At 66.8% G+C, this 106,726-nt stretch carries 130 protein-coding genes and 3 tRNA genes (1 of these 133 cut by a window edge); 81 read left to right on the top strand and 52 right to left on the bottom strand.

The genetic code is table 11. The annotated features are described in order from the left end of the window. Positions 1–262: hypothetical protein (locus tag KHC28_RS00090; protein ID WP_214006309.1), on the top strand; the 262-nt coding region annotated here is incomplete at its 5' end. A gap of 147 nt (positions 263–409) precedes the next feature. On the opposite strand, the gene KHC28_RS00095 is transcribed toward KHC28_RS00090, so the two are convergent. From KHC28_RS00095 to KHC28_RS00140, 10 genes are all read right to left on the bottom strand, one after another. Beyond that, positions 410–643 (bottom strand): hypothetical protein, encoded by a 234-nt coding sequence (locus KHC28_RS00095; RefSeq protein ID WP_214006310.1) that lies wholly within the window; start codon positions 641–643, stop codon positions 410–412. After that, the gene (locus tag KHC28_RS00100) at positions 637–1,098 is read right to left on the bottom strand and encodes a hypothetical protein (RefSeq protein WP_214006311.1); all 462 of its coding nucleotides are present in this window, start codon (positions 1,096–1,098) and stop codon (positions 637–639) included. The genes KHC28_RS00095 and KHC28_RS00100 overlap by 7 nt, the downstream gene beginning before the upstream one ends. Positions 1,099–1,104: 6 nt before the next feature. After that, complete coding sequence (locus KHC28_RS00105) at positions 1,105–1,626, bottom strand: hypothetical protein (protein WP_214006312.1); 522 nt, start codon at positions 1,624–1,626, stop codon at positions 1,105–1,107. 193 nt (positions 1,627–1,819) lie between these two features. Further along, positions 1,820–2,011 (bottom strand): hypothetical protein, encoded by a 192-nt coding sequence (locus KHC28_RS00110; protein WP_214006313.1) that lies wholly within the window; start codon positions 2,009–2,011, stop codon positions 1,820–1,822. Positions 2,012–2,313: 302 nt separating this feature from the next. Then, positions 2,314–2,565 (bottom strand): hypothetical protein, encoded by a 252-nt coding sequence (locus KHC28_RS00115; protein ID WP_214006314.1) that lies wholly within the window; start codon positions 2,563–2,565, stop codon positions 2,314–2,316. Positions 2,566–2,570: 5 nt separating this feature from the next. Further along, positions 2,571–4,079 carry a hypothetical protein gene (locus tag KHC28_RS00120; RefSeq protein WP_214006315.1) on the bottom strand — a complete coding sequence of 503 codons (1,509 nt, stop codon included), beginning with the start codon at positions 4,077–4,079 and terminating at the stop codon, positions 2,571–2,573. Next, positions 4,079–4,351 carry a hypothetical protein gene (locus tag KHC28_RS00125; RefSeq protein ID WP_214006316.1) on the bottom strand — a complete coding sequence of 91 codons (273 nt, stop codon included), beginning with the start codon at positions 4,349–4,351 and terminating at the stop codon, positions 4,079–4,081. Before KHC28_RS00125 ends, KHC28_RS00120 begins: the two co-directional genes overlap by 1 nt. Next, complete coding sequence (locus tag KHC28_RS27140) at positions 4,348–5,127, bottom strand: hypothetical protein (RefSeq protein WP_246564102.1); 780 nt, start codon at positions 5,125–5,127, stop codon at positions 4,348–4,350. Before KHC28_RS27140 ends, KHC28_RS00125 begins: the two co-directional genes overlap by 4 nt. Beyond that, positions 5,124–5,588: an ASCH domain-containing protein gene (locus KHC28_RS00135; RefSeq protein ID WP_214006317.1), complete on the bottom strand. Its 465-nt coding sequence runs from the start codon at positions 5,586–5,588 to the stop codon at positions 5,124–5,126. The genes KHC28_RS27140 and KHC28_RS00135 overlap by 4 nt, the downstream gene beginning before the upstream one ends. Continuing rightward, positions 5,585–7,684, bottom strand: coding sequence for a DNA cytosine methyltransferase (locus KHC28_RS00140; protein WP_214006318.1), 2,100 nt, complete (start codon positions 7,682–7,684; stop codon positions 5,585–5,587). The genes KHC28_RS00135 and KHC28_RS00140 overlap by 4 nt, the downstream gene beginning before the upstream one ends. Before the next feature lie 5 nt (positions 7,685–7,689). On the opposite strand from KHC28_RS00140, the gene KHC28_RS00145 reads away from it, so the two are divergent. Next, positions 7,690–8,418 (top strand): hypothetical protein, encoded by a 729-nt coding sequence (locus KHC28_RS00145; protein ID WP_214006319.1) that lies wholly within the window; start codon positions 7,690–7,692, stop codon positions 8,416–8,418. Here KHC28_RS00145 and KHC28_RS00150 read toward each other — a convergent pair. The 21 genes from KHC28_RS00150 to KHC28_RS00250 all read right to left on the bottom strand — a co-directional run bounded on the left by KHC28_RS00150 (position 8,397) and on the right by KHC28_RS00250 (position 20,482). Further along, positions 8,397–11,000 carry a DNA methyltransferase gene (locus tag KHC28_RS00150; protein ID WP_214006320.1) on the bottom strand — a complete coding sequence of 868 codons (2,604 nt, stop codon included), beginning with the start codon at positions 10,998–11,000 and terminating at the stop codon, positions 8,397–8,399. The two genes, KHC28_RS00145 and KHC28_RS00150, sit on opposite strands and share 22 nt — an antisense overlap. Then, positions 10,997–11,257 (bottom strand): hypothetical protein, encoded by a 261-nt coding sequence (locus KHC28_RS00155; protein WP_214006321.1) that lies wholly within the window; start codon positions 11,255–11,257, stop codon positions 10,997–10,999. The genes KHC28_RS00150 and KHC28_RS00155 overlap by 4 nt, the downstream gene beginning before the upstream one ends. Continuing rightward, positions 11,254–11,883 carry a DUF1643 domain-containing protein gene (locus tag KHC28_RS00160; RefSeq protein ID WP_214006322.1) on the bottom strand — a complete coding sequence of 210 codons (630 nt, stop codon included), beginning with the start codon at positions 11,881–11,883 and terminating at the stop codon, positions 11,254–11,256. Before KHC28_RS00160 ends, KHC28_RS00155 begins: the two co-directional genes overlap by 4 nt. Before the next feature lie 29 nt (positions 11,884–11,912). Continuing rightward, complete coding sequence (locus KHC28_RS00165) at positions 11,913–12,677, bottom strand: ASCH domain-containing protein (protein ID WP_214006323.1); 765 nt, start codon at positions 12,675–12,677, stop codon at positions 11,913–11,915. Next, the gene (locus KHC28_RS00170) at positions 12,670–12,870 is read right to left on the bottom strand and encodes a molybdopterin-binding protein (protein WP_214006324.1); all 201 of its coding nucleotides are present in this window, start codon (positions 12,868–12,870) and stop codon (positions 12,670–12,672) included. The genes KHC28_RS00165 and KHC28_RS00170 overlap by 8 nt, the downstream gene beginning before the upstream one ends. Then, positions 12,867–13,898 (bottom strand): hypothetical protein, encoded by a 1,032-nt coding sequence (locus KHC28_RS00175; protein WP_214006325.1) that lies wholly within the window; start codon positions 13,896–13,898, stop codon positions 12,867–12,869. The genes KHC28_RS00170 and KHC28_RS00175 overlap by 4 nt, the downstream gene beginning before the upstream one ends. After that, positions 13,895–14,074, bottom strand: coding sequence for a hypothetical protein (locus KHC28_RS00180; RefSeq protein ID WP_214006326.1), 180 nt, complete (start codon positions 14,072–14,074; stop codon positions 13,895–13,897). Before KHC28_RS00180 ends, KHC28_RS00175 begins: the two co-directional genes overlap by 4 nt. After that, positions 14,071–14,448, bottom strand: a complete 378-nt coding sequence (locus KHC28_RS00185; RefSeq protein ID WP_214006327.1) for a hypothetical protein — start codon at positions 14,446–14,448, stop codon at positions 14,071–14,073. The genes KHC28_RS00180 and KHC28_RS00185 overlap by 4 nt, the downstream gene beginning before the upstream one ends. Continuing rightward, a complete protein-coding gene (locus tag KHC28_RS00190) occupies positions 14,441–15,013 on the bottom strand; it encodes a sulfotransferase family protein (protein ID WP_214006328.1) in 573 nt (190 codons plus the stop codon). Before KHC28_RS00190 ends, KHC28_RS00185 begins: the two co-directional genes overlap by 8 nt. Then, positions 15,006–15,332 carry a hypothetical protein gene (locus tag KHC28_RS00195; RefSeq protein WP_214006329.1) on the bottom strand — a complete coding sequence of 109 codons (327 nt, stop codon included), beginning with the start codon at positions 15,330–15,332 and terminating at the stop codon, positions 15,006–15,008. Before KHC28_RS00195 ends, KHC28_RS00190 begins: the two co-directional genes overlap by 8 nt. Next, positions 15,325–15,705, bottom strand: a complete 381-nt coding sequence (locus tag KHC28_RS00200) for a hypothetical protein (RefSeq protein ID WP_214006330.1) — start codon at positions 15,703–15,705, stop codon at positions 15,325–15,327. Before KHC28_RS00200 ends, KHC28_RS00195 begins: the two co-directional genes overlap by 8 nt. Then, the gene (locus KHC28_RS00205) at positions 15,698–15,916 is read right to left on the bottom strand and encodes a hypothetical protein (protein ID WP_214006331.1); all 219 of its coding nucleotides are present in this window, start codon (positions 15,914–15,916) and stop codon (positions 15,698–15,700) included. The genes KHC28_RS00200 and KHC28_RS00205 overlap by 8 nt, the downstream gene beginning before the upstream one ends. A gap of 1 nt (position 15,917) precedes the next feature. Continuing rightward, positions 15,918–16,388, bottom strand: coding sequence for a hypothetical protein (locus KHC28_RS00210; RefSeq protein ID WP_214006332.1), 471 nt, complete (start codon positions 16,386–16,388; stop codon positions 15,918–15,920). Positions 16,389–16,467: 79 nt separating this feature from the next. After that, on the bottom strand, positions 16,468–16,893 hold the full coding sequence (locus KHC28_RS00215; RefSeq protein WP_214006333.1) for a ProQ/FINO family protein: 426 nt from the start codon (positions 16,891–16,893) through the stop codon (positions 16,468–16,470). Further along, a complete protein-coding gene (locus KHC28_RS00220; protein ID WP_214006334.1) occupies positions 16,890–17,135 on the bottom strand; it encodes a ribbon-helix-helix domain-containing protein in 246 nt (81 codons plus the stop codon). Before KHC28_RS00220 ends, KHC28_RS00215 begins: the two co-directional genes overlap by 4 nt. Continuing rightward, on the bottom strand, positions 17,132–17,518 hold the full coding sequence (locus KHC28_RS00225) for a helix-turn-helix domain-containing protein (protein WP_214006335.1): 387 nt from the start codon (positions 17,516–17,518) through the stop codon (positions 17,132–17,134). The genes KHC28_RS00220 and KHC28_RS00225 overlap by 4 nt, the downstream gene beginning before the upstream one ends. A gap of 23 nt (positions 17,519–17,541) precedes the next feature. After that, a complete protein-coding gene (locus KHC28_RS00230) occupies positions 17,542–17,679 on the bottom strand; it encodes a hypothetical protein (protein WP_214006336.1) in 138 nt (45 codons plus the stop codon). Between the two features lie 94 nt (positions 17,680–17,773). Then, the gene (locus tag KHC28_RS00235; protein ID WP_214006337.1) at positions 17,774–18,037 is read right to left on the bottom strand and encodes a hypothetical protein; all 264 of its coding nucleotides are present in this window, start codon (positions 18,035–18,037) and stop codon (positions 17,774–17,776) included. Then, positions 18,037–18,546 (bottom strand): hypothetical protein, encoded by a 510-nt coding sequence (locus KHC28_RS00240; RefSeq protein WP_214006338.1) that lies wholly within the window; start codon positions 18,544–18,546, stop codon positions 18,037–18,039. Before KHC28_RS00240 ends, KHC28_RS00235 begins: the two co-directional genes overlap by 1 nt. A gap of 283 nt (positions 18,547–18,829) precedes the next feature. Continuing rightward, positions 18,830–19,519 (bottom strand): hypothetical protein, encoded by a 690-nt coding sequence (locus KHC28_RS00245; protein ID WP_214006339.1) that lies wholly within the window; start codon positions 19,517–19,519, stop codon positions 18,830–18,832. Positions 19,520–19,888: 369 nt separating this feature from the next. Continuing rightward, the gene (locus KHC28_RS00250) at positions 19,889–20,482 is read right to left on the bottom strand and encodes a helix-turn-helix transcriptional regulator (RefSeq protein ID WP_214006340.1); all 594 of its coding nucleotides are present in this window, start codon (positions 20,480–20,482) and stop codon (positions 19,889–19,891) included. Here KHC28_RS00250 and KHC28_RS00255 point away from each other — a divergent pair. Next, positions 20,481–20,693, top strand: coding sequence for a transcriptional regulator (locus KHC28_RS00255; protein ID WP_214006341.1), 213 nt, complete (start codon positions 20,481–20,483; stop codon positions 20,691–20,693). The two genes, KHC28_RS00250 and KHC28_RS00255, sit on opposite strands and share 2 nt — an antisense overlap. Then, positions 20,690–20,989: a hypothetical protein gene (locus tag KHC28_RS00260; RefSeq protein ID WP_214006342.1), complete on the top strand. Its 300-nt coding sequence runs from the start codon at positions 20,690–20,692 to the stop codon at positions 20,987–20,989. Before KHC28_RS00255 ends, KHC28_RS00260 begins: the two co-directional genes overlap by 4 nt. A gap of 153 nt (positions 20,990–21,142) precedes the next feature. On the opposite strand, the gene KHC28_RS00265 is transcribed toward KHC28_RS00260, so the two are convergent. Beyond that, positions 21,143–21,421, bottom strand: a complete 279-nt coding sequence (locus tag KHC28_RS00265) for a hypothetical protein (RefSeq protein ID WP_214006343.1) — start codon at positions 21,419–21,421, stop codon at positions 21,143–21,145. A 306-nt stretch (positions 21,422–21,727) separates the two neighbouring features. Here KHC28_RS00265 and KHC28_RS00270 point away from each other — a divergent pair, with 306 nt between their 5' ends. The 13 genes from KHC28_RS00270 to KHC28_RS00330 all read left to right on the top strand — a co-directional run bounded on the left by KHC28_RS00270 (position 21,728) and on the right by KHC28_RS00330 (position 30,812). After that, positions 21,728–22,099, top strand: a complete 372-nt coding sequence (locus KHC28_RS00270; RefSeq protein WP_214006344.1) for a hypothetical protein — start codon at positions 21,728–21,730, stop codon at positions 22,097–22,099. Beyond that, complete coding sequence (locus KHC28_RS00275; protein ID WP_214006345.1) at positions 22,096–22,494, top strand: hypothetical protein; 399 nt, start codon at positions 22,096–22,098, stop codon at positions 22,492–22,494. The genes KHC28_RS00270 and KHC28_RS00275 overlap by 4 nt, the downstream gene beginning before the upstream one ends. Positions 22,495–22,574: 80 nt before the next feature. Continuing rightward, positions 22,575–22,856, top strand: a complete 282-nt coding sequence (locus KHC28_RS00280) for a DUF2312 domain-containing protein (RefSeq protein ID WP_214006346.1) — start codon at positions 22,575–22,577, stop codon at positions 22,854–22,856. 3 nt (positions 22,857–22,859) lie between these two features. Then, positions 22,860–23,699: a DUF6551 family protein gene (locus KHC28_RS00285; RefSeq protein WP_246564104.1), complete on the top strand. Its 840-nt coding sequence runs from the start codon at positions 22,860–22,862 to the stop codon at positions 23,697–23,699. After that, a complete protein-coding gene (locus tag KHC28_RS00290) occupies positions 23,677–24,045 on the top strand; it encodes a helix-turn-helix domain-containing protein (protein ID WP_214006347.1) in 369 nt (122 codons plus the stop codon). Before KHC28_RS00285 ends, KHC28_RS00290 begins: the two co-directional genes overlap by 23 nt. Continuing rightward, on the top strand, positions 24,042–25,019 hold the full coding sequence (locus KHC28_RS00295) for a GP88 family protein (protein ID WP_214006348.1): 978 nt from the start codon (positions 24,042–24,044) through the stop codon (positions 25,017–25,019). The genes KHC28_RS00290 and KHC28_RS00295 overlap by 4 nt, the downstream gene beginning before the upstream one ends. Positions 25,020–25,028: 9 nt before the next feature. After that, the gene (dnaA, locus tag KHC28_RS00300; RefSeq protein ID WP_214006349.1) at positions 25,029–26,405 is read left to right on the top strand and encodes a chromosomal replication initiator protein DnaA; all 1,377 of its coding nucleotides are present in this window, start codon (positions 25,029–25,031) and stop codon (positions 26,403–26,405) included. Further along, positions 26,402–27,007, top strand: a complete 606-nt coding sequence (locus tag KHC28_RS00305) for an MT-A70 family methyltransferase (protein WP_214006350.1) — start codon at positions 26,402–26,404, stop codon at positions 27,005–27,007. Before dnaA ends, KHC28_RS00305 begins: the two co-directional genes overlap by 4 nt. Further along, entirely contained in the window at positions 27,004–27,327 is a 324-nt protein-coding gene (locus KHC28_RS00310; RefSeq protein ID WP_214006351.1) for a TSCPD domain-containing protein, read from the top strand. The genes KHC28_RS00305 and KHC28_RS00310 overlap by 4 nt, the downstream gene beginning before the upstream one ends. Then, a complete protein-coding gene (locus tag KHC28_RS00315) occupies positions 27,324–28,160 on the top strand; it encodes a hypothetical protein (RefSeq protein ID WP_214006352.1) in 837 nt (278 codons plus the stop codon). The genes KHC28_RS00310 and KHC28_RS00315 overlap by 4 nt, the downstream gene beginning before the upstream one ends. After that, positions 28,160–29,071 carry a hypothetical protein gene (locus KHC28_RS00320; protein WP_246564106.1) on the top strand — a complete coding sequence of 304 codons (912 nt, stop codon included), beginning with the start codon at positions 28,160–28,162 and terminating at the stop codon, positions 29,069–29,071. Before KHC28_RS00315 ends, KHC28_RS00320 begins: the two co-directional genes overlap by 1 nt. Further along, the gene (locus tag KHC28_RS00325) at positions 29,068–30,084 is read left to right on the top strand and encodes a helix-turn-helix domain-containing protein (protein ID WP_214006353.1); all 1,017 of its coding nucleotides are present in this window, start codon (positions 29,068–29,070) and stop codon (positions 30,082–30,084) included. The genes KHC28_RS00320 and KHC28_RS00325 overlap by 4 nt, the downstream gene beginning before the upstream one ends. A 14-nt stretch (positions 30,085–30,098) precedes the next feature. After that, a complete protein-coding gene (locus KHC28_RS00330) occupies positions 30,099–30,812 on the top strand; it encodes a hypothetical protein (RefSeq protein ID WP_214006354.1) in 714 nt (237 codons plus the stop codon). 431 nt (positions 30,813–31,243) lie between these two features. Here the strand turns inward: KHC28_RS00330 and KHC28_RS00335 are convergent, their stop codons facing one another. Together KHC28_RS00335 and KHC28_RS00340 are read right to left on the bottom strand one after the other, a co-directional pair. Continuing rightward, positions 31,244–31,618 carry a helix-turn-helix domain-containing protein gene (locus tag KHC28_RS00335; RefSeq protein ID WP_214006355.1) on the bottom strand — a complete coding sequence of 125 codons (375 nt, stop codon included), beginning with the start codon at positions 31,616–31,618 and terminating at the stop codon, positions 31,244–31,246. Positions 31,619–31,632: 14 nt separating this feature from the next. After that, positions 31,633–31,881 (bottom strand): type II toxin-antitoxin system RelE family toxin, encoded by a 249-nt coding sequence (locus KHC28_RS00340; RefSeq protein WP_214006356.1) that lies wholly within the window; start codon positions 31,879–31,881, stop codon positions 31,633–31,635. Positions 31,882–31,938: 57 nt separating this feature from the next. Between KHC28_RS00340 and KHC28_RS00345 the strand changes: the two genes are divergently transcribed. The 27 genes from KHC28_RS00345 to KHC28_RS00475 all read left to right on the top strand — a co-directional run bounded on the left by KHC28_RS00345 (position 31,939) and on the right by KHC28_RS00475 (position 56,593). Further along, positions 31,939–32,283, top strand: coding sequence for a hypothetical protein (locus KHC28_RS00345; protein ID WP_214006357.1), 345 nt, complete (start codon positions 31,939–31,941; stop codon positions 32,281–32,283). Positions 32,284–32,426: 143 nt separating this feature from the next. After that, positions 32,427–32,846 (top strand): P27 family phage terminase small subunit, encoded by a 420-nt coding sequence (locus tag KHC28_RS00350; RefSeq protein ID WP_214006358.1) that lies wholly within the window; start codon positions 32,427–32,429, stop codon positions 32,844–32,846. Between the two features lie 166 nt (positions 32,847–33,012). After that, a complete protein-coding gene (locus KHC28_RS00355; RefSeq protein ID WP_246564107.1) occupies positions 33,013–34,656 on the top strand; it encodes a terminase large subunit in 1,644 nt (547 codons plus the stop codon). 2 nt (positions 34,657–34,658) lie between these two features. Beyond that, entirely contained in the window at positions 34,659–34,835 is a 177-nt protein-coding gene (locus KHC28_RS00360; protein WP_214006360.1) for a hypothetical protein, read from the top strand. Between the two features lie 71 nt (positions 34,836–34,906). Then, complete coding sequence (locus KHC28_RS00365; RefSeq protein ID WP_214006361.1) at positions 34,907–36,109, top strand: phage portal protein; 1,203 nt, start codon at positions 34,907–34,909, stop codon at positions 36,107–36,109. Next, a complete protein-coding gene (locus KHC28_RS00370) occupies positions 36,099–36,827 on the top strand; it encodes an HK97 family phage prohead protease (RefSeq protein WP_214006362.1) in 729 nt (242 codons plus the stop codon). Before KHC28_RS00365 ends, KHC28_RS00370 begins: the two co-directional genes overlap by 11 nt. Positions 36,828–36,851: 24 nt before the next feature. Continuing rightward, entirely contained in the window at positions 36,852–38,228 is a 1,377-nt protein-coding gene (locus tag KHC28_RS00375; protein ID WP_214006363.1) for a phage major capsid protein, read from the top strand. Positions 38,229–38,309: 81 nt separating this feature from the next. Next, a complete protein-coding gene (locus tag KHC28_RS00380) occupies positions 38,310–38,735 on the top strand; it encodes a hypothetical protein (RefSeq protein ID WP_214006364.1) in 426 nt (141 codons plus the stop codon). 58 nt (positions 38,736–38,793) lie between these two features. Beyond that, positions 38,794–39,408, top strand: a complete 615-nt coding sequence (locus KHC28_RS00385; protein WP_214006365.1) for a hypothetical protein — start codon at positions 38,794–38,796, stop codon at positions 39,406–39,408. 6 nt (positions 39,409–39,414) lie between these two features. Then, entirely contained in the window at positions 39,415–40,023 is a 609-nt protein-coding gene (locus KHC28_RS00390) for a hypothetical protein (RefSeq protein ID WP_214006366.1), read from the top strand. 4 nt (positions 40,024–40,027) lie between these two features. After that, positions 40,028–40,405, top strand: a complete 378-nt coding sequence (locus KHC28_RS00395) for a hypothetical protein (protein ID WP_214006367.1) — start codon at positions 40,028–40,030, stop codon at positions 40,403–40,405. Next, complete coding sequence (locus KHC28_RS00400; RefSeq protein WP_214006368.1) at positions 40,405–41,082, top strand: hypothetical protein; 678 nt, start codon at positions 40,405–40,407, stop codon at positions 41,080–41,082. Before KHC28_RS00395 ends, KHC28_RS00400 begins: the two co-directional genes overlap by 1 nt. Positions 41,083–41,099: 17 nt before the next feature. After that, complete coding sequence (locus KHC28_RS00405) at positions 41,100–41,492, top strand: phage tail terminator-like protein (protein WP_214006499.1); 393 nt, start codon at positions 41,100–41,102, stop codon at positions 41,490–41,492. Between the two features lie 34 nt (positions 41,493–41,526). Beyond that, positions 41,527–42,453: a phage tail tube protein gene (locus tag KHC28_RS00410; RefSeq protein WP_214006369.1), complete on the top strand. Its 927-nt coding sequence runs from the start codon at positions 41,527–41,529 to the stop codon at positions 42,451–42,453. A 25-nt stretch (positions 42,454–42,478) separates the two neighbouring features. Next, on the top strand, positions 42,479–42,892 hold the full coding sequence (locus KHC28_RS00415; RefSeq protein WP_214006370.1) for a phage-derived protein YdaY family protein: 414 nt from the start codon (positions 42,479–42,481) through the stop codon (positions 42,890–42,892). Positions 42,893–42,900: 8 nt separating this feature from the next. Next, positions 42,901–43,218, top strand: a complete 318-nt coding sequence (locus KHC28_RS28075) for a phage tail assembly chaperone (protein WP_446680403.1) — start codon at positions 42,901–42,903, stop codon at positions 43,216–43,218. 8 nt (positions 43,219–43,226) lie between these two features. Continuing rightward, complete coding sequence (locus tag KHC28_RS00425; RefSeq protein WP_214006371.1) at positions 43,227–46,400, top strand: phage tail length tape measure family protein; 3,174 nt, start codon at positions 43,227–43,229, stop codon at positions 46,398–46,400. Positions 46,401–46,419: 19 nt separating this feature from the next. Beyond that, the gene (locus tag KHC28_RS00430; RefSeq protein WP_214006372.1) at positions 46,420–46,632 is read left to right on the top strand and encodes an ATP-binding protein; all 213 of its coding nucleotides are present in this window, start codon (positions 46,420–46,422) and stop codon (positions 46,630–46,632) included. A 131-nt stretch (positions 46,633–46,763) separates the two neighbouring features. Next, on the top strand, positions 46,764–47,339 hold the full coding sequence (locus KHC28_RS00435) for a hypothetical protein (RefSeq protein WP_214006373.1): 576 nt from the start codon (positions 46,764–46,766) through the stop codon (positions 47,337–47,339). 7 nt (positions 47,340–47,346) lie between these two features. Further along, complete coding sequence (locus tag KHC28_RS00440; RefSeq protein WP_214006374.1) at positions 47,347–47,583, top strand: hypothetical protein; 237 nt, start codon at positions 47,347–47,349, stop codon at positions 47,581–47,583. A 2-nt stretch (positions 47,584–47,585) separates the two neighbouring features. Continuing rightward, the gene (locus KHC28_RS00445; protein WP_214006375.1) at positions 47,586–47,993 is read left to right on the top strand and encodes a DUF6950 family protein; all 408 of its coding nucleotides are present in this window, start codon (positions 47,586–47,588) and stop codon (positions 47,991–47,993) included. Beyond that, entirely contained in the window at positions 47,994–50,084 is a 2,091-nt protein-coding gene (locus tag KHC28_RS00450; RefSeq protein ID WP_214006376.1) for a phage tail protein, read from the top strand. Continuing rightward, positions 50,081–50,749, top strand: a complete 669-nt coding sequence (locus KHC28_RS00455; RefSeq protein ID WP_214006377.1) for a hypothetical protein — start codon at positions 50,081–50,083, stop codon at positions 50,747–50,749. The genes KHC28_RS00450 and KHC28_RS00455 overlap by 4 nt, the downstream gene beginning before the upstream one ends. Positions 50,750–50,777: 28 nt before the next feature. Then, positions 50,778–53,657: a hypothetical protein gene (locus tag KHC28_RS00460; protein ID WP_214006378.1), complete on the top strand. Its 2,880-nt coding sequence runs from the start codon at positions 50,778–50,780 to the stop codon at positions 53,655–53,657. Next, entirely contained in the window at positions 53,657–54,001 is a 345-nt protein-coding gene (locus KHC28_RS00465) for a hypothetical protein (RefSeq protein WP_214006379.1), read from the top strand. Before KHC28_RS00460 ends, KHC28_RS00465 begins: the two co-directional genes overlap by 1 nt. Beyond that, positions 53,994–56,276, top strand: coding sequence for a hypothetical protein (locus tag KHC28_RS00470; protein ID WP_214006380.1), 2,283 nt, complete (start codon positions 53,994–53,996; stop codon positions 56,274–56,276). Before KHC28_RS00465 ends, KHC28_RS00470 begins: the two co-directional genes overlap by 8 nt. A 68-nt stretch (positions 56,277–56,344) precedes the next feature. Beyond that, complete coding sequence (locus tag KHC28_RS00475) at positions 56,345–56,593, top strand: hypothetical protein (protein WP_214006381.1); 249 nt, start codon at positions 56,345–56,347, stop codon at positions 56,591–56,593. A gap of 29 nt (positions 56,594–56,622) precedes the next feature. Here KHC28_RS00475 and KHC28_RS00480 read toward each other — a convergent pair whose 3' ends face one another. Continuing rightward, positions 56,623–56,799: a hypothetical protein gene (locus KHC28_RS00480; RefSeq protein ID WP_214006382.1), complete on the bottom strand. Its 177-nt coding sequence runs from the start codon at positions 56,797–56,799 to the stop codon at positions 56,623–56,625. A gap of 1,040 nt (positions 56,800–57,839) precedes the next feature. Here KHC28_RS00480 and KHC28_RS00485 point away from each other — a divergent pair. The 6 genes from KHC28_RS00485 to KHC28_RS00510 all read left to right on the top strand — a co-directional run bounded on the left by KHC28_RS00485 (position 57,840) and on the right by KHC28_RS00510 (position 60,227). Next, positions 57,840–58,550: a glycoside hydrolase family protein gene (locus KHC28_RS00485; RefSeq protein ID WP_214006383.1), complete on the top strand. Its 711-nt coding sequence runs from the start codon at positions 57,840–57,842 to the stop codon at positions 58,548–58,550. 8 nt (positions 58,551–58,558) lie between these two features. Further along, complete coding sequence (locus KHC28_RS00490; protein ID WP_214006384.1) at positions 58,559–58,873, top strand: ubiquitination-like system serine protease family protein; 315 nt, start codon at positions 58,559–58,561, stop codon at positions 58,871–58,873. A 68-nt stretch (positions 58,874–58,941) separates the two neighbouring features. Next, positions 58,942–59,316, top strand: a complete 375-nt coding sequence (locus KHC28_RS00495) for a hypothetical protein (RefSeq protein ID WP_214006385.1) — start codon at positions 58,942–58,944, stop codon at positions 59,314–59,316. A gap of 11 nt (positions 59,317–59,327) precedes the next feature. Next, positions 59,328–59,573 (top strand): hypothetical protein, encoded by a 246-nt coding sequence (locus KHC28_RS00500; RefSeq protein WP_214006386.1) that lies wholly within the window; start codon positions 59,328–59,330, stop codon positions 59,571–59,573. Then, positions 59,570–59,998: a hypothetical protein gene (locus KHC28_RS00505; protein WP_214006387.1), complete on the top strand. Its 429-nt coding sequence runs from the start codon at positions 59,570–59,572 to the stop codon at positions 59,996–59,998. The genes KHC28_RS00500 and KHC28_RS00505 overlap by 4 nt, the downstream gene beginning before the upstream one ends. Positions 59,999–60,011: 13 nt before the next feature. Continuing rightward, entirely contained in the window at positions 60,012–60,227 is a 216-nt protein-coding gene (locus tag KHC28_RS00510) for a hypothetical protein (protein WP_214006388.1), read from the top strand. A 134-nt stretch (positions 60,228–60,361) separates the two neighbouring features. Here the strand turns inward: KHC28_RS00510 and KHC28_RS00515 are convergent, their stop codons facing one another. The 8 genes from KHC28_RS00515 to KHC28_RS00550 all read right to left on the bottom strand — a co-directional run bounded on the left by KHC28_RS00515 (position 60,362) and on the right by KHC28_RS00550 (position 65,741). Then, on the bottom strand, positions 60,362–60,622 hold the full coding sequence (locus KHC28_RS00515) for a hypothetical protein (RefSeq protein ID WP_214006389.1): 261 nt from the start codon (positions 60,620–60,622) through the stop codon (positions 60,362–60,364). A gap of 310 nt (positions 60,623–60,932) precedes the next feature. Then, positions 60,933–61,580 carry an SOS response-associated peptidase gene (locus tag KHC28_RS00520; RefSeq protein WP_214006390.1) on the bottom strand — a complete coding sequence of 216 codons (648 nt, stop codon included), beginning with the start codon at positions 61,578–61,580 and terminating at the stop codon, positions 60,933–60,935. Positions 61,581–61,612: 32 nt separating this feature from the next. Beyond that, a complete protein-coding gene (locus KHC28_RS00525; RefSeq protein WP_214006391.1) occupies positions 61,613–61,834 on the bottom strand; it encodes a hypothetical protein in 222 nt (73 codons plus the stop codon). Next, positions 61,806–62,039 (bottom strand): hypothetical protein, encoded by a 234-nt coding sequence (locus tag KHC28_RS00530; protein WP_214006392.1) that lies wholly within the window; start codon positions 62,037–62,039, stop codon positions 61,806–61,808. Before KHC28_RS00530 ends, KHC28_RS00525 begins: the two co-directional genes overlap by 29 nt. Next, positions 62,018–63,352, bottom strand: coding sequence for a site-specific integrase (locus KHC28_RS00535; RefSeq protein WP_214006393.1), 1,335 nt, complete (start codon positions 63,350–63,352; stop codon positions 62,018–62,020). Before KHC28_RS00535 ends, KHC28_RS00530 begins: the two co-directional genes overlap by 22 nt. A 125-nt stretch (positions 63,353–63,477) precedes the next feature. Then, a tRNA-Asn gene (locus KHC28_RS00540) sits at positions 63,478–63,553 on the bottom strand. A 94-nt stretch (positions 63,554–63,647) separates the two neighbouring features. Further along, positions 63,648–65,453 (bottom strand): ABC transporter ATP-binding protein, encoded by a 1,806-nt coding sequence (locus KHC28_RS00545; RefSeq protein WP_214006394.1) that lies wholly within the window; start codon positions 65,451–65,453, stop codon positions 63,648–63,650. A 214-nt stretch (positions 65,454–65,667) separates the two neighbouring features. Further along, a tRNA-Cys gene (locus KHC28_RS00550) sits at positions 65,668–65,741 on the bottom strand. A gap of 371 nt (positions 65,742–66,112) precedes the next feature. Between KHC28_RS00550 and KHC28_RS00555 the strand changes: the two genes are divergently transcribed. The 5 genes from KHC28_RS00555 (at position 66,113) to KHC28_RS00575 (ending at position 74,049) form a co-directional block, all read left to right on the top strand. Beyond that, entirely contained in the window at positions 66,113–66,775 is a 663-nt protein-coding gene (locus KHC28_RS00555) for a protein-L-isoaspartate O-methyltransferase family protein (protein WP_214006395.1), read from the top strand. Between the two features lie 179 nt (positions 66,776–66,954). Further along, on the top strand, positions 66,955–68,370 hold the full coding sequence (locus KHC28_RS00560; protein ID WP_214006396.1) for a TolC family outer membrane protein: 1,416 nt from the start codon (positions 66,955–66,957) through the stop codon (positions 68,368–68,370). Positions 68,371–68,791: 421 nt separating this feature from the next. After that, entirely contained in the window at positions 68,792–69,664 is an 873-nt protein-coding gene (locus KHC28_RS00565) for a PopZ family protein (RefSeq protein ID WP_214006397.1), read from the top strand. Between the two features lie 197 nt (positions 69,665–69,861). After that, positions 69,862–72,699, top strand: a complete 2,838-nt coding sequence (locus tag KHC28_RS00570; RefSeq protein WP_214006398.1) for a valine--tRNA ligase — start codon at positions 69,862–69,864, stop codon at positions 72,697–72,699. A 636-nt stretch (positions 72,700–73,335) separates the two neighbouring features. Next, positions 73,336–74,049, top strand: a complete 714-nt coding sequence (locus KHC28_RS00575) for an MgtC/SapB family protein (RefSeq protein ID WP_214006399.1) — start codon at positions 73,336–73,338, stop codon at positions 74,047–74,049. A 39-nt stretch (positions 74,050–74,088) separates the two neighbouring features. Here KHC28_RS00575 and KHC28_RS00580 read toward each other — a convergent pair whose 3' ends face one another. Then, a complete protein-coding gene (locus KHC28_RS00580; RefSeq protein ID WP_214006400.1) occupies positions 74,089–74,286 on the bottom strand; it encodes a hypothetical protein in 198 nt (65 codons plus the stop codon). A gap of 393 nt (positions 74,287–74,679) precedes the next feature. Here KHC28_RS00580 and ilvD point away from each other — a divergent pair, with 393 nt between their 5' ends. Beyond that, positions 74,680–76,407 (top strand): dihydroxy-acid dehydratase, encoded by a 1,728-nt coding sequence (ilvD, locus tag KHC28_RS00585; protein WP_214006401.1) that lies wholly within the window; start codon positions 74,680–74,682, stop codon positions 76,405–76,407. Then, positions 76,394–77,227, top strand: a complete 834-nt coding sequence (locus tag KHC28_RS00590; RefSeq protein WP_214006402.1) for a tetratricopeptide repeat protein — start codon at positions 76,394–76,396, stop codon at positions 77,225–77,227. The genes ilvD and KHC28_RS00590 overlap by 14 nt, the downstream gene beginning before the upstream one ends. Before the next feature lie 389 nt (positions 77,228–77,616). Here KHC28_RS00590 and KHC28_RS00595 read toward each other — a convergent pair whose 3' ends face one another. Continuing rightward, positions 77,617–78,024, bottom strand: coding sequence for a DUF2000 family protein (locus KHC28_RS00595; RefSeq protein ID WP_214006403.1), 408 nt, complete (start codon positions 78,022–78,024; stop codon positions 77,617–77,619). Here KHC28_RS00595 and KHC28_RS00600 point away from each other — a divergent pair. After that, positions 78,023–78,943: an AraC family transcriptional regulator gene (locus KHC28_RS00600; RefSeq protein WP_214006404.1), complete on the top strand. Its 921-nt coding sequence runs from the start codon at positions 78,023–78,025 to the stop codon at positions 78,941–78,943. The two genes, KHC28_RS00595 and KHC28_RS00600, sit on opposite strands and share 2 nt — an antisense overlap. Before the next feature lie 32 nt (positions 78,944–78,975). On the opposite strand, the gene xth is transcribed toward KHC28_RS00600, so the two are convergent. Together xth and KHC28_RS00610 are read right to left on the bottom strand one after the other, a co-directional pair. Then, complete coding sequence (gene xth / locus KHC28_RS00605; RefSeq protein WP_214006405.1) at positions 78,976–79,770, bottom strand: exodeoxyribonuclease III; 795 nt, start codon at positions 79,768–79,770, stop codon at positions 78,976–78,978. A gap of 91 nt (positions 79,771–79,861) precedes the next feature. After that, the gene (locus KHC28_RS00610) at positions 79,862–80,008 is read right to left on the bottom strand and encodes a hypothetical protein (RefSeq protein ID WP_214006406.1); all 147 of its coding nucleotides are present in this window, start codon (positions 80,006–80,008) and stop codon (positions 79,862–79,864) included. Between the two features lie 185 nt (positions 80,009–80,193). Between KHC28_RS00610 and KHC28_RS00615 the strand changes: the two genes are divergently transcribed. After that, positions 80,194–80,361, top strand: coding sequence for a hypothetical protein (locus KHC28_RS00615; protein ID WP_214006407.1), 168 nt, complete (start codon positions 80,194–80,196; stop codon positions 80,359–80,361). A gap of 100 nt (positions 80,362–80,461) precedes the next feature. Beyond that, positions 80,462–80,659: a hypothetical protein gene (locus KHC28_RS00620; protein ID WP_214006408.1), complete on the top strand. Its 198-nt coding sequence runs from the start codon at positions 80,462–80,464 to the stop codon at positions 80,657–80,659. A gap of 37 nt (positions 80,660–80,696) precedes the next feature. Here the strand turns inward: KHC28_RS00620 and KHC28_RS00625 are convergent, their stop codons facing one another. Further along, a complete protein-coding gene (locus tag KHC28_RS00625; RefSeq protein ID WP_312893038.1) occupies positions 80,697–81,428 on the bottom strand; it encodes a 5'-methylthioadenosine/adenosylhomocysteine nucleosidase in 732 nt (243 codons plus the stop codon). A 29-nt stretch (positions 81,429–81,457) separates the two neighbouring features. Then, complete coding sequence (erpA, locus tag KHC28_RS00630; RefSeq protein WP_214006410.1) at positions 81,458–81,823, bottom strand: iron-sulfur cluster insertion protein ErpA; 366 nt, start codon at positions 81,821–81,823, stop codon at positions 81,458–81,460. A gap of 94 nt (positions 81,824–81,917) precedes the next feature. Here erpA and KHC28_RS00635 point away from each other — a divergent pair, with 94 nt between their 5' ends. The 14 genes from KHC28_RS00635 to KHC28_RS27630 all read left to right on the top strand — a co-directional run bounded on the left by KHC28_RS00635 (position 81,918) and on the right by KHC28_RS27630 (position 97,594). Next, a complete protein-coding gene (locus KHC28_RS00635; RefSeq protein ID WP_214006411.1) occupies positions 81,918–83,096 on the top strand; it encodes a deoxyguanosinetriphosphate triphosphohydrolase in 1,179 nt (392 codons plus the stop codon). A gap of 138 nt (positions 83,097–83,234) precedes the next feature. Further along, complete coding sequence (gene argS, locus KHC28_RS00640) at positions 83,235–85,001, top strand: arginine--tRNA ligase (protein WP_214006412.1); 1,767 nt, start codon at positions 83,235–83,237, stop codon at positions 84,999–85,001. 92 nt (positions 85,002–85,093) lie between these two features. Next, a complete protein-coding gene (locus KHC28_RS00645; protein WP_214006413.1) occupies positions 85,094–86,932 on the top strand; it encodes an SPOR domain-containing protein in 1,839 nt (612 codons plus the stop codon). A gap of 14 nt (positions 86,933–86,946) precedes the next feature. Continuing rightward, the gene (gene nagZ, locus KHC28_RS00650; RefSeq protein WP_214006414.1) at positions 86,947–87,960 is read left to right on the top strand and encodes a beta-N-acetylhexosaminidase; all 1,014 of its coding nucleotides are present in this window, start codon (positions 86,947–86,949) and stop codon (positions 87,958–87,960) included. A 32-nt stretch (positions 87,961–87,992) separates the two neighbouring features. Next, positions 87,993–88,805 carry a segregation and condensation protein A gene (locus KHC28_RS00655; protein ID WP_214006415.1) on the top strand — a complete coding sequence of 271 codons (813 nt, stop codon included), beginning with the start codon at positions 87,993–87,995 and terminating at the stop codon, positions 88,803–88,805. Further along, positions 88,802–89,527: an SMC-Scp complex subunit ScpB gene (gene scpB, locus KHC28_RS00660; RefSeq protein WP_312893039.1), complete on the top strand. Its 726-nt coding sequence runs from the start codon at positions 88,802–88,804 to the stop codon at positions 89,525–89,527. The genes KHC28_RS00655 and scpB overlap by 4 nt, the downstream gene beginning before the upstream one ends. A gap of 46 nt (positions 89,528–89,573) precedes the next feature. Then, entirely contained in the window at positions 89,574–90,683 is a 1,110-nt protein-coding gene (locus KHC28_RS00665) for an ABC transporter ATP-binding protein (RefSeq protein WP_214006416.1), read from the top strand. A gap of 185 nt (positions 90,684–90,868) precedes the next feature. Further along, positions 90,869–91,093 (top strand): twin-arginine translocase TatA/TatE family subunit, encoded by a 225-nt coding sequence (locus KHC28_RS00670; RefSeq protein ID WP_214006417.1) that lies wholly within the window; start codon positions 90,869–90,871, stop codon positions 91,091–91,093. Positions 91,094–91,336: 243 nt separating this feature from the next. Next, the gene (gene tatB / locus KHC28_RS00675; protein ID WP_214006418.1) at positions 91,337–92,122 is read left to right on the top strand and encodes a Sec-independent protein translocase protein TatB; all 786 of its coding nucleotides are present in this window, start codon (positions 91,337–91,339) and stop codon (positions 92,120–92,122) included. A gap of 2 nt (positions 92,123–92,124) precedes the next feature. Then, a complete protein-coding gene (gene tatC, locus KHC28_RS00680; protein WP_214006419.1) occupies positions 92,125–92,916 on the top strand; it encodes a twin-arginine translocase subunit TatC in 792 nt (263 codons plus the stop codon). 125 nt (positions 92,917–93,041) lie between these two features. Beyond that, positions 93,042–94,556 (top strand): serine--tRNA ligase, encoded by a 1,515-nt coding sequence (serS, locus tag KHC28_RS00685; protein WP_214006420.1) that lies wholly within the window; start codon positions 93,042–93,044, stop codon positions 94,554–94,556. A gap of 117 nt (positions 94,557–94,673) precedes the next feature. Then, positions 94,674–95,438, top strand: a complete 765-nt coding sequence (surE, locus tag KHC28_RS00690) for a 5'/3'-nucleotidase SurE (protein WP_214006421.1) — start codon at positions 94,674–94,676, stop codon at positions 95,436–95,438. A 13-nt stretch (positions 95,439–95,451) separates the two neighbouring features. Continuing rightward, entirely contained in the window at positions 95,452–96,117 is a 666-nt protein-coding gene (locus KHC28_RS00695) for a protein-L-isoaspartate(D-aspartate) O-methyltransferase (RefSeq protein ID WP_214006422.1), read from the top strand. A gap of 181 nt (positions 96,118–96,298) precedes the next feature. Beyond that, positions 96,299–97,594, top strand: a complete 1,296-nt coding sequence (locus KHC28_RS27630) for a peptidoglycan DD-metalloendopeptidase family protein (protein WP_312893040.1) — start codon at positions 96,299–96,301, stop codon at positions 97,592–97,594. 129 nt (positions 97,595–97,723) lie between these two features. Here the strand turns inward: KHC28_RS27630 and KHC28_RS00705 are convergent, their stop codons facing one another. Continuing rightward, positions 97,724–98,605, bottom strand: coding sequence for an ATP-binding protein (locus KHC28_RS00705; protein ID WP_214006424.1), 882 nt, complete (start codon positions 98,603–98,605; stop codon positions 97,724–97,726). 197 nt (positions 98,606–98,802) lie between these two features. Here KHC28_RS00705 and yajC point away from each other — a divergent pair, with 197 nt between their 5' ends. From yajC to KHC28_RS00730, 5 genes are all read left to right on the top strand, one after another. After that, positions 98,803–99,144: a preprotein translocase subunit YajC gene (gene yajC / locus KHC28_RS00710; RefSeq protein WP_214006425.1), complete on the top strand. Its 342-nt coding sequence runs from the start codon at positions 98,803–98,805 to the stop codon at positions 99,142–99,144. A gap of 151 nt (positions 99,145–99,295) precedes the next feature. Then, entirely contained in the window at positions 99,296–100,894 is a 1,599-nt protein-coding gene (secD, locus tag KHC28_RS00715) for a protein translocase subunit SecD (protein WP_214006426.1), read from the top strand. Positions 100,895–100,911: 17 nt separating this feature from the next. Further along, complete coding sequence (gene secF / locus KHC28_RS00720; RefSeq protein ID WP_214006427.1) at positions 100,912–101,898, top strand: protein translocase subunit SecF; 987 nt, start codon at positions 100,912–100,914, stop codon at positions 101,896–101,898. Positions 101,899–101,991: 93 nt separating this feature from the next. After that, entirely contained in the window at positions 101,992–102,369 is a 378-nt protein-coding gene (locus KHC28_RS00725) for an Mth938-like domain-containing protein (protein ID WP_214006428.1), read from the top strand. Positions 102,370–102,380: 11 nt separating this feature from the next. Further along, complete coding sequence (locus KHC28_RS00730) at positions 102,381–103,256, top strand: phytoene/squalene synthase family protein (RefSeq protein ID WP_312893041.1); 876 nt, start codon at positions 102,381–102,383, stop codon at positions 103,254–103,256. 33 nt (positions 103,257–103,289) lie between these two features. Here the strand turns inward: KHC28_RS00730 and KHC28_RS00735 are convergent, their stop codons facing one another. Continuing rightward, positions 103,290–104,714, bottom strand: a complete 1,425-nt coding sequence (locus tag KHC28_RS00735) for a mannose-1-phosphate guanylyltransferase/mannose-6-phosphate isomerase (protein ID WP_214006429.1) — start codon at positions 104,712–104,714, stop codon at positions 103,290–103,292. A gap of 263 nt (positions 104,715–104,977) precedes the next feature. Here KHC28_RS00735 and KHC28_RS00740 point away from each other — a divergent pair, with 263 nt between their 5' ends. Together KHC28_RS00740 and KHC28_RS00745 are read left to right on the top strand one after the other, a co-directional pair. Beyond that, on the top strand, positions 104,978–106,054 hold the full coding sequence (locus KHC28_RS00740) for an AI-2E family transporter (protein WP_214006430.1): 1,077 nt from the start codon (positions 104,978–104,980) through the stop codon (positions 106,052–106,054). Positions 106,055–106,180: 126 nt separating this feature from the next. Then, positions 106,181–106,257 (top strand) — tRNA-Asp (locus KHC28_RS00745). A gap of 14 nt (positions 106,258–106,271) precedes the next feature. On the opposite strand, the gene KHC28_RS00750 is transcribed toward KHC28_RS00745, so the two are convergent. Next, positions 106,272–106,726, bottom strand: partial view of a hypothetical protein gene (locus KHC28_RS00750; RefSeq protein WP_214006431.1) — the end only. It continues 790 nt past the right edge of the window; only the last 455 of its 1,245 coding nucleotides appear in the window; its start codon lies off the right edge, out of view — the gene reads right to left on this strand; its stop codon occupies positions 106,272–106,274.

The following is a 106,726-nucleotide window of genomic DNA, read 5'->3' on the forward strand; positions in this document are numbered from 1 at the left end:
CTTCGCGACAATCTCTTCAGGCTTATGCTTCTTCTGCGCCATGGCGCCATCCTCCAAAGGCCCGAAAGCCTACTTCACGGAGGACCACTTTCCAGGGAGCAGGCCAAAGGCCAGCAAACACAGGCCTGAGGCCAACATCAAGGCCAACAAAATCGTGAGATGCAGCGATATCGGGTTAGACGAATTGCGAGCCCGCGAGAGATTGCGCGGGCGGATTATCCAGCGATTTCAACCGCTAATGACGCCGGATGAGAGTGACTGAAATCACCTGAGAAGAAGGTGATGGCTCCCTGAGCAGGACTCGGCTCGGTTGGGTCACGATAAAATATAACGTAAAAACAATAGGTTGGCGGTGTTGGCTCGGGGCGCGTGGGCGGAAATGTACTCCATTTGTGCGCCATTTTGTGCATCATGCGGACTCAATTAATGCACGGATTCGCTCGGCTTCGGTACCCCTCCCTGTGCGGTTCCGATACAGGGACTCGAAAAAGACCAGCAGGGGGCGCAACTGCTCCCCGTGACGGTCGACGAGCTCGGCGGCCGCGATCAGACATTCCCGGATGACCGCGTCCGACGGATCGGGATCGATCCGCCGGCGGCGCCGCCATGTCGTGTGAATGGGAGAGGCGGGATCCGTCAGCATGCCGCGCGCCGAGCCTCTTCGACGATCGCCGTCAACCGTTCGACGATCTCGGCCTCGGCGACGCGGGCGTCGCGGAGCGCCACCGAGGCGGCAAAGAGGTTCGAGGCGACCACGAGCGGATTGATGCCGCGGTCCTCCCACCAACCTTCCTCGCCATGTCGATGCTGGGCATCGCGGCTGACGGTATGGAACCAGGCGCTGAGCGGAACCGCCCATTTGTCGTCGGGCTTGATGCTGATGCCGGTCACCGGCTTGTGGAACATGGCGCTAGCAAAGCGGATATGGGCGGCCTCGCCGGCGGGAGTTCGTCCGCTCACCAGGCAGGGCAACTGCCGAAGCAATGCCAGGTGGAGAGGATCCTCGAGGCGGCCGCGCTCGGGCGCCACGCGGCGCGCCTTCTTGGGCCGGTCGTTCTTCTGTCGAGGGGGGATTCCAGAGGAGATGCGGTGCGCCATGGCCCGTCACCACGCATACTTGGCGTTGGTATACGCCATCACGCGGCGATGGCTGGCGAGCTCCCCCTCTGTAAGAGGGCGGGCTTTTGGCCGAAACCCATCCGATGCAGTGGGAAACAGCGACCCGTCCTCACGGCGGTTCGCAATGCTGAGCAGCACGTCGCCAAGGCAGGGAATGCCGAGCTCCGGCCAGTCGGCGAGCACCCGTCCGCCCAAGCGGTGCTGGATCTCGTCTTCCGTGGGTGCCGCCGGCGGCTTCTGATCGAACCACCGTGAGGTGAAGGCGTCCCATATGAGGCCTTCGAAATAATCCCGTCCAATCCAGAGGCGATAGCCGTGCGCGAGCATGGCGTATCGGCTGTCGCGGTTGTCGATCAGCCTCTTCCAGCTGATGAGGAAGTCGACGAACGGATGGTCCAGCCAGAACGGCGGGCGCCACCGGCTGCCGCGATCGACGCGGACGGCGCCGGCCGGCACGACCGTACGGCCGTCGATTTTGGTAAGGCGAACGCGATGGGGGGCCGTCATTCGCAGCCTGCTTTCGCCGGAGGCTCGCCTTTGCGGGCTCGAATGGCTGCGGCGATCCGCTGTGCCATTTCGACCTGCGCGGCCATGATCGGGCCCATCGGCGTGTCGTCGCCCGGACCCTGATCGTATTGGTCGGCTTCCTGAGCCGCCTCCTCCAGCGCCGCCCGCCGCACCGCCTCTGCGTCGGTGGGTGCTACCGGCTCGGCTGAGCTCGCGCTGCCAGCATCCGCCCGTAGTCCTCCACCGACAACGTGACCTTCGTCACCCATTCCGGCAGCGGCGATGTCGGCGGAACTTGAACTTGTTCCGCTCGGTCCCAGCCGTTCGAAATGATCCCCGTGCCCTCCGGCAGTTCCGGGTCCATGTCGAACTGGATGTTGCGCATCGGAGGGCTCCTGCTGACGAGAATTGGAGTGTAGCACGGGCTGGGCGGCAGGCGCGGGGGCTGCGGCGGGTGACGCCCCTTCTCCGAACAGTTCGCTGCTGAGGCATGGGAACCCTTCGACCCCGCAATCGTAAGGTCCGGCCAAGTCGATATGGCAGCGCTCGCAGATTGCTGCGTCAGTGCGAGCGGCGGCGACCATTGCGCAATAGATAGCCTCCACACCCTCGTGCGTCAGGAACGAGCAGGCTCGTGAACCAGCCACCACCTGATGGTGCTCCGGATCGACCGGGACCTGTTTCCACTTACCGCCTTTCATCGGGGCAATCCTGCTCTTGGGTGGCGAGGGCTTGGCGGCCGGATTCGGTAATCCAGACCTGACCGTTGTTGCGGTCCCAGCCTCGACGGAACGGGGCATCTCCGAAGCTATTCGTCACGAGCCCGCGCTTGCGCAAGGCCTCGCATGTCGCTGTGCCAAGCACCCATGCAGAGAAATAGCCGTCTCGACCTCGAACCATGTCGAGTACTTGGAATTGGGCTTCCGAGAGCTTCGCCATCTCGCTCACCCCCTGCCCAATGCCGCGCTGCGCCGGTCGTCCCAATCGCGCAAAACCTGTCGGGCGGTGGCCTGTTCGTGCGCGTGGTAGCGTTTCACGGTGTTGCTCACGATGTTCGCCAGCTGGGCGCCGATGTGCTCCCGGACGTCCCGCTCGGCCGCCGCCTTCGTAGCGCGCGCGAGATATTCCTCAGCCCGGTCGACCATCTCGTTGCCGGCTTGTCGTTCGGTGACGCGCCACAAAGGGCTGTCGCAGTTGGGGCATTTATCGCCGGGCTGATCGCGAGCCGTTACCGACCCGTCGCAGGCGTTCAGATTGGCTTGGAGCAGAGAGAAATTGCACCGTGCGCAGCGCCACAGGCCCGGCACGTAGACCTGCCGCTCCAACTCCGCGATCCGCGCATCCTTCCGCACCACGTCGGCGTCGGCCTTGGCGGCGCGGGCTTCGGCGGCTTTGGAATTGACCATCTCCGCCCTCACGCCGACGAGCGCGCCTTCGACGAAGGATTGATGCATTGCACTGGTGATGTGAGCCTTGAACCGCTTCATCAAATCGTCGTTCGCCCACTTGGCGAAGACCGATGTGACCGCGTTGTTCATGCGCTTGATTGGCTCCATTGCGAGCCATGTTTCGGCGAGAGCGTCAAAACCATCGACGCCATGACGTTCTACAACGTGAGACCAGTTCACAGCCTCGTCCCGCTCGGCCTCCAATTCGGCGATGCGGGCGGCGTCGGCTTCGCGCTGGCTGTTAATCTGTTTGGCGAAATTGTCGGCGGCGCCGAAGGTCTCGAAGTCTGCGCAGTAATTGTTGATCACGATGCGCCAGATAGGGTCGGCCGGCTCTTCGATGCCTGTCGACATGTCCACGCACTCGACGCGCTCAACTTCCACCAGCCCGCCCGCCTCGCCTGCCGGCTGCTGTTCAAGCGACTTTTCGCGCATCTCAGGCGGGAACGCACCGACCTCGAAAGGCGCGTCGGGATCGCCGCCACACCTCTTGATCAGTTCGCGCGACGATATCGGCTGCTGGGAGGGCGCGGGGGTGGCGGGCCTCAGACGATCCGGCTCGCCGCTCTCTTCGACCGACCAGCGCTCGGCGTAGCCGCGAGCGATGAGGATGTTCGCATCCTCTTCAGACACGATCAGATTGCAGTCCTCCGGCGGGGTGGCGGAGAGGGCGGACAGGACTTCCTCGATCCTTGCTTGAGCGACATGGGCGAGGCGGATCGGCGCGCCGAACGGGTCGGCCTTGTAGAAGGCATCGACCATCTCTTTACGCCAGTCGATGTCGGCCAACTCCCGCACCTTCACCGCCCCCGGCGCCTGCGCGGCAAGGGTTGCGGCCATGGCGCGGGCGCCAAGTAGCGCGAGCTTTACAGCTGAGAAATTGTCGTAATCCCCGTTGAGAACGGCTTCGACATGAGAGGGGGATGTCCAATACGGATCGGTTGCCACAGCCTCCCTTGCGACCTTCACGGCATCGATTGCGGGCGCGTTGGAAGGGGTGCTCATCACAGCCACCTCGTCTTGTGGGGGAAGGGACCGGGATGGGGCGCGCGCCCAGCGCGCAGATTGCGCTGACACAGCTTGCAATCGCCCTCGGTGCCGTACCAGCCTCGAAAGATGCTGAGACGCTCGCCGTCGCTACGGTTCCAGCCGTATCCGCACATGGGCAGCAGATCGCCGCCGCCGGTTTCCGCATAAGTGTGGCTGAGAGCGCGCTCGTCGTTTCGACATTGGCCGGAGCGATAGGCGGTGATGCTCGGATGGGTGCCATGGCTCATGATGTGGCGTCCGGATCGAGGCCGATGCGCCGGCACAGAATGCAGGCGAAGGTGCTGCCGAGGCCAAAGACGTCCTTGGCCAAATCCCAGTTGGCTCTGGTCCGCCGCTCCCGCACCGGCAGACGGAAGCGAGCGCCGGCCATGATGACGCGCCAGCGCCCGGGCTCAGCCATTGCCGCATCGAAGCGAGTCTCTACGCTCTGGGCGACCGGCCGTGCCGATCCGGCCGGCTGCTGGGGGGCCGCGGAGGTGGCGTCCAAGTCCTTCGCCATCTCCTCAAGATCGCGCGCAGACCAGTGCTCCCATACGACGCCGAGCCCGCCGCACTCACGGCAGCCGGCCCCGACCTCACAGCCGAACGCCTTGCTGCGGGGGTAGTGCCCTGTTGATGCACCCTCGTTCGTTTCGTGGCAGCCGGTGCAGGGCTTCCACCCGCACGCCGCGCCGTCTGCGCCTTCTTCTTCGATCACTTGCGCAATTCGCGCAGCGTCGAACCCCGGATCGTCCTCCCGCGCCCCATTGGCGTTGTCCAATGAGGGGGCGCCGACGGAGATCATCACCGGCGGGTGTCCGTCGCCGAGCACGCGAAGCAGGACGGGCGCGCCGGCATTGAGGCGGGCGAGTTCATCCGGCGTTGGCTCCCAAGCCGTCACCATGCTCGGCGTCTCGGGACCGTTGACGGTGCAGACGATCATCTCGTCGCGGATCGGCAGGCCGAGGTAGCCTTGGCTCTTGCCCAGCACGCGTGTGGCGCCCTCGATGTGCTTGATGATCATGGCTGGCCCGCCCAGTTCCAGAAGCCCTGCGCGCCCTTCGCCGGCACCGGCGGCGCGAGGGGCTCGATCTTCGAGACCGGCCATGCCCAGTTGCAGTGATTGTCCCGGTCGCTGTCGTTGATGACGCCGCCGAATTCGCCAACGATCTCCCAGGACCGGACCGGCGTGCCGAGCTCGACGGTGCACAGCACATGCGAGAGCGGCAGGGCGCCCGGGGACAGCTTCACCCGCTCGAGGAAGTCGAGCGCCTCCGGCTTGAGGCAGGTCGTCCAGGCCTGCGGCCCCTTCAGCCGCATGATGAGGTCGGCGACCTCTGACACCTTCAACGGGCGAGCGCCGGCATGGATGGCGATGCGCTGGCCGCGCAGGTTTACCGGCGCCGGCCAGCCGCGGAACTCGTAGGGCTTCCAGCCATGGAGGATCAGGCTCGCCCATGGCTGCCAGATGGTGAGCGCTTTCACGACAGCTCTCCTTCGATGTTCGGGATATCGACGGACAGGGCGACGGTGAGCGGCTGAACCCAGATCGGATCGGCGGAGAGCATGAAGCTCTCGCCGGCCCAGGCGAGCAGCAGAGTGCGGCCCATCACGGAGGCGATGGCCGCCGCGGCGTCAGGCGGCACGGCGTTGCCGATGCGCTCGCGCCATGCTGAATCTGACCGGCCTTCCAGGGTGAAAAGCGTCTCGGGATCAACGAGGCTCTGAAGGGCGGCGAGCTCGAGCGTCGTGAACGGCCGGTGCCAGGTTCCATCGAGCGCGCGGATGATCGCGACGAGGTTGGTGCTCGCCTCCGGCAGGGCCTCGATCGCCGCGAGAGCGGTTTCCGGCTCCCGAGGATCCGCGACGGACCAGTTGCCGTTGTTGTTCTTGGCGAAGGCCGGCACCGCGCCGCTGGACTGATCCCAGCCGGTGACGCCATAGTGCCCGCCGGTCAGATATTCGGTGCGGTCCTCGCGGCTCAACGCCGCTGGCCGGGGATCGGCGACGCAAAGCGCGCCGCCGCTCGGGTGCGTCCCGACCGTGACCGTCTTGCCCGGTTCTTCCCACTGGTGGACCTGCAGGATGTTGTGGTGCGTCGACGGGCCGAAGCCGGGGCGAGGATCCGCGACGCAAAGGGCACCCGAGCCCACGCGATCCGAGCCGATGACCGCCTTCGACGGATCATCCCAGTCCTGCACCGCCATCTTGTTCTGGTGAGCGGCGTCCGGCCAGCCGGTGCGGGGATCGGCGACCGCGAAGGCGCCGTTGCCGGTAGTCGACGCACTGATGACGACGCCCGACGCCTCGTCCATGCGGGTCACGCGGTATTTTGTCTGCTTGTAGTCGTCGCGGTCGGATGGCCGCGGATCCGCCACGGCCAGCCCGCCGGCAGGGCCGCCCGGGCCGGCGACTGCGGGAGAGTGGTCGCCGAAGCCGACGATGCGGAAGGTGTTGTTGAAGCGGGGCGTGCCCTCGAGCCGAGGATCCGAGACGGCGAACCCGCCCTGGCCGGGCGACTTCACATTGATCACGGCGCCGGTCGGCAGCGCCCAATCCCGGACGCCGAAGTTGCCATACTGCAGGGCACCGTCCGGCGCGCGAGGATCCGCGACGGCGAACGTCCCGTTGGTCGGGCTGCCACGCCCGGTCACGGTGCCGCTGTGCCGGTTCCACGGCTGGACGCCGAGGACGCCCGCCTGCCATCCGGTATCGGGCGCGATGCCATAGTCGCGCAGCACTCCGTCGGCGATCGCCAGCCGGTTCAGCGACCGCCAGTCCGAGCCGGCCTCAACGAAGGCGAGGCGCACCCACGTCTTCCACTGCAGCGACGGGATGCGATGCATCGGGCCACCGCGCTCCTCATCACCGGGAAGCGGAAGCTTTTCGAGGATCTCGCCGACGCCGCGCAGCCGGCGCTTTGGCGGTTCGTAGAGGAAGGGCGGCACCTTCTTGGCGTGCCGGGCGACCATCAAGAAGCGCTTCCGGCTCTGCCCGAGCCCGCCGATCACCCCGCAGTCGTGCGTCGTCTCGGCGACGACATAGCCATAGCTGCGCAGCAGCGCGATGAGCTGATCGACGAAATGCCGGCCGCGCGTGGCGATGCGCGGCACGTTCTCGAAGATGAAGAACTCCGGCGGATCGTCCTTCCATGCCTCGAGTGCGAGCCAGAGGCCGCGGAAACTAAGGCTGTTGAGCGCTTTGTACTTCTTGGTGAGGCTCTTGGTCTCCGACAGCAGGCCGGAGAAGCCCTTGCACGGGAAGGAGGCGAACACAATGTGCGGCCGCTCGCCATGGGCGGCACGCCGCATGTCGTCCGTTGTGGCTTCGCGCCAGTCCGCCGGCGGCGGCCGATCGTGGAAGTCGATATACTGCTCGGTGCTGAACAGGTTGAGCACGGTGCCCTGCACGCCGGCGGCGCGGGTGAAATCCCGGATCGCCGCCGCGTCGCTGTCGACGCCGCCGATGCAGCGGAAGCGGGCATTCATCATGCCGACGCGCGCACGGCCGCGGTTGAAGCCCTTGGCTCCGCCGCCGAGGCCGCAGCAGATGTGGAAGTGGCGGATTTCGACGTCGCTCATGCTGCATGCCTCTCGACAACCTGAGGGCGACCGTGCAGCCTCGCGGTATGTGGAAACCAAAACTGAATGGCAGTTTGGGCGCGCTTGGCGCCGGCGTGGCCTTGGGGGTGTGTCTCGGCCTTGTTTTGCTCGCAACGCTTTTCGACGATGCGGCCAAATGGGTTGAAGCCAGCGAAGCGCGGGCCGCTTGGCTCGGATTTTGGGGCGGGTTTTCGGGAGGGTTGATGACGCTCGTTGCTGCGGCCGTGGCGTGGATAAGTGTTGAGCGGCAGATCGAAGACGGGCGGCGAGCCTCTAACGAGCAGAGGCGTCATGCCGGACGGATTCAGCGGGGATTTGCGTCCCACCTCAAGCAAACCGCAGAAGAAATTGCGGCAGCTACGCGGCCGATTGCAATAGACATGATTTTCAACGGTGAAACTGTGTCTGCGTTGCGCGAAGCCCTTAAGGCCATGACAGTTTTGCCGGCTCTGTCGCCGAATTGGCGTGACGTTGAGGTTACTTTTTCCGTTAGTCCGTATGAAGTTATACCCGCGTTGCGCGCTTGTATCGTTACGGACGAACAGCTGCAAAACGTGATGCGTGAAAATTTCAGCCCTACGGGCCGAATTTTTAGCGTTACAGACGTGGAGAAGTTGCATTCCGCGGCTTCGATGGCTGCCGCCGCAGCGGGTTTGGCATTGGCGCATTATCATGATGCATCGGACGTCTTTCACTCCGCCGCCTCCGGCTGATCGCCAGCGGCGAGGAAGTCGAACAGCGACGGCGTCGCCTTCTCCCGCTCCTTCGCCTCCAGGTGCTTGATACCGTCGACGAAGTATTCCGGGTGGAGCTCGACGGCGCGGCCGCGGCGCCCGAAATGCATGGCGCGATAGGGCACGGTGAACAGCCCGCCGAAGGGATCGAAGACGAGCTCGCCCGGGGCGGAGAAACGATTGATGCACCGATCGACGACGTCGAATTGCAGCGGGCAGACATGGAGCTCCCGGCCGGCTGACGCCTGCATGGTGTTGAGCGTGCGCATGCGATCGACGTCGTGCCAGACGTCCGGCCGGGTGCTGGCCGGCCAGAGCGCCATGAAGGTCGCCGGCAGGACGCCGCGATAGTCCAGCTGCTCGCCGATCCGGACGTGCGTCTCGTAGTCGTAGACGGTCTCCAAGCTGAAGCGCTTGAACACCTTGCCGATGACGTCCGGATCCATGGCGGCGATCTCGTCGGCGGTGGCCAGCCGGTTGCCGCTGGAGCGCCAGCGGCCGTGGGCATCGGTCTGCCAGCGAGCCCTGCTATAGCCCGTGCCAGGCACCGGCCGGCCCTTGTCGTCGAACTCGACGATGCGGCCGTCGAGCATCTCGACGCGGGGCATTTCCTTCGTCACACGCTCGTCGGCATAGGAGCGTGACCGATCGGTCGGGAGCTTGCGGAACACCAGCAGATATTCCGGGCAGCCGAAGCCCATCTTGGTGCTGTCCTTGGAATTCTCCGTCCAGCCAAGCCGATAGGTCTGGTTGTTCTCGCGCACCACGTCGGTGTCGATCGTGACCATGCCCATGTAGGCGAAGCCGCGATGCATGAAGTGGAGGGTGGTCTTCATGTGGAAGGGGTTCACCGTCGGCGTGCCAGCGCCGGTGACAGAGCCGAACAGGATCCGGTCCTTCACGTGGACGCAGCATTCCCGGCCGGGCTTCAGGATCCGGAGGAGCTCCGGCGTCAGGAAGTCCATCTGCTCGAAGAAATGCGCGTCGTCCTCGGTGTGGCCGAAGTCGTCATAGGTCGGCGTGTATTCGTAGTGGTTGCTGAAGGGGATCGACGTGACGATGAGGTCGACGCTGTCGGCCTGCATGCCGCGGCATTCCTCGACGCAGTCGTTGTTGGCCACGATCCAGCCTTCGCCGCTGGCCTCGATGCGCTGCACGCCAATGGAGCGCTTCAGCACGTCGGCCATGCCGGCCTGGCTGAGGCCGTATTTGCGGATGATCTCGCTCATGCGCGCCGCCATCTCCTCGTGGCGCGCCCATTTCGCCTCGAGGTCGCGGCGCGCCGGTCGCATGCTCTCGGGATAGATGACGTCGATCTCGACCTCGAAGGGCTGACCGAACCGCTGGATGCGATGGATCGCCTGGATGAAGTCGTTGAACTTGTGTCCGACGCCGAGAAACACCGCCTTGTGGCAATGCCGCTGCATGTTGCAGCCCGAGCCGAGCATGATCGGCTTGGCGGCGAGGTGGCGGATTCCGCCGTCGCAGAACTCCATGATCAGCGGCTCGCGCTCGTCGATCGGCTGCGTGCCGTAGATGGAGACGACGCCGGGCAGCGCTTTCTCGATCGCGCGGCGCTCGTCTTCGAGGTCGTGCCAGATGACGCGGTGGCTGTCCGGATCGGCGGCGACGAGCTCCTGCAGGCGGGCGATCGACGCCGGCAGCGCGGCGCGCCGCTCGCGCGCCTCCTCATTGAGGCCCTTCGCCTCCGGCCGGATCAGCGCCATCTGCCCGTCGCGATCGGCGTTGGCGCCGATCAGCTGCACCGGCACCTCGTGCCAGCGGACTTTCAGCGGCGGCAGGTCGTAGCCGTCATCGGAAAAGCCGAGGTCCGAGGGCTTTTGCAGGAACACCGCCCAGGTCGATACCCAGATCCAGAACTCATGCTCCTTGTGCGGATAGAGCGTGAGGTCGCCGGCCTTCTCCGAATTGCGCTGGAAGAAGCGCGTCAGCGCCTGGCCGGTGTCCATCACGCCGAGGAAGCCGGCATAGTGGATTAGTTCCTTGAAGCGGTTGGGTGACGGCGTGGCGGTGGCGACGAAGCGGAATCGGACCTTGTCGAACAGGGCAAGGAACGTCTGGAAGGTCTTCGAGCCGAAGCTGCGCAGCACCGACGCCTCGTCCAGGCTGGCGATGTCGAACAGGTTCGGGTCGAGCTTCCCCTCGCGGATCGTCTCGTAGTTCGTCAGGTAGATGTGCCCGTCGCCATCCATCTCCTCCGCCGAGCGGATGAATTTCAGGCTGACGCCGTAGGCGCCGTGGAAGCGCTCGCGAGCCTCACGGAAGAATTCCTGCCGCACGCCGAGCGGCAGAACGATCAGCGCCCGGCCGCCGGTGCGGGCCATCAGCAGCCGGCAGGCCTCGATCTGCGTCGCCGTTTTGTGCAGGCCGAACGACGCGAAGATGGCGCGGCGGCCGCCGGCTACGGCCCATTGCACGATCGCCCGGGTGAAGTCCTTGAGCTCGGGATTGATGGCCGCCAGCGGCACCGTGATGCCCGTCGACGGCGCCACCTTCATCTTGGCTTCGAGGAACTGGCGATAGGAGAGGGGCGCGTTCATCGCGATGCGCCCCGCGCGTCTGCGAGCAGACGGTCACGCTCGGCATGAACCCGGCCGAGTTTTTCATTGAGGTCGCGGAGACGCGAAAGGCGGTCAAGGTGGCCCCTGAGAGCGGTGAAGAGCAGACCCGCAGCGTCCGCGCTGAGGTCGCAAACGGTGATGTGTTCGTCCATGGATCCGACGCTCGTCCGAACCGTCAGGCGGATGCCGGGTTCGGGGCCATCAAGAAGCGTCGCGACCGAGATCTCGGTGCTCATGCTGCGTCCTCGCCGAAGGAAATCGTGCCGGGATTGGGGAAGGGGATCGGGCGGGCATCGTTCGCGATGCGGTGCTTGCCGCGCGCCATCGGGTGGATCGGTGCGCCGCTTTTCGTCCGGCCGAGGCACCAGAGCGTCAGCGTCTCCTGGCGCGGGCCGTCCGGATTGTTGATGGTGTCGAACAGGCTCTCGATCCAGCCATCGGTCTCGGCGCCGAGGGCGCCACCCGGGCTGCCCCATGCGACCATGGCGGCATCGGCGAGCACCAACCCGGTGGCGATCCGGTCATGGTTGGACCAGATCTGATCACGGACGCTCCAGTCCTGCCGCTCGTCCCAGCCGATCACCGTGCGGGCGAGCTCCCGCGGCGATGGCGTCCGCCAAGGATAGATGTTGAAGACGGTCAGGCCTTCGAAGCCCCACATCCAGGAGAAGTGAATGATCCGCAGTAAGGTCGGATCGTTCACCGATCCGTCGGCGGTCGACGGATTCAGCATGATCCAGGTGAGCCAGCGTTCCGGGTGTTCCCATGCCGTGGCGGTCCACCACCGGGCGAGCTCGTGGCGCATGCCGGGCTCCGCCCACTCGTGCATCTTCACGAACAACGGTGCGCCGTCGGTGCGCATGGCGGGATTGGAAAGGCGATAGTGAATGCTCAAGCCGCCCTCTCCATCGCATCGATGTTCTGGTGGTGGACGGTGAAGGTGAACGCGACGACCCACGGATTGGCGCCGAAGATGCCGTCTCCCTTTTGGTTCCACAGTGGGTCGTGAAGCGCATTGATGAAGGAGGCGAAAGCCATGCGCGCGCTGCCGAGCGAGATGTCGGCCTCGGTCAAGGCGCGACCGTCTCTGGCCCACCTGCTGGGCGAGCCGACCGGCGACCAGTCCATCGACCATCCGTCATGGCGGCTCATAAACCCGCTACAGTTCGGCCGGCGCGTGGCTCCTTCTGCCCGAGCGTCCTCCTCGCTGATATCCTGAAGCCGCTGCACGCGGACGTCGGTGACGATCAGCGTCAGACGGGAGGCCCAGCGGGGCATGTGCCTGCCAGCTCGCTGGCGCCCGAGCCACTCGAAGCTCGTCTCATCGGCTTCATAGGAGATGATGGAGCAGCGCGAGTGATCGAGAAGATCGCGGGGAGCGATATCGTCGTGATCGCGGTGCGTCCGCCATGCCTCCCGCACCCAGAGGCGATCACCGGCGGCGATCGAGAGACGCCCCGCGCTGGTCTGCCGCTGATCGTCGACCGTCCGCTGGATCAGCGACCGAGCTTTGCCATATCCCTTGTAGGGGCCGAACTCGATCGCCTCAGCCCATGCGGCGGGCTGCGGGTTCAGCACCCGTCGCGTCTGCGTCTTGGTGCCGGAGAGGAGTGCCCGCACCATCGGCGCGGAGAAGTACTTGCCATGGTCAGCCATGCGCGAGCTCCCGCCGCGCTTCGACATACGCGTTGTCGAGCTCGGCCTTCGCCTCGGCACTGCCGGTCGGCTGATCCGGATCGGCGATGCTGGCGAGCCGGAGATAGCGGGCCTCGATCCGCTCGACGGACAGCTGCTCGCCGGCGGGCCATTCGAGCACCTCGCGCCAGGTGCGTGGCGTGGGCGCGCTCATGCCGCGTCCTCTGCGCTCGCGAAATCCTCGCGCTGGCCGTCGGGTCCGATGGCATGGAGGTGGTGCGGCACGCGCCGTACCTCGCGCCGCGCTTCGGCGCGCGTGTAACGGCCGGCGCTCACCTCATCGCTGGTGTAGCCGCAATAGTTCGGGGCGTAGTAGGTCCCGTGCTTCCGGGACCAGATGCGATAGATCGGCTCATCGCCGAACAGGATTCCGATCAACAGGGCGGCGCGCGGGGCGTCCTTGCGCCGGATGGCGCTGGCGAGTTCCCGCTCCAGCCGGACACGTCGGGCGCGGCCATTCCGCTTGCGACGGACGTCCTCCGGGCAATCAACGTAGATTTCAAAGGAGCCCTGGTTGAGCAGCGTGTGGGGGCCGGCGACCACCCACCACATGTTGTTGATGTTGTAGAAGACGGTGCCGCGGATCAGCCGGCCCTTGGCATCCGTCGTCCAGACGGTGGCGCCGTGCTCGAGCATGAAGCCGTCGGCGGACTTTCGGTTGTAGTCGGCAGTCGGGACCGGGCGGCCCAGTTTTTTGTCCGAGTGCCAGCTTTCGGCGTAACCCTGCTCGATGAATTCGAGGGCGGTGATCCGGCCTGTCGATGGCATCGGGCGCGACCGGCTCACCGTGACGTCGGCGCGAGCCTCCAGCCAGCGGATGATGGCGCGCTCTTCGACCTCGAGCCGCAGCCTGTCGATGTAGTCGAGCCGCCCGCGCTTATTGTAGTCGCGCCGATGGCCGTTGGGGTTGTCCTTTGGCCATGTCTCCGTCCAGCATTCGAATTCGATGTGCCGCCCGTTGACCTGCAGCGAAGCGATGAGGCGGCCTTTCCGCGCTAGGCGACGCGACGGCCGGAGGCTGCGATAGTGGCAGGCCGGATCCTCGCCGACCGTCCAGCCCCGCCGCCAGAGCAGGCCGCGGATGCCGGCGAAGATCTCTGTCTTGAAGGTCGGATCGTTGGGATCGTCCTGCCAGATGCCGATAGTGGTGTCGTGCAGGCGCACGTCGAGCTTGCGCGTCATGGCCGGATGCCTCTCTTGAGCTTGTAGACGCGGAAAAGCGCGCCAGTGGCGACGAACAGAGCGACATCGCCCGTCGTGAAGTTCAGCCAGCCGAAAGCGTCGCAGAGGAGAAGACCTCCGCAGGCGATGAGGACGTCCAACAGGGTTTCGGCCGCGGCCAGAATGTGCGCCTTCATGACGGCTCCTCGTCGGTGTCGTCGTCTGCGCTGTCGGTGATGACGACAGCGAGCACCAATCGATCGCCGAGGAAGTGGTTGACCGGGATGCACAGGATGGCTTCCCGGCTTGGCGTGAAATGCTCGAGCGCGTAGGTGGCGGCGATCAGTCGATCATCGGGCACCAGGTTGATCGAATAGCCGCCGCCCTTCGCCTTGGCCGCCTCAATAGCGGCGACGTTCTCACGCTCAACCGCGGCTTTCGCCTCGATCATTTCCAGCAGGGTCACGCCAGCGAGCGAGCCGAGCGGCTGCTCGATGCCGATCGTCACGAGACTGCGGGCGTTGATCGCCGCGACGATTTCATGGGCGCGGGCAATGTCCATGTCAGCCATTGAGCGCCTCCCGCAGAAGCCGGGCTTCCAGCATCATGTCGGGCAGGCATTCCGGCCCGCGCCGGCGCACCGTCGCCGCGGCGCGCACCACGTCGAAGTTGCCGAGGAAGTCGCGGATGCGCTTCGCCTCGACGAGAGGCTGGGCGAGGATCTGCTCGAAGGACATCGGGAGGATCGGGCCGCATGCCGCAACGATCTTTCGGGCGCGGATGCTGTCGGTGCGCAACGTTGCCGCTACGGCCCGCACCGCCCGGCGTGACGTCGGCGCGCTGCAGAGCTTCAGCTGCGACTTCGCCTGTTCGGTGAAATCCCGGTCGAGCCAGATCGATATGGCGCGCGTGCCGGCCGGCGCGATCGAGACGGTCGGATCGAGCCATTTCACCGCCTTGCCGCGCAACGGAGCGAGCGCTTCGGCGGTCACCTTCCCGGCGACCATCGGTGTGAACGTCTCGTAGTCGGGCGCCACGTCGCCGACCGGGAAGCCGCCTCGGTCGAGCATGGTCATCACCATGGTGGTGCCACACCGGCCGAGGCCGGCGACGAAGATGTTGACCGGATCAGCCATGCCCCTGCACCTCCGGGAAGGGGGGAGCCGGCTGGGCGGTATTGTAGGAAACCGCGGTCCTGCGGATCAGGCCGATGGCCCTTTCGATGAGAGCTGTCTGCTCGGCCTCAGAGAGAGTAGCGGGGTGAGGCAACCCCTCGATTGCCGCGAGCGACCCGGCGGTCATGCGGGCCCACATCGCGGCGATTTCAACCAGGCCGGCCAATAGCGCCGTGGGCGGGAGACCAAGCGAAGCTATGGTCTGCACTTGCTCATGGAACTGGGGCCTCATGGCATCGAGCATGTGGGACAGCTCTGCTGAGATCTGATCGTCATCCATGGCGGGCCTCCGCGAGTGCGAGGCGGGCCGTCAGCACCGCAACGACGAGGGCGCGGGCCGGCGTCGTCGACACGGCGTGCGCTTCGTCGAGACGGTCGCAATGATCGGGATGTACGCGGTTGAGGTGAGCCCAGCCGGGATCCTGCGAGCCGTGGCCGGTGCGCCAGAACCATGCCGGCAGCAGCGCCTCCTTGAAGGCGACCGCGTAGCTCAGCTGGAAGTCGATATGCTCGTCGCCGGCGACCGTCGCCTGCTGGCCGAAGAAGGCGGCCTCCTGGCCGAAGGCTTCGAGCGCAACCGGATCGACGCCGCTGATCTGACCGCCGGCCTTGATGCTCTCGATGAAATGCCAGAGCGTGGAAGCGTCAGCCACGGGCGCCTCCCATCGCCGGCAGGCCGGCGCAGATGTCGTCGGAGGCGCGCCGGCTGCGCGCGGCGCTGGCGGCGTCGTGCCGGTGGTGGGCGATCTCCCGCTCGTCGTAGCCGGCTTCCAGGAGGAAGATGGCGGTGGCTCGCTCGTCGGCGAGATCGACATTCGAACGGGCGAGGGTGACGGCCATGGCGTCGACGGTGTCACGTGCCATGTCAGACGCCTCCCGGCACGTAGATGCAGATGGTCTTTGCGGACGGGACACCGCCATAGGAGCAACGGTGCATGGCTCCGTCGCCGCTCGGCTTCACCCGCGGATCGGAATAGGGGATCGTCTCGCCGCTGGCCGGCACATGAAGGCCGTTGGGCGTGATTTCGATGTCGCCAGCCAATGCCGGATGGCAATCGAACGAGGCGCAACAGCTGTAGTCGTATGACCACCCGCTCGGCGCCTCATGCGCGAAGCCGATGGACACGCCGGCAACCACGCCGGCCGCCGTCAGGATCGCCAGCCCGATTCCGACGCCGACCAGGTGGACGTTATCGCCATGCGGCTCGGCATAAGGATCACGGTCGGCCGGGAAGTCGTCCTGCCCGAGCGAGCGCCGGCCCAGCCAGAAGGCCAGCGGGACGGCGGTGCTGAGCGTGGCGCAAGTGCCGATGAGGAAAGCGGTGGTGGGGCTCATTCAGATCGCCCCCGCCTTGATGCCGCTCCAAAGGATGACGGCGTAGACGAACAGGCCGAGGGCGCCGAGCGCCGCGGTCTCATGCAGCACGGTCTTGATCATCGACGTTGTCCCTTGAGATGCGGCGCGACTTGCCGCGAAGCCGGCGCTGCGCGTCGGCGGCCTGTTCGGCGCTCACCTTGCCGTCCGGCCAGCCGTCGAGGCCGATCCGGTCGGCGCCCTCGCGCATGGCGGCGAGATAGGTGCCGCCGGTGGTGTAGTCGCGGAGGGCGAGGAAGAGGCGGCGGCCGCCGATATCCGGCGCCGCGGCCTTGATGTCGTTGTAGATGCCGATCTTGAGCGGCAGCTTGGGCTCGCCCTTCGGCATGAAGCAGCGCGGGAAGCGCTCGGCGAGGATGTCGCGCACCACCATGGCACGCTTCCGATCGCGCTTGCGCTGCGCGCGCCGGCGGCGCTCCAGCACGGCGGGATCCTGAACGACGGGGGAGGGCGCGGTTTCGCTCATCGCGCCCCGCCCTTGCGAAAGTGCGCCAGCACCTGCATCCGGATGGCCGACGACAGGTTGGTGTTCTCGCGCTTCGCGTCGATCTCGGCGACCAGGTCGGAAAGCGTCCGCTTCGCGCCGGCGGCGATCTCCTTGATCGCCTCCCAGAACGGATCCTCCAGCGAGACGCTCGTCTTGTGCCCGCCGATGACGATGGAGCGTTTCACGACCGCGCTCCCGGTCGATGAGGTTCCCGCGGTCATTCCGCGGCCTCGGCGGGCTGGAAGGCCTTGGCGATGGCGTGGAGGGTCCGCAGCGTGCTGGCGCGGGCGTTGAGCGGCATCGACATCACCATGCGCGCGCATTCCAGCGCGTGCCGATCCGTGATGCAGGTGAGCGACGGCTCGCTGCTCTCGCCGAGCCCCTCCAGCAGTTGTGCCGGTGTGGTACCCAGCTCGCGCGAAATCGGGATCAGCGTGCTTGAGGCGACGCGATTGGTACCGCGCTCGTATTTCTGGATTTGCTGGTAGGAGATGCCGAGGCGTTCGGCCAAGGTCTCCATACTTAAGCCCGCCTGCATGCGAGCGGAGCGCAGGCGGCGCCCGATCTCGATGTCCAACAGGCGGGTGCTTTCGATGCGAGACATGGAAGGCTCCTGTTCAGCCGGCCTCAGGGCGCGGCGGTGACGTAGGCGTGGATGGCGAGGCCGGCCCGAATGACGCCGATCACCAGCAGGCCGAGCCAGAACAGCTCGGTGCGGCGGATGGACCGCTTCGCGTCGGGGGAGAGGTCGCTGTGTCTGGTCATGGCGATGTCCAGAAAGAAGGAGCGGCCGGGCCCAGTTGGCTCATGCTGGGAGGAATGCGGGCCCGGCCGGGCGGGTGGGGAGAACCGCCGGAGCTCAAAAGGGAATGTCGGGATCCTCGAACGCCGCACATGCCGCGGTGAGGAGCGGAAAGCGCGGGGTGACATCGATCGGCACCGTCACGACCGTGCGGTGAACGCTCATGCTCACGGTCTGGAGCACGAAGAATTCGATGTCGGGAAGGGACTTGGCGAGGCGCTTCGCCTCGGTGTCGGCGCTCTCGAAGGACTTGTGCCGGACGGTCGGCGCGCGCTGGCCGACGCCGTAGACCATCCAGAAGGGGGAGGGCTGACCAGCCATCACGCAGCCCTCGCCTGCATCGCAAGGCGGGTCGTATCGACCTTGTACCCGCGGTGCCAGTTCGTAGCGTAGCGCGCGGCGAGCTCGGCCAGCTCCAGCGTGGGCTTGTCGCCATGGATGTCGAGCCGCATGTGTTCGGTCTCGCCGCGGCGCTTGCCCCAACGGTGTTCGACGCGTCGGGTGAGGACGATCCGTTCGGAGACGCCGGCGGGAACGCCAAAGGCTCGCAGGCGCCGGCCCAGCAGGACATCCTTGGCGGCTGTGAACCTGACATCGCGCCGCGCATGCGCCGCGGCGGAAGCGATCTTCACGAGGATCAGCGGGGCCGCGCCGCCGCCGATCAGAAACTCACCATCGCGGCTGAGCTCGTCGATGGCGTGGTCGCGGTCGTCTCGCTCAGGGAAGGCAGCGGCGATGGTGCTCTGCGCGTAGGGCAGCGGGCGTCCATCGTCATAGAGGTCGACCAGCGTGTCGCCGTCGACGTGGAAGTGGCCGGGAAGGCGCGGCATGTCGCTCTCCATCCAGACGACGGCCGCCCGCTCCGGGTGGCTCTAGGTGGGGGGACGCCAGGGCTGGCTTCCGGAGCGGGCATCGCCGCGTCGTGCTGCGATGGAGATATGAAAGCAAATCTTTCAATCTGACGCAAGCGAAATGAAAGTAAAACTGTCATTGGTGTGCGTGGGCAGGCGAAGCGCCACCCGAGCGGCTGCCACGAAGCAGCCTTGGTTGGAGCCCGGCTCCTCTAACTCGGCCCCCTAGGCGGCCTCTTTGCAAGCTATCGGCGGTGTGTCGCTATTTGTTCGAGGACGGAGCGACCGTCATGCGGATAACATGCACGTCACCGCCGAACGGGATTCTTACCTGGTAATCATGCGGGTTAGCCCAGCCGCCGCGTCGATCGAGATCGACCACCACCATGCCGCCAACGCATTCGCCCGGCATTACAGTGTTGTCGGCCAGCATGGTGTTCTCATACATCGCTACATCTACCGCGCCGCGTGCGAGCGCGCCGGCGGCAGCGATATTGGCCGACGCCGTCGCGCTTGCATCCACGATGTTGTTGGCGGCCGGAGTGCTGTAGGTCGGCGAGTTTATCTGGACCAGCGCGGCCGAAGTGGCCGCGCCGACCGCTGCGGCCAAGATGGCGTCGGTCCGTGCCTCTTGCTGCAATTGGGCACGGTTCCATACCTTAAGTGGCGCTCCGTCTCCACCGGAAGCCGTGATGTCGCCATACCGAAACGTGATCGGTGTCGGCGAGCGATTACACAGCAGCGCTATCAACGTCGGGCGTTCCGCGGGCCCCGCGGGTTTCTTCATCACCATCGCGACCTCGGTATGGCCTTTGTTTGAAACAAGCCCTGGCCGGCCGTTACGTACCAACTCCGACTGTCCCGCAGTCGGCGAAAAGGTCGTCGTTTGTGTCGTCACGCATCCGGCGAGTGCTAGCCCGATGCCGATGATCACGATTGTCTGATTGAGCATGTTCACCCCCAAGCCGTGCCTGCCTTACCCAGCTGTATTTCAATCGGGCACTGTCGTTTCGTCAAACAGTGCAAGCAGCTGGCGGTCGTTCGTTTCGGCGGGAGTGCGGCCTTGCCGCGTCGAAATTTTGTTCTTGATTTGTTCCAATCCAAGAGTCATCGTGAATGAAGCATCAAAGAGAAGTTCCGGAAAGGCATGTCTATACATGCAAAGCGGAATTATGCATGGAGTGGTCGCAGATATGGCAAGTGATGAGTATGCCTTGCGTCAAATGGCGGCGCGCATCGCGGCAATCTTGCCACAGGATCGAGGGCAGGCTGTTCGTGTGTTGCGCCTATCCGAAGAGTTTATGACGGATTTTCTTCTGGATCAGGCTGAACGGCGGCCTCGTTTGGCAGAAATCAGCACTCTGGTCAGGACTTCCGGCGAACCGGCCAACACATAGGTGGCTGGAAGGCCGGTCGCGATGGCAATCCGGTTCGCCGCGATATCGCTAATGCCGTCGGTGCCACCGACGATAGATGCCCACTCATCATCATCGACCCGGAGGAAGCTCTGCAGATCTATGTCGTAGGCTTGCTCGATTAGTGCGACACGTCGCCCAGCGGCCTCGCTGTCGATACCAACATACTGTGATAGTTCATCTGTGGACGGTAGCTCGGGACTTGTGTCAGCGCGACCGTCAGGACTGTTCCCCGACAGCCAGTCCAAGGACCGACCAAACCGGTCAGCAATGGAGAGCAAATTCTCCGTCTTTATGCCTTTGTCGTGTTCCCAATTTCCGACGGCGCCGCGGCTAACGCCGAGTTGTTTGGCGAACTCAGCCTGACTAAGGCCGGCCTCCTTCCGGATAGCTAAAATGCGATTCCCGACGGTCATATGTGAAAGATCGCCTTTCGGTGCTTTCAAATCACCGACAGAAATGCTTGCCATTAGATGAAAGTTATGCTTTCGATTGCGCATGAGTGATGCACTGTCGATAGCGAAAGAGAGAGCCGGCGGAGCCGTTGGTTTGGCCCGGCCGCTCGGCATTTCGTCCCAGGCTGTGTCGCAATGGCGGCGAGCTCCCGCGAAGCATGTGCTCAACATCGAGCGCGTGACAGGGGTGTCGCGCCACGACCTTCGGCCCGATCTCTATCCACGCGAGCCCTCCCAGCAGGGAGCCGCGTCGTGAACCTCGCCTCGTTTCTCGCCGACCTCGCCACCGGCGCCACGCTCTGGGCCGGCGGCGCCTTCGCGCTGTCGACGGTTCGTAAGCGCCGGGCGAGCCGGCGCAGGCAGCTGATCCCCGCCAGTCGGTTCATGCTGGTTCCGCGGGACGGCAGGCCGCGCATTGAGATCAGCTTCGATCAGGAGATCTCGCTCACCCTATCCGGTCGCGGCTCGCATGCCCCTCAACCACAGACGGAACCGTCGCCGACGGCTAGCGATCTCCGCCGTCTGGCAAATAGCTCCATTCGGCGACGGTGATCAGCACGATGGCGCACACTCCCGACCCCAAGCGGCCCCGCAAGACGGTTCCTCTGTCGGCCTTTCCTAAGCTGCCACCGCTGCAGGTGTCTTTTCAGTCGCCAGTGAAGGTCGACTTCGAAGAAGCCATCAGGTCCCTCAGGAGCATGAAGCTCAACCGCCGTCATTTCGGATTGCCTGAGAGACCGCTGAAATGATGTCGGTAACGCGAATTGCCGCGAGCTCTCGGACTGTTTGTCGGTCACTGATGCCGACGCCGTTGATGGGTACGTGGGGCAGGATATCTTGTCCGTATTGTTCGATTTTCCGGAGTATGTCGTCCTTTTCATCGACCGAGACCGGTATCGCCTTCAGAAAGAGCTGCAGGGCCATTACGAGCACGGCCGAGGTCGCCGTCTGTTCGGCAAGAAGTCCAAGTTCTATCCGGGTCATGTTTCATCTCCGTGCGGGGCGTTCGTGCGGTGGTGAATGGGGATGGACGGTTCCAGCCGTCCATCCTCGCCATTCTGCCAGCACCCGCGGTGGCAGCCGCCGGTGCTTGAAGGCTTTCCCCATATTCATTCCGACCGGTCTTTCGTCCCGGCCACCTCTGGCGCCCGTCCCCGCTGTCAATGTCGATGGTCGGGCGCCGATCCTTCATTCCCGTCGGTCTCCTCTGTCCATGCCGTCCGTGCTCCCCGTGCTCCACACAAATGGAGCACGGACTGCATGGCAGATTCATCCATCGGCGATGGACAAATGATCCATCTCAAGCCCCTTCGTGACGAAGAGTACGCCGCGGCGCTGGTCATCCGCCTCGAGAAGTCCGAGGCCGAGCGCACGGGGCTGCCAGTCTCCGAGGTCCGCCCCATCGTTGCCCGGCGGATCGGCCTCGCCGTCGGCACGCTGGAGAACATCCGGCGCCGGCGCATCAAGGCGATCAAATCCCATGTCTACAGAACGCTCCTGGCGGCCGCCGACCGGTGGCTCTGTGCCGAAATCGCCATGCTCGAGCACGAGCGAACTGTCATTGCGGCACAAGCTCGCGACGGCTCGACACGCGACCTGGCGGAGGTGGATGCGCACATTGCGGCGGCTCGTGCCGCGCTGGGCACGGAGGCGCGCCGATGAGTAAGCGCGGCCGCTATGCCAGCCACAACGGTCGTCGCGAATGGACGGTCGACATGGACACTACGCTTCGCGCGCAGATCGCCCGTTCGATCGCCTTCGCCGACGTCGCCGACGAGATGACCGCCCGGTATGGCCGCCGCATCTCGGAAGAGGCGGTGCGGTATCGCGCTGAAGACCTCGGCATCATCCCGGTTGCAACCGGCCGTGGGACAGAGGCCGTCGACTGCCGCGTCAGCGGCCTCGACCATCTGCTCATCGCCCTTCGCACATCCCATAGAACGCCGCCGGCCGACGCGCGGCCCGGGGTCCTTGATCGCATTCGCTTCGACTGGCGCCGGCACATGGCTGGTCCGTCGGGAGCGGGATCGCCGGCCGCCTCCTGTCTGGAAGGCTGACCGGGCTCATTCACGCCGGCGGCCGCCGCGGCTCCCGGACATTTCATCGGCATAGGCCGCGCGCGGCCCGGAGAGAACGCATGTCCGACATTCCGAATGATCAGCCGCTTTCCGACGCCGCCGCCGGCTTTGCCAAGGAGCAGCTGAAATCCTTCATCGAGCGCATCGAGCGCCTTGAGGAGGAGAAGGCGACCATCTCCGAGGATATCAAGGACGTGTTCGCCGAGGCCAAGGGCACAGGATTCGACGTGAAGGCGCTGCGCGAGATCCTCAGGATCCGCAAGCAGGATGCCGATCAGCTCGCCGAGCACGACGCGATCGTCGACCTCTATCGGCAGGCGCTGGGCATGGTGGGCGGCTAGTCCATGGAGAGCGCGCGCCGTTCCATTCAGCCGATGGGGTTGCCGGGAATCGAACCCGGTGGCCAGTCGGCGCTTGATCGGACACCGGAATTCCGGTGGGTCGATCCGACCTCGCTGTTCGTCGACGAGAGCTACCAGCGGAACCTGTCGGAGCGCTCGGTCCGGCTGATCCGCCGGATCGTCGCCGATTGGGACTGGCGCCGCTTCAAATGCCCTATCGCGGTTGAAACGCCGGAGGGCTTCGAGATCATAGATGGCCAGCACACCGCCATAGCGGCGGCATCACATCCCGGGGTAACGCAGATCCCGATCATGATCGTCGAGGCGGACGAGCCGGCCGAACGCGCGTTGGCGTTCATCGGGCACAATCGGGACCGGATCGCCGTGACTGCCACGCAGATGCACTTCGCCGCAGTGGCGGCAGGTGACCCCGAGGCGGTCACCATTGATCAGGTCTGCCGTCGTGCGGGCGTCCGGGTGCTTCGCGTGCCTCCAGGTAGCGGGGCTTTCAAGCCGGGCGACACCATGGCTGTGGCCGCCATTGGCTCGCTGATCAATCGCCGCGGGGCGATGAAGGCGCGCCAGATGCTCGAAGTGCTGGCCGCCGCGCACATGGCGCCCGTCAGCGCCGCCGGCGTCAAGGCAGTGGAGATGCTGCTTTCCGACCCCGAATACAGCGACGAGGTGACCGCAGACGGCCTCCGCAACGTCATCATGACGCTTGGCCCGGACGCCGAGAAAGAGGCCAAGGTCTTTGCCGCTGCCCACAACGTGCCGCTCTGGCGCGCACTCGGCATCATCTGGTTCAAGAGGCGATCCCGTGGACGACAGCGCGCGAGCTGAGGCGCTCGAGGCGGAGAACGAGCGTCTCCGCCAGCGCGTCGATCAGTTGGAAACGGCCCTGGGCACCGATTTCATCGTGCCGGTCGAGTGGCGCCTCACGGTGAGTGAAGCGCGCTGCGTCGGGGTGCTGTTGAAACGAGACGTCGCGACGAAGGATGCCATCATGGCCGCGCTCTATCGCGCCGACGGCCGCGAAGAGGCCGACATAAAGATCGCGGACGTCTTCATCTGCAAAATCAGGAAGAAGCTCAAGCCTTTTGGCATCGCGATAGAAACCCGTTACGGCATCGGTTGGGAGATACCCGCCCGCCGCGAAATCGTCCGCCTGCTTGGGGGGACGTCATGACTGGCCGGATCCTACCTAATCTGCTCAACCCGCTCTATCAGCCGGAGGTGGTGCCGTTCCCGGCGCCGGCGCGGCGCGGCCCGCGGGAGAAGCTGCCGGAGGCAGCACTGCGCGAGGCCTTCGAGGCCGACCGCTCCGATGCGGAGATCGCCGAGGCGTTCGGTTGCTCGCGCCAGCTGGTGGCGCAGAAGCGCTCGAAGCTGGGTCTGAGGAGGCGGGAGAAGGCGGACGCCAAACGCGCGCCCAGCCGCTTTCAATCGAAGGTCGCGACCGATCGCGCCGCGCGGCTGCCGCCGGTCGACCACCCCGCGCTGAGCGAGGAACGCACCATCTACCCGGCGACGGTGACGGCGGTCGATGGCCTGCCCAATGTGCTCGTGTCCGCGGCGAACCATTGGAAGATCGGCGGGCGGATCGCCAAGGGCGCCTGGAGCGGCTTTCCCGTCTATGCCCTGACGCTTGAGGAGCGCGCCACCTGCCCGGACAGCTGCCGGCATTGGCGCAGCTGTTACGGCAACAGCATGCATTTCGCCAAGCGGCTGCAGCACGGCCCGGCGTTGGAAGATCGGCTCGAGCATGAGCTCGCCATCCTCCAATCCCGCCACCCGGCCGGCTTCGCGGTGCGCCTTCACGTGCTCGGCGACTTCTATTCGCCGGCCTATGTCGCGCGCTGGGCGGGGTTCCTCGACCGATTTCCAGCCCTGCACGTCTTCGGCTTCACCGCGAGGATCGACGCGGCTTCCGACCCGATTGCCTTGGCGCTCGTGCACTTGGTGCTGGAGCGCTGGGAGCGCTTCGCCATCCGCTTCTCGAATGCGCCTGTCGACGAATGCTCGACCGTCACCGTCGAGCACCCGCGCCAGGTGCCGGCCGACGCCGTGCTGTGCCCGCAGCAGGTCGGCAAGACCGCCTCCTGTTCCACCTGTGCGCTGTGCTGGCAAAGCCGCCGACGCATCGCCTTCCTTCAGCATTGAGGTGCCGCCATGACGCTGACGATGGAGGCCTGGGAGCGGGCCTATATGCGATTCCGCGCCGCGGTGAGCGAGGACGAGCTGTTCAGCTGGTTCGGTCGCATGGAGGTGCAGCGCATCGCCGGCATGACGATCGAGCTGTCGTTTCCGACGCGCTTCCTTTGCCGGTGGGTGAGCGAGCGCTACGACGCTCGTCTGTCAGCGGCCCTCGACATGGAGTGTCCGGGTGCCGGCATCCGGTATGTGACGCGGGTCATTCGGGCGCCGGCGGTCATGCCGGCGGCGACGCTGGCCACGGTGGCGATAGAGCCGTCGTCGACGGTTGACGTGCCCGCCACGCAGAAGGCGTCGGTCGGAGCGCCGCTGGATCCGCGCTTCGTCTTTTCATCCTATCGCCTCGGCGACGCCAACCGCCTCGCTCAGGCGGCCGTGGCGAACGCTGCGACCGGCCGGGTGGCCTTCAATCCGCTGTACCTCCATAGCGGGATCGGTCTCGGCAAGACGCATCTGGTTCAAGCCCTGGCGGCAGCGGTCACCGGGCAGGGCCGTCGAACGGTCTATCTCGTCGGCGAGCGCTTCGCGTCCGACTTCGAGGCAGCGCAGCGGGCCCGGGCCGAGGGCGCTTTCAAGGAAGCGGTACGCGGCGCCGACCTGCTGGTGATCGACGATCTCCAGTGGCTTCAGGGGCGGACGGCACAGAGGGAGTTCGGCTTCACGCTCAATGCGTTCATCGACGCCGGCCGGCAGATCGTGCTCACGGCCGATCGGCCGCCCGTCGACCTGGGCTTGGAGGATCGGGTGCGTTCCCGGCTTGCTGGCGGGCTGGTGGTGGAGATCGAGCCCTTCGGCGAGGACCTTCGCCGGGACATCCTCATCGCCCGGACGGCGACGCTGGCAAAGCACCATGCTGGCTTCGCCGTGCCGAGCGCGGTGCTCGAGTTCATCGTGAGGCAATGCGTCGACAACGGACGGGATCTGGATGGCGCCATCAACCGGCTGCTCGCGCGTCAGCAATTGTCCGGCGAGGCCGTCACATTGGAGATGGCCGAGCTCGCTCTGCACGACCTCGTCCGCTCACCAGAGCCGAAGCGGGTGCGGGTCGACGACATCGTGCGTGTGGTCGCCAAGCACTACAACGTCACCCGCGCCGACCTCCTCTCGCAGCGCCGCACCGCCAATGTGGTGAAGCCGCGCCAGATCGCGATGTACCTGTCGAAGACGCTCACCCTCCGCTCGCTGCCGGAGATCGGCCGGCGCTTCGGCGGGCGCGACCACACCACCGTGTTGCACGCGGTGCGCAAGATCGAAGGTCTTTGCGCCGGCAACACCGTCATCTCCGGCGAGGTGAAAGCCCTCACCGCCGTGCTCGCGGAAGGGATCGCCACGTGAAGCCCGCGCCCGATCTTGGCCCGTTCGCCGGCATGCCAGGTGGCTACCGCGTCATCTGCATCGACGCGCCGCACAAGTTCGTTGCCGGCACCAAGCGCCGGCCGCAGCACTACAAGCGGATGACCGACGACGAGATCGCCGCGCTGCCCATCCGCGCCCTGGCTGACCCCGCCGGCTGCTGGCTGTTCTTCTGGACGACGGGCCCGAAGCTGCCGAAGGCCTTCGGCATCCTGAAGTCCTATCGCTTCCGCTATTCCGGCATGGGCTTCGTCTGGCTCAAGACGCATATGCGGTTCGGCCGCGCCGGCGAGCCGCTTTTCTATCCGCGCAACTGCTTCCACGTCGGCCAGGGCTATACCACGCGCAAGAACGCTGAGTTCTGCTTGCTGGCGCGGATCGGCAAGCCGAAGCGCCTCAGCGCCAGCGTGTTCGAGGTGATCCTGTCGGCGCGCCGGGAGCACAGCCGCAAGCCCGAGGAATTCTACGAGCGGGTGCAGACGTTCGCCCCCGGCCCCTATGTCGAGATCTTCGCGCGCCAGCGCCGATCGGGATGGGACTGCTGGGGCAACGAGACCGACCGCTTCGGCGAGGTGGCGGCATGACGCGCGAGATCCTGCCGGCGCGCCGCCGCTCCGAAACCTTCGACCTCATGGTCGGCAACATCCGCTACACGGCGACGTTCGGCCTCTATGACGACGGCCGACCCGGCGAGCTGTTCATCGACGGGCTCAAGGCCGGCTCCGACGCCCAGGTCAACGCCCGCGACGCGGCGGTGCTGATGAGCATCGCCCTGCAGTACGGCGCCCCCGTCGACGTGCTGCGCCATGCGATATCGCGCACCCCGAATGGCGCGCCGCAGGGGCCGGTCGGCATGCTGCTCGACCGCTTCGCCGAGATCACCGCCGGGGAGGGCGAGCCATGAGCATCGCGATGACAGCTGCCGACGTAAGGCACGCACTCCTGAATCTCTACAGCGGCCCCGGCTGGCGCCTCTTCTTCGAGGTGTCGAACGACACCGGTACTAAGGCCAACCGGTGGATCGATGCGGTCGCCTGCGGCATCTGGCCGTCGAACGGCTTCGAGGTCATCGGCATCGAGATCAAGGTTTCGCGCGCGGATTGGAAGAGGGAGCGCGAGGAGCCGGAGAAGGCGCAAGCGTTGATGCGCTTCTGCAATCGCTGGTATCTCGCCTGTCCGGATGGCCTGGTGAAGCCGGATGAACTTCCCGTCAGCTGGGGCCTGCTGACGGTGAAAGATGGGAAGGCGCGCACGAAGGTGCAGGCGCCAAAGCTCGAGCCGGAGCCGCTTACGTCCGGTTTCGTCATGGCGATCCTGCGACACGCCAATGCGCTCGATATGGAGCTGGTGCAGCGGCTTGTCGAAGAGAGGGACGCTGCCCGTCAGAAGAGCTTCGACGAAGCCCTGGAGCGAACGGCCGCCCGCCGCGTCGCCGATGTCTCGCAACGCGCCGATAAGGCGCTGAAGGTGGCTGAGCGGATCAAGGCGATCACCGGCGACGATATCGCCGACTGGTCGTTCGACGATAAAGCGTTGGCGGCGGCGTACCTGCTCATGAAGCAGGGCCGGGTTCACGAAACCATCGGATATGGCGTCGAGACGCTACCCGGCCTCCTGGTCGATCTTCGCCGGGCACAGACCGCGTTGGAAGGTTGGATGAACCTGCCGGCGCTTGTGGACCTTCGTCAGGAGATCGCTGCGGCTGATCCCGACCTGAAGTCACGAAAGGGACGGTGATGCCCGCGGAGCGCGAATTCGAACTGGCGGCGCCACCTGCGCCCAAGCGCACCCGCGTCCGCCGTGGCGGCTGGTCCTGGGGGCCGGTTGAGGGTGCCAAGCTGCGCGTGCTGTCGCTCGGTGCCGGGGTGCAGTCGACGACGCTGGCGCTCATGGCGGCACATGGCTTGATCGGGCCGATGCCGGATTGCGCCATCTTCGCCGACACGGGCGCTGAACCCGCTCCGGTCTATGATCAACTGGCGTGGTTGCAGTCGGGCCAGCTGGGATTGCCATTTCCGATCCACGTCGTGTCGGCCGGCAGCATCAAGCGGGAAATCATCGACGCGGCGGCCGGCCTGAATGGTGCTTCTGGCCGTCCGCCCTTCTTCGTAAAGTCGGGCAAGGGGCGCCTCGGGCAGATCAACCGGCAATGCACCCAAGACTATAAGATCGACCCGATCCGAAAGAAGCAGCGCGACCTGCTCGGCTTCCGTCCCCGCCAGCGGATCCCCGATGCGCAGGTAGAGGTCTGGATCGGCATCAGCACCGACGAAACTGTGCGCGCCGGCTCCTCGTGGGACAACTGGTCAGTCAACCGCTATCCGCTGCTCGAAAAGGGGATGTCGCGCACCGACTGCGAGCGCTGGCTCTCGATCCATGGCTATCCGGTGCCGATGAAGAGCGCCTGCACATTCTGTCCGTATCGTACGGACCGCGAATGGCGCCACATGCGCGACCACGACCCGGAAGCCTGGAAGGAAGCGGTCGCCATCGACGCGATGGTCCGTGACATGCACAGGCATGGCAAAATCCGCGGCGAACTGTTCGTGCATCGCTCCGGCGTGCCCCTCGATGAGGTCGACCTGCGCACCGATGAGGAAGCCGGCCAAGGCCTGCTCATGGTCTGCGAAGCGGGGTGCGGGTTGTGATCATCCGCCGCCGCTACAACCGAAACTTCACCGTCCTGCCCAATGCGGTGGTCGAAGACGACCGGCTGTCGCCCGAGGCGCTCGGCGTGCTCGTCTATCTGCGCAGCCGGCCGGAGGCATGGAACGTTGAGCTCTCGCACCTCAGCGAGCGGTTCCGCATAGGCCGGGACAAGACGCAGCGTGTCGTCGCCGAGCTCGTCGAAGCCGGGTGGATAAAACGAGAACGTACGCGTGATCCCGTCACCCGGGCGTTCAACGGTATCGACTATGTTGTGTACGACGAGCCGAACGACACTAGCGATAGTGCCGCCGACGCCAGTTCGGAGGCGGAGCCACAGCCTGAAAATCCGGTTGTGGCTCATGCTGCACCCAAGCACCGGCCACAGCCTGAAAAGCCGCGCGCGGCAAATCCGGTTGTGCATATAGAAGAAGCAAATACGGAAAGAGAGAAAACAACCCCCATAGCCCCCAAGGGGGCGGTGGGCGAGGATAGCCGTGAAGAGGGCAGGGGCGACCAGCTCTTCGGGAAGTTCCTGCACGACTACGCACCACCGCCGACGGCCTCGCTCGTCACACCGCTGCGGCATTGGAACAAGCTCTCGGAGGCTGACAAGGCGAAGGCCATCGCGGCCATCGGACCGTACCGTGCCGCCTGCAAAGCCGAGCGGCGCAAGATGCTCGACCCGTCGGCCTATCTGAGCCGGCGCATGTTCGACAATTTCGCCACCTCGCCGGTGCAGCGGCCGCCCGAAAGTCCGGCCGTCGCCGCGCTGAGGCGCGCCCTCAGCCCCGGCTTCTCCGGCGGCGTGCTGGTGGAGCGTGGGACCGGTGCCTGGATGGCGTGGCAGGCCGTCGCACTGGAGGCGGGCTTCCCGCTGCACGCCATCGTCTACCGCGCCGCGCCATTCGCCGGCCGTGATCGTGAGATGACGGGCCGCTATCTGCCGAGCGAGTGGCCGCCCAGCCGTGACGGGCCGGACCTGTTGCAGCGGGCGGCAGGTGATTCAGCATGATGTGGGGAGCAGTGATGGCCAAAGGCCGTAAGCGGAAGACGGGGAAGCGGACGCCGAGCGGCAAGCTCTCGGAAAGCAAAGCCGAGAAGGCGCGGCGTGGACTGGGCGATGTGCGTTCTGTGGCGATGGCCCAACCGCATCGCGCTGCCGTCGGCAAGGATCGCCGGCTCGACCAGCGCGCCGCAACCGAGCTCGGTCGCCTGTTTATGATCGGTCGGATCGATGAGGCGCAATACTGGGCTGGCGAACGTTGGTTCCGACTGATCGGCGAGTTCCACCAGATCATGGCCTCGCCAATCACCAATACCACCATCTTGGGCACGATGGCGGCCGGCGATCGAGGCGATCGTGATGGTGATGTAGGAGCGGCCGAGCGCCCGGAAACGGAAGAGGAGCGGCGAGAGCGTGTGCTCGGTCACCATGGCTCGGCGATGAGCGTCCTGCGAAAGACTGCTGATCACCGCGCTGTGTTTCGGACGCTTGAAGCGGTGGTTCTCTATGATTGCCCCATTGGCGGAGAGCCCGAGCTCGTCGTGCTGAAGGAGGGGCTGTCGGTACTCGCGCGCTTCTGGCGCCTCCGGTCACCGCCCAAGGCCGACGAAGAACTCCCGGTGCGTGTCGCAGGGCACCGATATGATAGGCCGGCGTGGCCGCATGACGTGCGCATTGTGGACATTGTGGTGCGCGACCCGACGGATCCGGAACCAGCACTGGACAAAAGCGGATGAATCTGTCGTAATTGCCGACGAAATTCATGATCGGAACGACCTACGCCCGGTGGCCAGATGGCGCGCCGGGCGTTTTCTATTGGGGATTCCGCCATGCCAACCTGTTGGCGTTGCAGCAACACGTTCCCGCGCTCCGATAAGCGCGGCTTCGTCTCGAAGACGAGGCCCGACCTGGCGACCTGTCCCCTTTGCAACGCAGCTGGTAACGGCGGTGAGGCATGGGCCATCGCCAACGATTGCAACGGCATCTTCACGACCTAGGTCTATGCGACCAAGGCCGCAGCCGAAGCGGAGTGCGCCAAGCCGGAATGGGATGGCTCGGAGGTCGTGCCGGTGCGGGTCATTCGGGAGCCTGACCCCGACCCGTGGATGCGGGACTATCACGAGCAGCAGATGGCGCCGAGCCCGGATACCGATCGGCAGAGGGGCGCTTAATCATCGGTCACCAGGTCATCCAGCCGCACGCCGAGCGCAGTCGCGATCTTGCGGAGGATTGTCACGTCGCCCGTCTTCTTGCCGCTCTCGATTTCCGACAGGAAGCTCTGCGCCACGCCGGTGGCCTTCGCCAGCGCCGCCTGGGTCAGGCCGCGCTTCTTGCGCCAGAACGCCATGGGAGTGGCGGCGGCGAGATAGTCGTCCATGTCTTCGTCGGCGATCAGCGTCTCGGCGTTGAGGCTGGCGATAGCCTCGCGAGCGGTGCGGGCGTCGGCGGCATCCTCGCTGGCGGCGACGAGGGCGTCATATTCGGCACGGCTGAGGATCACGATGTCCTCGCCGGCCGGGCTCTTGGTCATGATGGCGGTCATAGGTTCCTGTCCTCTCAGTCGTAGATGCCGCCGCGCGGGCCGATCTCGAGCACCGTAACGGTGGTGGCAGTTTCGGTGAAGATCACCCGGAAGTCGCCAACCCGGAGCCGCTTGGCCTCGACGCCCTGCAGCGTCTTGACGTTGGCGGCGAGCGAGGCTGGGTCCGCAGCGTACTGCTTGACCTTGGCGCGGATCGCCTCGGCCCGGTTGGCGTGACGCTTCAGAGCCTTCGCTGCGGTGGGGGTGTAAGCGACCTGTTTCATGAGGCGAATATCGCATAATGCGATAACTAAGTCAATCGCATTATGCGATATTTTGGTGTGTCTTTAAGGACGATGGCGCGCAACTCCTATTACCAGAGCGCGCATTGGCGGGCGCTGAAGCGGGCGACGCATGAGCGTGACGGCTGGCGGTGTGTCGTGCCGGGCTGCGGGTCGTCGAAGGGCATCGTCTGCGACCACATCAGGACGCGGCCGAACGTCGACCACCCGACACCGTTCGACGTGCTGACGAACACGCGAACCCTGTGCGGCACCCATGACCGGAAGGTGAAGGAGACGGCCAGCGGCCAGCGGCGCGGCGGCGGGGCGCTGTTCGTGCAGGGCACGGACGAGCACGGGCGGCCGCGCGACCCGGCGCACCCTTGGAACCGACCCCGGCCGTGACCAGCGGCCACCCGAGTGTCCCCCGAAGGGGGGGGAGGGTCGGATCTCTAGGCGGGTTGGGGGGGCTAACCGTCCAGGGCCTGCATTCGCACTGCGAACGATTTTCCGAAGGGGGGTATCGGCCACCCCCATAGGGGGTGAGGATGACGTTTACCTCCATCGACGGAGCGCCGCCGGAACCGGACTGGGCATCGCTCTTCACCGACGAGCTCGACATCGCGATCGCTCGCGATCGTTGGGCGATCGTTGTTCGTGAGATGCAGGAAGCGGGGACGCTGGTCCTGGCGAACGATCACGCGATCCGCCGCCTGGTCGATTTCAGCGTGCAATATGAACGCGCGGCGCGCCAGGTCTGCGAGATGGGCACCATCCTGAAGGCGCGCCGTTCGCGCGTTCCGCAGGCAAGCCCTTATTGGACCGTGATGCGGCAGGCGGGCGAGGAGATCCGCGTGCTCGAAGTCGAGCTCGGCATTTCGCCCGTCCGGCGCGGCAAAGCCCAGAAGGTGCAGCGTGCCAAAAAAGCCCCGCGGGCGGCGGACAGCTACCTCCGCCAGGTCAAGTGATCCGACGACGGATTGGGCCCGCGATGTACTCGCCGGCCGCATCGTTGCCGGCGAGCTAGTCGGCGGCGCAGCGGAGCGGCACCTTCGGGATCTACGGGACGGCGAGAAGAGGGGGCTGATCTGGCGACCGGATTTGGCCGGCCACGCGCTGGGATTCTTCCCGGCCATGCTGAGCGTGACGGCCGGATCCGCGGCGGGAAAGCCGTTCAACCCGCTGCCATGGCATGTGTTCTGCGGTGGCAGCATCTTCGGCTGGCGCAAAGCCAGCGGCCGCATGCGGTTCCGCTCGGCTTGGCTGGAGACAGGGAAAGGGCAGGCGAAATCGCCGTTCATGGCAGCGATCGGCCTCTATCTGATGGGCTGGTATGGCGTTCCGCGTGCCGAGGTCTTTGCCATCGGACAGGACAAGAACACCGCCAACGTGCTGTTCAAGGACGCCGTTGCCATGTGCCGGGCGCCGATTCCGCCCGGCGATGATGAGGACGATACCCTCGAAAATCAGGACGAAGGGGGCGTCGTCATCCGCGGCGAGGGGGACAACGCATGGAAGATCGAGCATCCGTCGACCGGCTCGAAGTTCCTGTCGCTAGCGAACGGAGAGGCCATCTCCGGCCCGCGCCCGATCGCGGTGCTGGCTGACGAGATCCACGAGTTCAAGCGCAACACGTCGATCGAGATCTGGAAGAACGCCATCGGCAAGATGCCGGGCGACGCGATCATGATCCTCGGCACCAACACGCCGAGCACAAACCAGATCGTCGGGACGGAATATAGCGGGTTCTATCAGAAGGTCGCACGCGGCGAGATCCGCGATGACGAGGCGTTTGCCTTCATTGCCCGCGTGGACAAGGCGGACCGGGAAACAGTCTTCGACAATCCCGACTGCTGGCCGAAATCGTTGCCGGCGCTGGGGGTGACGTTCCCTCGCGAGAACATCGAGGGAATGGTCGCGACGGCAAAGCAACTGCTGTCGACGGCGATGTCCGTCAAGCGCCTGTACTTTGGCATCCCGATCGGCGCGACCGATTTCTGGATTGCCGAGGAGGCCTGGCAGGAGGTGCAGGGCGTCGTCGATGTTCCCGCATTGCGTCGTTACCGGTGCTGGCTCGCGCTCGATCTGTCGGACAAGAACGACTTCACCGCCCTGACGGCGGTATGGATCGATGATGATGGCCTGCTGTTCGCCAAGACCTGGTACTGGACGCGCAAGCGGGGCCTCGCCGACCGCGCCCGCGAGGATCAGGCGCCGTATGAGGAGTGGGTCGAGGCCGAATTCCTGACGGCCGTGGATGCGCCGATCATCGACAAGACGTTCGTCGCTGCCGAAGTCCGGCGCATCTGCGCCGAGCACGATGTGCAGTTCCTCGTCTTCGACGCGGCGAAGATGGAGGACTTCGAACAGGCCTGCCTCGATATCGGCTTTCCGGTCTGGCGCTGGAAAGGGCCGGACAAGCCACGGGGCCGCGGATTGATGCTCGTCCAGCATGCGCAGGGCAAGCGCGTCATGTTCGAAGACAAGCAGCTCTGCATGCCGCGCTCGGTCGAACGCCTTGAGGACCGGATCTTGTCCGGCACCATCGTCATAGAGCAGTCGCCGGTGACGACGTCGTGCGCCGCGAACGCGCAGCTCGACATCGACGGCCAGAACAATCGGGCCTTCGACAAGGCCCGGTCGCGCGGTCGCATCGACGGTCTTGTCACCATCGCCATGGCCGTCGGCGCCGCGGATACCGAGCTGAAGCTGCCGGGCAAATCGTTCGCGGATTCGGAAGATGCCGTCGATCGCCTGCTTGCCGACGATGCGGAGTGACTATGGCTGAACCCTCTCCGCGCCGCCTCGCAGCCCTGTCGTTCCTGTGGGACGTCGTCGGCATATCGGGCGCCGGTCTTGTTGTCGGTGGGATCGCCATGATGCACGTGCCATCCGCCTGCATCGCCGGCGGCCTCGCACTGATCGGCCTGGCGATCCGCGGCGCGAGGCGGTTCTGATGCGCGGGATCCTGTCGACGCTCTTCGGAGCCGAGCAGAAGGACAACAGCTCCTACGGCTCGGCGGAGGATGTGTGGCGCGACCTGTTCGGCGGCCATCAGTCGCAATCCGGGGTGTCGGTGACCTGGAAGCGCGCCCTGGAAGTCACGACCGCTCTGCGCTGCGCGACCATCATCGCCGAGGGCATCTGCTCGGTCCCGTTCAAGGTCTATCGGAAGGTCTCCGTCGACAACCGGGTGGAGCGGCAGGAGGACCAGGCGCACGCTCTCACCGACATCATGTCGACCGAGCCGAACGAGTGGCAGTCCGGCTTCGAGTTCCGTGAAACCATAGGCCTGCACCTGGCCCTTTGTCAGAACGCCTATGTGTTCGTGAACCGCGTTCGCGGCGACGTTGCCGAGTTGATCCCCTTCGAGCCCGGCCGGGTGGAGGTGACACAGAACAGCGACTGGACGTTGAGCTACGCCGTGACGGCGCCGGACGGTGCGCGGCAGGTGTTCCCGGCCGGCGCCATCTGGCACATCAAGGCGCGCGCCTGGAACGGTTATATGGGGCTGGAAACCCTGCGTCTGGCCCGTGAGGCGTTGGGGCTCGCCATCTCGACCGAGGCGAGCCACGCCCGGATGCACGTCAACGGTGCCCGGCCGAGCGGTGTCTTGTCAGTCGAAGGGCCGCTCGAGGAAGCGCAGCTCAAGGTGTATCGCAAATGGATCGAGGCCCACTATAGCGGGGTCCGAAACACCGGCCGCACCCTCATCCTCGATCGCGCCGCGAAGTGGCAGACGCAGCAAATGAGCGGCGTCGATGCCCAGCACCTTCAGACACGAGGCTTCCAGATTGAGGAGGTGTGCCGCGCAATGGGCGTGCTGCCCATCATGGTCGGCTACACCGGCGACAAGAACGCCACCTTCGCCTCGTCCGAGCAGCTGTTCCTCGCCCATGTGACCTATACGGTCCGGCCGTGGCATCGCCGGCTGGAATCGAGCGCGGATCGTTGGCTCCTGACGAAGAAGGAGCGCCAAGCCGGGCGCTACATGGGCTTCGTCGACACGGAGCTCCTGCGCGGCGACCACAAGGCGCGGTCGGAATTCTACAAGTCCGGCATTGAAGGCGGTTGGCTGCTGCGCTCCGACGCCCGGCGCTTCGAGGATCTGCCGTATGTCGCCGGCATCGACCGCCCGATCATGCCGGCCAACTTCGCCGTGGTCCGAGAAGATGGCGTGCCGATCATGCCGGCGAAAGTCCAAACAGGGGGCCCGACCAATGAACGTTGATCGGCTGGAGCGGAAGGCTGCCGGCGGCGCGCCGGACCGCCTCGGCGTCAAATTCGAGCTGAAGTTCGCGGAGGGCGCCCAAGATGGGACGTTCTCCGGCTATGGCTCTGTCTTCGACGTCGAGGACTATGGTGGCGATGTTATCAAGCGCGGCGCCTTCCGCGGGACGCTGAAGGAATGGTCCGGCAAGAGCAAGCTGCCGAAGATGCTGCTGCAGCACGGCGGCGGCTGGGCGGGCTCCGCCAACGACATGGTGCCGATCGGCAAGTGGACCAAGATGTCGGAAGACGACACCGGTCTGCGCGTCGAAGGGCGGCTCTTCACCGAGAGCGAACGCGGCAAGATGATCTACGCCGCCATGCGCGAGGGCGAGCTCGACGGACTGTCGATCGGCTACCGTGCCAAGGATTTCACCCTCGGCACCAAGCCGGACGAGCCTTACCGCACGATCAAACAGCTCGACCTCATGGAGGTGAGCGTTGTGCTGTTCGGCATGAACCCCGATGCCCTCGTCGACGCGGTCAAATCCGATGTCGATGATCTCGACACCCTTTCCGACGTCGAGAAGTTCCTGCGCGAGGCAGGTGGCTTCTCCCGGAAGACCGCCACCGCGCTCGTCTCGCGGGTGGCGCGCATCGCACAGCGTGAGGCTGGGGCGAGCAAGAGCCTGGATGCGCTGCTCGAGCAGATCCGCTCGACCGGCTCCCAGATCCGCTAACCCAACCTTTCAAAGGAGGGCGTCATGCCCGAGATGGATGACGTGCTGAAGGATGTTCAGCGCGAAGTGAAGAAGTTTGGCGACGACGTCGCCGGCCTGAAGTCGACGATGGAGAAGGACCTGAAGGAGGCCCGCGACCTCGCCGAGAAGGCCGGTGCCAAGCTGCTGGAGAGCCCGCAGTTCAAGAAGGACCTAGAGGCGCTCACCAGCGGTATCGCCGCCAAGCACGACGCCATCGAAGAGCGCGTCAAGAAGATCATCGACGAGGCGAAGGCTGGCGCCGAGCGCATCGATGGCATCGAGAAGAAGCTGAACCGTCCGGGTGCCGGCGGCGATATCGGCCAGAAGCTGCTGGACGATGCCATCGCCTTCAAGCGGGTGGCGCTGTCGCGCCGCGGCGAGCTCAAGTCGACCACGGTCCTGACGCCCGAGACCGTCAATCGCGACGAGTACAAGGCCTATTCCGAGATGTGGCCGACTTTCCTGCGCCGTGACGAGAAGGGTCTGTCGCCCGACGAGTACAAGGCCCTGATGGTCGGCTCGGATCCGGACGGCGGCTTTCTCGTCCCGACTTCGACGTCCTCGCGCATCATCACCAAGGTCTACGAGACCTCGCCGATCGACGAGCTCGCCACCCACGAGACGGTGTCGACGGACGCGCTCGAGATCCCGATCGACACCGACGAAGCCGGCGCCGGTTGGGTCGGCGAGACGGAAGCGCGTCCGGAAACCAGCACCCCGCAGGTCGGTGTGCAGCGTATCCCCGTACACGAGCTCTATGCCAAGCCGAAGGCGACGCAGCAACTGCTCGAAGATGCCGGCATCGACATTGAGGCGTGGCTCGGCCGTAAGGTGGCGGAGAAGTTCGCCCGTATGCGCGCGACCGCGTTCATCCTCGGCAATGGCATCAAGAAGCCGCGCGGCATCCTGACCTATCCGGCCGGCAGCGCCGGTGCCCGCGGCACCATCATGCAGGTGGCGTCGGGCCATGCGACGGCGCTGACGCCGGATGGCCTGGTCAACCTGATGTTCAGCCTGAAGGACCGCTATCTCGCGCGGGCCAACTGGCTGATGAAGCGCGGCACCGTCGCCTCGGTGATGCTCTTCAAGGACAGCCAGGGGCAGTACATCTGGCGGCCCGGCCTGCAGGAGGGGCAGCCGTCCATGCTGCTCGGCCACTCGATCCGCCGTGCGGACGATATGCCGGGCATTGCCGCCGGCGCGCTCCCGGTGGCTTTCGGCGATTTCGGCGCCGGCTACACCGTCGTTGATCGCCTCGGCATCCGCGTGCTGCGGGATCCCTATTCCGCGAAGCCGTTCGTGGAATTCTACACCCGCGCTCGCGTCGGCGGCGACGTCGTCGACTTCGAGGCCTTCTCCCTTCAGGTGATCGGCCTGTAGCCACCGACACCCATCCGGCACTGGCGCGCCGGCAAGATCGGCGCGCCTTCACCCCGATCATCTCATTGGAGGACCCTGATCATGCGGGACCTGATCTCGAACATCGACGCGAAGCGCGCCATCTCGCCCGCTGCCGCCGTCGCCGACAACACCGCCGTCGTCACCCAGATCCTGAACCGACTGGGCGCGGAATCGGTGGCGCTGCTGATCATCACCGGTGCGCTGGCGGACGCCGACGCCACCTTCTCCGTCACCATCGAGCATGGCGACCAGGCCAATCTGTCCGATGCCGCTGCCGTGCCGGCCGACCAGCTGAACGGCACCCTTGCTGCGGCGAGCTTCACCTTCGCGGCGGACGATTCCGTGCGGAAGATCGGCTATGTCGGCGGCAAGCAGTACATCCGCGCGACCATCACGCCCGCCAACAACGCCGGAAACGCGTTCATCGCGGCGGTCTGGCTGCTCGGCGCCGTCAACCTTCGTCCCACGTCCAACCCGCCCGTCTGATCGCAGACGCGCTTCCGGAGCGCCGCCGTCGATCTTGTGGAAATAGGAGAGATCAGCCATGCCGCGCATAGGTATTGTCCGCAGACCGTTCCCGTTCGCGGCCGATGGCGTGACCGTGGAACAGCTCACCGTCGACCAGGAGCTCAGCTTCCCCGACCTGTTGTTCAATGGCCTTAAGGATGCCGGCTACATCGAAGCCGCGTCCGATGATGACGGCGGCACCTCGGCCCTCAACGCCCGCATTGTCGCGGCGGTCGACGCGAAGCTCGCCTCCACCTCGGATGAGGAGCTCAAGGCCATCATCGCCCGATCCGGGGCCCCCTGGTCGGGCAACCTCGTCCATGCCTCCATGGTCGCGGCGGCGAAGGAACAGCTCGTACGGGAAATGGAAGGTGTCGCTCCCGTGTTTGGCGTCGATCCGAACGCGGGGGGCGCTGGTCTTCAGCTGTCCGCCACCGACGCCGGCGCGGGGGCTGCCGGCGCGCCGGGGGCGGACGGGGGAACGGCAGCCGGCGAGCTAAAAGCTGTGCACGCCGGTCGCGGTTCCTATGTGGTCATGCAGGGCGACAACGCGCTCGATCTTGGCGAGAAGCTGACCAAGGCGGAAGCCGACAGCTTCAATGCGATGGACGACGCCGGCAAGGCGGCGTTCGTCGCCGGTCGTAAGGGCTGACGTATCATGTTGACCGTCGTCACTCCCGCGCCCAGCATGGTGCTGACGACGGTAGAGCGGGCGCGGAGATTGGCCTCCGATGGCGGCCAGCCGGACGACGTCTTCGCGGCCCTTCTTGCTCACGCGTCGGCGGCGGTCTCCGACTTCTGCCATCGCGTCTTCCCCCGGCAGACCTATCTCCAGACATTCGACATGGAGGACCTGTCGCGCGGTGAAATCATGCTGGCGCAATGGCCGGTGACGTCCATCCTTTCCGTGACGCTCGACGGCACGGTCCTCGCATCGTCCGACTATCGGCAGGACGATCAATGGCTCAGCCGGTCGTCGGGCGGGTTCAGCCGCCCATGGTGCGGCCGCACCGCCGAAGTCCTCTTCACCGCCGGTTACACGCTGCCGCCGGATGCCGCCTGCACGCTCCCGCTGCCTGTTGAGAGGGCGGTGGCGCTGGAGGCCGCCGCTTACGGAGAAAGCGCCGACCGGGACGAATTGTTGAAGGCGGAGACCGTGGAAGGTGTCGGGTCGTTTTCCTACCGCGTACCGGGCGCGGGGGACACTCTTGTGAGCCCGACCGCCGCTCAGCTGCTCCGTCCCTATGTCGCTCCTCGTTTGATGTAAGCCCATGACACCCTTGCAGGCGCGGGCCTCGCTTGACCGCCAGCTCGCTCGTCATGGGGCGAATGCCATCCTGCGCCGCCCAGTGTGGACAGGCGGTTCGTCGACCGGCGACGACGTTACTATCCGGATCGCCGCGCAGGGATTCTCTCCCAAGGAGCTGACCGGCAGCGTCGTGCAGGGCGATACCAAGGTGATCCTCTCGCCGACCCAGATCATCGCCGCCGGCTGGCCGAGCGCGCCGCAGGTCGACGGCACAGACGCGCGCGTGCCGATCCGGGGCGACAAGCTGGTCATCGCCGGCCGGGTGCGGAACATCGAGGCGGCGGCGCCGATTTATCTGGCCGGCGAATTGGTGCGGATCGAATTGCAGGTGCGCGGCTGATGGCAGTTCGCACCCGGATCGAACCGATCGACCGACAGATCATGTTAGCCATCCGAGACGGTGAAGGCCCGGAGGAGCGGTCGAAAGCGCTCGCCGACTTCGCACGTCAGAACCTCGCCGAGGCGCAGGAGGTAAACCGCCAGGCGACCGGTCATGTGCCGACGCACGACACCTTCGTCGACGGCGTCGAGGGCGCGGCTCTCGAGCAGGTCAAGCCCGACGGCGTCATCGTCTTCGAATTCCACCTGCTCGGCGACGTGTTCGAATGGATCGCCGCGCAGCTGCTTGAGCATTCGCCGATGAAGACCGGTCGATACTCGGAATCGCACCTCTTCTTCGCCGATGGCGTCGAAGTCCTCCCTGGCGAGACGCCGCCGGATGCTGCCGAGTATGTCTTCATCAACAGCCAGCCCTACGCCCGCAAGATCGAGCGCGGGCAGTCGCCGCAACAGCCCGACGGCGTCTATGAGGCGGTCGCGGCGCTGGCGCAGAGCCGGTTCGGCAATGTGGCGCGGGTTCTTTTTGGTTGGCGGTCCCTGCCGTCAGGCGCCATCGGCGATTGGGCGGCCACCACCAAGATGGAAGCGCCTCGGCCCTACCTGAAGCGGTCGCCGAAGGCCTTTCAGGACTGGCTCACCCGCCAGCCGGCCATCATCATCAAGACGGGGGCGCGCTGATGGCACGCAAGGCTGTCATGGACGCTGTCAGCACCCGGCTCGCCGCACAGTGGTCCCGGTGTCGGGTGGAGGTCACGAACACCCGGACGGCGCCTCCCGCCGACGGCGCGTCCTACCTCGAGGTTCAATACCCGGTGACGAACTCCGCCCAGATCACCATCGGCGCGCCGGGGGATAATTGGTGGCGCGACGAGGGGGTGATCCGGGGCGTGCTGCACCTGCCGACCGGAGCCGGTACCGAGACGGCCGCGCTCTGGGCGGATCAGCTGTCGGACATCTTTCGGGGCAAGGTGTTTGGCGGCGTGGAGTGCTTCGCACCGAGCTCGACGCTGGTCGACGACGGCGCCAACAACGGCAACTACATCGTCATCTCGGTCGCCATTCCGTACTGGCACGACTACCTCGGCTGAACGCCGCTCACCCTGACATCGCTGGAGATTTCCCATGCCCCTCGCTTCCGGCAGCGGCACGCGCATCGCTTATGTCGCCGAAACGGTCTTTGGTACGACGCCCGCCAATCCCGCCTTCCAGGTGCTGCGACTGACCGGAGCTGGTCTGCGCAGCAATAAGTCGACGGGAACCTCGGAAGAGATCCGGCGCGATCGGAACGTCACCGATGAGTTCCTGCTCGGGGTGGATGTCGCCGGCGATAATGGGTTCGAGCTCAGCTATGGCAGCTTCGACGATCTGATCGACGGGGCCCTTTTCAGCGCCTGGGATGACGACGTCATCGTTAACGGCCTGACCCCGAAATCCTATACGTTCGAGGAGACGCTCGAGCTCGGCGTGACCGACAGCTTCTCGCGCTTCAGCGGCGTGATGGTCAATCAGCTGTCGCTCGATATACAGGCGCGGTCCAAGGTGACCGGCAGCCTCAGCCTGATGGGCCAAAAGGAGGTGCTGGCGACCGCCGCGCTGGCCGGCGCCACCTATGCGGAAGCCAATGACAACAAGATCGACACCGCCTCGGCCAGTGTCGCCGCATTGAACGTCACTGGGCTTGCCGGTGTGTTTGTCCGGCGGGTGCAGCTACAGATCGCCAACAATCTGCGCACCCGCCCGGTGGTCGGCTCGCTCTACAGCGAGGAATTCGGCGTCGGCGTATGCGACGTCACCTGCACCATCGAGGCCTATTTCAGCAGCAACGCGCTGTATCAGAAGGTGCTCGACCATGGCGGCGGCGCGCTGTCGTTCAACATCGGCACGGTGGCCGGCCAGAAATACACCGTGCTCCTGCCCAAGCTCATCTTCCAGAACGGCGAGCGGACGCAGCGCCAGAATAGCAGCGACGTCATGCTCAACATTCCGGCCCGTGCCGTGTTTGACGACAGCATCGGTGGGTCGATCCAGATCACCCGCGCCGTCGCCTGACCCCCCAATCCCAGCTGAGGCTATGATGAAGCTCTCCTCTCTCAAGTCGGGCGTGAAGAAGTCGACCATCGGCGCCTGGGTGCGCGACATCCCCATCGACGGCATGCAGGATCTGGCGCTCAAGGTGCGCGGCAATCGCAACATCGATGCGCAGCGGATGCGAGGAGATCTGCTCGCGGCGCTTCCGGACGATGAACGCAAGGATCTGCCCGCCGCGAAGAGCGAGGAGATCGCCCTCACCGTGCTGTCGGAAGCCGTGCTGGTGGATTGGAACCTCACCGACGACGATGGCGAGGCCATTCCCTTCTCGCCGGAGGCGGCGCGGGAGATCATGACGGATCCCGACATCGGGTCGGTGTTCCGCGACGCCGTCGCCTATGCCGGAGCTGTTGTCGCTGAGCGCGGCGCCGAAAACCTCGAGGCCGACGTAAAAAACTGACCGAGGCCCTGCAATGGTCGCTCGATTGGGGCGACAAGGCGGAGTGGCTCGAAGAGCTTGCTGCCGAGCAGGGCATACGTCCGCCGGCGCTGGAGAACCGAAAGGATCCGGCGCTGCACCTGGCCTTCGTCTGGTCGGCCTTCTTCGCCCTCCAGCATGACCGGCCCTTGGGGTTCGGCGTGGTTGGCCGCATCCCGTTCACCGCCATCGATCTCTATGCCAGGCGTTACGACTTGGCCGGATCGGATGCCTTCGAGCGCTTCCATCTGCTGATTTGCAGCATGGATGCGGTGTTCGTTGCGTGGGTCAACAAGCCCCAAAAGTGAGGCCGACGATGGCTGGTGCGAACCTTCAAACTATCCGCCGCATCGTCAATCAGTATGAGAGTGTCGGCGCCGACAAGATGGCTGCCGATCTCGACAAGGTGACTGCGGCGGAAGCGAACCTTGCCGCCGCCAGCGAACGCACGGCGACAGTCACGGACATGGCGAGCCGGCAGCAATTGTCGGCTGCCTCGGCGTACGAGCGGCTGCGGCGATCGGTCGACGAGGCTTATCGCTCGCAGCAAGCGTTCGCCAAGGGTCAGGATGTCCTCGATCGCGCCCTGCAGCAGGGCGTGATCGACGCCAACCAGTACGCCGCCTCGCTCGACCTGCTGAAGGCGAAGCACTTGCCGCCGGACATCGTGCCGTCGGCGCTGGCGCAGAACGCCAGGCTCGCGGGTCACGAGATCGCGGGCATGAGTTACCAGTTCACGGACCTGGTAACTCAGGTTGCAAGTGGTCAGGGGGTGTTTCTTCCTGTCATCCAGCAGGGCGGCCAGTTGGTCGGCCAGCTTGGCGATCGTGGGGTTAAGGGCGCCATCGCAGCGTTGGGAGAGGGCCTCATGGCCTTCGTCACCAACCCGCTTAATCTCGCCGTGCTCGGCTTCGCGACAGCCGGCGCGGCGGCGGCGTGGTTCTTCTCCGCCATCGGCACCGACGCCAAATCGGCCGAGGATGTGCTCAAGGGCTATGACGATCTCATCGGTAGCATCGGTGACCGCTTCAAGGATGCGACTGCGAAGGCGCGTGAATTCGAGCAGGAATCCAACGCCATCCTGCTGCGTCGCTCGCAGCGCCAGGCCGAAGACATGGCCAAGCAGCTTTCCAGCCAGACCGAGACGGCGCTCGGCGGCATGGGGCGGTCCATCGACGAATATGGCGTCGGCATCTACGCCCCGGCCGAGCGGTACAGCGCGTTTCGCCAGCAGATCGAGGATTTGCGCAAATCGGCCGAGGCCGGTGCGCCGGAGGTGCAGAAGTTCCGCGAGGCGGTGAACGCCATTGCCGCGCTGAACCCTGGCGATCGCCGCCTGCGGGCGATGGCGGATGAACTGCTCGCCATGACGGAGGAGGCGGGTAAGAGCGACCGCGCGGCGCGCTCGCTTGCCGAGGCGATCAAGGTGCTCAGCGGGGCCGCGTCGGCCGGCGTCGGCAATCTGCGCAGCTTCAGCGACAGCATGAAGGCGATCACCGATCTCGCCCCGGAGCTCGCCAAGCAACAGAAGGTGATCGCCGATCTGAAGACGATCGACGACACCATGAACGCGGCGCTTGAAGAGAACGCCAAGCGAGGCGGGTCCGAGGGCGCCATCGAGGCGCGGGCGGCCGCGATCCGGGCGCAGGCGCAGCAGGCGCGGGAGGCGGTGCTCGGTCTCACCGACGCTCGCAAGAAGGCACAGGAGTCGCTCGACAGCTACACGCGGGGGGCGGAAATCGGTGCGATGTCGCCACGCGCCGCGGCCATTGCGCGTGAGAATGACGCCTATGAGAAGCAGCTGAAGATGCTGCGCGAGGCGAATGCCAGCGAGGACGACATCGCCAAGGCGCAGAAGGCGCATCAGCAGAACCTCGACACCATCAACAAGCAGATGGATGAGCGGGAGAAGAAGGCCGACAAGGTCGCCAAGGCGGAAGAGCGCATCCTCGGCTCGTTGCGCGACCGTAACGAATATCTGCGCGCCGAGATGGCGCTTGTCGGCGCCAGTGATGTTGAGCGCGAACGTTCGCTGGCCCTCCTTGAGGCGGAACAGCAAATCCGCAGTGCGGGCATCGCGTCGTCGTCGAAGGAGGCAAGCCAGATCCGCCAGCTGGCGACGGCCAATGCGGAGATGGAGAGCGCGCTCCAGCGACAGGCCGACGCGTGGAGCACGGTGCGCGGCGCCGGCGAGAGCGCGCTCGACGCGATCGGCGATGCGCTGGTCGGCAAGTCCGTCGACTGGAAGAACATCGCCCAGAGCGTGCTGCGCGAGTTCGTGCAGTTGGGGGCCATCAACCCGCTGAAGAACGCCCTGCTCGGCACCAATTACGGCACCCTCGATGCCTTGTTCGGCAAGAAGGCGGCCAACGACAACGGGCTGTCGGCACTGCGCTCGGTCGGCACCATGCAGGTGACGGCGGCGACCGTGGTCATCGGCGGCGGCATCTCGGGACTGGGCGGTCAATTCGGAAAGGCCCTTGGAAGCGGCGGCATCGGCTCCGACGCGGTGGCCAGCGGCGACGTCGCCGACTACATCAGGAAGGCGGCGACGGCGCGAGGCATCGATCCGAATGTGGCTCTGGCCGTCGCTCGCTCAGAAGGCGGACTGGACAGCTGGAACTTGCAATCGGGGGTGATGAAGAACGGCGTGCAGGAGCCGTCCTTCGGCCCTTACCAGCTGTATATGGGCGGTGGGCTCGGCAATGAGTTCATGAAGCAGACGGGCCTCGATCCTCGCCTCGCTTCGAATGGTCCGGCTGGGGTCGACTTCGCGCTCGACTATGCTTCCAAGAATGGATGGGGAGCGTGGTACGGGGCGAAGAACACCGGTATCGGTAACTGGGACGGGATCGACACGTCGTTCGTCAGCAGCGTCTCGGCTTCCACAGGCGCCATCACGAAAGGCGCCAGCGATCTCGCGAAGGCAACGGCGTCAGCCGCCTCGGCGGGGTCGGGGTTCTCCACCGGTCTCGGCGACATCAGCAAGGACATATTGGGCGGGCTCGGCCAGGCCAGCGGCGCCGCCGGCAGCGCGTCGGCGGACAGTTCAGGCGGCGGGCTCGGCGGGCTGTTCGGCAGCCTCTTTGGGATCGTCGGCAAGCTCTTCGGCTTCGACGAGGGCGGCTACACCGGCCCGGGCGGCAAGTATCAGCCTGCCGGCATCGTTCACGCGGGCGAGTACGTCTTCTCGCAGGAGGCCGTACGCCGTATCGGCGTGGCGCGGCTGGAAGATATGCACCGGGTCGCGCGGTCCGGCATGCGCGGCTTCGCCGATGGCGGTTACGTCGGATCGGCCCCTGCCATCGGCGGGTTAACCTTCGCGCCGGTAACGCATCTCGATCTGCGCGGCTCTACGGTCAATGAAGCGTGGGTCAACCGGGCGCTGGATGCGCGCGATCGGCGGCTTTCCAGCCAGATGCGCAGCCAGGTGTCCGGCTGGGTGACCACGGACGACGCCTATCGCGGCGCAGTGAACGGGCTCGGATAGGCGTGACAGGAGACGGCAAGTGAACCAAGTCGACGGCTTTACGATGCAGTACCCGACTGAGGCCAATGCGCGGGCCACACTACAAGTGACGCTAGTTCTGTCGCCGGAATTCCTAGCTCTTTCTCAAGAGCTGCAAGGGAACGGTCCTGCCATTCCTGCGGACTTGTCGGACGAGTGGATAGCTGAAGCCTTTGCTCGCTCTGATCTTGGCCTCGATAGACGTAAACGGTGATCTCCGCTCTGTCTTCGGTCTTGAACGAGCCGAATTTCCAGACGCGGATCTGTGTCACGGTGCTCATGTCGTTCCCCCAATACAACCTCAGGGTTGCATGTGGGTCTGCGTGAGTCCAGCCCGGTGCAGCCATGTATCTTCCCGACGAAATCCTCGCGCAGATGGCCGCGCCGACGGCCCGTCATGCCTTTCTCGCCGAGTTCGGCTTTGCCGACGGCGTCCGGCGGGTGTGGGAAGGCACGCATCGGGTGATCACGCCGGACGGTCATGGCTGGGACGGCTTGTCGGTGCTCGGCTCGATTTCCGGGCTGGCGCAGACCCAGAATGGCGCGGCCCCGCCCCTCGAATTCACCCTGTCGGGCGTCGATGCCGGGTTCGCCGCCAAGGTGAAGGGGGACCGGGCTAACTGGTATCTCCGCCCGGCCATTGTCTACTGGCTGTTCTTCGACGAGCGCTGGCAGCCGATCGGCAACCCGCGCGCCTGCCGGTTCGGGCTGATCCAGAACATGACCGCCACCCGCACGTGGGATGGCGAGCAGAAGCAGCACATCTACACGGTCGGCCTGCGGGCGGAGGGGCTGTTCATCGGTCAGGGGCGGGCGCGCAACGCCTATTACACCGATGCCGACCAGAAGCGTCGCTCGGCGGGCGACCGGTTCTTCGACCGTGTCGCCGGCATTGAAGGCAAGGTGATCCAATGGCCGTGAGGTAATTATGGCAGCGATCCACGAACACGGACTGATCTGGAAAGACACCGAGCCGGGGTGCTGGACGACCATCATCGACGTATTGGGGCACCCTATGGTCGCATATGCAATTGAAGTCGATGAAGGGTCACTCCATAGCGCGCTCTCCGTCGATCTTCGTCGCGAGCTTCGCGACCTTTGCTCTGCGCCTGGCGCCACGATCATCCCGCTTGGTGGCCGCCCGCACGTGCTGGTGATCCTATAACGATGCGCGCCTCGCTCCCCGCCTTCCTGCGACGCATGGCGGCCGAGCCGTTCGTCTGGGGGCGCTTCGACTGCTCGCTGGCGCTCGCCGACTGGTGGTTGGTCAACCATGGCGTCGATCCGGCCCCGGACCTCCGTGGCGCCTATTTAACGGCGGAGGGGAGCGATCGCATCGTCGCCGGACAGGGAGGCCTATTACGGATTGTGAGCCGGCTTGCGCGCCGGGTCGGCGCGTCGCGTACGCAGGCGCCGCAGCCGGGTGATTTCGGGGTGATCCGTGTCGTGGACGGGCATGGCGAGAGCCGGCACTACGGCGCGATCCAGACGCCCTCAGGCAAATGGGCGGTGAAGAACGAGGTCGGCGTCATCGTCGTGTCCAACCCGCACATCGTAGCCGCCTGGAAGATCTAGATGTTCGCCATCGTGTTGCTGTCCATGCTGCTGGCGCCGTCGCCGGCGGCAGCGGCGCCGCTTGCCGGTTGGCTGGTCACCGCCGCCTTCGGTAGTGCCTTCGCCGGTTCGGCGATTGGCGGCGTGATCACCGGTGCGCTCTCGCTCGGCATCAGTATCGGCGCGTCCTATCTGGTCAGCTCGCTGTTCGGCCAGAAGCAGGCCCCGACACAGCAGGAGATCAAGACGACGCTGCGCCGCTCGATCGGCGCGCGCCAGCACTATTACGGTAGGTGGTTGATCGGTGGCCATATGGCGGCGGCCGAGACGAACAACGGCTCGCTTCACCAGATCATCGCGCTCGGCGCTCACAAATTCCACGCGCTGGTGAGCTGGCGGCTCGACAGTCGTGACGTCACGCTCGATGGCAGCGGATGGGTCACGTCGGATCCGTACCCGGCCTCAACCGTGAAGCTGGAGTGGCGGCTCGGGGAGGCCAGTCAGGCGGCCTATGCCGAGATGGTGGCTACCTTTCCCGGCATCTGGACGGCGGATCATCGCGGTGACGGCGTCGCGCATTGCTACCTGCTGACCAATGGCGTCGATAACGAGGAATTCCACGACGTTTACCCCAATGTGATCGCCCAGCCGGCCGGGGTGTTCGAAACCGCCGAGATCTATGATCCGCGTAGTGGCACGACCGGCTACCGCGAGAACTACGCGCTGTATGCGCGGGATTATTTCACCAAGGCCGATGGCCTCCAGATCGATGCGGCCTATGTCGACGACGCCGACTTCTCGACCGCGGCCGATGATAGCGATGGGCTGGTCACGATCAAAGGCGGCGGGGTCATCAACCGCTACCACGGCGCCTTCAACCACAGCGCCGAGGAAGAACCCCGCGATGTGATCTCTCGCCTGATCACCCATTGTGACGGGCGCCCGGTCCTGAAATCGAACGGCAAGATCGGCTTCTCGGTCGGCGTTTGGCGCGAACCGACCGTCGTCCTGACCGATGCCCACATCATCAACTACGAATTCTCGGACAGCGGCGGCCCGCTGCGCGATTCCAACGAGATCCGCCTGAAATACACCGTGCCCACCGGCGCCTGGCCGACCGTCGAGGCGGACCCGTGGCGGATCGAGGATGAGATCAGCGAATACGGTGTGGTCCGCACCAAGTCGATCGAGGCCTATGGCGTCCAGCACCACAATCTGGCGCGCCGGCTGATGAAGATCGCCGCGCACCGCGGCGCGCCGCGCTGGCGGGGCACGGTGAGTGCGGATTTGGTTGGATTGCGGGCATGGGATGAACGCTGGATCCGCCTCCAACTAGCCGACCTCGACATCGATGAGACCTTCGAGATCGAGGACATCGCCTTCAACCTCGACGACCGGACCTTGCAGATCACGATCGCCAGCTTCTCCGGCGCCGCCTATGAGTTCGATCCCGAGGCGGAGGAGGGAACCGCCCCGTCCGTGCCGGACGACACGCCGGAGCCGACACTGACCGCGCCGGCGGGGTTCGCCGCGGTGGGTGGTGTTGTTGATCTGGGCGGCGGCATCATGCAGCCGACGATCTACGCGACATGGACCTATCCGTCACCGCGCAAGGGCGTCTATCTCCAACTGCAATATGCGCTGACCGGCACGACGAATTGGCAGGCGGGACCGACCGTGCCGGTCACCGCGACCTCGGCGCAGATCACCGGGGTTGCGGATGGCGGCGTCTACGACGTGCGCGCCCGCTGGGCCGGCGTCGCCAGCAGTCCCTGGGCCACCGTGACCGGGATCGTCGTCACCGCCTATGCCGATCCGCCGCCCACCCCGACCGCGTTCAGCGGAGCGGTGGATGAGGAAACCGGCGAGGTAACGCTGAAGTGGCGCACGCCGAACAGCAACCTGTTCCGCTCGTCGCGGGTCTATCGCGGCACTCTGACCTCCTTCGAGAGTGCCACGGATATTTCGGGTGCGCTCTACGGCGCGCCGAACACCAACGAAACCTATGACGACAGCACGACCTCCGGCACCAAGCGCTACTGGGTGGTGGCCGAGAACGGTTCGGGCAAGGCGTCGGATCCGGCCGGGCCGGTATTGGTGACCATCCCATGAGCACGATGAACTGGCCGGCGGTGCTGGTGCCGAAGGGCGTCGGGCCGGAACTGCGCGGCTCGTCGAAATCCGGCGGTCGCACCGGCACCGGCCGTCAGCAGCAGGTGTTCAGCCAGGCGGGCTATTGGGAGTTCGCTTACAGCATCCAGATCTGCAACCGGGCGCAGGTGCTCGCCTGGCGGGCACTCAAGGCCAATCTGCGTTCGGGCGGCGACGTGCTGCTCAAGGTCTATGACCTGCACACCGCCGATGGCGCGCTGAACGAAGGTGAGGCGAGCACGCTGGCAGCCGATGCCGACGAATGGTCGACCACGTTGTCGATCCGCACCACGGCCCGCCTCGAGCCCGGCGTGCAGCTCAGCCTCGGCGACCGCCTGTACCAGGTGCAGAACATCGTCTCGGAAACCGGTGTGCCGTCCCTCGTCGACATCCTGCTGTCGGACGGCCTCGCCTGGGATGACCGCGCGCTCTGGAATGAGGGGGCGCCGGTGGTCATCACGATCGTGGACATCCTGCCGCCGATGCGTGGCGCCGCCGCCGCCGGCACCGATGTCGAGCTCGAACACCTCGTCTGCCGCTGCGTCCTCGCCACCATCAGCGACGGCGACGCGGAACTCGACCTCGGCCGCTTCGCCGACATCCGCGTGACCTTCTCGGAATCCTGACCTCGGGATCCTGCCTCAGGGAACATCCATGGGTATTGCTCACATCGCGCCCGGACCGGGCGGCGACGATGGCGTCTCTTTGCGCGCCAAACTCGATGCCGTGGTCGACGCCGCCAATCTTGTGCCGTCCAAGGCCGACGCGTCGGCGCTCACGGCGGAATCACTGGAGCGCTCGCGTCGCATCGCGGAAGAGGCGGCGGCGCGGGTGTCCGGGCTGACGGCGGAGGCGGCGGCGCGCACGCTTGCCTTACAGCAGGAGGCGACGGCGCGCTCGCAAGCGCTCGCCGGTGAGGCCACATCGCGCCAGGCGGCGCTGCTCGCCCTGCCATTGCCGGTCCCGATCAAGCACCGGCCGGGCGACGCACCGCTTGATTTCGGCCGCTCGCTGGCGGGCGGCGAGGGAGCGCTCGTCGAGCCCCTGCCGGCGGACATGCTGCGCGATGATGAAAATGGCCGCGTGGTGCGGCTGACCGGCGACGATGTCATCGCACCGCGTCATCTCTACCCGCTGGAACCTGGCCGGCGCTATCTCGCGACCTTCGCCTTCCAGCGTCGCGTGAACTCGCCGGATCCCGATGGTGACGCTGTGCGCTGCGCGGTCGCGTGGTTCGGTCAGGGTAAGGGCCGGCTCTCTCTGCCGCCACAGACCATCGTGCAGGATATGCTGGCGCTGACCACCGGCGCCGGCCGCCAGGTGGTGCGTGCCGTCATCTCGCGCGCCGCGGCGGTCAATGTCGACATTGTCGCGCCGCTCGGCGCCCGCTACTGCCGGCCGTACATCCAAACCTACGGTACGCTGGCGGCCTCTGACGTCGAGGTCATCTCCTGGGCCGACATCACTGATGTCACCTCCTATGCCCCTGATGTGTCGGCCCTCGAGGATCGGATCGCCGCGCAGGAGGGGCTCGATCTTGGCGCACGTCTGACCGCCATTGAGGCCGCAACGAGTGCGCCGAACACCTATCGCTTCGCCTCATTGGGCGGGCTGGTCGCGGGCTCTGTGCCGATCAGCGCCGACGAGATTGAAGTGCTCGGCTACAGCGCGGCCGGCGATCGCGGTCATCATCGCCGCCGGCGCGTCTCGGTGGCCAATGCCGCCACCATCGCCGACGCCGAAGGTGTGCTGTGGGAGATTGCCGAGCGTGTGGTGCGCCCGGAGATGGTCGGCGGCACGCCGCAGGCCGCACTCTATGCCGCGGCTGCCATCGGAGCGGAGGTCGATCTCGCCCCCTTCGCCAGCTATCCCATCGCCCAGCTGGTGATCCCGTCCAACATCGTACTGCGCACCAATCGCGCGGTGCTGGCGACGGACGGCACAACGACCGGCAGCCAGATCGCTATCGATGTTGGGGACGGTGTGCGCTTCGACGGCTTGCTCGTCACGACGCCGGGCACGGAGACCGCCGAAAACATCATGCGCCTCGGCACCGGCGTCGAAGGCGGCCAGATCCGCATCTTCTCCGATGCCCAGCGCGCGCGGGGCGGGATTACCACCACTGGTGACGGGGTGAAGATCGACCTGGTCCGGACCCGCAAGATCGACCGTCCGTTGCATTTGCTCAATACCTCGATCGTCGCTCAGACGACCGGCTCGCGGATCGGGTTTCTGGATGTCGAGGATTATGTCCGCGCCTTCCGGGCCGACTTCTGCTCCTTCGCGGTCGGCGGCATCCTGGCGCGGGGGCGCTCGCCGAACGCGTCGAAGACGCCCGGTCACAATGGCGTCCTCATTCAGGGGTGCGCCGACTGGAGCATCGGGGACAGCGTTTTTGAGGATAGCGGCGAGCACGCCTTTCGTATTGGCGGCTCGCCCCATCTTGGCGCCCAAACCAAGAATTTCGTCGTCGGCGACATCACGGCCCGTCGCTGCGGCGGCTGCGCCTTCAAGATCAATCCGGGGCTGCTGGTTGGTGTCGGCGTGACCGAAGTCGCCGAAAACGGGCTGGTCGGCAATGTCTTCGCTGTCGACTGCGGCAATGGCATCTCTGAGGGAAACACCGAGCTTCTGCGCATCACGCATGCCCGCAAGGTGCATATCGCATCGGCCATTGCCACCGTCGATACCTACGCGATCTCCGCTCAAAATGCGTTGCGTATCAACGACTCCCGCGAGGTCTGGATTGGCAGGCTCGGGGGTACGGCGATCAGCGCCGGATTGGTTTCCATCAACGGAACCTCTGACGTCGATGGCATTACCAGTTTCGGTGGCGATGTCCGCGATCTACACATTGCCAATCTGTTCGGCGCGACGTTCGGCGCGAGCGCAATTGGGATTGAGACGACGTTCGCGGTTGGCGACGTCTACATCCATTGCGAGGGTGTGACGGGGTTCACCACAAATCTCGCCCGATGGATCTCTGGCACGGTTGCCGGTCCGTTCAAGATCACCGGCACGGTCGGCGGATCGGTGTCGCCGACCTTTCAGGATGCTCCGGTCAGCGAGGCCGTCACCCTCGATATCGAGTGGAACAACACCCGTACCATTGGCCGGGCTGCCGGCGCCCGTGTCGGCACGGCGGCAATGGAGGTGTTGGCGCCAGCCTTTAGCGCCGCCAGCCAGGCCGCCACTGGCCTGTTCATCAACGGTGCGGCCGGGACGGCGGGGGAAGGCAACGCCGGCGCCGGCGTCGAATTCTCCCGGCTTGGCAGTTCGCGCCGTGGTGCGGCGATCGTCCCCATACAGGGCTCGGCCGACGAGAAAGAGGTCGGGCTCGGCTTCTTCGTCGGCGACACCAACACGACTGCGAACGAGGTGCTGCTGCTCGCGCTGCGCCTTCTCCATACCGGACGAATGCTGCTGCGCAGCGACCTGCCGACCTACGCCAACAATGCCGCGGCGGTCGGTGCGGGCCTGATGGCCGGCGCAGTCTATTCGACTAGCACCGGCGAACTGCGGGTGGTCGTGTGATGGCAGCTCAATATGACTTCATAGTCGACCGTGGCGCCACGCTGCCTGACGTCACGTTTCGGGTTCGCGTCGACGGCAGCGGTAGCGCCTGGCGGTTTCTGGTCGAGGGAACGGGCGGCGAAATCGATGTCTATGCGAGCGGGACCGCGCAGCTTCTCGCGGTCGTGCAGCCGCTCTTCGAGCACGTGACCGAGGTCACATGGAAGCCAGGCGTCATCGCGGACTTCGCCACGCCGCTCAACTACGAGCTCGAACAGACCGAGCCCGACGGCACCCGGGTGATCTGGGTACGTGGAAAAATCAGCACGACCGGATTAGGGCTGGGAGTAGAGGCCGATGGGTGAGATCGTCGTCGAAGTGCTTCGGGCCGGTCCTCAGGGGCCGGAGGCCTTGCGGTCCGAAGGGGTCTGGTCGCCTGGTCACTATAGCGCTCGCGCACTGGTCCAGCATACGGGGGCCTATTGGCTGGCGCAGCGGGCAACTGAGGAAGAGCCGTCGACCGAAGCGGTCGATTGGTCGGCCTTCATCAATTATTCGGCCGACATGGATGCAGCGATTGGCAGCTATGGCGCCAATCGTACCTTCACCGCACCGACTCTAGCCGCCGCCCAGGCGGCCGTGCTCCCGACGTCGGTAGCCTCCATCGTCGTGCAAACACGGGACGGCACGACGGGCGGTTTCCGGACGCGGCGTGTCCCCGACGAGGGGGCGATACTCGCTGGCCAGTTTGTGACGGGCGGCACTTATCTCCGTCAGCGTCACGAGAACGCTGAAGACACCATCACCCCCGCGATGTTTAGCGACGTCTCGGAGATGTTCGCGTTCACCAAGGCAAAAATCGCTGTCCCGAAGGGTAACTACGAGTTCAACTCGCCGATTGCCACCAGAGATGGGCTAACGCTGTCGTGCGAGGGCGCGGCCGTCTTCCGGCCGACGTGGGCTCCGGTTGGGAGCGCGCGCGCCACCCCCATGTTCTCGTTTGGGGCAGGTGCCAATGTTGACCGTCTAGATGTCAGGCTGGTCGCTGGCATCAATACGATACGTACTCTAGTCAGGTTTAATGGCTCATACCAGGTTGGATTACTGAATTTAGATTCAGTGGACCTGAATAATAACCGACAACCTGGCGTCGGAGACTTGATATCTGGCGCGGTAATTTTTTCTGGCGAGTACGGTCGAGCTGGTAATGTATTTATAAACAACTTCGATCGCGGCTGGGCATCGATTGATTCCACAGACCTCGTAATAAGTCATATTCGGAATATCGGAACTATCATGGGTGGCTACGTAAGTGGCACCCGTCACATGCATATTCTATCCGGTCGCACGACGGGCCTTGCCAATCCAGCCATCGCCAATGCGTTCAATCGCGGGATTATGTCTCGCGGAGCCAACTCGATACTGTTTGAGGGGTGCACCGATAGTTCCGTTTCCAATTGGTATACGTACGATATTCTCGAGCACGCCATTCGCGTTGCGAACGCAGCCGATGGGACGATCATTCCAAATGAGCGACTGACCTTCAATAATCTACGCATGTACCGGCCATATGGCTGCGGGTTCAAGCTCGACGATTCCGACCTATTCCTGATCAAGGACATCATCATTAACGGGCTATATACGGAGGACGTCGGTCGGGGGAATTGGTACGGTACTGAAGGTTTTCAGAATTGGGCATCTTCATCGTCGACTTCACCGGGCAGTCACCCCGATAACAACAATGACGGCAACAAAGTAGCCTGCGCCATTCGTAACTCAGAGAGGGTTCGCGTTACCGGGTTCATGAATCGTAAGCTTCTCTACGATCATTCCGGCTACATGGGCTTCTGGGTGGAGCGCTCGTCGAACGTGTCGGCTTCGCAAATCGACACCGAGTATTCCCGTTTTGCCGGTGTGTGCATCCAGTCCGGAGGAAGCCAGGCGTGCGAGAAGATTGCTCTCGACAACGTCATCACGCGCTACAACCTTGGCGCTGGCCTGCGTTGGAATGCGGGGCCGTCGTCCGGTTCGGCTTGGCGTGCGGTGCATACCCGAGGACTGGTTTCGCAGAACAATACGGGCGCGGGTTATGAAGTGATTGCCAGCGCCGATGGCTCTTCGCCGTTCCAGACGATTACCTGTAGCATCGAAGGGCGCGTTTCGGACAACGCGGGCGGCAACCGATCGGTACCAGACACCGTCAATGTGTCGTCGCGCTTCCGGGAGGATGTCCGGGAAAACGGGATCGGCACCGTCACATTCAGCTTCGCCACCCCCGGCGATGTGTCAGTGTCCTATGCTTCGCAGAGCATAATTTGGCAGCGCGATGGGAACTACGTGAACGTCGAAATAGCCCTTCGAGCTACGCTGACGTTCACAACTGCGAGCGGCGCGTTGCAAATCCTAGGCCTGCCGTACCCCGCGCTTTCTGCGGTCAACAAAATTGATCTGGTCGCATCGAACTCAGCGTTTTCGTCGTGGAACAGCCGCGTCGAAATCGTGCCCTCGGTTCAGGAGGGGACCACACGTATTGAGCTGCGTGGTTATTCATCGAACGTAGACAGCTCGCCCATCACCGCGTCAAACGTTGTGAGTGGCTCCGAGCTGCTCCTCCGGCTGAGCGGCACGTACCGGATCTGATCAGGGGGATCAGGCCTTGTCCCGCTCTGCCCCGACGATATATCCACGGGGGCAGAGCGGAGGCCTTGATGGCGAAGAAAACCTTCTACGTGGTCCAACCATTCGAGGCCGGCAAGCGCGGGGCCATCAAGGTCGGCGCCCAAATGGAAGCTCGCAGCGCACATGATGCCGAGCGGATCGCTCGGCGTTTGAGCTTGGTCAAGCTGGGGGTGATAGCCTTTTCGGTCGACGTGGATCCTGAAAGCGGCGATGCCGATTCGCCGATCCTTATCGCGTCCTTCGGACAGGTGCCGGATGGCGCCCTCGATCCGGCGTAACCGAGCAGGGTCGCGGGGGCTGCCCAGCGTCAAAGCTGATCGTTCGTGCGCCTTACGAAATCCGGCATCGGCAGCCCTTCTTTTTCGAGCATTTCGAAATAATTTCCATCATTCGGCACCGCATTGCCGGTCCAGAAGATGTTCTCGGTTAACACCCTGCAGGGGTTGCCGGCTGCCGCGCAATTGTTCGGGACCTTGCCCGCCAAGACACTGAACGCGCCTATGACAGACCCACCCCCGACGCGAGCGCCAGTTAATAGTTTGGCGCCCTGACCAAGCCAAACCCGCTCTTGTATTTCGACGGTCGATTTTGGGCGCCGAGCCCCAGTGATCGAGCTATATAGCCCATGGGACTTTGACGAGTAGATCAATATGTCTCGTGAAGCCATGCACCCATTCGCGATATCGACTGAAGCGCCTTGGGTGCAGAATATCGTTACACCACGGACAGTATACGGATTTGAGACCGACACAGAGCCGCCGCCGACACATGCGACGTCTAGGCGTGCGACGCCCTTGAGTCCATTTAGTATAATTGTATTGTTTCCGCCACTTAGATAAATTGTAGTCTTTTTTATAGATTTTTCATTAATAGGACCAGAAACAACAATTCGATTACCAGAATTATCGTAATAGTCGAGTCCGGATGTGTTTCCGTGCGCTTTAATTAGATCTAAAAGATTGCACGCCGTTAGCGAAACGTCCTCAAAGCCATCAAGCTCCCGGCGCCTGAAGAGGTTTCGGTTTCTTGGGTAAGCAATTACATTGCTGCGCGTCTCTGATGGCGCAGCGGACCCATGTTCATTTCGTTCTGTCACGACAAACTGCCCCTTTGTCGAATGAATTACACGTCTAAGTTCAATGAATTTCGTTGTAATTTAAATCAAGATCGATTCTGCCGTGGAGTTGCCACGGCTAAGTGTTTGTGGACGAGCATGGTTCCTCTGGGGTTCTTCGCGCGCCCTGTTATATATGACGTAGAGACATAATATGCGCTAATGGGCGGGCCGCAATCAGCATTTGCGTCATGCCCTGCTGCCGGGGGGGCAGTTGTATTTGCCCAAGAGGGCCCGGTCCTAGACCAGCACCCAACGCGATCCTGGGGGCGGACTACGGAGCAACCCTGAAAACGGCCGGGCACGAGCCAGACTTGCCGGGGCTCGTGAATGCCAGCGGTCCTCCGGCAAACTAGGTACCCGACCGCACCGCCCTTCAAGGCGGCGTTTTTTATTTCTGGAGCACGAACATGAACACACGTGAGCTGCAGACGCAGCTGACGGCGCTCGGCTATGCGCCGGGGGCCATCGACGGGCAGTGGGGTAAGATGACGGAGGCCGCAGTTGTTGCCTTCCAGCGTGCGGCCGGCCTCTATCCCGACGGCATCGCTGGCCCCAAAACCGAGAAGGCACTCGCTGCCGCACTGGTAGCCCTGAATGCCGCCGCACCGTCGCCAGCGCCGGCGCGCCAGAGCATGAGCGCCATAGGGCTGGCGGCGCTGATCGCTCGTGAAGGACGCAAACTCACGGCATACAAGGACAGCGTCGGTGTCTGGACCATCGGCATCGGCCACACTTCCGGCGCCGGCGCGCCGGTCCCCTATGCCGGCCTGACGATCACCGCGGCAGAAGCCGACGCCATCTTTGTCCGCGACATCGTCAAGTACGAGGACGCGGTGCGCGGCGCCATCAAGGTGCCGCTCGCTGATCACCAGTTCGATGCGCTGGGGTCGCTTTGCTACAACATCGGGCCCACCGGCTTCGCGGGAGCCACCTTCGTCAAGCGGATCAACGCCGGCGACACGCCCGCCCGCATCCGCGCCGCCTTCCTGATGTGGCGCAAGCCCGCCGAGATCCTGTCCCGCCGCACCGCCGAGGCGGACCAGTTCGCCACGCCCTACGGCACCTCGCTGCCCAAGGCCCGATCGACCGACGCTCGGCCGATCAGCCTCGCCGCCTGAGGTTCACCATGGCGCAGATCTCCCGTGTTCTCCGCTCGGTCGAGGGCGGCGGCTTGATGTTCTGGTGTCCCGGCTGCGACGGCGCGCACATGGTTCGGGTCGGCGACGGTCCCGGCCCGCGCTGGGGCTACAACGGCAATGCCGAGCAGCCGACTTTCACGCCGTCGGTTCTTGTGACCTACAACGGCCCCGATGCCGGCCGGGACGGCGCCCCGCCAGCGGTCTGCCATTCCTTGGTGGGCGACGGCCGCATCCAGTTTCTCGGCGACTGCACGCACGCGCTCGCCGGGCAAACCGTGCCGCTGCCGGCGTGGGACGAGTGAGCATCCCTGGCTGAGCGCCTTCGTAATCCGCGCCCGAAAATTTCAGATTCCTTGCAGAGGACATGACCATGACCGCGACCCAGATGGCCGCCACGGCGGTGCTTGCCCAGCTGACGCCCGCCATCACGGCGGCGACGCATACGGCCATTGCCAACACCGCCTCCGGGCTAGGCGGCGCCGACGCGACGGTGATCGCGAAAGAGGTGGCCAAGGCCGCCACGGACACGATCATCAACCAGACGAACAACGAGCCCTGGTACCTGTCGCGGGTGACGCTGGGCGCGCTACTCGCCCTGGTCGGCGGGGCTTACTCGCTCGGCCTCGACTTCGCCGACGGTACCCCTCCGAGCGTCGACAGCCTCACCTCGCAGCTGACGGCCATCGTCGGTGCCGGCACCGTGCTCTATGGCCGGTGGGTGGCCAAGAAGCCCATTGGGGCCTGAGGTTCAGGGGAATGGCGGAAAGCGCGCAGTTCGACGATCTCGACCCGAAAGTTCGTGAATTCCTGGCAGACCTCGATGAGGAGAAGGTTGCCGAGCTCGAGGAAGCGATCCGCTTCACGCGCGCGACCAAGACCGTGTCCAAGTTCCTGAAATGGTGCGTCATCACCGTCGTGGCGATGTTCATCACGACGGCCGCTTTGGGAGAGGCGATCCAGAAGATCTGGGGTTGGTTCATCTCCATAGGAGGCCCGAAATGATCTGGCGTGCTGTCACCCTTTTCTCATTCGGCCTATTCGGCGCATGGGCGGGATTGCAGGTCACCAACCGCGATCCGCCCGTCACCGTCTTTAGCGCCCAAGCGGAGGCGCCCGCGCCGCCCGACGGCACGTTGCGTATCGCCTACACGCTGCAGCGGCATCGGCAATGCGACACGACGGTGGACCGCTCCATCATCGATTCCGCCGGCACGCGGTTCGTGCTCGACACCCTGACGTTCGTGACGGGTGCTGGCCCGATCGGCCAGGAGAGCTACGTGTCGACGATTCATATCCCGGCTCAGGCGACGCCCGGGCCGGCCCGCTACCGCACGACGGCGCTGTTCATGTGCAATGTCACCAATCGGCTCTGGCCGATCTACGCGCCGACGCGAGAGGTGCCCTTTGAAATCGCCGCGAGCGGATAGTTGGGGCGCGCGCGTGCTACTCGCGCCCGGCGCCGACCGGGCGATACTGGATATCCCGACCGGGCTGGTGATCGTCGATCGCGGCCACAACACCGCCCATGGTGACCCGGCCGAGCTGCGCCGATATGCGCGCGCCATCCTCGCCGCATGTGATGCGGCCGAGGCGGTGACGCAGGTGCTGCCGCCCGCACCGCACTTCCTCGATCACCTCGTGCGCGAAGGCATCTGAGATCTGCGCCACGGCGCGGATGCCGCCGGGGCTCCCGGCACCTCGGGCTTCTGTCGCCCGTTCATGACCGCCCTTGTCCTGCCCGCTCTCCTCGCGGAGGGCGGGCGTTTTTTTGTGTCTGCGATCGAGCGGCGCTAACCTCGCAGCACCAGCACGATCTTCTCAAGGTCGTTGTATCCCGCGGCGACAACGGTCCCGCCCTCTACCGCGATGTAGTCGGCGCGGAAGCCGATCTTGACGGTGTCGCCCTTCTTCTTAACCGCCTCCCAAGGCTGGGGAATGAAGGCCGACCAGCCTGACCACGTCCGCAGACCCCCCGGCGGGTTCTCGGGTGCCATAATCCATTTGTCGCCATCCTTGGCGAAGCGGCGATTTACGAGAGCATAGGGTTCCATGCCCGCTTCATGGGCGATTCCCCCTGACCAAGCCAGCGGGGCTTTCTTCGTTCCTACCGCGCGCGATACCATTTCTGCGCGTCCCGCATGGTCATGTTGAGCCGCCTGACGTCGCCCCGGCAGCCCATCTCGCACCGGAACTTGTACGGCTCTTTCGCGCCAGGCTTGTTCATTTCGATGAACCGACGGTCGGTGACGGCCCGATGCCCGCACGCAGCGCACTCAAGACAGATGACGAAGAACCCTAGCCCGACCATGTGAACAGAAAGAGAACGCGGAGGGGCGAGAGTCAATCCGGTGGCCGTTACCGCTAGGCCGCCGCGGGCCGCTCCACGACGACGACAGCATCGTCCGGAAGCGGGCGCTGGAGCGCCTTCGCCTCGCCCCACGGGGCGCGCATCCAAGTGTCCCGCTCCTCTGCCGTCGTCAGGATCACCGGCATCGCCTTGGTGTGGACGGACCCGACCACGGCGTTAGGCGTCGTTGTCAGGAAGCCGTAGAGGTCGGCCGTCACCTCGCCCTCCTTCAGCTTGCGAACGCTCGTCCACGACGTCCACAGGCCGGCGAAGAAGGCGAGAGGCTCATCCGGCGACAAGGCGAACCAAGACCAGGTCTCCGGCCCGCGTGCGCCGGCCGGGGGCTCCGAGAAGGACGTGAAGGGCACCAAGCACCGGTGCTCGACGCCGAGCCAGCGCCGCCAGTGCGGCGAGCCGGTGTTCCGGATATTCGTGATGCCCTTGTCCGTCTTCTTGCCCTCAATGGCGAAGGCGGGGGAGGGCATCCCCCAGCGGGCTAGCACGAGCTCACGCTCGCCGTCGGCGGCCGTGCGCACGATCGGCGCCGGATAGTCGGGATAGATCCCGGCTTGCGGGGCGAGGTTTCCAGCGCCATTGCGCAACGTCCCGACGAGGTCGGTGATCGCCTGCAGGTTCGAATGGTGGCTGTAGAGGTTGCACATGGCCGGCAGCGTATGACGCCCTGCTGCCGGCATCAATCGCGGGCCGCGCGCCATGTCTGGGAATAGCCCCGCCACCCGAACAGGCTGTCGCCGGATTCGATCAGCCGGTTGCCGAGGCGCCCGATGGTGGTGCGGTCGAGCTCTTCGTAGGGCTCTTCGAGCCACCACACCCGGCCGGCGCGGGTGAACATCATGTAGACCGGCTCGCCGGCCTCAATGCGGTCCTCAGCGGTCGCCTGGTTCGTCGATGTCATTGCCGTTGAACCTGCTGGGTGGATCCGCCTCGGATCCGGCGGCGAAAATTATCGTGTCGCCCGGGGCGATCTCACGCCGGGCGCGCTGGTCCCATTTCCGATGGATGAAGTCCGGCCGGCCCCAGAGGCGCACGGCCGACAGGAATTCATCGCCGCGGAAGGCGACGAAGTGCAGGGCAGGGGTCACGCCGTCGGATGCAGCCACGTGAATTTGATCCTGTCCAGCAGATCTTGGCGGCGCTTCATCTCCGGCCCGTCGCCATAGAGCGGCCGTCCGAACTCATGCCCCATCAGATCGGCCTGCATGCGGTCGGATGCGCCGGCATTCTCGATCCGGAACTGGAAGGTGTGCCGCAGCGAGTAAATGGTGTGGCGGGGAGAAGGGCGCAGCTTGAGTGCCGTGATCTGCTTGTTGATCGCTGCCGAAGCGGAATCCGCGTTGTCGGCGTAGCGAGGGAAGCCTGCCGGCGCTTGCCGAAGTGCCCATAGCGCGACGCCGACGAGCGGGATGCGCCGGATGGAGTATTCAGTCTTCTGCCGGCGATCGTCCCGCTCGGCGACCTCCACGTGGGGAACGGCATCCGCGAGCCGGATGTCCTGCGGGCGCAGGTTGCAGACCTCGCCCAACCGCATGCCCGTTTCGATCATGACATAGACGATGAGGCGCGCATTGAGGTTCAGGCTGTCGAGGGCGCCGGCGGCGAGAAAGCGGTCCTGCACCCAGTCGGGATTGAACATCGGCCGCTTGCGCAGCTTCGTCTTGTTCGTCTCGGGGAGCGACACTTTTTCCCACACCGCATGAAACGAGGTGCGCAGAGCGGCGTCGACGACCGCCAACATGCCCTTGATGTCGGTGAAGCTGCGGTTGGCGGTGTAGGCGCGCAGCCCCTCCGTCTCGACCTTCCCCATCCACCAGTCGCGAAACTTCAGCACCTCGGTGCGCGTGATGTCGGCCAGCCCGACGTCACCGAGTTGATCCTGCAGATAGGTGAGGGCGCGCCGGCGGGAGGTCTCGTGCGCGGACAGCTGGCCGGGCGACATGCCTGCGAGCGCCGCCTTGCCGTGAGACGCGTAGAGCTCCCAGACCTCGCTGATGCGGGGATTATGCGGCGGCTCGGCGCCTAGAATGGCGGCGACTGCCGCGGGGTTCTTGATCGCGTCGCGAGCGTCGAGCGTGCGGGAGACAATCTCGTCGAGCGGTCCAGACAGGATCGAGGCGAGGGGCTTGTAGACATAGCCATAGGCCTGCGCGCGAGCGACGCGCTGGTCATGCTGGTCCCAGCTCTGGCGGGTGTCCTTGCCTTCAAGGAAGTCGCTCCAGAGGGCCTCGACGCTCTCGTGCACGCGCCGGGCGGTCGCAAGGGCCGTCTGGAGATCTTTCGTCTTCAGGCTGTGCCGGATGTGTGTCCGACGGTGCGCTGGATCTTGCGGGATGAGGGTCGGAATCCGGCGATAGTACCGATAGACGCCAGTCCGCGGATCCCGCTTCACATAGCGATCAATGCCGCCGCCACCCATGCTGTGCCCCGATTTGTACCCCATTTGTGGCGGGATCTGTGCCGCATGACAAGGGGTGTTTAGGGACCAGCGCCTTTGAAAGGCTTGCGGTGTATGGTGTCTGAGTGGTCCCTCGTAAGAGGGGGTGGCTCCCTGAGCAGGACTCGAACCTGCGACCATTCGATTAACAGTCGAACGCTCTACCAACTGAGCTATCAGGGAAAGGAGGCGACCGCGTCGCCGTCACTTCATGGGCGCCCCTATAGCAATGCCGGATGCGTTTGTGAAGTCGCATCCGGCATGCATGTGGATATCTTCAGGCGCTGAGGCGCTCGTCCTGGCCGTTGAACTGAAGCTGGTGAAAGCCGAAATAGCGGCCGCGGCGGGCGATCAATTCATCGTGCCGGCCGCTTTCCACCACGCGCCCGTCCTCGATGACGCAGATGCGGTCGGCGTTGACGACCGTCTGCAAGCGGTGGGCGATCACCAGCGTCGTGCGGTGCATCTGCAGGGAGCGCAGCGCCTTCTGCACCTCGGCCTCGGATTCCGAATCGAGAGCGGCGGTAGCCTCGTCCAGCAGCAGGATCGGCGCGTTCTTGAGGAAGGCGCGGGCGATGGCGATGCGCTGGCGCTGGCCGCCGGACAGCTGGGCGCCGTGTTCGCCGACTGCGGTGTCGTAGCCATTGGTGAAGCCGGAGATGAAGTCGTGCGCATGCGCGGCGCGCGCCGCCTCCACGACCTCTTCACGGGTGGCGTCGAGCCGGCCGGCGAGGATGTTGTCGTAGACGGTGCCGGCGAACAGGAACACATCCTGGCTCACAAAGGCCACCTGGTCGCGCACCGAGCGGCGGGTGACGTGCTCGAGCTTCTGCCCGTCGACGGCGATGGTGCCCGAGGTGATGTCGTAGAAGCGCTCGATGAGGTTCATCACCGTGCTCTTGCCGCCGCCCGACAGGCCGACCAGGGCCGTGGTCTTGCCAGCCTCGGCGACGAAGGTCAGGCCCTTCAGCACGGGCTCCTCGGGGCGGTAGCCGAAGAAGACGTCGTCGAACTCGATGCGGCCGCCATTCGGCGCCAGCTTCAGCTCAGGCGTGCCAGGCGGGTCCTGCTCGATCGGCTTGAGGTCGAGGATCTGGAACAGCATGCGCGCGGCCAGCAGGTGGCCCGTGAGGTCGATGTTCAGCCGCGCGAGCCGCTTGGCCGGCTCGTAGCTGAGCAGCAGCGCGGTGATCACCGAGAAGAACTCGCCGGGGGTGCGCCCGCCATGCAGCACGCTGTAGCCGGCATACATGATGACGAGGCCGATGGCGACGCCGCCCAGCGCCTCCATCAGCGGGCCGGACTGCGACTGGGCGCGCACCATGCGGTTCGACGCCTTCTCCAGCGCGTCGATGCGGTCGTTCAGGCGGAACTGGACGTTCGGCTCCAGATTGAAGGACTTGATGGTGCGGATGCCCTGGAAGGCCTCCAGCGACTGCCCCATGATCTGGATCGCCGAGTGGAACTCGCGGGTGAAGATCTTCTGCACCTTGCGGATCAGGCTGCGCACGCCGCCGACCGCGATCGGCATGACGATCAGCCCGATCAGCGCCATGAACGGGTCCTGGATGATCATCACCGCGGTGAGGCCGATCACCGAGAGCAGGTCGCGGCCGAGGCTGGTGATGATGAGGTTCAGCACGTTACGGGCGCCCTCGGCGCCGGCGTTGAACCGCATCATCAGCTCGGCGGTCTGGGTCTGCGCGAAGAAACGCAGGTCCTGCGACAGCAGACGGTCGAGCACGCGCTTCTGGTTGTCGGCGACGATGCGGTTGCCGACGCGCGCCAGCGTCACCGCCTGCCCGTAGGTCGCGAAGCCCTTGATAACGCTCAGTGCCAGCACGATGCCGGACATGATCCAGACGGCGGCGGAATTCTGCTGGACGAAGATCCTGTTGATCACGTCGCCCATGATGTAGGCGAGGCCGGAGGTCGTGGCGGCCATGATGCCCATGAACAGGAAGGAGAGGGCATAGCCCTTCCAGTGGCGCCGGCCATCGCTCATGAACAGTCGCTTGACCGTGTCCCGGGTCTCCGGGCTGATCATGTTGCGAAAAGCGTTGGCCAGTTTGGGCGGCACCATCAAGCAGTTCCTTTAAAGCGGGCGACAGCCGTGAAACGCGCGCGACCCCGCTACGCTGTCCGTGGGGGCGGCTTCAGCGGCGAGGTTTCATCAACGACGATCGACCAGCATTGTCAAACGATCGAGCTTCGCGGGCCTTCCGCCCGCTACTCCCTGTTGTGGGCGCAACACGCGCCGCCGGTGCCTTTCGGCGTCTCGGCGGCGCGTGCGCTATTGGAGGCCACGGAGGGAATCGAACCCCCGTACGCGGATTTGCAGTCCGCTGCGTAACCACTCCGCCACGTGGCCGCAGACAACGAAGCGCTCCGAAGAGGCGTTCGCCTTGCAGCCGAGGCGCCTCATAACAGAGCCGCTCGCGGACGGCAACGGAGGATGGCCGCTCGTCCCCGCTCGTGTGCAGTGCGGTGGACGATGAGAACAGATCAACCCGTCCGGTGGACGATCAGGCCGACAAGAAGGGCGGGCGACGTTCTTGCGGAGCACGCGGGCACGCGCGCGTAACCTACACTTGGGGACGGGACCGCACTTAAGAACTCTTGCCAAGCCGGCGTGCGTCGCACTACTCATGACGAGCCGCGAGGGCGGAAAACAGGGTGGGGAGCCTTGCCCGCAGCCTCCTCGCCGGCGTTTCCGGGGAACGTAGTCGGGATTGCGCCAGAATGATCGATTTCGCTGAAATGCGCCGTGCCATGGTCGACGCGCAGGTGCGGGCGAATGACGTGACCGATCTCAAGATCGTCGCCGCCATGATGGAGACGCCGCGCGAGCGCTTCGTTCCCGCCGCGCTGCGCAACTTCGCCTATATCGACGACGATCTCCTGGTGAAGGAGGGCGCTCCCTCCCGCTATCTCATGGAGCCGATGGTGCTCGCCAAGCTGCTGCAGGCGGCCGAGATCGGCGATGGCGACCTGGTGCTCGATGTCGGCGCCGCCACCGGCTACTCCACCGCCGTGCTGGCCAAGCTCGCCGGCCAGGTGGTCTCGCTGGAAGAGGATGCCGAGCTGGCCGACCAGGGCGCCGGCGTGCTCACCGACCTCGGCCTGCTCAACGCCGCCTATGTGAAGGGATCGCTCACCGCCGGTTGGCCGGCCGAGGCGCCCTATGACGCGATCCTGCTGAACGGCTCGGTCGACGAGGCGCCCAAGGCGCTGCTGTCCCAGCTGAAGCCGGGCGGGCGACTCGTTGCGGTGATCGGTCGCGGTCGCGCCGGCCGCGCCACCGTGTTCACCAACACCCCCGGCGGCGTCGGTTCACGTATCGTCTTCGACGCCGCCGTGCCCACCCTGCCGGGCTTCGAGGCCGTGCCGACCTTTGTATTCTAAGGCTTTGCGCGGGGCTGTGGCTGATCTGCCGCGGCTCCCCGCAAAATGGTTCCCGGTTGCTTACTCCCGGTTCACAGCTCCTCTTCCTCCTCCTATTCTGACAGTCCGTCATACATAGATGAGAATCAGCCGATGGTAGCTGGTTCCGTTCTAGTCGCGCGTTGTGCAGGGGTTTGAGCATGTGGCTTGATGCTACCGGGGGCAGGCTGGTCGCGTCCGCGATTGCCGTTTTCGTCATTGGAACGTCGCTTCCGGCCGCAGCTCAGACGCTCGATCAGGCTCTGGTCTCGGCCTATAACGGCAATCCTACGTTGAATTCGCAGCGTGCCGCGACCCGCGCCACCGATGAATACGTGCCGATCGCGCTGGGCGGCTATCGCCCGCAGGTGTTCGGCAGCGCCAGCATCGGCGCGGAGTGGGCGGAGACGCGCGTCTCATCCGGCAGCGCCGCCGCGCTGCTGAACAACGGCAACACGATCAGCAACAACCGGCTGTTCCCGTCGGGATTCGGCGTCACCATCAGCCAGACCATCTATGACGGCCTGCGCACCGCCAATTCGGTGCGCGGCGCCGAATCGCAGGTGAGGGGCCAGCGTGAGCTGCTGCGCAACACCGAACAGCTGGTGCTGCTCGACGGCGTGACCGCCTATATGAACGTGCTGCAGAACTCGGCGCTGGTGGAGCTGCAGAAGCAGAACCTGGCGGCGTTGCAGGAAGAGCTGCGCGCGGCACGTGACCGCTTCGCCGTCGGCGAGATCACCCGCACCGACGTCGCCCAGGCCGAGGCCTCGGTCGCCAACGCCCAGAGCCTGCTGTCGCAGGCTCAGTCCAACCTGACCACCTCGCAGGCGGTGTTCTTCCAGGTGACCGGGCTGAAGGCGGTCAAGCTGGCGCCCGGCCGGCCGATCGACCCGATGCTGCCGAAGAATGTCGACGCCGCGATCCAGCTGGGCCTCGGCAATCATCCGGCGATCAAGGCCGCCGAATTCGCGGTCGACGCCTCGATGTCGAACGTGAAGGTGGCCGAATCGGCGCTGTCGCCGCAGCTGACCCTCAACGGCGCGGCGGCCTCCAACTACAACTCGTCCGCGAACACAGAGCGAGCCACCAGCGCCGCCGCGACGCTCAACCTCTCTGTGCCGATCTACCAGGGCGGTGGCGAGTTCGCGACCATCCGGCAGAGCAAGGAACTGCTTAGCCAGTCGCGCATCGAGGTCGACGTCAACCGCGACCAGATCCGGGCGAATGTCGTGCAGTACTGGGGCGCGCTGGTGGCGTCGAAGGACGCCATCGAATCGGCGCAGGCCTCGGTGGCCGCCAACGAGATCGCGCTGCGCGGCGTGCGCGAGGAATGGCGCGTCGGCCAGCGCACCACGCTCGACGTGCTGAATGCTCAGACGGCGCTGTTCAACGCCCGCGCCAGCCTCGTCATCGCCCAGCGCGACCGGGTGGTCGCCTCCTATGCGGTGCTGTCGGCGATCGGCGATCTCAACTCCACCAAGCTGCGCCTGAAGGTGGCCACCTACAACCCGAAGGTCCATTACGACCAGGTGCGCGATGCCTGGATCGGCGTGCGCACCCCCGGCGGGCAGTGACGCCGCCGCCTTTCCCGTTCCCGACGGATCAAGATGCCCGGCCTCGCGCCGGGCATTTTCGTTTGCGTGGGTTCAACCTTTGCCGGCGGGAGGCCGTTTCCGGCCCGTGCGCGTGTCTCAAAGGAAGCGGCGTGTCGGTGCCGCGTTGTCCGGGAGTGGACGACGGCTTTCGCCGGCCCAGCCGCCGCACGACGGCGCCGGGGCGGGTCGCAGGCGAGAAAACCTCTGGATGAAAGGCGGAAAAGCGCTGATCATCCACAAGGTTGCGACGTCTTGATGGCGTGACATCGGTGCCAGTGGCATGTTTACAAAATATTAAGGTATGATTCGCGCGATCGGCAGATCCGCTGATCATGTGAGTACGCGTTTCAAGGATCGGAAGCAGCGCATGTCGGTGAGTGCGAGGGCGAACGAGCCGTCGATGGAAGAGATCCTCGCCTCGATCAGGCGGATCATCTCCGACGATGTTGCCGGCGAGAGCGAGGCCGCGCGGACGGTCAGCCTCGTCGAGGTTGTCGAGACCGCCCCGGAAGCGGACGACGCGCCGCTGGAAACCGCCGCGCCGGGGCCCGACGACGACGCTCCGACCGCCGCGGAGGAGGCGCACGAGGCCTCCGCCCCGCTCGATCCTGCCGCCCCTTCCGAAGCCCTTGCGGACGAGCCAGACGCCGCCCTGCAGGTGGCAGAGAGCGCGCCGGCTCCCGTCGCCACGCCATCGAAGCCGGTCCAGCGCGAGGCCGCGCCGGCCGTCGCGTCGGCACCCGCCGCCGTATTTGTGCCGGCCCGGTCCGGGCTTTCCACTGTCGAGCGCGCCGTGCATGCGGAACTCGATGGGCTGGCCGGCAGTTTGCATGCACAGGTCATGGCTGCCGTGACCCGATCCGTCGAAACCCTCTCCCCCAAAGCCTTCCCGGAGACTGTCGATATGCAGGTGCAAGCCAAGCCCGCCGTGGTTTCGTCGCGTCCCGCCTCCACCCACGCCGAGCGCCGCACCGCCGAGGAAGCCTACGCCGAAGTCGCGCGCGCCGAGCCGCGCTCGCTGCTGGCGCGCGCCGCGCTCGCCGAGGCCGACAGCCGGCCGAACCGGCTGGTCTCCGGCGCCGCCGGCGAATCGGTGGCGAATTCCTTCGGCGCGCTGTCCCGCACCGTCGCCTCCAACACCCGCTCGATGGAGGACGTGGTGACCGATGCGCTGCGCCCGATGCTGCGCAGCTGGCTCGACGAGAACCTGCCGGAGCTGGTCGAGCGGCTGGTGCGCGCCGAGATCGAGCGCGTGGCCCGTCACGGCCAGTGATGCGAGCGGGCGCTGGCTCCGGGCGCGCCCGGATGGCCCCGCGCCGTCGCTTCCGCCGGGCCGGCGAGACCGCCGGAAATCCTTTGGGGGGATTTCCGGAAGCTTGACGATGCCTGCCCGGCGACCAAGGCAATATTGACTCGAGCGTCCCGCTCCGCTTTCTGTCGCACCGTTTCCCGTGGTGCCCCGGAGCCGACATGCTCGACAACAGGTTCGATCCCGCCGCCGTCGAAGGCCGCATCTACCAGGCATGGCTCGACGCCGATGCCTTCAAGGCCGGCCGTCCCGAGCGGGTAGGGGCCGAGCCCTACTGCATCGTCATCCCGCCGCCGAACGTCACCGGCTCGCTCCATATGGGGCACGCGCTCAACAACACGCTGCAGGACGTGCTCTGCCGCTTCGAGCGCATGCGCGGCAAGGACGTGCTGTGGCAGGTCGGTACCGACCATGCCGGCATCGCCACCCAGATGGTGGTCGAGCGCCAGCTCGCCGAGCGCCAGCAGCCCGGTCGCCGCGACATGGGGCGCGCCGCCTTCGTCGAGCGCGTCTGGGCGTGGAAGGAAGAGTCCGGCGGCACCATCATCAACCAGCTGAAGCGCCTCGGCGCCTCCTGCGACTGGTCGCGCGAGCGCTTCACCATGGATGAGGGGCTGTCGCGCGCGGTCCTGAAGGTGTTCGTGCGCCTCTACAAGCAGGGGCTGATCTACAAGGACAAGCGGCTGGTCAACTGGGACCCGAAGTTCCAGTCGGCGATCTCCGACCTCGAGGTGATCCAGGTCGAGGTGAAGGGCAATCTCTGGCACTTCCGCTACCCGCTGGCCGGCGACGTCACCTATGAGCACCCGATCGCCTTCGACGAGAGCGGCAAGGCGACCGAGTACGAGACGCGCGACTACATCGTCGTCGCGACGACCCGGCCGGAGACCATGCTGGGCGACACCGCCGTGGCGGTGCATCCCGAGGACACCCGCTATCTCGGCCTGGTCGCCGCTGGCGCCAAGGTGCGCCTGCCGCTGGTCGGCCGGCTGATCCCCATCGTCGCCGACACCTATTCCGACCCCACCAAGGGCACCGGCGCGGTGAAGATCACCCCGGCGCACGACTTCAACGACTTCGAAGTCGGCAAGCGCGCCGGCGTGCCGATGATCAACGTGCTCGACGCCGAGGCGCGGCTCGTCCTGTCGGGCAATGCCGAGTTCCTCGAGGGCGCCGCCGACGGCGCCGATCTCGACGCGGTGCTGGCGCTGCACGGCCAGAGCCGCGAGGCGGCGCGCAAGGCCGTCCTCGCCCTGATGGAGGAGCGCGGGCTGCTCGACAAGATCGAGCCGCACACCCACATGGTGCCGCATGGCGACCGCTCCAACGTCGTCATCGAGCCCTGGCTCACCGACCAGTGGTATGTCGATGCCCACACGCTCGCCCAGCCGGCGCTGAAGGCGGTGCGCGACGGGCGCACCAGCTTCATCCCGAAGAACTGGGAGAAGACCTATTTCGAGTGGCTGGAGAACATCCAGCCCTGGTGCATCTCCCGCCAGCTCTGGTGGGGCCACCAGATCCCGGCCTGGTACGGGCCGGACGGCACCGTCTTCGTCGAGGAGACCGAGGAAGCGGCCATCGCCGCCGCGCTCGCCCATTGCGTGCAGGCCGGCATCATCACCGAGGCCGAGGCCGAGGACTATGCCGGCGACCCCGACAAGGCGGCCGGGCTGATCACCCGCGACGAGGACGTGCTCGACACCTGGTTCTCCTCCGCGCTGTGGCCGTTCTCCACGCTGGGCTGGCCGGACGAGACGCGCGAGCTCGAGCGCTTCTACCCGACCACGGTGCTGATCACCGGCTTCGACATCATCTTCTTCTGGGTCGCCAGGATGATGATGATGGGTATCCACTTCATGGACGGCGAGATCCCGTTCAAGGACGTCTACATCCACGCCCTCGTCCGCGACGAGAAGGGCGCCAAGATGTCGAAGTCCAAGGGCAACGTCATCGACCCGCTGTCGCTGATCGAGGAATACGGCGCCGACGCGTTGCGCTTCACCCTCGCCGCCATGGCGGCACAGGGGCGCGACATCAAGCTGGCGACCTCGCGCGTCGAGGGCTACCGCAACTTCGCGACCAAGCTGTGGAACGCCGCCCGCTTCGCCGAGATGAACGGCTGCACGCGGGTGCCGACCTACGACCCGAAGAAGGTGGAGCTGGCGGTGAACCGCTGGATCCTCAGCGAGCTGCAGGGCGCCAACGAGGAGATCACCGCCGCCATCGAGGCCTACCGCTTCAACGACGCGGCCGGCGCGGCCTATCGCTTCGTGTGGAACATCTTCTGCGACTGGTATCTCGAACTCGCCAAGCCGGTGTTCATGAACGCCGAGAATCCCTGGCAGGCCGAGACGCGGGCCACCACCGCCTTCGTACTCGACGAGATCCTCAAGCTGCTGCACCCCTTCATGCCGTTCCTCACCGAGGAGCTGTGGAAGCTCACCGCCGGCGAGGGCCTGCGGCGCCCGGCCATGCTGGCGCTGACCCAATGGCCGAAGCTGACCGGGCTGAAGGCGCCGGCGGCGGCCGAGGAGATCGGCTGGCTGCTCGACCTGGTGACGGAGATCCGCTCGGTGCGCGCCGAGATGAACGTGCCGGCCGGGGCGCAGATCCCGCTGGTGCTGGTCGACGCCTCCAGCCTGACCCAGACCCGCACCCAAGTGTGGATGGACGCGCTCACCCGTCTCGCGCGGCTCTCCGGCGTCAGCTTCGCCGACGCCGCCCCGGCCGGCGCGGTGCAGCTGGTGGTGCAGGGCGAGACGGCGGCGCTGCCGCTCGCCGGCATCATCGACATGGACGCCGAGGTGGCGCGGCTCGGCAAGGAACTCGCCAAGACGCAGGACGAGCTCGACAAGATCGACAAGAAGCTCGGCAACCCCGACTTCATCTCCCGCGCCAAGGAAGAGGTGATCGAGGAGCAGCGCGAGCGCCGCGAGGCCGCCCAGGCCCGCGCCGCCAAGATCCGCGACGCGCTCAGCCGGCTCGGCAAGGCGGGCTAGCACGCGTCGGCGGGCGGTGCCCGTCCGGTGTGGCCGGCAGGGTCCGGCGGTTGAGGCGAGGGCGGCGCAATCCGCCGGTGCCGCTGCCGCTGGGCGGCCGCTTCGCGAGCCGGTGAGGGGCGCGGCATCGGGGGGCCGAAAGGATCCTGCCTCGGGCCTCTCCGCCAAGATCGGGCGCATGCATCGGCCGGATCCGGTTCTGGCCTCCCACATGACGAGCGCGGCGACAGCCGGGTTCGGCGCGGGGAGGGCATTGCTCTCGGAGAGGCGCCGCACCGCGAGCCCGTCACCGGGATGACGGCCCCTGCGGGTCGGGCCGGGCGCGATGAGGCCGCGGCTCGCAAGAGGGAGCGCGCCGCCTCGAAGGGCGGGCGTGCGGGTTGCCATGCCGCCGCCGGTTTCCCGGCCGGACGCGGCCATCCATGCAGGGCGCGCCGCGAAAGTTCTCTTGCCGGGCGACTGGCCGGCAGGCGGGCGCCCGGGGGAGTGGTATGCAGGGCCGGCCCCGCGTCATCGAGACGTCATGCAAGCAGGCTCTAGAGGCCGGACAGGCCGGCGGAACGATCCGCCGCCGCTGCGTGCGCGACGGGGACAGGGGCGGCGGCCGTCGCCCCCTACGGAGCGATGGAGACCCGCATGCCGTTCATCGCCTCGTTCCAGGCCGCCGACTTCGCCAGCACGCTGATCAGCCTCGTCGTCGCCTTCGCGATGGGCACGCTGATCGGCGCCGAGCGGCAATACCGCCAGCGCATCGCCGGGCTGCGCACCAATGTGCTGGTGGCCATCGGCGCCTGCCAGTTCGTCGACATGGCCATGCATCTCGACGGCGCCGGCGGCGCGGTGCGGGTGATCGCCTATGTGGTGTCGGGAATCGGCTTCCTCGGCGCCGGCGTCATCATGAAGGACGGCCCGCATGTCAGCGGGCTCAACACCGCCGCGACGCTGTGGTGCTCGGCGGCGGTCGGCGCCTGCGCCGGAGCGGACCTCATCGCCCAGTCGGTGGCGCTCACCGTCTTCGTGCTCGCCGGCAACACGCTGCTGCGCCCGCTGGTGCGCCGGCTGGAGCGGCTGCCGCAGGGCGAGGAGGTCGAGGGCAGCTACGAGGTCATCGTGCTCGGCCCCTTGGTCGAGGCGACGGCCGTGCAGGCGCGGCTGAGCGAGATGCTGGACGCCGCCGCCTATCCCGCCGCCGACATCGAGGCGGCGGAACGGCCCAACGCGATGGTGGAGATCACCGCGCGGCTGGTCTCGACGACCGCCCGCAAGGACGAACTCGACACGCTGGTGGCGCAGCTGCGCGGCTTGCCCGACATCTCCTCGGCGCACTGGTTCCGCAGCGCCGGTGAGTGAGGCGGGCCCGGCCGTCATTGGCCGGGGAGTGAGGCCGACTCAGCCGCCATTGGCCGGGGGCGAGAGGGGCGGGGCGACGGGCGCGTCGACCGGCGGCAGGTACTTGTCGAGCTCGGCGCGCAGCCGCTCGATCACGTCGGCGGCCTCGGAGAGCTCGTCCTCGATCTTGTCGCGCGGGAACCCGTCGAGATTCGCCGCCATGGCCCGCAGTCGTTCCACGATGTTGCCGCTCGACATGTCAGATCCCCATTTTGTTCCGGGCACCGTTGCGGCGCCCATTATACGCCTCTCTCCCTTCCGCACAGCCGGTGACAGGCTGATGACGTGCGATTTCCGGCGGTACGGCGACCCCGGCTGGCGGCGGCGGCCTTCGCCGGCAAGCCGGCGGCGGATGGCAGGAAAAACTTAAGCCTAAGCACAGCCGGGGCGGCGGCGGGGGCGTTTGATGCTACCGCCGGTCGTGACAGATGTGCAACAGTGTCACGCATTCGCAACCATGAGCCGAACCGGGACCCGCGACGCCGCGAAGCCGCCACAAACCGGCACGAAATCCGACCCGAAGACAGTGGATAGTCGTGCCTAGGATGCGGGACCACAGAATTCCGCTTCTGCCGGGAAAGTACTTCGAAAATGGACGCCAAGACGCTCATCGATAAACGGAACCTGCCCAGCCGTCACGTTACGGAAGGGCCGGCGCGCGCGCCGCACCGTTCCTACCTCTACGCGATGGGCCTCACCCGCGAGCAGATTCACCAGCCGCTGGTGGGCGTGGCGTCGTGCTGGAACGAGGCGGCTCCCTGCAACATCTCGCTGATGCGCCAGGCGCAGGCGGTGAAGAAGGGCGTCGCGAGCGCCGCCGGCACCCCGCGCGAATTCTGCACCATCACCGTCACCGACGGCATCGCCATGGGCCATGACGGCATGAAGGCGTCGCTGGCCTCGCGCGAGGTGATCGCCGACTCGGTCGAGCTCACCATTCGCGGCCATGCCTATGACGCCCTCGTCGGCCTCGCCGGCTGCGACAAGTCGCTGCCCGGCATGATGATGGCGATGGTGCGACTCAACGTGCCGTCGATCTTCATCTATGGCGGCTCGATCCTGCCCGGCTCGTTCCGCGGCCAGCCGGTGACCGTGCAGGACATGTTCGAGGCGGTCGGCAAGCATTCGGTCGGGCTGATGTCCGACGAGGATCTCGACGAGATCGAGCAGGTGGCCTGCCCCTCGGCCGGTGCCTGCGGCGCCCAGTTCACCGCCAACACCATGGCGACCGTTTCCGAGGCGATCGGCCTCGCGCTGCCCTATTCGGCCGGCGCGCCGGCGCCCTACGAGATCCGCGACAGGTTCTGCATGGCGGCGGGCGAGCAGGTGATGGAACTCATCGCCCGCAACATCCGCCCGCGCGACATCGTCACCCGCAAGGCCCTGGAGAACGCTGCGACCGTGGTGGCGGCCTCCGGCGGCTCGACCAATGCCGGCCTGCATTTGCCGGCCATCGCGCATGAATGCGGCATCAAGTTCGACCTGTTCGACGTCGCCGAGATCTTCAAGCGCACCCCCTATATCGCCGACCTGAAGCCGGGCGGGCGCTATGTCGCCAAGGACATGTTCGAGGTCGGCGGCATCCCGCTGCTGATGAAGACGCTGCTCGACCATGGCTACCTGCATGGCGACTGCCTGACCGTGACCGGCCGCACCATCGCCGAGAACCTCGCTTCGGTGAAGTGGAACCCGCACCAGGACGTGGTGCGCCCGGCCAACGACCCGATCACCGTCACCGGCGGCGTGGTCGGCCTGTCCGGCAACCTCGCCGAGGACGGCGCCATCGTGAAGGTGGCGGGCATGAAGAACCTGAAATTCACCGGCCCCGCCCGCTGCTTCGACGGCGAGGAAGCCTGTTTCGAAGCCGTCACCCATCGCGCCTACAAGGAAGGCGAGGTGCTGGTGATCCGCTACGAGGGTCCGAAAGGCGGTCCGGGCATGCGCGAGATGCTGTCGACCACCGCGGCGCTGTATGGCCAGGGCATGGGCGACAAGGTGGCGCTGATCACCGATGGCCGCTTCTCCGGCGCCACGCGCGGCTTCTGCGTCGGCCATGTCGGGCCGGAGGCGGCGGTGGGCGGGCCGATAGGGCTCCTGCGCGACGGCGACATCATCACCATCGACGCCGTCGAGGGGCGGCTGGAAGTTGCTCTTTCGGACGAGGAACTCGCCGCGCGCCGCAGCGCCTGGCAGCCGCGTCCGTCTTCCGTCGGCTCGGGGGCCATCTGGAAATTCGCGCAGGCCGTGGGACCCGCCCGTCTGGGCGCGGTGACCCATCCCGGCGGCGCAGCCGAGACACAATGCTATGCGGATATCTGACCGTCTGGCCCTCATAGCCGTCGTCGCGACGGCGCTGATGCCGCTCTCCGGGGCGATGTCGGGGGCCTACGCCTTCGACGGCAGCCCGGATTCCGGCAATGGAGCCGTGTCGGCCCCTCGTCCGCTCGACGAGGCGGTGCGCTCCGGCACCCAGGCGCTGCGTTCGGGCGAGACCGAGAAGGGCATCGATTCCCTGCGCTATGCCGCCGACCAGGGTCATGCCGGCGCCCAATGGAAGCTTGGGCGCATGTATGCCGAGGGCGAGGGTGTCGAGCGCAACGACATCAAGGCGTTCGAGTACTTCACCCAGGTCGCCAACATGCATGCGGACGACAACCCGTCGACGCCGCAGGCACGTTTCGTCGCCGACGCCTTCGTGGCGCTGGGCAACTACTATCTGGCAGGCATCCCCAACAGCAAGGTGCGGCGCGACCCCAACCGGGCGCGCGACATGTTCGCCTATGCGGCGTCGTATTTCGGCGACCCGGAGGCGCAGTACCATCTGGCGCGGCTCTATATCGACGGCGTCGGCGTCAATCGCGACCTGCGCTTCGCCGCCCGCTGGCTCGGCCTCGCCGCCCATAAGGGCCAGTACCAGGCGCAGGCGGCGCTGGGCGGGCTCCTGGTGAAGGGCGAGGACGGCATCCCCCGTCAGGCGGCGCGCGGCCTGATGTGGCTGACGCTCGCCCGCGATGCGGCGGCCGGCCCCGGCGACAAATGGGTGGTCGACCTCTATGACGACGCCTTCGCTGGCGCGACGTCGGACGAGCGCTCCATGGCGCTGGTCTATCTCGAGCAGTACATGAAGGTCGAGAAGTAAGCGCCTTTTCGAACTGACGATTCGGTTTCATTTCATCGGATGGCCGGCGGCGCGCCGGGCGCGGGCTTCGCGAATCCGACTGCCGTTTGCCTCCCGAAAGCATGTCGTCGCGCCGCGGCCGATCGCGCCGAAGACGGCGCGCGCCGGACCCGCCCGGTCCCCGGCGGTGGCTTCGGCGCCGGGCGCCGGCCAGGGGGCGTCCCGACCGCCCGAGGCGCGGGGGACGGGACGCACATGCCGCCCTTCGAGCTTTCGAACCACAGGCCGACCCGGCGGCGCTTCGGCCGCCCCCTTGGGCAACTTCCCGGCCGGACCGATGCCGCCCGCGCTCGCCCTGCGGACGCCTGCATCGGCGCGGCGGACGGCGCCACGGCAGGTTCGCCGGCCGATCAGCCGTGCAGCTTCGCGCCCTTGGCGATCTTGTCGACGATCCTGCGATCCGCGCGGAGGGCTATTCCCACCACCCTGGCGGTCGACGGGTCGAACATGGAGAATGTCGCCCGGTTCGCTTCGTCGTGCCCGGTAGCGAACATCTCCTCGATGTAGAGCGAGGTGGTGACCTGGCGTTCCAGCGACCGCCTGTGGATCGTGCGAAGGGTCTCCTGATCCGCCGACATGATCACCATCGGCTGGATCGAGAGCGGGTTGTAGACGTGGCCGACGGCGTCACGGTACGGTTCGCCGATAATCTCCGGAAACTGGGCGGCAATGCCGCAACTCAGGAACGCCGTGACGTTCAGTTCCTGCCAGGCCGCGAGATCGTCTCGCAGCACAATCGTGACCTTGGTATCGAACATGCGAAAGGCACCCACTAGCTGTTTGATCGGCGGGTCACCCCTAGCGTCGACCAGTGAGCCGGGTCTTGAAGGTTCGTGCGGATTCGACGGCATCGTCCAGGCTCCCGCCACGCGGGGGATCGACCGGATCGAGGCCCGCTTCCGAGGCAACGCCTATTCCCCGCATCGCCACGATACCTACGCGCTCGGCGTTACGCTCTCCGGCGTGCAGACGTTCCGCTACCGGGGCGAGACGCGTTTCAGCCTGCCGGGCCAGGTCATCGTCCTCCACCCCGACGAACTGCATGACGGCGCGGCGGGGACGGAACTCGGCCTGCGCTATCGGATGCTCTATCTGCCGCCCGAGCGGGTGATCGAGGCTGCGGGTGGGCGGCGTCAGCTGCCTTTCGTGCGCAGCCCGGTCCTGCGGGACGACGAGCTTCGGCAAAGCCTGCTGGAGGCGCTCGGCGATCTGCAGGGCGAACCCTCCGACCTCGCCTGGGACGATCTCCTCGCCCGGTTCGCGGATCGGCTCTGGCGGCACGCCGATAGGGAGGGGGCGAGGAGGGGATTTGTCGCCCATGGCGCGGTCACCCGATGCCGGGAGTTCCTGCACGACAACAGCGACCGGCCGGTTTCCTCCGACGAGCTTGAGCGGATCAGCGGCCTGGACCGGTATGCGCTCGCCCGCCATTTCCGGGCGATGCTCGGCACCAGCCCGCATCGTTACCTCGTCATGCGCCGGCTCGAAAAGGCACGCTCGCTGATGGCGGAGGGGCTGAGCCTCTCGGAAGCCGCCAGTGCGTCAGGCTTCGCCGACCAGAGCCACTTCACCCGCCATTTCAAGAGCACGTTCGGCATGACGCCGGGAAGATGGCTCGTGCTCACGGGAACGGCCGGCGAGGGGCCGGCGAGAGGGCCGTTGCGGCGGGGCCCCTGAAGGGGCCGATTACCTTGCCGGACGGCCGCCCCTCACGCGGCGACATCGAGATCGGCCCAGACCGGGACGTGATCGGAGGGCTTCTCCCAGCTGCGGACATGCTTGTCGATGCCGACGCCCTTGAGCAGGTCGGCGGCCTGCGGAGAGAGCAGCAGGTGGTCGATGCGGATGCCGTTGTTCTTCTGCCAGGCCCCGGCCTGATAGTCCCAGAAGGTGTACAGCCCCGACGCGTCGCTCGACGCCCGCACGGCGTCGGTGAGGCCGAGATTCTCGATGGCGCGGAAGGCCGCGCGGGTGCGGGGCAGGAACAGCGCGTCGCGCACCCACATCTCCGGGTGGGCGGCATCCTCCGGCTCGGGAATGACGTTGTAGTCGCCGGCGACGATGAGCGGCTCCTCAAGCTCCAGCCGGGCGGCGATATGCGCCTTCAGCCGCGCCATCCAGGCGAGCTTGTAGGAGTATTTCGCGGGGTCGTCGGGCGGGTTGCCATTGGGCAGGTAGATGCCGCAGACCCGCACCACGCCGCCGCCGGGGCGCGAGACCACCACCTCGATGAAGCGCGACTGCACGTCGTCGCCATCGCCGGGCAGGCCGGTCGTCACCTCGTCGAAGGGCAGGCGGGAGAGCACGGCGACGCCGTTGTAGCTCTTCTGCCCGTGGACGGCGACATTGTAGCCGGCGGCCTCGAAGGCCTCGCGCGGGAACTGGTCGTCCTGGCACTTGATCTCCTGCAGGCAGACCACATCCGGCTGGCGCTCGGCGAGCCAGGCCAGCGTGTTGTCGAGCCGCAGCCGGACGGAGTTGACGTTCCAGGTGGCGATGCGCATGCGCGAGATATCCGCTTCGTGTCCGCTTCGGGAGGGGCTTGAATCGGCCGGCAGCATGCCGCCTCGGCCGGCGCCGCGCAAATGCCGGGGATCACCGATGCGGGTGGTGCCGAGGGGTATGACGGATCTTGGCGTCGCTGGTGCAGTAGAGGCCGTGCCGATAGCAGCCGTCTGTCAGCTGCCGGTCGAGGCGGTGGAACAGATGCGCCAGCACGGAACGCAGGGTGGCCATGAACATGGAGGGCTCCATCGGCCGGGATCGGCCGTGCCCTCAATGTCGAAGCTGTCGCATCAATTTTCGATTGGGAAGGCGGGAGAGAGCCATAAGCGGCGCGTAAAGCCGGGAGCCCACCGCCGATTTGCCGAAGCGGAGGGGCGGCTGTTAGGTTCATGGCGCACCACATCCGAAGATGGAGGCGACGCATGGCCGGATACGGCCCCTATGTCGTCGGAGTGATCGCCGGACTGATCGTTGCCTTGGCGCTCTCGGCCGCGCTGGCGATCAATGGCACGCCGCAACTGCTCCTGTTCGGCCTCCTGCCGGCGTTGGGCGGCGCGGTCGCCGAACGCGTCCATGCCGCGCGCCGCTGAACCTGTGCTGCCGTGCCCTGCGTCGCACCACCGGCAGCCGCTACCACTCGATGAGCGCGCCGTCTCATGAGTGCCTCCCGCCATGTGGACAGGAAACCGGATGCTGCGTGTGCCGACCTTTGCCAAGGTGTTCGTCGCGGGACTGGTTGGGGGACTTCTGGCGTGGTGGTTCTTTGAAACCGTCTCGCCATCAACTAACGCGCCACCTTATCTGGCCGTGATAATGGCGACGCTGTTCGCATGCAGCAGCTGGATACGCGAACGTCGCAAGTCGTCGTCCCGGAACGCGACGGACTGACGCCGCGCGCGGACTGACGCACGCGGAGAGCCGCAACCTACACCACCGGCAATAGCCGCCGCACGATGAGGGCGCCGGAGCGCGCGACCTCGTCCAGGAACCTGTGGATGTCGAAGTGCGATTCGTGGCCGGCGAGGTCGGACAGCGCGCGGATCACCACCCAGGGCACGCCGAAGGCGGCGCAGGCCTGCGCCATCGCCGCCCCCTCCATCTCGACCGCCTTGCCGCCGAGCTCGCGGAACAGCGCCTCGCGCACCTGCTCGTTGTTGATGAACTGGTCGCCGGTGAGCACGCGGCCGAAATGGATGCGCGGCACCGCGCCGCCGGTAGCGGCGAGCGGGGACAGCTCGAAATCGGCCAAAGCCGCGCCGATCCGCCCGGCGAGGGCGGGATCGAGCGAGAGGCCGAGCCCTTCGAACGGGTTGAAGAAGGGCTGGTGGCCGTGCTGGTAGGCGACGAAGCCATCCGGCCCCTCATAGCCGTGATCGTGCTGGACGACATGGTCGGCGATCACCACGTCGCCGATGGCGAGCGCCGGATCGAGCCCGCCGGCGACGCCGGAGAACATCACCGCGCTGGCGCCGAAGCGCTCGATCAGTAGGGTGGTGGCGATGGCGGCGTTGACCTTGCCCATGCCGGCCCGCGCCAGCACGACGGATTCGCCGTCAAGCCGGCCGGCATGGAACGCCATGCCGGCCGTCTCGTGGGTCTCGCCATGCTCGATATTGTCGAGGAGATAGGCGACTTCCTGCTCGAGCGCGCAGAGCACGCCGACGCGCCTTCCCCCGGCGAGGCGCATCAGAGCGCGAAGCTGGTGCCGCAGCCGCACGACGCCGTGGCGTGCGGGTTGCTGATCTTGAACGAGGCGCCGATCAGGTCGTCGACGAAATCGAGCTGCGAGCCGGACATATATTCCAGCGAGACCGGATCGACCACGACAGTGGCGCCGTCCTTCTCGATGACGATGTCGTCCGCGGTTTTCTCGCGGGTGATGTCGAATTTGTACTGGAAGCCGGAGCAGCCGCCGCCTTCCACGCTGACGCGCAGCATGCTGGTGGCCGGTTCGCCGGCGAGGATCTCGGCGATGCGGCGCGCGGCGCTCGACGTCACCGCGACATCGGTGATCGCGGCGGCGGAGGAGGGAACGAGGGAGGCGTCAGCCATCGGAGCGGCCTTCGGATGTTGAATGTGACTGGCTTGATAGTTAAGTGCTGACGCCGCCGAGTCAAAGGGGCGAACGCGCAGAGGAGACCCGCGCATGGCGCTCGCCGCCGCCGAGCCACGCGCCCCATGGGCCGCCCGCGCCGAGGAAAGTCGCGGCCGCCTCGTCGAGGAGCCGGCAAGCGGCTCGCGCAGCGCCTTCCGTCGCGACGCCGACCGCATCATCCATTCGAGCGCCTTCCGCCGCCTCGCCTACAAGACGCAGGTCTTCACCTATCACGAGGGCGACCATTACCGCACCCGGCTGACCCACACGCTGGAGGTGGTGCAGGTGGCGCGCTCGATCGCCCGCGCGCTGGGGCTCGACGAGGACCTCGCCGAGGCGCTGGCGCTGGCGCACGATCTCGGCCACCCGCCCTTCGCCCATGCCGGCGAGCGGGTGCTCGACGCCTGCATGGCCGCCTATGGCGGCTTCGACCACAATGCGCAGTCGCTGCGCGTGGTGACGCGGCTGGAGAACCGCTATCCCGGCTTCGACGGGCTGAACCTCTGCTGGGAGACGCTGGAGGGCATCGTCAAGCATAACGGGCCGCTGATCGGCGAGGGGCGCGAGCCGCTGGCGCACGCCATCGCGGTGCATGTCGAGAAGCAGGACCTGTGGCTGTGGAGCTGGCCCTCGGCGGAGGCGCAGGTCGCCGCCATCGCCGACGACATCGCCTATGACGTGCACGACCTCGACGACGGGCTGCGCGCCGGCATGTTCACGGTGGAGGAATTGCGGGCGCTGCCGCTGGTCGGCGAGGTGATCGCCGGCATCGCGGCGGACTGGCCGGGGCTGTCGGGTTCGCGCCTGGTGCACGAGATCGGCCGGCGGATGATCACGCTGCTGATCGAGGACGTGGTCGGCGAGACGCGGCGGCGGGTCGAGGACGCGCAGCCGGACAGCGCCGATGCGGTGCGCCGGCTGGGGCGGGCGCTGGTCGGCTTCTCGGCGGAGCGGGCGACGGGCGAGCGGGCGATCAAAAACTTCCTGTTCCCGCGCATGTACCGCCACCCGCGGGTGATGGCGGAAATGGAGGCGGCGGGCCAGGTGGTGCGCGACCTGTTCGGTGCCTACATGAGCGATGATTTCACCCTGCCGGTGGAATGGCGTGCCGGCATGGACGGACGCGACGAGGCCGGGCGGGCCCGGCGCATCGCCGACTTCATCGCCGGCCAGACCGACCGCTACGCGCTCGCCGAGCATGCGCGGCTGTTCGACGGGGCGAATGCGTGAGCCCGGGGGCGTCCGCGACGTGATCCGCCGCCGGACGGCGGTTGTAAGTAAGCGCTGACTTAGTTTTTTGACTTACCCCCCGATCTGCGCTAGCCGGCTCCCGGCCCATCCGGGCCGGCCGTTTCGGAGCTTTCCGCCATGAACCTCTATGCCCTCTTCGCCGATCATGTCCGCGCCGCGCTCGAAGCGCTGGCGGCGGAAGGTGTGCTGCCGGGAGGCATCGACGCGCGACGCGTGGTGGTCGAGCCGCCGCGCGACGCCAGCCATGGCGACCTCGCCACCAATGCGGCGATGGTGCTCTCCAAGGACGCCGGCCTGAAGCCGCGCGAGCTGGCCGAGAAGCTCGCCGACAAGCTGCGGGCGGTGAAGGATGTCGAGCGGGTCGACGTCGCCGGGCCGGGCTTCATCAACATCGCGCTGTCGCCAGCCTTCTGGCCGCAGGTGATCGCGGCGGCGCTGGTGCAGGGCGACGATTTCGGCCGCTCCGGCATGGGCGCGGCGCGGGCGGTGAACGTCGAGTACGTTTCCGCCAACCCGACCGGGCCGATGCATGTCGGCCATTGCCGCGGCGCGGTGTTCGGCGATGCGCTGGCCAACCTGCTCGCCTTCGCCGGCTTCGCGGTGGCACGCGAATACTACATCAACGACGCCGGCGCGCAGGTCGACGTGCTCGCCCGCTCGGCCTATCTGCGCTATCGCGAGGCGCTGGGCGAGACCATCACCATTCCCGAGGGGCTGTATCCCGGCGACTATCTGGTGCCGGTCGGGCGCGACCTCGTGGTGAAATACGGCAAGACGCTCCTCGACAAGAGCGAGGACGAGTGGCTGCCGCTGGTGCGCAAGATCGCCATCGACGAGATGATGGACATGATCCGGAGCGACCTCGCGGCGCTGAACATCCGCCACGACGTGTTTTTCTCCGAGCGGACGCTGCATGCGCGGAACGGCGGCAACGCCTCGACCATCGACCGGCTGCTGGACGATCTGCGCGCCCGCGACCTCGTCTATGATGGCCGCCTGCCGCCGCCCAAGGGCGCGCCGGTGGAGGACTGGGAGGATCGCGAGCAGACGCTGTTCCGCGCCACCCAGTTCGGCGACGACGTCGACCGGCCGCTGGTGAAGTCGGACGGTGCCTACACCTATTTCGCCGCCGACATCGCCTATCACAAGGACAAGTTCGATCGCGGCTTCGGCACGATGATCGACGTGTGGGGCGCCGACCATGGCGGCTACATCAAGCGCATGCAGGCGGCGGTGAAGGCGGCGACCGGCGGGGAGGGGAGCCTCGACGTCGAGATCTGCCAGCTGGTGCGCCTCTTGCGTAATGGCGAGCCGGTGAAAATGTCGAAGCGCGCCGGCACCTTCGTGACGTTGCGTGAAGTGGTGGATGAAGTCGGCCGCGACGCGGTGCGCTTCATGATGATCCACCGCAAGAACGACGCGGTGCTCGACTTCGACCTTGCCAAGGTGATGGAGCAGAGCCGCGACAACCCGGTGTTCTACGTGCAGTACGCCCATGCACGGGCGCGCTCGATCCTGCGCAACGCTCGCGAGGCGTTCGCCGACCTGCCGTCCGATCCGGCGGCGTTTGCCGGCGAGGAGCTGTCGCGGTTGAGCGACGAGGGCGAGGTCGCGCTCGCCAAGCTGATCGCCGCCTGGCCCCGCCTCGTCGAGCAGGCGGCCTCGGCGCGCGAGCCGCACCGGGTGGCCTTCTACCTCTACGATCTCGCCAGCGGCCTGCACGCGCAGTGGAATCGCGGCAAAGACGCGCCACATTTACGCTTCATTATCGAAGATGATCGAAAGTCAACTTATGCGCGGCTGGCGCTTGTTCACGCCGTCGCGCTGATCATCGCTTCGGGTCTTGCGATCCTTGGAGTCGATGCTCCCGAAGAAATGCGGTGAGCGCGTTGCGTAAGGTCTCGCTCCGCTTCTCCTAAAGTGCGCCTCCGGTCCTGCCGGCGGGTGTTCGCACGCAGCCAACAGGTCCGGTTAACATGATCAACGACGGCACTTCACGTTATCGGCAGAGCGATCAGGGTTCCGCCCCGCGCCCGGCCGAGGGACGGTCCACCGCCGCCGATCCGCTGGCCGAACTCGCCCGCATGATGGCGCAGGAGGACGAGTTCGCGGCGCTGATGCGCGAGCTGCCCCGCCAGCAGCCGCGTCCCGCCGCTGCCCCGCAGCCGCAGCCGCGTCCGGCGGCGCCCGCCCGCCCGCAGCCGGCCGCGCCGCAGCCGCCCCAGCCGCAGCGCGCCGCGTCTCCCGCCGCGCCGTCGCCGCGCCCGGCGCCGGGTTCCTTCGCCGCGCTGGCGGCCGAGGTCTATACCGAATCGGCGCAGCGCGCCGCCGCTGGTGCGGCTCCCGCCGCCCCGCGGGCCGAGCGCCCGGCCGTCGACCCGCGCCGTCCGCTGCCCGCCGATCCCTATGCCCGCGAGCCGGCCCGGCCCGCCGCCGCGCCGGTGCGCGCCGAGCCTGTGCGCAGCGCCCCCGTGCGTTCGGAGCCGGTCCGTTCCGAGCCGATGATGCGCGCCGAAGCTCCGGCGCCGCGTCCGGTCGCGCCGCCGCCGGCCGCGCCGCGTGCCCCCGTTCCCCCGCCTCAGGCGGCGCCCGCCGCCCGCGCGCCGATGCCCGAGCCGCGCATTCCCGTCGGGCCGGCCCCGACCGCTTCTCCCGCTCCGGCGCCGCGGGGCCCCGCTCGCGCCGAGCCGGCCTTCGAGGAACCGGTGGCGCCGCCGCCGAGCTGGATGAGCCGCGCCAATCCGGCGCCGGTGGACCGCGATGCCACCTTCGATCTCGGCCTCGACCGTGACGACGTCTACGATTACGGCCGCTCCTCCGGCGAGGAGGAGAGCTACGGCCATGAGACCGACGAGGATTACGGCCACCATGCCGAGGTCGCGCCGGCCCGCAGCCGTCGCCGCCTGCTGATGGCCGGCGCCGCGCTGGCGGTGCTGGTGGTCGGCGGGGCCGGCGCCTATGCCATGCTGCGCGGCGGTGGCGGCAGCACCAACCTCAGCGGCAACCTGCCGCCGGTGATCCGCGCCGAGCCGTCGCCCAACAAGGTGGTGCCGGCGCCGACCCAGACCACCGAAGCGGTCTCGGACGGCCAGAAGCTGATCTATGACCGCGTCGGCGGCACCGCCTCCACCGGCAGCGAGAAGGTGGTGTCGAGCGAGGAGCAGCCGGTCGACGTGTCGCAGGCCGCCCAGCCGCAGCCGCGCGTCATCGCCCCGGCGCCGAGCGCCACCCCGGTCGCCACCGCCCCGAACGGCACCGAGCCGAAGCGGGTGCGCACCCTCACCGTGCGCGCCGATGGCAGCATCGTCGAGGGCGACCCCGCGCCGACACCGTCGCGGGCCGTGGCCGCCACGCCGCAATCGCCGCAGCCGACCGCCACCGCGCCGGTGGCGCTCAGCGCGGGTACCGCCGCCCCGGTCACCACCAATCCGCAGCCGCTGGCCGCGACGCCCTCCATCGTGCCGAACGTGCCGCTGCCGCCGACCCGCGTCGCCGCCGCCGCGCCGGCCCAGACCGCGACGCAGACGCTGAACGCGGCGGCGAACGCGGCCCCGACCGCCAGCGGCGCCTATGTGGTGCAGATCGGCTCGGTTCCGACCGAGGCGGACGCGCAGGCGATGCTGCGCTCGGCGCTGTCGCGCTATCCGTCGCTGCTCGGCGGCAAGCCGGCCTCGGTGCGGCGTGGCGACGTGTCTTCCACCGGCGGCACCACCTTCCGCGCGCAGATCGGCGCCTTCGCCAACCGCGCCGACGCGGTCAATCTGTGCGAGCAGCTGAAGGCGCAGGGCGGCTCCTGCTTCGTCGCCCGCCTCTGACCGCCGGATCCGACATGACCGCCCCCCGCGCCTTCATCGCCGGCTGCGCCGGTTCCGTGCTCACCCCCGAGGAGCGCCGCTTCTTCGCCGAGGCGGCGCCGTGGGGGCTGATCCTGTTCCGCCGCAACGTCGAGACGCCGGAGCAGGTGAAGGCGCTGGTCGCCGAATTCCGCGCCGTGGTCCGCCGCGCCGACGCGCCGGTGCTGATCGACCAGGAAGGCGGGCGGGTGCAGCGGCTCGGACCGCCGCACTGGCCGGCCTATCCGCCGGCCGGCACCTTCGCCGCCCTGGCCGAAGCGGGCGACGCCGCCGCCGAGGGCGCGGCGCGGGCCAATGCCGGCACCATGGCCGACGACCTCGCCGCGCTGGGCATCAATGTCGATTGCGTGCCCTGCGCCGACCTGCGGCTGCCGGAAGGCCACGGCATCATCGGCGATCGCGCCTATGGCGCCGAGCCGGTGCAGGTGGCGCGGCTCGCCCGCGCCGTGGCCGAGGGCATGGGCGCGCGCGGCGTGCTGCCGGTGCTCAAGCACATTCCCGGCCATGGCCGTGCCCGTGCCGACAGCCATGAGAGCCTGCCGGTGGTCGAGACTTCCCGCGCCGAGCTGGAGGCCACCGATTTCGAGGCGTTCCGGCGGCTCAACGACCTGCCGCTCGGCATGACCGCGCATGTGGTCTACACCGCCATCGATCCCGCCGCCCCGGCGACCACCTCGAAGCGGGTGATCGACGAGGTGATCCGCGGCTTCATCGGCTTCGACGGCGCGCTGATGAGCGACGACCTCTCCATGGGCGCGCTGTCGGGCTCGCTGGCTGAGCGGGCGCGCGCCTCCTTCGCCGCCGGCTGCGATCTCGCATTGCATTGCAATGGCCGCATGGAGGAGATGGCCGAGGTGGCGGCGCATACGCCGCTGCTCGCCGGCGAGGCGGCGCGTCGCTGCGCGGCGGCGCTCGGCTGGCGTCCGGCCGCGCCTGTCGCGGCGCGCGAGGAATCCGCTGCGTTTTCGGGTATGATCGCGGCGTCCTGAACGCTGAACCCGAAACCGACCGACGGCCCGCCATGGAACCCAGCCCTCTCGCCTTCGAGGCGGACGACGCCCGCATGCCGGGCGAGGGTACGCTCGTCGTCGATGTCGACGGGTTCGAGGGGCCGCTGGACCTCCTGCTGGCGCTGGCGCGCACGCAGAAGGTGGATCTGGCGCGGATCTCCATACTGGAGCTCGCCGAGCAATATCTGCGCTTCGTCGAGGAGGCGCGCCGGGTGCGGCTGGAACTGGCGGCCGACTATCTCGTCATGGCGGCCTGGCTGGCCTTCCTGAAATCGCGGCTGCTGCTGCCGGAGCCGCCCAGGGCAGAGGGGCCGAGCGCCGCCGACCTCGCGCAGGACCTCACCGCGCGGCTGGAGCGGCTGCAGCGCATCCGCGCGGCCGCCGCGCATCTTGCCAACCGCGACCGCATCGGCCACGACGTCTTCGCGCGCGGCGCGCCGGAGCCGCTGACCGGCGGGGCGGCGCCGGCCTATGAGGCGACGCTGTACGACCTGCTCGCCGCCTATGGCGCGCAGCGGCAGAAGATGGCGCTGTCGCAGGTGCGTTTCGCGCCGCGCGACGTCATCCCGCTCGCCGAGGCGCGCGAGCGGCTGGAGCGGATGATCGGCCGGCTGCACCCGGATGGCGAGTGGTCGCGGCTCGACAGCCTGCTGCTCGACTGGTTCGCCGACCCGAAGATGCGGGCGACCATGCTCGCCTCAAGCTTCTCCGCCACGCTGGAGATGGTGCGCGAGGGGCTGGTCGACCTGCAGCAGGGCGAGGCCTTCGCGCCGATCTATGTTCGCCGTCGCGGGCGCGGGCACGAGCCGGGGCCGGCACAGTGAGCGGAGCCACCGGCGCGCCGGCGCGCGACCTCAATCTGCGCCTGCTCGAAGCGATGCTGTTCGCCGCCGGCGAACCGCTCGACGAGGCGACGCTGGCGGCGCGGCTGCCGGAGGGGGTGGCGCTCGCCCCGCTGCTGGCGCAGCTCTCCGCCGACTATGCCGGGCGCGGCGTCAATTTGGTGCGGGTGGCCGGCAAATGGATGCTGCGCACCGCGCCGGATCTCGGCTTCCTGCTCGCCCGCGACAAGCCCGAGCCGCGCCGGCTCTCGCGCGCGGCGCTGGAGACGCTGGCGATCATCGCCTACCACCAGCCGGTGACGCGGGCGGAGATCGAGGAGATTCGCGGCGTCTCCACCAATAAGGGCACGCTCGACGTGCTGCTGGAATCCGGCTGGGCGCGCATGCGCGGGCGCCGGCGCAGCCCCGGCCGGCCGGTGACCTACGGCACCACCATCGGCTTCCTGGTGCATTTCGGGCTCGAATCGATCCAGGACCTGCCCGGGCTGGAGGAACTGAAGGGCGCGGGCTTCGTCGATGCGCGCGTCACCGCCGGGCTGACCGTGCCGTTGCCGAGCGACGAGCCGGCGCTCACCGACGACGAGGACCCGCTGGAGCCGGAGCTGGATTTCGGCTTCTCGCCGGAGCCGGAGGCGATGGACGAGGCCGCCGAGGCGGCCGAGGCCGGGATGGGCGAGGACGGCGCGCGCGGGGAGGGCGGCTGAGCGCCGCCGGCGCCGCCCGCGATCGCCAATGAGGATCACAGAACGCATGGACGACGTGCTCACCAAGGATCTGGCCACCAACGACGTGCCCACCCGCACCCCGGTCACGCTGGCGAGCGGGCTGGTGCTCGAAGGCGTGCGGCACAGCTATGGCGCGACGCAGGCCGCCGCCGGCATCGACCTCGCCATCGAGCCGGGCGAGATCGTCTGCCTGCTCGGTCCCTCCGGCTGTGGCAAGACCACTTTGCTGCGGCTGATCGCCGGCATCGAGCGCCCCAGCGCCGGGCGGATCCTGCTCGACCGGCAGGTGGTGGCGGGGCCGGGAGCGTTCGTGCCGCCGGAGAAGCGGCATATCGGCCTGGTGTTCCAGGACTATGCCCTATTCCCGCATCTCACCAACCTCGCCAATGTCGCCTTCGGGCTGAAGGCGCTCTCCAAGGCCGAGGCGCTGGCCGAGGCGCGGCGCGCGCTGGAGCGCATGCGGCTCGGCCGCTATGCCGACGACTATCCGCACGCACTGTCCGGCGGCGAGCAGCAGCGCGTGGCGCTCGCCCGCGCGCTGGTGACCCGGCCGGCCATCCTCCTGATGGACGAGCCGTTCTCCGGGCTCGACAGCCGGCTGCGCGGCAGCGTGCGCGATGCGACGCTGGCGGCGGTGCGCGATGCCGGCGCCACCTGCGTCATCGTCACCCACGATCCGGAGGAGGCGATGCTGATGGGCGACCGCATCGCGCTGATGCGGGCCGGGCGCATCGTCCAGCTCGGCACGCCGGAGGCGCTCTACCGCCATCCCTGCGACCTGCCGGCGGCGCGCTTCTTCTGCGAGCTCAACGAGGTGGGCGGACGGGTCGCCGGCGGGCGGATCGCGACGCCGCTGGGAAGCTTCGCGGCGCCGGGGCTCGCCGAGGGTACCCGCGCGGTGGCGGCGATCCGGCCGCAGGGCATCGAGATGCGGGCACCGGGCTCGGGAATCGCCGGCCGGGTGCTGGAGCATCGCTTCCTCGGCGAACTTGACATGTACGAGGTCGCGGTGGAGGGAATCGACCGCCCGCTGATCGTGCGGCGGCGCGGGCCGGCCGGGCTCGACGCCGGGCACGAGGTCGGCGTGCATGTCGATGTGGCCGACGTCCTTGTTTTCGCCGCCGCCGGACCTTAGATGACCCAGGGTAGGGCGGCCGGCGGGACGCGACGCCATCGATGCCCATCACGTGAGCAGGGACTGCGCGAAAAAGCTGTTCCCACTTTACAGCGCGATGCTCTAGTGTCCGGCCTCAGTTGCGAAGCGCGCGCCAGGAGTTCCAGCCGCTTGGAGCAGGCGTTTCGGTCCAGGGAGTTTCTGATATGGGTTCGTTGAGCATCTGGCATTGGATCATCGTGCTGGTTGTCGTGCTGCTCCTCTTCGGGCGCGGCAAGCTGTCCGAGCTGATGGGCGATGCCGCCAAGGGCATCAAGGCGTTCAAGAAGGGCATGGCCGACGACGAGGAAACGCCGTCCAAGCCGGCCGAGCCCGTGCGCACGCTCGACCACCAGAACGGCGTCGACGCCGAGCGCAGCAAGGTCAGCTGACCGGCGGCGCGGCTTTCCGGCCCGTGCGCCGGGACGCGAACCGCCCGCAGACGGGGTTGCCGACGTGCCGGTTTTCGCGGCACGGACCGGCGCTCCGAGGCGGAGAGGCCGGCGGCGGACCAACTGCCGGCGGGCTGGTTATCGGCTTACGGGCTATCGGCATACCTGCCACGGGCGTAGAGCACGTGGATCGCACACCATCGGATCGGGGAGGGCAGCCATCGTGCTGCCCCGGCATTTTTCATGTTTGATATCGGCTGGTCCGAAATGCTGGTGATCGGCGTCGTGGCGCTGGTCGTGATCGGACCCAAGGAACTGCCCGGGGTGATCCGCAATGTCGGACGCATGGTGGGCAAGCTGCGCCGCATGGCCGGCGAGTTCCAGGGTACCTTCCAGGAAGCGCTGCGCGAGGCTGATCTCGCGGATGTGAAGAAGACGCTGTCCGGCTTCGCCGACGACACGCAGAACAGCATATCCAGCGTGCGCGACAGCGTGGCCGCGTCGATCCCCACCAATCCGCTGCACGACATCGAGCAGCAGCTGAAGGACGCCGCGACGCCGGTGGAGCGCAAGGACCTGCCGGTGCCCGCCGACCCGACGGCCCCGCCGCCGGTGGCGCCGGAGGCGACCGAGCTGGAGCCGAACGCTTTCGAGAGCATCGAGACCCAGGTACGCAGCGCCACCGACGCCATCGCCGAGGCGGCGCCGACGCCGGTCGTCGCGACGGGTGAGGCCGTGCCGCCCGCCGACAAGGTCGCGGCGGTGCCGGAGGTTTCGGAACCGGAGATTTCGGAAGCGGTCGCCGATCTCGACCGCCCGTCGCCGACGCCGGACGCCAAGCCGGCCGCTGTCGCGCCTGACGCCGAGACCGAGATCGCCGAGGCGGTGGCCGACCTCGACCATCCGCCGGCGACAGCGAACAGCAAGGCCTCCGAGACCAAGACTTCCGAGACCAAGATCTCCGAGACCCAGGCCGCCGCATCCGTGCCGCCTGCCGGCGAAGACGCCTCCAAGGCGAAGGGCGCCTAAGCATGAGCCAGGACGATATCGACGCCTCCAAGGCTCCGCTGATCGAGCATCTGATCGAGCTGCGGGCGCGGCTGATCAAATCGCTGATCGCCTTCTTCATCGCCTTCTTCGCCTGCTTCATGCTCGGCAAGATGATCTACAACATCCTGCTCTGGCCGTATGAGTTCGCGGCCGGCGGGGTGGAGCACGTCAAGCTGATCTACACGGCGCCGCAGGAATTCCTGTTCACCCAGATCAAGCTCGGCATGTTCGGGGCGGCGTTCATCTCCTTCCCGGTGGTGGCGACGCAGATCTACATGTTCGTCGCGCCCGGGCTCTACAAGCATGAGCGCGGCGCCTTCCGGCCCTATCTGATCGCCACGCCGGTCTGCTTCCTCATCGGCGCCGCCTTCGTCTATTTCGTGGCCATGCCGCTGGCGATGAGCTACTTCATCTCCATGCAGCAGGCGGCGGGGCCGGGCTCGGCGGAAATCTCGCTGCTGCCGCAGGTCAGCGAATATCTGTCGCTGATCATGACGCTGATCTTCGCCTTCGGCATCTGCTTCCAGCTGCCGGTGATCCTCACCCTGCTGGCGCAGATCGGCGTGGTGACCTCCGACCAGCTGAAGAAGTTCCGCCGCTATGCCATCGTCGGTGTGTTCGTCGCCGCCGCGGTGCTGACGCCGCCGGACGTGGTGAGCCAGTTCTCGCTCGCGATCCCGACCCTGCTGCTCTACGAAGTTTCGGTGTTCCTGGTGCGCATCGTCGAGAAGCGGCGCGCGGCGGCCGAGGCGGCGCGGGAAGACGCCGCCTGATCCCCACTGGGGTCAGGTAAGGCCGGTTTTCGCCGCGTCAGGCTTGTCGCGCTCCACCGCATTGGAGTAGGTCGAGGGCGTTCCGGCACGGGCCGGCGAACGTCAGACGCGAGAGCGAGACTTCCATGCACGACATCAAGTGGATCCGCGAGGAGCCTGAGGGGCTCATCGACGCATTGGTACGGCGCGGCACGCCGGAGCCCGAGGCGCGGTCTCTGGTGTCCTCGCTGCTGGCGCTCGACGAGCGCCGCCGCGCCGGCATCGTGAAGCTGGAAGAGCTGCAGGCCCGCCGCAACGCCGCCTCCAAGGAGATCGGCGCCGCCAAGAAGGCCGGCGACAACGCCCGCGCCGAGGCGCTGATGGCCGAGGTGAACGGCTTCAAGACCGAGATCCCGGCGATCGAGGAGGCGGTGAAGGCGGCCGAGGCCGAGCTGAACGACACGCTCGCCGCCATCCCCAACGCGCCGCTCGCCGAGGTGCCGTTCGGCAAGGACGAGCACGACAACGTGCCGTTCGATGCCCCGTCGCATGCGGAGATCGAAGGCTCGGCGCTCGCCATGCCGGCGATCCGCAATTACGCCTTCGCGCCGAAGCAGCATTTCGAGATCGGCGAGGCGCTGGGCTGGATGGACTTCGAGGCGGCGGCCAAATTGTCCGGCGCCCGCTTCGTGGTGCTGAAGAGCCAGCTGGCGCGGCTGGAACGCGCCATCGGGCAGTTCTTCATCGACACCCATACCGAACAGCACGGCTATACCGAGGTGGCGCCGCCCGTCCTCGTCAAGGACGAGGCGATGTTCGGCACCGCGCAGTTGCCAAAGTTCCGTGAGGACCAGTTTGGGGTAACTCAGCTTCTAGGCAAAGAGGATGTCGACGCCGAAATTGAACTCCAAGTGCAAGCCGTTTTGCAAAGAGTTCAAGAAGACATTGATGCCGGCAAAAGCGAGTTGGCGATACCTAGAGTGCGACAGGTGATTGAAGACAATGTTCGCGTTCATTTTGAAATGACGCGAGGCCAATTATCGTCGGTAAGAAGTCTCTGGCTCATCCCCACCGCTGAGGTGCCGCTGACCAATCTGGTGGCGCAGTCGATCCTCGCCGAGGACGAGCTGCCCCTGCGCTTCACCGCGCTGACCAACTGCTTCCGCGCCGAGGCCGGGGCGGCGGGGCGCGACACGCGCGGCATGATCCGCCAGCACCAGTTCAACAAGGTCGAGATGGTCGCCATCACCGCGCCGGAGAAGTCGCTGGAGGAGCAGGAGCGCATGCTCGCCTGCGCCCAGGCGGTGCTGAAGAAGCTCGGCCTGCACCATCGCGTCGTCACGCTGTGCACCGGCGACATGGGCTTCGCCTCGGCGCGCACCTTCGACATCGAGGTGTGGCTGCCCGGGCAGAACGCCTATCGCGAAATCTCCTCGGTCTCGACCTGCTCCGACTTCCAGGCGCGGCGGATGAACGCCCGCTACCGGCCGAAGGACAGCAAGGGCCCGCGTTTCGTCCACACTCTCAACGGCTCGGGCGTGGCGGTGGGGCGCGCCATGGTGGCGATCCTCGAGACCTACCAGAACGAGGACGGCTCGGTGACCGTCCCCGACGCGCTGGTGCCCTATATGGGCGGGCGCACCCGCATCGCGGCGAACTGATCGGCTCCGATCAGGCGCTCCGCGTCATCGCGGAGCCTGCCGTCAGGTGATATCGGGGAGGGGAGGCCGATTCCGTCGGCCGCCCCGTTTCCCGCCGTGACGACGAATGGACAGGCCATGCGTATCCTCGTGACCAATGACGACGGCATCCACGCACCCGGGCTCGACGCCTGCGCGCGGATCGCCCGCGCCCTCTCCGACGATGTGTGGGTGGTGGCGCCGGAATTCGACCAGTCCGGCGTGTCGCATTCGCTGTCGCTCTCCGACCCGCTGCGGCTGCGGCAGGTGGAGGAGAAGCGCTACGCGGTGAAGGGCACGCCGACCGACTGCGTGATCATGGCGGTGAAGCACATCCTCAAGGACGCCAAGCCCGACCTGGTGCTGTCCGGCGTCAATCGCGGCCAGAACGTCGCCGAGGATGTCGGCTATTCCGGCACGGTGGCCGGCGCCATGGAAGGCACGGTGCTCGGCATCCCCTCTATCGCGCTCTCGCAGGCCTATGGGCTGGCGACCCGCCACGCCCCCTCCTATGCGGCGGCCGAGCATCACGGGCCGGCGGTGATCCGCAAGCTGCTGGCGGAGGGGATCCCGCCCGGCCTGCTCGTCAACGTCAATTTCCCCAACCGGCCGCCGGAAGAGGTCGCCGGCGTGCGGGTGACGGCGCAGGGCAAGCGCAATCAGGATCTGCTGCGCATCGACGAGCGCGCCGACGGGCGCGGCAACCCGTATTTCTGGATCGCCTTCGAGCGGCGGGTGTTTGAGACGGTGAACGGTTCCGACCTGCACGCGCTCGACCAGGGCTGCATCTCGGTGACGCCGCTGCGGCTCGACATGACCGACGAGCCGATGATGACGCGCCTCGCGCAGCTGTTCCACGGCTGAGCTATAATCGGGCATGACGGACAGCGGCGACATCGACGAGAAGGAGGCGACGGCACGGGCGGCGCTGCTGCTCTCGCTGCGCCAGCGCGGCCTGCGCGACCGCAACATCCTGCGCGCCATGGAGCAGGTGCCGCGCCAGCTGTTCATCGCCCCGGCCTTCCGCCACCTCGCCTGGAGCGACCAGGCGCTGCCGATCGAATGCGGGCAGAGCATCAGCCAGCCCTCGCTGGTGGCGCGGATGACCGAGGCGCTAGATCCCGGCCCGCAGCACCGGGTGCTGGAGATCGGCACCGGCAGCGGCTACCAGGCGGCGGTGCTCGCCCATCTCGCCGGGCGGGTGATCACGCTGGAGCGCTTCCGCACGCTGGCCGCCGAGGCCCGGGCGCGGCTGAAGGCGCTGGGGCTGACCAATGTCGACGTGGTGGTCGAGGACGGGCGCTACGGCTATCTCGCCGCCTCGCCCTATGACCGCATCATGATCACCGCGGCGGTGCGCGAGGTGCCCCCCGCTCTGCTCGCCCAGCTTAACCATGGCGGGGTGCTGGTGGCGCCGCTCGGCGATCCCGACGGTACACAGATATTGACGCGGATCGTTTCCACCCCCGAGGGGCTGGAGCGGCGCGAACTCGGGCGGGTGCGCTTCGTGCCGCTGCTACCTGGCGTAGCCGAGATTCTGTAGCGATTCCGCCATGCTTTCGCCGTTTCGTGGGTCGCGGCGTGAACGGACTTAAGCCGATGTTTACCTATACGAGCCTTTAATCGCACCTGTGTTTGGCGTGCGGGTGATGGGTGCGATGCGCGGGTGTTCGATGCGTGATTCCTGGCGTAATTCCTGGTCGGCTCCGGGTTCCCGGTCCCTGGTGAGGCTGTCCATCGTGGCCCTGCTCGGCGGGACCGCGGCGGCGTGCAGCTCGGATATCGGCCGCTTCCAGAACCCCAACCAGAGCCCGTTCGCGGCGCAGCAGGCACCGGCCTATACCGGCTCGGTCGCCTCGGCGCCGACCGGCCAGGTGCAGTCGGCCCCGATGTCCGCGCCCTCCTACGGCGCGCCGCAGCCGGTGGCTTCCGCCGCTCCCTATGGCGCGCCGCAGCAGACCTATGGCGCCCAGCCGAGCTACGGGGCTCCCCAGGCCCAGCCCCAGACCTATGGCGCCGCGCCGTCCTACGGGGCGCCGCAGCAGCTGGCGAGCGTCACCCCCGCCCAGCAGCCGCTCTATGGCAGCTACCCGGCGCCGCAGGCCGCCGCGCCGGTGCGCCAGCCGGCACCGGTTGCCGCCGCTCCCGCTCCCGCCCCGGTGCTGCACGCCCCCGCGGCCGCCGCCAAGCCGTCCATGGCCGCCGCCGGCGCCGCCCATGTCGTCGCCTCCGGCGAGACGCTGAATTCGCTGTCGCGCCGCTACAACGTGCCGGTGTCGCAGATCGCCGCCGCCAACGGCCTCGACACCAGTTCGCAGGTCCGCATCGGCCAGAGCGTGGTGATCCCCGGCGCCAGTGCCGCGACGCTCGCGGCCAAGCCCGCTCCCGCCGCCGTCGCTCCCGCGCCGGTGGCCGTCGCCAAGCCGGTGTTGACCGCGCCGGCAGCCACCGCCCCGGTGACGGCCGCCGCCGCGCCGGCGCTTGCCGCGCCGACCCCCGTCGTTGCCACCAAGCCGGCCGCTGCCGCCAAGCCGGCCGCCGTCGCGGCGGCGCCTGTCGCCGCGCCCGTCGAGACGAAGGCGCAGACGATAGCCGCCGTGAAGCCCTCCGAGCCGGTGGAGGACGAACGCACCGCCAGCGGCGTGCAGTTCCGCTGGCCGGTGCGCGGGCGCATCATCTCCGGCTACGGCCCCAAGCCGGGCGGCCAGACCAATGAGGGCATCAACGTCTCGGTGCCGGAAGGCACCTCGGTGAAGGCCGCCGAGGACGGCGTCGTGGCCTATGCCGGCAGCGAGCTGAAGGGCTACGGCAACCTCGTCCTCGTCAAGCATTCCGACGGCTGGGTCACCGCCTACGCCCACAACAGCTCGCTCGACGTGAAGAAGGGCGACACGGTGAAGCGCGGCCAGGTGATCGCCAAGGCCGGCCAGACCGGCAACGTGACCTCGCCGCAGGTGCATTTCGAGATCCGCAGGGGCTCGCAGGCGGTCGACCCGTCGCAGTATCTCGCGGGGCTCTGAGCCTCTCGCGGGGCGCAGAATCTCAGAGGCTTTGGCGCCCCGCCTTTCGCTTCCGCCGGTCCTTCCGAACCCGGCAACCTCGCAACCGCGCCCCGCCGCAAGGCTGGGCGCGGTCTTGTTTTATGCGCCTCAGCCCTCGTTCAGCGCCACGCCGAGGCGGCCGGCGAGATCCTGCACATATTGCCAGGCGGTACGGCCGGAGCGAGCGCCGCGCGTGGTCGACCATTCCAGCGACTCGCGGCGCAGCGTCTCCTCGTCGACCGGCAGTTTGAACCGGGCGGCGTAGCCGTTCACCATCGCCAGATAGTCGTCCTGCGAGCATTTGTGGAAGCCGAGCCACAGGCCGAAGCGATCCGATAGCGAGACCTTCTCCTCCACCGCCTCGCCGGGATTGATGGCGGTGGAACGCTCGTTCTCCATCATGTCGCGCGGCAGAAGGTGGCGGCGGTTGGAGGTGGCGTAGAAGATGACGTTCTCCGGCCGGCCCTCGATGCCGCCCTCCAGCACCGCCTTCAGCGACTTGTAGGAGGTGTCGTCGTGATCGAAGGACAGGTCGTCGCAGAACACGATGAAGCGGAACGGCGCCGGGCGCATCAGGCTCATCAGCGCCGGCAGTGTCTCGATGTCCTCGCGGTGGATCTCGATCAGCTTGAGCGGCGGCAGCCCGTCGGCGGCGAGCTCTGCGTTGATCTCGGCATGAGCCGCCTTGACCAGCGAGCTCTTGCCCATGCCGCGCGCGCCCCACAGCAGCGCGTTGTTTGCCGGCAGGCTGCGGGCGAAGCGGCTGGTGTTGTCAACCAGCTGGTCGCGGGTGCGGTCGATGCCCTTCAGGAGCTCCATCGCCACGCGGCTGACACGCGGCACCGGCTCCAGCCGGCGGCCCTCGGCGTGCCAGACATAGGCGTCGGCCACGGCGAGGTCGATGGAAGCGGCGGCCGGCGGGGCGAGGCGGTCAAGCGCATCGGCGATGCGCGCGAGAACGGCTCCGAGATCGTCCGGGACTTGGGTCATGATGAGGCTCCTTGGCGGAGCCGGCATAGCCATCCCGGCGCGGCTATACAAGCACAACCGTAACGCCGGTTACGCTATTTCGCAGACGTGACGTCACGGAGCGCTGACGGCGTTTGCATTCGGCAGGCGCGTCAGTATAGTCCGCGCCGCTTCGCCGGGCCTGTTGCCCGCCATGTTTTCGACGGACAAGGAACACCATGTTCATTACGCCCGCTTATGCTCAGGTGCCCGGTGTCGGTGGCGGTACCGACATGCTGATGTCGCTGCTGCCGTTCGTGCTGATCTTCGTGATCATGTATTTCCTCATCCTGCGCCCGCAGCAGAAGAAGGTTAAGGCCCACCAGGAGCTGGTGAAGGGCATCCGCCGCGGCGACACCGTGGTGACCTCCGGCGGCCTCGTCGGCAAGGTGGCGCGCGTGGTCGACGACAACGAGATCGAGCTGCAGGTCGGCGAAGGCGTGAAGATCCGCCAGCTGCGCGGCATGATCTCCGAAGTGCGCGCCAAGGGCGAGCCGGCCAAGGAGGACGGCGCCTCCTGAGGCGCCGCTGCCGCGCAGGTCGCGAGACCTTTCGCGGTGAGACCATGCTCCCGATGGTGGGATCGGGAGCGCTTTATCGCGGTCGGGCGCGCCAGCCCGACCGGCAGGGGCTTCAGCGGCGCGCTTGAAGCGGGCGGCCGGAAAGAACGACATGCTCTACTTTTCCAAATGGAAGGCGCTGGCGATCGTGGTCATTTCCGCGATCATCTGCCTCATGGCGGTGCCCAGCCTGTTGTCGCCGTCCGCCTATGAGAAGCTGCCCGGCTTCCTGCACCGCAAGATCGTGCTCGGCCTCGATCTGCAGGGCGGCTCCTACATCGTGCTCGAAGTGCAGCAGAACGACGTGCGCCAGATGCGGCTCACCCAGCTGCGCGACGATTCCCGCCGGCTGCTGCGCGATGCCAAGATCGGCTTCAGCAACGTCGCCATCCAGGGCGACGCGGTGATCGTGCGGCTGCGCGACTCCAATGATTCCGCCGCCGCGCTGACCAAGCTGCGCGAACTCGCCCAGCCGATCGGCGGGGTGGTCTCCGGCGCCGGCCAGCTCGACACCGACGTGTCGCAGGACGGCGACGCCATCCGCATCGCGCCCTCGTCCGCCGGCCTGCAGGCGCGCACCATCCAGGCGGTGTCGCAGTCCATCGAGATCATCCGCAAGCGTATCGACCAGCTCGGCACCACCGAGCCGTCGATCCAGCGCCAGGGTGCCGACCGCATCCAGGTGCAGGTGCCCGGCCTGCAGGATCCCTCGCGCCTGAAGGCGCTGCTCGGCCAGACCGCGCAGCTGACCTTCCGCCTCGTCGACACCTCGGTGAACCCGCAGCAGGCGCTGCAGGGCCGTCCGCCGGCGGGCACGCAGGTGCTCACCTCGCAGGACAACCCGCCGCAGCCCTATGTCATCGAGGACCGGGTGCTGGTCGCCGGCGAGGACCTGACCGACGCGCAGCCGGGCTTCGACCCGCAGACCCGCGAGCCGGTGGTGACCTTCCGCTTCAACACCAACGGCGCCCGCCGCTTCGCCGAGGCGACGCAGCAGAATGTCGGCAAGCCGTTCGCCATCATCCTCGACAACCACGTGATCTCCGCGCCGGTGATCCGCGAGCCGATCCTCGGCGGCTCCGGCCAGATCAGCGGCAATTTCACCGTGCAGCAGGCCAACGACCTCGCCATCCTGCTGCGCGCCGGCGCGCTGCCGGTGCCGCTGCAGGTGGTGGAGGAGCGCACGGTCGGCCCCGGCCTCGGCGCCGATTCGATCCGCTCCGGCGTGATCGCCTCCGTCGTCGGCGCGATCGCGGTCGCCCTGTTCATGATCGCCACCTACGGCCTGTTCGGCATCATCGCCGTGGTGGCGGTGGCGGTGAACGTCGGCATGATCTTCGGCGTCCTCGCCATGCTGGGGGCGACGCTCACCTTGCCGGGCATCGCCGGCGTGGTGCTCACCGTCGGCATCGCGGTCGATTCCAACGTGCTCATCTATGAGCGCATCCGCGAAGAGGCGAGGGCGGGCCGCTCGGCGATCTCCGCCATCGATGCCGGCTTCTCGCGCGCGCTGGCGACCATCCTCGATTCGAACATCACCACCTTCATCGCGGCGGCGGTGCTGTTCTATATCGGTTCCGGCCCGGTGCGCGGCTTCGCCATCACCTTCGGCATCGGCATCATCACCACCGTGTTCACCGCCTTCACGCTGACCCGCCTGATGGCGGCTGTCTGGGTGCGCTGGAAGCGCCCCCAGCGCGTGCCGATCTGAGAAAGGCGACAGCCCAAATGCGTCTGCTCCGCATCGTCCCGGACGATACCAAATTCGACTTCATGCGCTTCCGGCGCATCAGCTTCCCGATCTCGGCGCTGCTGTCGATCGTCGCGCTGGTCGCCTTCCTGACCGTCGGGCTGAATTTCGGCATCGACTTCAAGGGCGGCACCCTGCTCGAGGTGCGCTACCCCAACAACACGCTGAACATCGCCGATGTGCGCTCCAAGCTCGAAACGCTGGAGCTCGGCGAGGTGCAGATCCAGGAAGTCGGCAATGACGGCGAGGTGCTGATCCGCGTCGCCCAGCAGCCGGGCGGCGAACAGGCCCAGCAGGCGGTGGCCGGCAAGGTGCGTGCCGCGCTCGGCGACGCGGTCGAGTACCGCCGCGTCGAGGTGGTCGGCCCGCGCGTGTCGCAGGAGCTGCTCAGCTACGGCATTGTCGGCCTGATCGCCGCGGTGTTCTGCATCCTGGTCTATTTGTGGTTCCGCTTCGAGTGGCAGTTCGCGCTCGGCGCCTCGATCGCCAACTTCCACGATATCGTGCTGACCATCGGGTTCATGGCGATCTTCCAGATCGACTTCGACCTGACCAGCGTGGCGGCGCTGCTGACCATTCTCGGCTATTCGCTGAACGACACCATCGTCATCTACGACCGCATCCGCGAGATGCTGCGCCGCTACAAGAAGATGCCGATCGACGAATTGCTGAACCAGTCGATCAATTCGACGCTGTCGCGCTCGGTGATCACCCATGTGACGGTCACGCTGGCGCTGCTGTCGCTGGTGCTGTTCGGTGGGCGGGCGATCCACTCCTTCTCGGTGACGATGATGTTCGGCGTGGTGCTGGTCGGCACCTACACCTCGATCTTCATCGCCTCGCCGCTGCTGATCTATCTCGGCGTCACCACCCGCACCATGGCGGAGAAGGATGCCGAGGCGAAGGCCGCCAAGGCCGAGGGCAAGCCGGCAGGAAAGCCCGAAGGCAAGCCGGCGCGCCCGTGACCTGACCCCTGCGAAGCGCCGGGAGCGGCGCTTCGCTCCCGGTGCCGCGCATTCCGCGCCCGACCATCGGGCCCAAAATATCGAGCCGACCACATGGCCACGCCCGTCGCCCATCTGCCCCGTCAGGTGCCCATAGACGGCTATGGCGCCGGTTTCTTCCATTTCGCCGGCATGGCCTCGGAGGGCTCGATCCTCGCCTTGCCGAGCGGCATCCATGCCTGGCCGATCGCGACCGTCGGCGAGATCGACGCCGCCGCGCTGGCACCGGTGCTCGCCGAAAGCGCCGCCATCGACATGCTGATCATCGGCACCGGCACCGAGCTTTGGGCGGTGCCGGACGCGCTGCGCTGGCGGCTGCGCGATGTCGGCATCGGCATCGACGCCATGCCGACGCGGGCGGCGGCCTCGACCTATAATGTGCTGCTGGACGAGGGACGCCCGGTGGCGGCGGCCCTGCTGGCCGTGCGCTGAGGGGCTTCGAGGTGGACGCGCCGGACGCCAATATCGGCTATTGCACGCAGCTGGTGCGCGAGCTCGACCGCGACCGCTACGTCGCCAACCTGTTCGCGCCGGAGGCGGCGCGCGGGGCGCTGATGGCGCTGCATGCCTTCAATATCGAGGTGTCGCGCATCCGCGAGGCGATCACCAATCCGCTCGCCGGCGAGGTGCGGCTGCAATGGTGGAGCGATGCGCTGATCGGCGACGCCCGCGGCGACGTGAAGGCCAATCCGGTGGCGGCGGCGCTGATCGACACCATCAACCGGCACAGCCTGCCGCGCCCGACCTTCTTCGCGCTGATCGACGCCCGCATCTTCGACCTCTATGACGACGCGATGCCGACGGTGAACGATCTTGAGGGCTATGCCGGCGAGACCTCCTCGGCGCTGATCCGGCTGGGCACGCTGATCCTCACCGGCGCCGCGCCGGGCGGAGGCGGCGAGCGGGCGCTCGCCGATGCCGCCGGCCATGCCGGGGTCGCCTATGCGGTGACGGGGCTGCTGCGGGCGTTTCCGCATCATGCACGGCGCGGACAGTGCTACGTGCCGCTCGACCTGCTGAAGGCGCATGGCGTCGGGCGCGAGGCGGCGGTGTCCGGGCAGGCGACGCCGGGGCTGATCGCCGCGCTGGCCGACCTGCGCAACCTGGCGCGGCGCCACTACGAGCAGGCGATGGCGGCGCTGGCCGGCGTCGAGCCGGCCAATTACCCCGCCTTCCTTCCGCTGGCGCTGGTGCCCGGCGATCTCGCCCGCATGGCGCGGGCGCACGACCCGTTCACCCGGGTCCCCGCCGTTTCCGTGCCCGGACGCATCTGGCGGCTGTGGCGCGCCTCCCGCGGCTTCGGCAACGGCGTCCGCTAGGGGAGGCGTCTCCCTCCGGCGGAGGGAGACCGTTCAGGCGCGGTTGTAGACGTCCTCGAGGCGGACGATGTCGTCCTCGCCGAGATAGGAGCCGGTCTGCACCTCGATCAGCTCCAGCGGGATCTTGCCGGGATTGGCGAGCCGGTGGACGCCGCCGAGCGGCAGATAGGTCGATTCGTTCTCGCGCACCTCGAACACCTTGCCGTCCAGCGTCACCTCGGCGGTGCCCTTCACCACGATCCAATGCTCGGCACGGTGATAGTGCTTCTGCAGCGACAGCCGCCCGCCCGGCTCGACGACGATCTTCTTCACATGGAAGCGCTCGCCGCGGCAGACCGTCTGGTAGGTGCCCCAGGGCCGATGCGCCTTGAGATGCTCGCTGGCGGCGTTGTGGCGCTCGGTCTTGAGCTTGGCGACCAGTCCCTTGACGTCCTGGGCGCGGTCGGTCGGCATCACCAGCACGGCGTCCTCGGTGGCGATGACCGACACATTGTCGAGCCCGATGCCGGCGACCAGCGGACCTTCCGAGTGGAAGTAGGAATTGCGCGAATCGAGCAGCGTCACCGGACCGCGGGCGACGTTGCCAGTCTCGTCGCCCTCGGCGAGCTCGTGCAGCGCGTTCCACGAGCCGACATCCGACCAGCGGAAGCGGCCTTCCACCACGGCGGCGCGCTTGGTGTGCTCCATCACCGCGTAGTCGATCGACTTGGAAGGCGCCCCGGCAAAGGCGCGGGTGTCGAGCTTGATGAAGCCGATATCCTCGATGGCGGTCTCCACCGCTTCGCGGACCGCCTCGACCATATCCGGCTCGAAGCGGGTGGCTTCCTCCAGCAGCAGGTTGGCCGGAAAGAAGAAATTGCCGGAATTCCAGAGATAGCCTTCCGACAGGTAGCGGATGGCGGTGGCGGCGTCCGGCTTCTCGACGAAGGCCGCGATCGGGCGGGCGCCGCCGGCGCCGACCTGACTGCCCGGACGGATATAGCCATAGGCGGTCGATGGCTCGGTGGGGGTGATGCCGAAGGTGACGATCTGTCCCTCGGCCGCCGCCAGCGCCCCGGCGCGGCAGGCGTCGAGGAAGAGTGGATCGTCGAGCACGACATGGTCGGCGGCCAGCGCCAGCACCAGGCAGCTCTCGCCATGCAGCTTCTGGGCGATCAGCGCGGCGGCGATCAGCGCCGGGCCGGAATCGCGGCGCATCGGCTCCAGCGCCACCGTCACCTCCATGCCGATCTCCGCAGCCTGGCGGCGGGCGAAGAAGCGGAAGTCCTCATGGGTGATGACGATGGGGGTGGTGAACAGCGAACGGTCGGACACCCGCTTCAACGTCTGCTGGTAGAGGGTGTGCGATCCGGTGAGAACCTGGAACTGCTTGGGCAGGCTGTCGCGCGAGACCGGCCATAGCCGCGTTCCGCTGCCGCCGGCAAGGATCACGGGAACGATCGGGGAGGGACTCAGCATGGAAAAGGTTCTCCGATAGGGCGCGACCGGCAGGAGGGGCTGCCTGATTCGATTGCGGTCGCCCTGTCGCACAAAGGCGACAGCGCGGCAACATGCCGGATTTCCGTCCGTCGGCCAAGCGTACGCGGTGTGCCGCAGCGGCGCGCCCATCGGATTCGCCATTGCCGGCCGGCGGGGGAAGGGGAACCGGGCCGCCGCCGGCGCGTTGTGAGCCTCGGGCGAGGTGCAGCATCGGGCGGGCGCAAGTGAACATTCAACGCGGCATGAGCGATCTCCTGCAGTCCCCGAAACCCTTGCGCGCCGAGCTCGTCTGGCTGCGGCTGTCGCAGATCGCCGCTATCACGCTGGCGGTGCTCGCGCTGGCGGGCGTGCTCGTGGTGGCGCGGGCGGTGCTCATTCCCATTGTCGCTGCCGTGATCATCGGCAGCGTCATCGGCCCGTTCATCGAGGCGCTGGCGCGGCGGGGCATTCCCTCGCCGGTGACGGCCGTACTGATCGTGATCGTCATGGTGGCGGCGTTCTATGGCGCGGCGACGCTGCTCGCCGGCCCGCTGGCCGAATGGATCGAGCGGATGCCTGAGATCAGCGAGACGCTGCGCGAGCGCTTCGCGGCGCTGCGGCCGGCGGTGCAACGCATGCTGTTCTTCGTCGAATCGCTCGAATCGATCGGCCGTACCGCCGAGCGACCGATGACGGTGAGCATTTCCGATTCGCGGATGCTGGAGAGCGCCATCGGCCTGGTGACGCCGGCGCTCGGCGCCTTCATCCTGTTCGTCGGCTCGCTGCTGTTCTTCCTCGCCGGGCGGATCCAGATCAAGCGCAAGGTGGTGCGGGCGATCGGCCCGCGCGCCGGGCGGCTGACCGCGCTGCGGGTGTTCCGCGAGATCGAGACGCGGCTCGGCACCTATCTCGTCACCGCCACCTTCATCAATGCCGGCCTCGGCGTGGCGACGACCCTGCTCGCCTGGGCGCTGGGGCTGCCGACGCCGGTGCTGTGGGGCGTGCTCGCCGGGGTGCTGAACTACATTCCCTATGTCGGCCCGGCGATGATGACGCTGGTGCTGGCGCTCGTCGGCCTCGTCAGCTTTCCCGGCCTGTTCGAGGGGCTGTTGCCGGCGGCGCTGTTCGTAGTGCTGACCTCGATCGAGGGGCACCTGCTGACGCCGATGATCGTCGGACGGCGGGTGTCGCTCAACCCGTTCGCCGTCTTCCTCTCCATGGCGCTGTGGACCTGGCTGTGGGGCCCGATCGGCACCTTCCTGTCGGTGCCGTTGCTGATCGCCGCCATGGCGCTGGTCGACGCGCTGCTGGCGACGCAACGCCCGCAACTGCCCGGCTGATGGCCCTCGCGCGGATCTGTCCACAGGCCGCGGGTGACGGCGCCGACAAGGGTGCTTGACACCCCCACGCCGCTGCCTTAACACCCGCCTCACTCGACGGGCGGTCCACACAGTGACCCGGTCGTTGGGGGTGTAGCTCAGTTGGTTAGAGCGCCGGCCTGTCACGCCGGAGGTCGCGGGTTCGAGCCCCGTCACTCCCGCCATTCAAATCAATGACTTAGCTGTCTTCCCCGTCCCGCCATGACACTTGTCTGGCCGGCGCCATGATACTTTTCCCCCCGATCTGTTCTTTTTTGATCCGCTCGCGGCCGGCTTTGCGCGCTTCGTCGACCTGTCGCACGGTGGCGACATGGACGGGATTATAGACCTTCTGCAGGCGGCTGGAGGCGGCGAGGGTGTTGGCCATTTTGGTTGATACCGAGGACGCCTGAGCGCCGCCGGCAAAGGCTTCGACTGTGCCAGAGCGTCGCATATCGGCGAGCGTGCGCTGATCGTCCTCGCCGAAGACGGCGGCGCGCACAACGGCAAAATCCTTGCCGAGTTTGTCCTTCGTGTAGGGGCGGGGAAGCCACGTCCGCCCGCCCTTGACCGTCGGCAGGACGTGGCGGGTCCGAAAGATCGCTGCCGCATCGAGCACGTCGAACCCCAGTCGGGCAAGATAGGTGTCGAGGA

Origin of the sequence: Ancylobacter sonchi, assembly GCF_018390695.1 — a bacterium.
Classification (GTDB): domain Bacteria; phylum Pseudomonadota; class Alphaproteobacteria; order Rhizobiales; family Xanthobacteraceae; genus Ancylobacter; species Ancylobacter sonchi.

Excerpts from the sequence above, each read along its gene's own strand:
- KHC28_RS00125 (WP_214006316.1), bottom strand. The coding sequence starts at position 4,351 with ATGAGCCATGGCACCCATCCGAGCATCACCGCCTATCGCTCCGGCCAA.
- tatC (WP_214006419.1), top strand. The coding sequence starts at position 92,125 with ATGAGCCAGGACGATATCGACGCCTCCAAGGCTCCGCTGATCGAGCAT.
- KHC28_RS00405 (WP_214006499.1), top strand. The coding sequence starts at position 41,100 with ATGGACGCTGTCAGCACCCGGCTCGCCGCACAGTGGTCCCGGTGTCGG.
- xth (WP_214006405.1), bottom strand. The coding sequence starts at position 79,770 with ATGCGCATCGCCACCTGGAACGTCAACTCCGTCCGGCTGCGGCTCGAC.
- KHC28_RS00705 (WP_214006424.1), bottom strand. The coding sequence starts at position 98,605 with ATGACCCAAGTCCCGGACGATCTCGGAGCCGTTCTCGCGCGCATCGCC.
- dnaA (WP_214006349.1), top strand. The coding sequence starts at position 25,029 with ATGACGCTGACGATGGAGGCCTGGGAGCGGGCCTATATGCGATTCCGC.
- KHC28_RS00400 (WP_214006368.1), top strand. The coding sequence starts at position 40,405 with ATGGCAGTTCGCACCCGGATCGAACCGATCGACCGACAGATCATGTTA.
- KHC28_RS00105 (WP_214006312.1), bottom strand. The coding sequence starts at position 1,626 with ATGACGGCCCCCCATCGCGTTCGCCTTACCAAAATCGACGGCCGTACG.
- KHC28_RS00185 (WP_214006327.1), bottom strand. The coding sequence starts at position 14,448 with ATGGCTGACATGGACATTGCCCGCGCCCATGAAATCGTCGCGGCGATC.
- KHC28_RS00495 (WP_214006385.1), top strand. The coding sequence starts at position 58,942 with ATGACCGCGACCCAGATGGCCGCCACGGCGGTGCTTGCCCAGCTGACG.
- KHC28_RS00470 (WP_214006380.1), top strand. The coding sequence starts at position 53,994 with ATGGGTGAGATCGTCGTCGAAGTGCTTCGGGCCGGTCCTCAGGGGCCG.
- KHC28_RS00195 (WP_214006329.1), bottom strand. The coding sequence starts at position 15,332 with ATGGATGACGATCAGATCTCAGCAGAGCTGTCCCACATGCTCGATGCC.
- KHC28_RS00445 (WP_214006375.1), top strand. The coding sequence starts at position 47,586 with ATGCGCGCCTCGCTCCCCGCCTTCCTGCGACGCATGGCGGCCGAGCCG.
- KHC28_RS00280 (WP_214006346.1), top strand. The coding sequence starts at position 22,575 with ATGTCCGACATTCCGAATGATCAGCCGCTTTCCGACGCCGCCGCCGGC.
- KHC28_RS00315 (WP_214006352.1), top strand. The coding sequence starts at position 27,324 with ATGAGCATCGCGATGACAGCTGCCGACGTAAGGCACGCACTCCTGAAT.
- secD (WP_214006426.1), top strand. The coding sequence starts at position 99,296 with ATGCTCTACTTTTCCAAATGGAAGGCGCTGGCGATCGTGGTCATTTCC.
- KHC28_RS00695 (WP_214006422.1), top strand. The coding sequence starts at position 95,452 with ATGACGGACAGCGGCGACATCGACGAGAAGGAGGCGACGGCACGGGCG.
- serS (WP_214006420.1), top strand. The coding sequence starts at position 93,042 with ATGCACGACATCAAGTGGATCCGCGAGGAGCCTGAGGGGCTCATCGAC.
- secF (WP_214006427.1), top strand. The coding sequence starts at position 100,912 with ATGCGTCTGCTCCGCATCGTCCCGGACGATACCAAATTCGACTTCATG.
- ilvD (WP_214006401.1), top strand. The coding sequence starts at position 74,680 with ATGGACGCCAAGACGCTCATCGATAAACGGAACCTGCCCAGCCGTCAC.
- KHC28_RS00620 (WP_214006408.1), top strand. The coding sequence starts at position 80,462 with ATGCTGCGTGTGCCGACCTTTGCCAAGGTGTTCGTCGCGGGACTGGTT.
- KHC28_RS00210 (WP_214006332.1), bottom strand. The coding sequence starts at position 16,388 with ATGAGCCCCACCACCGCTTTCCTCATCGGCACTTGCGCCACGCTCAGC.
- KHC28_RS00370 (WP_214006362.1), top strand. The coding sequence starts at position 36,099 with ATGAACGTTGATCGGCTGGAGCGGAAGGCTGCCGGCGGCGCGCCGGAC.
- KHC28_RS00610 (WP_214006406.1), bottom strand. The coding sequence starts at position 80,008 with ATGTTCATGGCCACCCTGCGTTCCGTGCTGGCGCATCTGTTCCACCGC.
- KHC28_RS00100 (WP_214006311.1), bottom strand. The coding sequence starts at position 1,098 with ATGGCGCACCGCATCTCCTCTGGAATCCCCCCTCGACAGAAGAACGAC.
- surE (WP_214006421.1), top strand. The coding sequence starts at position 94,674 with ATGCGTATCCTCGTGACCAATGACGACGGCATCCACGCACCCGGGCTC.
- KHC28_RS00515 (WP_214006389.1), bottom strand. The coding sequence starts at position 60,622 with ATGGAACCCTATGCTCTCGTAAATCGCCGCTTCGCCAAGGATGGCGAC.
- KHC28_RS00385 (WP_214006365.1), top strand. The coding sequence starts at position 38,794 with ATGCCGCGCATAGGTATTGTCCGCAGACCGTTCCCGTTCGCGGCCGAT.
- KHC28_RS00220 (WP_214006334.1), bottom strand. The coding sequence starts at position 17,135 with ATGACCGCGGGAACCTCATCGACCGGGAGCGCGGTCGTGAAACGCTCC.
- yajC (WP_214006425.1), top strand. The coding sequence starts at position 98,803 with ATGTTCATTACGCCCGCTTATGCTCAGGTGCCCGGTGTCGGTGGCGGT.
- KHC28_RS00390 (WP_214006366.1), top strand. The coding sequence starts at position 39,415 with ATGTTGACCGTCGTCACTCCCGCGCCCAGCATGGTGCTGACGACGGTA.
- KHC28_RS00115 (WP_214006314.1), bottom strand. The coding sequence starts at position 2,565 with ATGGCGAAGCTCTCGGAAGCCCAATTCCAAGTACTCGACATGGTTCGA.
- KHC28_RS00150 (WP_214006320.1), bottom strand. The coding sequence starts at position 11,000 with ATGAACGCGCCCCTCTCCTATCGCCAGTTCCTCGAAGCCAAGATGAAG.
- KHC28_RS00380 (WP_214006364.1), top strand. The coding sequence starts at position 38,310 with ATGCGGGACCTGATCTCGAACATCGACGCGAAGCGCGCCATCTCGCCC.
- KHC28_RS00355 (WP_246564107.1), top strand. The coding sequence starts at position 33,013 with ATGCTGAGCGTGACGGCCGGATCCGCGGCGGGAAAGCCGTTCAACCCG.
- KHC28_RS00205 (WP_214006331.1), bottom strand. The coding sequence starts at position 15,916 with ATGGCACGTGACACCGTCGACGCCATGGCCGTCACCCTCGCCCGTTCG.
- KHC28_RS00110 (WP_214006313.1), bottom strand. The coding sequence starts at position 2,011 with ATGCGCAACATCCAGTTCGACATGGACCCGGAACTGCCGGAGGGCACG.
- KHC28_RS00590 (WP_214006402.1), top strand. The coding sequence starts at position 76,394 with ATGCGGATATCTGACCGTCTGGCCCTCATAGCCGTCGTCGCGACGGCG.
- KHC28_RS00335 (WP_214006355.1), bottom strand. The coding sequence starts at position 31,618 with ATGACCGCCATCATGACCAAGAGCCCGGCCGGCGAGGACATCGTGATC.
- KHC28_RS00735 (WP_214006429.1), bottom strand. The coding sequence starts at position 104,714 with ATGCTGAGTCCCTCCCCGATCGTTCCCGTGATCCTTGCCGGCGGCAGC.
- KHC28_RS00505 (WP_214006387.1), top strand. The coding sequence starts at position 59,570 with ATGATCTGGCGTGCTGTCACCCTTTTCTCATTCGGCCTATTCGGCGCA.
- KHC28_RS00570 (WP_214006398.1), top strand. The coding sequence starts at position 69,862 with ATGCTCGACAACAGGTTCGATCCCGCCGCCGTCGAAGGCCGCATCTAC.
- nagZ (WP_214006414.1), top strand. The coding sequence starts at position 86,947 with ATGACCGCCCCCCGCGCCTTCATCGCCGGCTGCGCCGGTTCCGTGCTC.
- KHC28_RS00600 (WP_214006404.1), top strand. The coding sequence starts at position 78,023 with ATGCGAAAGGCACCCACTAGCTGTTTGATCGGCGGGTCACCCCTAGCG.
- KHC28_RS00615 (WP_214006407.1), top strand. The coding sequence starts at position 80,194 with ATGGCCGGATACGGCCCCTATGTCGTCGGAGTGATCGCCGGACTGATC.
- KHC28_RS00120 (WP_214006315.1), bottom strand. The coding sequence starts at position 4,079 with ATGAGCACCCCTTCCAACGCGCCCGCAATCGATGCCGTGAAGGTCGCA.
- KHC28_RS00320 (WP_246564106.1), top strand. The coding sequence starts at position 28,160 with ATGCCCGCGGAGCGCGAATTCGAACTGGCGGCGCCACCTGCGCCCAAG.
- KHC28_RS00415 (WP_214006370.1), top strand. The coding sequence starts at position 42,479 with ATGAAGCTCTCCTCTCTCAAGTCGGGCGTGAAGAAGTCGACCATCGGC.
- KHC28_RS00575 (WP_214006399.1), top strand. The coding sequence starts at position 73,336 with ATGCCGTTCATCGCCTCGTTCCAGGCCGCCGACTTCGCCAGCACGCTG.
- KHC28_RS00145 (WP_214006319.1), top strand. The coding sequence starts at position 7,690 with ATGCCTCTCGACAACCTGAGGGCGACCGTGCAGCCTCGCGGTATGTGG.
- KHC28_RS00170 (WP_214006324.1), bottom strand. The coding sequence starts at position 12,870 with ATGAGCGCGCCCACGCCACGCACCTGGCGCGAGGTGCTCGAATGGCCC.
- KHC28_RS00670 (WP_214006417.1), top strand. The coding sequence starts at position 90,869 with ATGGGTTCGTTGAGCATCTGGCATTGGATCATCGTGCTGGTTGTCGTG.
- KHC28_RS00235 (WP_214006337.1), bottom strand. The coding sequence starts at position 18,037 with ATGGCTGGTCAGCCCTCCCCCTTCTGGATGGTCTACGGCGTCGGCCAG.
- KHC28_RS00635 (WP_214006411.1), top strand. The coding sequence starts at position 81,918 with ATGGCGCTCGCCGCCGCCGAGCCACGCGCCCCATGGGCCGCCCGCGCC.
- KHC28_RS00155 (WP_214006321.1), bottom strand. The coding sequence starts at position 11,257 with ATGAGCACCGAGATCTCGGTCGCGACGCTTCTTGATGGCCCCGAACCC.
- KHC28_RS00310 (WP_214006351.1), top strand. The coding sequence starts at position 27,004 with ATGACGCGCGAGATCCTGCCGGCGCGCCGCCGCTCCGAAACCTTCGAC.
- KHC28_RS00395 (WP_214006367.1), top strand. The coding sequence starts at position 40,028 with ATGACACCCTTGCAGGCGCGGGCCTCGCTTGACCGCCAGCTCGCTCGT.
- KHC28_RS00285 (WP_246564104.1), top strand. The coding sequence starts at position 22,860 with ATGGAGAGCGCGCGCCGTTCCATTCAGCCGATGGGGTTGCCGGGAATC.
- KHC28_RS27140 (WP_246564102.1), bottom strand. The coding sequence starts at position 5,127 with ATGATCATCAAGCACATCGAGGGCGCCACACGCGTGCTGGGCAAGAGC.
- tatB (WP_214006418.1), top strand. The coding sequence starts at position 91,337 with ATGTTTGATATCGGCTGGTCCGAAATGCTGGTGATCGGCGTCGTGGCG.
- KHC28_RS00295 (WP_214006348.1), top strand. The coding sequence starts at position 24,042 with ATGACTGGCCGGATCCTACCTAATCTGCTCAACCCGCTCTATCAGCCG.
- KHC28_RS00580 (WP_214006400.1), bottom strand. The coding sequence starts at position 74,286 with ATGTCGAGCGGCAACATCGTGGAACGACTGCGGGCCATGGCGGCGAAT.
- KHC28_RS00165 (WP_214006323.1), bottom strand. The coding sequence starts at position 12,677 with ATGGCTGACCATGGCAAGTACTTCTCCGCGCCGATGGTGCGGGCACTC.
- KHC28_RS00525 (WP_214006391.1), bottom strand. The coding sequence starts at position 61,834 with ATGACATCGACGAACCAGGCGACCGCTGAGGACCGCATTGAGGCCGGC.
- KHC28_RS00180 (WP_214006326.1), bottom strand. The coding sequence starts at position 14,074 with ATGAAGGCGCACATTCTGGCCGCGGCCGAAACCCTGTTGGACGTCCTC.
- KHC28_RS00175 (WP_214006325.1), bottom strand. The coding sequence starts at position 13,898 with ATGACGCGCAAGCTCGACGTGCGCCTGCACGACACCACTATCGGCATC.
- KHC28_RS00225 (WP_214006335.1), bottom strand. The coding sequence starts at position 17,518 with ATGTCTCGCATCGAAAGCACCCGCCTGTTGGACATCGAGATCGGGCGC.
- KHC28_RS00460 (WP_214006378.1), top strand. The coding sequence starts at position 50,778 with ATGGGTATTGCTCACATCGCGCCCGGACCGGGCGGCGACGATGGCGTC.
- KHC28_RS00725 (WP_214006428.1), top strand. The coding sequence starts at position 101,992 with ATGGCCACGCCCGTCGCCCATCTGCCCCGTCAGGTGCCCATAGACGGC.
- erpA (WP_214006410.1), bottom strand. The coding sequence starts at position 81,823 with ATGGCTGACGCCTCCCTCGTTCCCTCCTCCGCCGCCGCGATCACCGAT.
- KHC28_RS00360 (WP_214006360.1), top strand. The coding sequence starts at position 34,659 with ATGGCTGAACCCTCTCCGCGCCGCCTCGCAGCCCTGTCGTTCCTGTGG.
- KHC28_RS00265 (WP_214006343.1), bottom strand. The coding sequence starts at position 21,421 with ATGACCCGGATAGAACTTGGACTTCTTGCCGAACAGACGGCGACCTCG.
- KHC28_RS00535 (WP_214006393.1), bottom strand. The coding sequence starts at position 63,352 with ATGGGTGGCGGCGGCATTGATCGCTATGTGAAGCGGGATCCGCGGACT.
- KHC28_RS00215 (WP_214006333.1), bottom strand. The coding sequence starts at position 16,893 with ATGAGCGAAACCGCGCCCTCCCCCGTCGTTCAGGATCCCGCCGTGCTG.
- KHC28_RS00425 (WP_214006371.1), top strand. The coding sequence starts at position 43,227 with ATGGCTGGTGCGAACCTTCAAACTATCCGCCGCATCGTCAATCAGTAT.
- KHC28_RS00740 (WP_214006430.1), top strand. The coding sequence starts at position 104,978 with ATGAGCGATCTCCTGCAGTCCCCGAAACCCTTGCGCGCCGAGCTCGTC.
- KHC28_RS00665 (WP_214006416.1), top strand. The coding sequence starts at position 89,574 with ATGGACGACGTGCTCACCAAGGATCTGGCCACCAACGACGTGCCCACC.
- KHC28_RS00250 (WP_214006340.1), bottom strand. The coding sequence starts at position 20,482 with ATGCGCAATCGAAAGCATAACTTTCATCTAATGGCAAGCATTTCTGTC.
- KHC28_RS00645 (WP_214006413.1), top strand. The coding sequence starts at position 85,094 with ATGATCAACGACGGCACTTCACGTTATCGGCAGAGCGATCAGGGTTCC.
- KHC28_RS00160 (WP_214006322.1), bottom strand. The coding sequence starts at position 11,883 with ATGCGCACCGACGGCGCACCGTTGTTCGTGAAGATGCACGAGTGGGCG.
- KHC28_RS00340 (WP_214006356.1), bottom strand. The coding sequence starts at position 31,881 with ATGAAACAGGTCGCTTACACCCCCACCGCAGCGAAGGCTCTGAAGCGT.
- KHC28_RS00440 (WP_214006374.1), top strand. The coding sequence starts at position 47,347 with ATGGCAGCGATCCACGAACACGGACTGATCTGGAAAGACACCGAGCCG.
- KHC28_RS00095 (WP_214006310.1), bottom strand. The coding sequence starts at position 643 with ATGCTGACGGATCCCGCCTCTCCCATTCACACGACATGGCGGCGCCGC.
- KHC28_RS00190 (WP_214006328.1), bottom strand. The coding sequence starts at position 15,013 with ATGGCTGATCCGGTCAACATCTTCGTCGCCGGCCTCGGCCGGTGTGGC.
- KHC28_RS00245 (WP_214006339.1), bottom strand. The coding sequence starts at position 19,519 with ATGCTCAATCAGACAATCGTGATCATCGGCATCGGGCTAGCACTCGCC.
- KHC28_RS00485 (WP_214006383.1), top strand. The coding sequence starts at position 57,840 with ATGAACACACGTGAGCTGCAGACGCAGCTGACGGCGCTCGGCTATGCG.
- KHC28_RS00255 (WP_214006341.1), top strand. The coding sequence starts at position 20,481 with ATGAGTGATGCACTGTCGATAGCGAAAGAGAGAGCCGGCGGAGCCGTT.
- KHC28_RS00490 (WP_214006384.1), top strand. The coding sequence starts at position 58,559 with ATGGCGCAGATCTCCCGTGTTCTCCGCTCGGTCGAGGGCGGCGGCTTG.
- KHC28_RS00560 (WP_214006396.1), top strand. The coding sequence starts at position 66,955 with ATGTGGCTTGATGCTACCGGGGGCAGGCTGGTCGCGTCCGCGATTGCC.
- KHC28_RS00455 (WP_214006377.1), top strand. The coding sequence starts at position 50,081 with ATGAGCACGATGAACTGGCCGGCGGTGCTGGTGCCGAAGGGCGTCGGG.
- KHC28_RS00350 (WP_214006358.1), top strand. The coding sequence starts at position 32,427 with ATGACGTTTACCTCCATCGACGGAGCGCCGCCGGAACCGGACTGGGCA.
- KHC28_RS00555 (WP_214006395.1), top strand. The coding sequence starts at position 66,113 with ATGATCGATTTCGCTGAAATGCGCCGTGCCATGGTCGACGCGCAGGTG.
- KHC28_RS00465 (WP_214006379.1), top strand. The coding sequence starts at position 53,657 with ATGGCAGCTCAATATGACTTCATAGTCGACCGTGGCGCCACGCTGCCT.
- KHC28_RS00270 (WP_214006344.1), top strand. The coding sequence starts at position 21,728 with ATGATCCATCTCAAGCCCCTTCGTGACGAAGAGTACGCCGCGGCGCTG.
- KHC28_RS00475 (WP_214006381.1), top strand. The coding sequence starts at position 56,345 with ATGGCGAAGAAAACCTTCTACGTGGTCCAACCATTCGAGGCCGGCAAG.
- KHC28_RS00435 (WP_214006373.1), top strand. The coding sequence starts at position 46,764 with ATGTATCTTCCCGACGAAATCCTCGCGCAGATGGCCGCGCCGACGGCC.
- KHC28_RS00500 (WP_214006386.1), top strand. The coding sequence starts at position 59,328 with ATGGCGGAAAGCGCGCAGTTCGACGATCTCGACCCGAAAGTTCGTGAA.
- KHC28_RS00330 (WP_214006354.1), top strand. The coding sequence starts at position 30,099 with ATGGCCAAAGGCCGTAAGCGGAAGACGGGGAAGCGGACGCCGAGCGGC.
- KHC28_RS00230 (WP_214006336.1), bottom strand. The coding sequence starts at position 17,679 with ATGACCAGACACAGCGACCTCTCCCCCGACGCGAAGCGGTCCATCCGC.
- KHC28_RS00240 (WP_214006338.1), bottom strand. The coding sequence starts at position 18,546 with ATGCCGCGCCTTCCCGGCCACTTCCACGTCGACGGCGACACGCTGGTC.
- KHC28_RS00545 (WP_214006394.1), bottom strand. The coding sequence starts at position 65,453 with ATGGTGCCGCCCAAACTGGCCAACGCTTTTCGCAACATGATCAGCCCG.
- KHC28_RS00140 (WP_214006318.1), bottom strand. The coding sequence starts at position 7,684 with ATGAGCGACGTCGAAATCCGCCACTTCCACATCTGCTGCGGCCTCGGC.
- KHC28_RS00655 (WP_214006415.1), top strand. The coding sequence starts at position 87,993 with ATGGAACCCAGCCCTCTCGCCTTCGAGGCGGACGACGCCCGCATGCCG.
- KHC28_RS00375 (WP_214006363.1), top strand. The coding sequence starts at position 36,852 with ATGCCCGAGATGGATGACGTGCTGAAGGATGTTCAGCGCGAAGTGAAG.
- KHC28_RS00450 (WP_214006376.1), top strand. The coding sequence starts at position 47,994 with ATGTTCGCCATCGTGTTGCTGTCCATGCTGCTGGCGCCGTCGCCGGCG.
- KHC28_RS00410 (WP_214006369.1), top strand. The coding sequence starts at position 41,527 with ATGCCCCTCGCTTCCGGCAGCGGCACGCGCATCGCTTATGTCGCCGAA.
- KHC28_RS00275 (WP_214006345.1), top strand. The coding sequence starts at position 22,096 with ATGAGTAAGCGCGGCCGCTATGCCAGCCACAACGGTCGTCGCGAATGG.
- KHC28_RS00565 (WP_214006397.1), top strand. The coding sequence starts at position 68,792 with ATGGAAGAGATCCTCGCCTCGATCAGGCGGATCATCTCCGACGATGTT.
- KHC28_RS00520 (WP_214006390.1), bottom strand. The coding sequence starts at position 61,580 with ATGTGCAACCTCTACAGCCACCATTCGAACCTGCAGGCGATCACCGAC.
- KHC28_RS00595 (WP_214006403.1), bottom strand. The coding sequence starts at position 78,024 with ATGTTCGATACCAAGGTCACGATTGTGCTGCGAGACGATCTCGCGGCC.
- argS (WP_214006412.1), top strand. The coding sequence starts at position 83,235 with ATGAACCTCTATGCCCTCTTCGCCGATCATGTCCGCGCCGCGCTCGAA.